The organism is Pseudoalteromonas sp. 20-MNA-CIBAN-0454 (assembly GCF_040308685.1).
Taxonomy (GTDB): domain Bacteria; phylum Pseudomonadota; class Gammaproteobacteria; order Enterobacterales; family Alteromonadaceae; genus Pseudoalteromonas; species Pseudoalteromonas nigrifaciens.
Genome location: NZ_JBEOOB010000018.1, coordinates 1 through 80,834, shown reverse-complemented (window position 1 = coordinate 80,834; position 80,834 = coordinate 1). Strand labels below are relative to the sequence as shown.

The window sequence follows — 80,834 nt, the reverse complement described above, 5'->3', positions numbered from 1 at the left end:
AGCTATCGAAGTTTGCTGTTGGAACTGAGAAAAAAGAAGCAGCCTAGTCTCTAAGTCAAGGCTGTAGAAGCCCATTGGTCGACACGGAGTGGCGTCGATGGGTAGTTCACTTAGGCGTAATACTCTTTATTATTGGTTTTAGTTTACAGCTAAACTAGTTATAGCTTTAAAAGTTAACAGTGGTTGTTTTTAAAGGTTAAAAATTTCAATTGTCATTAGTATATTTCAAGTGCACTTAGTAGCATATAAGTGCTAATTTAACGCTAAGTAAATTAATAACAGGGAATATACTAATGAAACTAGAATCTTTAGCGCTGCATCATGGCTACGAATCAGAATCAACCACAAAGTCTGCAGCAGTGCCAATTTATAATACGTCATCTTATACGTTTGATAACACCCAGCATGGTGCTGATTTATTTGATTTAAAAGTACCTGGTAATATTTACACCCGTATTATGAACCCGACTAACGCAGTATTAGAGCAGCGTATCGCGGCTATGGAAGGGGGCGTAGGCGCACTGGCTGTAGCCTCTGGCATGGCAGCAATTACTTACGCAATTCAATGTTTATGTGAAGTTGGCACCAACATTGTTAGTACTAGCCAAGTATATGGCGGCACTTACAACTTATTTGCACATTCATTACCACGCCAAGGTATTGAAGCACGGATGATCAAAGCAGATGACTTTGAGGCCTTTGAAAACGCAATAGATGATAATACTCGAGCAGTATTTTGTGAATCAATTGGCAACCCTGCAGGTAATATTGTTGATATTGCCCGATTAGCCAAAATAGCACACAGTAAAGGTGTGCCCCTTATTGTTGATAACACAGTAGCAACGCCGTACTTATGCCGCCCATTCGAGCTGGGTGCCGATATAGTGGTGCATTCATTAACTAAATACATAAACGGGCACGGCACTGCCATTGGCGGCATGATTGTTGACTCAGGTAAATTTGATTGGAAAGCAAATGCTACGCGTTTTGCCATGATGAACGAGCCAGATCCGTCTTATCATAATGTTGTTTATACCGAAGCCTTTGCAGAAGCCGCGTTTATTGGTCGCTGTAGAGTGGTTCCGCTTAGAAATACCGGTGCGGCACTTGCACCAAAAAATGCATCAGACATTCTAATTGGCCTTGAAACTTTAGGTTTGCGAATGGAACGTCACTGCGAAAATGCACAAAAGGTGGCTGAGTATTTACAAAAGCACCCTAAAGTTTCATGGGTTAACTATGCAGGCTTAGCGTCAAGTCCATACAACGCAATGTGTAAAAAAACAACTAATGGTAAAGCATCGGGTATATTAAGTTTTGGTATTGTAGGTGGCTTGGAAGCAGGCACTCGTTTTATCGACGCACTCAATATGATACTGCGTTTGGTAAACATCGGTGATGCTAAGTCGCTAGCGTGTCATCCTGCATCAACCACGCATCGTCAGCTTAATGATGAAGAACTCGCTAATGCAGGTGTGAGCCGTGATTTAGTGCGTTTATCGATTGGTATTGAAAATATCGACGATATTATTGCAGATGTAAGTCAAGCGCTCGGTAAAGCGTAAGCTATTTATAAGTAATAACATCGTTTAAAATGCCTCTATACACTGAGGCATTTGTATTTATTGACTCATTGAAAAGCATATAATTAAGTATCTAACTTGATAAGTAAACGGTCTAAGCAAGCCAGGATAGTATAAATAATTATCAATAAGGTTATATTTATCTAGCAAAATAGCTTAAAAGTGGCTAACCGCAATTATAATTGTTATGTTACGTGTAACATAATAAATTAATTACCTGTGATGAAAAAAAATAAACGCTCTTCACTTCAAAATATAGCGGATGCAGTTGGGGTCACTAAAATGACGGTAAGTCGTTATTTACGTAACCCAGAGAAAGTATCAGCAACAACTCAAATCAAAATTAAAGCAGCCATAGATTCACTTGGTTATATTGCTAATAAAGCCCCAGATTTATTATCTAATGCCAAAAGCTACTCTATAGGTGTGCTTGTCCCATCGTTAACTAATCAAGTGTTTTCGCAAGTTATTCGCGGAATTGAAGATATTACTGAGCCTGCTGGGTATCAAACAATGCTCGCGCATTATGGCTATAGCCCCGAAATTGAAGAAAAGAGAGTTGAATATTTATTATCATATCATGTAGATGGGCTAATTTTATCGGAAACAACGCATACCGACAGAACCCGAAAAATGATTGCTATGGCGGGTATTCCTGTGGTTGAAATAATGGATATTCATCACACTCCAATACACCAAGCGGTTGGCTTTGATAATGCTAAAGCTGCTTTTGAGATGACCAATGCGCTTTTAGATAAAGGCTACCGGAATATTGTTTACCTTGGTGCAAGGTTAGATATGCGCACACAATTGAAGTTTCAAGGCTATAGCGACGCAATGTTACTAAGGGGGTTTACTCCTAAAAGTGTGATGACAAATGAAGCTTCGTCGTTTAGTTTGGGCGCTAAATTATTGCAAAAAACACGTACAGAACATCCAGATACTGACTGTATATTTTGTACTAATGATGATTTGGCTATTGGTGCTATTTTTGAGTGTCAAAGAAATAATATTTCTGTTCCTCAGCATATGGGGGTTGCAGGCTTTCATGGCCATGATATTGGTCAATCTATGGTGCCTCAGCTAGCCAGTGTGATCACGCCGCGTTATCAGATTGGTAACCTTGCAGGGGCTAAATTACTCAGTCGTATTAGTTCAACAACAGATATTGAAACACCCGATGAGCAAATATGTGATACCGGTTATGTGATTCATTTAGGCGAAAGTGTTTGATTAACTATGTCACTCATAAAGCAAGAAAATATTAAACCTAGAATATTGAGTTGTAAGTGAAATATGGTGCTTGCCTCCATCAAACAGTAAAAGCTATAACACTCGAAGTAAACACCGATGCTGCTATTTAAGCACAGCATCGGACATATTTAGGGTTTTATGAATAAAAATAATTTATAAAAAGAGGGAAATAATCATAGCTACAATAGCACCCGTTGTACCAATGATGGTCTCCATCACCGTCCATGTTTTCAGCGTTTGCATTTCAGTAAGGCCAAGGTAGCGATTAGCTAACCAAAAGCCAGAGTCATTTACATGCGATAAAACGATTGAGCCTCCACCAATGGCGATAGTAACCGCAGCAAGCTGAGCGCCATCTAGTCCAAGCGGCTCTAACATAGGTATAATTAAACCGCATGCTGTAAGCATAGCAACAGTTGCAGAGCCTTGAATTACGCGTACTGCGGCTGCTAATATAAAAGCTAGCATAACAATCGGTAAGCCAGATCCCGCAAGAATATTACCAAGCGCTGCCCCTACACCCGAATCAACCAATACTTGTTTAAATACTCCCCCAGCGCCTGTTACCAAAATGATAACGCCAGCAGGTTGTAAGGCACTACTGCAAATTTCCATAATACGATCTTGTGGTACACCGCGTTTTACACCCAGTAAATAAAATGCCATTAAGCAAGCTGCAAGAATTGCAGTAAATGGGTGACCGATAAACTCTAACCAATGATGTAAGTTAGATTGTTGCTCAACAAAACGAGAGCCAATCGTATTTAAGGCAATCATTAATAATGGCAGTGCAATTAAACCTAGAGCTAAGCCAAAACTAGGCTCGCCCTCACCGTCTCTAGTATTATCATTGTTTTGGGCGTGTTCAGGTAGTTCAACATGAATTGACTTAGCAATTAGCGATCCCCAAAGAGGGCCGCCAATGATCATAGCTGGAATAGCAGCAAGCAAACCAAATAAAATCATATAACCGTAATCGGCACCAAGTTGAGATACCACTAAAATAGGGCCTGGCGCAGGGATAAGAAATGCCTGACAAGCAGCAATACCAGCAAGCAGTGCAATCCCTATTTTAATAACACTACCACCGCCTTTACGTACCACAGCAAATGCAATACCAATTAAAAGCACCACAGCAACATCAAAAAATAGTGGTAAAGCACATATAAAACCAGTAAAGGTGAGCGCCCAGTTAGCGTTTTTCTCGCCAAAACGATGTAATAAGGTATGAGCAATACGGTCAAGCGCTCCAGTCTCTTCCATTACTTTGCCAAACATGGCACCTAATGCAACCACAACAGCAACAAAGCCTAAAGTGCCGCCCATTCCTTTTTGGATAGTTTCTGCGATCATTTGTGGGCTCATTCCAGAGAATAGCCCGGCTATCATCGAAACTAAAATTAAAGCGACAACCGCGTGTAGCCTTACTTTCATGACTAAAAAAAGTAACAGTAGAATAGAACCTACCGCGGTTAGTATTAAAGATAAATCTGACATATATTTCCTACTTAAATCCAACTCAAATTAGGATAGTTAACTTGTGTTTAATTTCATATTATATTAAGTTACGCGTAACATGTTACCAGTAACTTAATATAAAAATTCATTCAAAGCTAATGAATTTTTAAAAAATAGAGTGAGATTAGCTAAATGAGCCAAATAAACGCGGGTCGAATATTTATTATTATGGGTGTATCAAGCACCGGAAAGTCGAGTATTGGTTATGCGCTTGCGAAAAAAATGGACGCTAAATTTATTGATGGCGATGATTTACATCCCAAAGCAAATATTTTAAAAATGTCATCAGGACAACCGCTTAATGATGATGATAGGGTGCCGTGGTTAGAAAGAATTCGTGACGCTGCGTTTAGTATTGAGCAGAAAAATGAAGTGGCCGTTATTGTTTGTTCAGCCTTAAAGAAAAAATACCGAGAGCAAATATGCGAAGGAAATGTGAATATTACTTTTTTACATTTACAGGGAAATTTTGAATTAGTTAAGCAGCGAATGCAAGATAGAAGAGGGCACTTTATGCCTACTGAGCTATTAAAAAGTCAATTCGAGACATTGGAAATCCCCCAAGCAGATGAGTTAAATGTAATTAGTATCGACATTAATAAATCATTTAAGCAGGTTGTAAGCGCTTGTTTTCAAGCTACGCAAACCGATATAAATTTAGCTAGCGGGTAACCTATAAGGTATAAATACAAAAATAATGAGTAATAAAGTAGATGCCATTTATTTCAAACGTTCAATAACAGGCTAAATTTAACAACAGTTAGTTTTAGTCTATTATTGAAGTTAAAGTTTTATAACCCAGATGTTTAGCTTACCTATTAAAACCCCAGCTATTCATTGCTTAATCGGCTCGTGGGGTTGCTAAAATCACCTTTTTTTCATCTTCAGATAAAATAATCCACTCAAAAATTTCATCGTTGGTACGTCCGCAGCCAGTACATAGGCCACTGCGCCGCTGGCAAACTCCAATACAATCGGTTTTAAGTTTAGTCTTGCTAGTTTTTGTTTGAAAACCCATAAAACCCTATAAAAAATTATTGTTTAGTAGCTACTGATTTGCCAATTTCTAATGAGGTAGACCACGATTTTAAACTAGATAACGTTTTACCGGTGTAGATTGAAATAACAGGGGTGTTTTCATCAAGTACGAAAGTAGTACGAATCGAGTTTTTTGACTCTTTTTGGCTTTCATGCCAATTGCTTTCAAGCAAACATTGGCGAGTAAAAGCCACTGCTTTTTGATGATCTGTTACAGCAGCTACTTGCTCTTTGTAACTATTTTGACAGCGGTAAATAACATTATCATGATCAAATGCAGTAATTTGGCACTGTTGACCCACTAAATGATAGTTAGTACTCCAGCTATCCATAAATTTTGTGGTTACTTTGGTTGTTTTTAGCGATTCAAAACGGGTATCGTATGCACCAAGTAAGGTTTGAATTTTATTACATGGTGTAAGTTGATCTATAGCGGCTGTTTGCTCAGTAACAACGCTAGAACAACCTGAAATTACCAAGCCAGTAAATACGACAGAGGCTAACTTCTTCATTCAATATTATCCTTTTAATTAATGAATTTAGTGCGCTATGTGCTAAAGCACACTAAATAATTTAAGCGTGCTTTTATAAAAGTTGTTGGTATTAAAGTTACAACTTACTTGTGGCGACCTATTAAGCATTTAACTACGTCTTCAAGGGCTAAGCCTTGGCGTTGTAATAGCACTGTAAGGTGATAAATTAAATCAGCAGACTCGTTTGTTAGCTCATCGTTATCGTGTTTCATTGCAGCAAGGGCAACTTCTACGCCTTCCTCGCCTACTTTTTGACAACTACGGCTTAAATCTTCTGCAAACAAAGACGCTGTATAGCTTTTAGCTGGGTCGTCGTTTTTACGCGCTACAATAACATCTTCAAGTTGCGCTAAAAAGCTTAGGCTTGGTTTTGCATCATCGCCAAAACAGCTTTGCGTACCTAAATGACATGTTGGGCCTTGTGGGTTTGCTAGTACCAAAATAGAATCGTTATCACAATCGGTATGCACTGACACGACATTTAAATAGTTTTGAGATGACTCACCTTTGGTCCACAAACGCGATTTTGAGCGCGAGTAAAACGTTACCTTGTTACTTTCAAGTGTCACCTTTAGTGCTTCGCTGTTCATGAAGCCTTGCATTAAAATAACACCAGAACGTGCATCTTGAATAATAGCAGGGATCATTTCACTTTTAGTGAAATCAACTTGAGTTTGGTTGTCGAGTGTTAATATCATAATCTTGCTGCCACTTGGTTATTAGTTAAAAATTGTTTTAGTTCACCAATGTTAATCACATTTTTATGAAAAACACTGGCTGCAAGTGCGCCATCAACTTCACTTTGTTTAAACACATCTACAAAATCTTGCATAGATCCAGCACCGCCTGAGGCGATAAGAGGAATATTACACAGTTCGCGTATTTTACTTAATTGCTCAATATCATAACCGTTACGTACGCCGTCTTGGTTCATACAGTTTAATACTATTTCGCCTGCTCCTAAGTCTTGTACGCGTTTAACCCATTCTTGTGTTTTATAACGGGTACGGCTTGACGCATTAGGATCGCCAGTAAGTTGGTACACTAAGTATTCACCGGTCACTTCATCGTAAAAGCTATCTATACCGACCACTACGCATTGCTTACCAAACTCATCGTGCAGCTCTTTTATTAGCTCAGGGCGAGCAATAGCAGGGCTGTTAATGCTGATTTTGTCTGCGCCGCGTTCAAGTACGCGAGCTGCATCGGCAACCGACTTAATTCCGCCAGCCACACAAAAAGGAATATCAATATGACGGGCAATACTCTCTACCCAATTTACATCGAGTAAGCGTTTTTCAACACTGGCACTAATTTCGTAAAAAACAAGTTCATCTGCACCGGCCTCGCTGTAAGCTTTTGCCATAGTTAAAATATCACCAACTACTTCATGGCCTTTAAATTTTACGCCTTTGACTACTTGGCCGTCTTTAACGTCGAGACATGGAATTATGCGTTTTGATAACATGGGAAAGTCTCGCAGGTAGTGTGTTTATTTTTGAAAGTCATAGCTACTATTCTTTTCGTTAATATTTTGCATTAATAACAACAACACTAAAAACATTATTGTCAGCAAAAAGTCATATTAATAATTACCTACAGTATATATATATCTAAGCGTTATTTATAGGCGAAATATCTTATAGTTAATTACTTTTAAAGCTATTTAGAGGGTTGTATAAATAATAAAAAGTGAGAACTTACGGATGCTAATTCCATGCTGTATTAATGTGTTAAATTATAACAAATGGGCTCTAAGCAGCCGCTAACTTAGCGCTTTTTAGGATATACATAGTGAAGCTGTAGGAATATTTGAGTTTTTCAGTTCAGTTCAGTTCATTTAAGTTATGTATTGTTAAAATTAAATGCTCAACTTAAATTGACTTGTGGTTGGCTGTTATTAGCATGATCATGCTTTTTACTTTTATGTTCATACATTCTTTTATCCGCTTTGTTAAGTAACTCATCTAAGTCTGCTGCTTCGTCGGGATATATAGCATAGCCAATGCTTACAGTAACTAAGAGTTCGTTGTGCTGCAAAACAATAGGTAACTCAATCGCACTTAAGTATCTGGTTATTTGTTTTTCTATTTGGTTTAGGCTTTCAATGTTGGTGCTTATAACAACGAATTCATCCCCGCCAATACGGGCGATACAGTCAGTTTTACGGGTTATATCTTTTAAGCGGTCGGCTATTACGGTTAATACACAGTCGCCAACTATATGGCCGTGAGTATCGTTTATTGGCTTAAGCTTATCTAAGTCAAAATATAAGCATGCCACTTTACTGTTTGCTTGTTTAGCTTTTCCAAACTCACATTCAGCAAACTTTGTCAGGGTGTTACGGTTTGCAAGCCCGGTTAAATAATCGGTTTGAGCTAGTTTTAGTACTTCTTTTTCAGCGATAATGCGCTTTGAAATATCAAAATTAATACCGACTATGCTATCACCATATACTCGGCCATCGGCGTTTATATATCGTGTTGCTCCACAGGGCAGTATAATTTTAAACTCAGCATGAAACTTTTCATTGGTTGCTATTGCTTTGGCCAGCCTATTGGTAACATCATCATAATCATCGGGATGAATTGTTTTTGACCACTGAGCATAGTTACAAGAAAAAGTACCCTTTTTAATGCCATAAAGTGTGTGCATCCAGTCATCCCAAATAAGCACATCGGTTTTAAAATTCCACTCCCATATGCCAATATTAGCCGCATCTGCTGCTAATGCTATTCGATGATGCAAGTTATCTAGCTCAATCCTAGCTTCTCTGAGCTCAGTAATATCTTCAGCAATACCAAGTAAAAATTTAGCCTTACCCATATTATCTTTTATAATCACTTTGTGAGTACGTAAATAGCGAGTTGTTCCATTTATGGTAACTGGCTCTTCGTTAATTGTTATCGAATTGTTTGAGTTCAATACTGTGCGATCTGCTTTTGCAAAAAATTTTGCTTGCTCTGCTGGGAATATATCAAAGTCATTTAATCCTATAAGTTGTTCTTGTGATTTGCCAAGTAATTTTTCAGCTGATTTATTTACATGGCTATAACTTAGATGCTTAGCTTCTTTAATAAACAAAATGTTAGGTAGGGTATCAAATATAGTTTGTGTAAAGGCTTCTTGATTTTGAATATCGGTTAAATCTTTAATAGTAGCTACTAAAGGGGCGTTAGTTAGCTCACTTATAGGGTTGATTGCGATTGTTATAGGAAACTCTTGCCCACAATTTTTGCATCCCTGTAACAATTGGCTTTTTCCAAAGTTGGATTGATCTTCATTAAATGAATGATAAAATTTTGCATGCTTTTTTGGCAGCAATATAGCAATGTTTTTGCCAATTAACGCTTGTTGATCAAAACCAAATACTTTAGTGGTTGGAGGGTTAGCAAATTCGATAATGCCTTGGCGATCGAAACATATCACTACGTCTTGTACTGTATTTAGTACTGCTTTTAATTTTGCCGATAACAAGCTTCTGGCGCGTAATTCCATACTGCCTACTAAAAATAAGCTCAATACTAGCACTACAAATATAATCACTTGGGCAAGTTGTGCACTGTTGTCATTTGCAAGGTAGGTTGTATGGCTAGATTCAAATACATACATAGAGAGCATACCAATATAATGCATACCCGAAATAGCACTGCCCATTACCAGCGCTGCTAAGAAGTTAACCCGCTTTTGTTTATTTTGCGTTGTTTGGCGTAATTCATTTATTTTTAAAGCTAAGCCCGAAAGTGCTATGGCAATAAATACAGAGAACGTAAACAAAGTGGGCTCATAAGCCATATGCGCTGGCATTATCATGGCTATCATACCTACGTAATGCATACTGCCAATACCTAAGCCCATAAGTACACTTCTAAACCATAAGTGTTTAAAACGCTCTAAATTAGGGGATATAACAAAATAACTAGCAAATATACTGGGTAAAATTGAAACTAGTGTTATAGGTATATTGTATCTTACAGGAATAGGGAGTTGGTAGGCTAACATGCCAACAAAATGCATTGCCCAAATACCTGCACCTAAAAAGCAAGATGACAGTAAGGTCCAAAAAAGCTTTTCATTTTTAAGTTGCGCGCCTTTAATACGAGCAGAAAGTAAAAATGAAATATAAGATGCAAATACCGCTGTAAATACAGATGCTAAAACAAGTATGGGGTCATATTTGGCTGTGATCACCGCTGCTTTGAGCATTTCTGGCGTTACAAAATGTAGCGTTAAATGATTAGTCAATGCGGTCCCTCACCTTGATTATAAGCTCTAAGGGCCTATTTATGAATAACTTAAGTATAGTATACAAATATAGTGTTGACCATTAAATGCTTAACTGAAAAATATTACTTTGGGTTATTTTAGTACCGTTAGTATGAGGGTTTTTAGAGGTTTTATAACGGGGAAATAGAGTTAAGCAAGTTGGTTATGTTAAGTAAGTTGCGATATAAAATGAGTTTGTTGGATTAACTATGGTGTTAGCTTTAACGTATTGATAATTTAAGTATGAAGTAACATTATTTTAATACTTCAGAGGTAAGCACTTTTTAAGTGCATCAGTACTTACAGCGCGTGGGCCATGGCGCTAATAGCGGGGCTGTTGTTAACGCTCGCCATAGAAGAGATATTAATTATGCTGCCATAATCGCTATTTTTCATGTGAGGAGCCACTAATTGACAAAGTCGGCACATGGTAAACACATTCATATCAAATACGCGTTTAAATTGGCTACTTTAATGTCGTAAGGGTTTTATTTACCTGTACCATCGCCGCCAACAGTGTTAACAAGTACGCCGATGGGCACTTTATTAAAGTTATGAAGCTAGTTATTTATCAACAGCATAGAGCGATATTTTATGTTGTGGGTTGGGTATAAAAAAGCATGCGGCCAGATAATATTTTACATTAGCTGGCCGTATATTTTATTTACTTTGCAATATTTAGTTTATTACCTTAGGCATTAACTGGTGTGCGTTCATCTTTTTTAACGCCCATAAAAATAGCGTAAAGCACAGGTATAACAATTAAGGTTAGTAATGTAGCAAAGAGTAGGCCAAATACTAATACAACCGCCATTGATTGGAAAAACGCATCAAAATAAAGCGGTATTACCCCAAGTACTGTTGTTAGTGTTCCCATCATTACTGGTCTTACTCGGCTATTAGCCGAATCGACAATGGCATCATAACGTGGTTTACCTTGCTTAATTTCCATATCCATTTGATCAACCAATACAATGGCATTTTTAATGAGTAGACCAGATAAAGAGAGCAATCCTAATATCCCCATAAACTCAAGTGGAGTTTGTGTTGTTACTAAGCCAAATACCACGCCTATAAGAGCCAGCGGTACCACAAGCCAAATAATAATAGGTTGTTTTAAAGCATTGAATAACACCACTACAATTAGCACCATAGCTAAAAGGCCAAGTGGTAGTGTTGATGCAAGCATTTCATTTGACTCTTTTGATTGCCCATACTCACCATCCCATTCCAATGTGTAACCGGCAGGTAAGTCAATCGCTTCTATTTGTGGCCTTACTCGATTAAATAATTCAGATGCAAGCTGCCCAGGAAGTGGATCGGCTTGAGCCTTAATTGTCCACATTCTATCTTCGCGCTTTAAAATACCATCACGCCATACGGTTTTAAATCCATTAGTAACTTGCTCTAATGGGATTGTTTTACCTGTGATTTGGCTAGGAATTTGAATGTTGCCTATATCATTAACATTCGAGCGCTCTTTTAGGGGAGCTCTAACAATAATAGGAATTAACTCTTCACCTTCTCTATATTGGCCAACCGTTTTACCAGAAAAGTTTTGTTGTAACGCTTCAGCAATTGCTTTGCGTGTTACACCTGCACGCTGGGCATTAATTGGCGAGTATTGCGGTTCAATAACCCTAACTTGCTGGCGCCAAGTATCTTTAATTGAGAGTGCACCGCCGTCATCAATCATGATTGCTTTCGCTTTATCGGCTAACTCACGAATTACTGCGGGTTCTGGCCCTTTAAATGTTGCCTCAATTTTAGAACCACCTCCGGGTCCCATTACAAAGCGCCATACTTTGCCTTGCGCTTCTGGGAAGGTGTCATCTATATACGCTTGTACTTTAGGGATCATAGTATCAAGCACTTTATAGTCATCTACTTTAGCTAATATTTGGCCGTAAGAACTGTTTGGTGATTCTGCTCCATAAATAAGCATAAATCGTAAACCGCCACCACCAATTAAGGTTTGTACGCCCTCAATACTCTCTTGTTGTTGAATAAAGGATTCAAGCTTGATCATATCTTTTTTGGTTTTTTCGATATCAGTTCCTTGCGGTAACCAAAAATCTACTACCATTTGTGGTGTTGTAGAGGCTGGGAAAAACCCAGATTTTACAAACTGAAATCCCCACATTGATGCACTAAAAGTAAATATCACTACAGCAACTGTTAACCAGCGATGATTAAGCGAGCTAACAACAATGGATTGATAAGCCGCCATAATCATATTAGGCTTAGCTGTTGTAGAGGTGTCTTTATCTTGTTCTTTAAACAAGCAAAAACAAAATAGTGGCGTTAGGGTAATTGCAAATAACCAACTGTAAAGTAAAGAAATTAAAATAACCCAAAATAAATGCCCAGTAAATTCGGCAGTATCACCCGGTGCTAAACCTATAGGTGCAAAGGCCACAATACCTACCAAAGTGCCGCCTAATAAGGGCCACCTTGTTTGCTTTACAACTTCAGATGCTATTTCTAGCTTTTTGCGCCCTTGTTTAGTACCAACCAGTATTCCCTCGGTGACAACAATGGCATTATCAACCATCATCCCTAAAGCAATAATTAATGCCCCAAGTGAAATTCGGTGCATGGGTATGCCGCTAAAATCCATGGTTGCTAGTGTGGCAAAAATAGTCAGTAGTAATACTGCGCCAATAACAAGCCCAGAGCGCAGCCCCATAAACACAAGTAAAGTAACAACAACAATAATTAATGCCACAATTACATTTACTACAAAGTTATCTACCGATGCCTGAACAACCTTACCTTGATGATAATATTCATGCACTGTTATACCAATGGGTCTCACGTTTTCAGCTTGTTTAACGCGCTCATCTACGCGCTCAAACACTTTAACAACGTTAGTACCAAGCACACTGGCAACCCCTAAAGAAATTGCCGGTTGCCCGTTGTAACGTACAAGTTTAGTTGCTGGGCTTTGAAAACCACGATATACATTAGCAATATCTTTTAAATATATAGCTTTACCGTCATTGGTGGCGCTCACTAATAGGTTTTGTATTGTTTCAATAGAATTAATAGAGCCGGTGGGATCTATAAAAATACGTTGATCACCAATTTGCGTATTACCGGCACTTATTACTGTATTTTGCTTATCTAAAATTGAATAAATATTACTGATTGAGCTACCTAAAGTGGCCAAATCTTCACGGGCTATTTCAACAAAAATACCTTCTTGCTGAACACCGGTCATAGCTACTTTAGCAACGCCTTTAACCTGTAAAATATCACTTTGTAAGTTTTTAGCGTAGGCATGCAGCTCATCAGGAGAGTAACCCTCGGCTGTAATTAAATAGCTTAAACCATATACATCACCAAAATCGTCAAATATTTGTGGCGTACCTGTACCTGGTGGAAGGGAAGGGCGAGCATCATTAATTTTATTTCTTAGTTTGGTCCATATAATCTGTAGCTCAGACTTTGTCGGCGAAAACTCCGATTTAATCTCAACTTTTATCTCAGACATACCCGATGAAGAGGTAGACGATATGGTATCAATTTCCTGCAATTCTTGAATAGCACGTTCTAAAGGCTCAGTTACTTCTCGGGCTACCTCTAAAGGGCTCGCACCAGAGTAAGGAACAAACACTTGTGCGGTACGAATTATAAATTCAGGGTCTTCAAATCGTGCCATGTTTTTATATGAAGAGAAGCCAAAGCCTAACGTCAGTATAATAATTATGGTACTAATTAGTTTGTTATTAATAGTCCACTTTGCTAAATCCATTACTCAAGCTCCTATGACTTAGTCCAAGCGCGTACTTTCATACCATCGGTTACATAATTTGCACCGGCACCAACAATTACATCGCCGGCTTTTATACCACTGGTAACAACTAGTTCTTCACCAATACCGTTTACTAAGGTGACAACCGTTTTACTCACGATCATAGATTCACTTACTGTCCATACATAGTGCTGGCCATTTTCTTCAAAAATAGCAAATGTAGGCAGAGTAATTTCATTTGTAGTCGACTTATTATCAAATTCGATACGTAAACTGGCATTCATGCCGGGTAAAATATTTAGGTTTTGCGGTACAGCAAATGAAAACCTAACTTCATAAGTTTGGCTAGACGTATCAGCTTCTAAATTAGCGCGACGAAATGTAGCAGGAATAGGAGTATTAGCAGCTGATTCTAAAAGTACAAAGGCACGGCTGCCTGTACGCGAGTCAACGGTGGCAACAATAGAAGATGGAATATTAACAACCACTTCCATTTCGCCTTTACCAAATAAAGTAACTATATGCTGGCCTGCATTTACATTCTCAAGCGCCTCTACTGGTACAGCGGCTACAATTGCATCATAAGGGGCAACTAAAGTACTGTCTGTCAGTGCTTTTTTTGCTGAGTCATAGCGAGATTGAGCAACTTCTTTTTTTGATTTTAGCTGCTCTATATCTCTAGCCGAAATTACGCCATCTTTAGAGAGCTTAATTCCGCGATTAAAGTCATTATTAGCTGTTTCATACTGTATTTTTGTAGAGTTTACTTCGTTAATAAAGTTACGCTTTTCTAACGATGCCAGTTCGTCACCTTTTAATACGGATTGCGCTGCAATAACATTGAGTTTGTCTATTTTACCGCCAACTTGAAATGCCAACTTTGCGCTTTTTATCGCATCGACAGTAGCAGGATAAGTAAGAATGTTTGATTGCGCAGTATCTTTAATGGTAATTAATTTAACAGGCTTTGGGGCCTTTTCAATTTTTGTATCTACCTCAGGCTCAGAGCAGCCCGACAGTAGTACTGCTAATGCAATGCATAGCGTATATCGATTTTTTACTACGTGTTTTATATTCATATTTTATGCCTTTTATAAAAATCAGGTACGCTTAAACTATATAAACCGGTAAACCTACAACAAACTGTGTAACTATTAATAAGCTTGATAACCTTATTACTTATAAGGAGTATCACCATTGCTTTTATTAACTTTCCCAACGACTTATGAATAATTATACCAAATCGATTGAGTGTAATTCTGTATTGTTATGCTGTTATTAGAAGTAAACGCTATAAAGCCAAATACTGCAATTATAATTGTTATTATAATGTTAACTTAATATTTGTTATACAAAGAGTATACTTTAGCGCATATTATTAAGAATATCATTGTAAATTCAATGCGTTAATATATCTGTGCGTTAATGTTTTTGTTTGTGTGATTGTGTAACTCAGTGATACAGGTAAGTATATTATGTTGCAAAATTGCGAGTTTGAAAGAGCTTACTATATTGCTAGGGCTACTTTAAGTACTGTATGAGGCTAGGTTAAGGGTTTTACTTGAGGTGTTGCTTAATAATTAAGTTAATGAATAAAAGCACAGTATAGGTACTGTGCTTTTTTGTATATATATTAGATTCTTAGCGTGTTACTGCTAGTGCTTCTTCCACACTAAAGGCGCCATCGAGCAGTGATTTACCTAAAATAATACCGCCAATACCCAACTCTTTGAGCTTTTTAATGTCATCAAGTGAGCTTACGCCACCAGATGCTTGTACTTTAATAGTTGAGTTATGCTTAATTAAATCCTCGTACAGCGCGAACGATGGGCCGGTCATGGTGCCATCCTTGCTGATGTCCGTACATAAAAAATCGATAACACCTAAGTTAGCATAAAAATCTACTAGCTCAAGTAAACCAAACTCAGATTCAGTTAGCCAACCATGGGTTGCCGGAGCCCAGCCAGTGGCTGTTTTATTTACATCAAGGGCAATAACAAAGTGCTCTGCGCCAAACTGCTCAATCCAGGCTTTAACTTGTTCGCGTTTTTCAACCGCCATTGAGCCAATAACCACTTGGTTTGCGCCGGCTTTTAGCCAATCACTTACATCTTGCTCACAGCGAATGCCACCGCCAACTTGATACGGCACATTAAGTGCTTTTGTAGCCGCTTGAATGTGTTGCCACTGTTTTTTACTTGGATCGCGGGCACCTTCTAAATCAACTAAGTGAAGTTTACCTGCGCCGCTGTCGGCGTATTCTTTTAAACGCGCGCCTAACTCGAATGGGTAAAACTGTACAGTCTCGTATTTGCCTTGGTATAAGCGCACAATTTGATTTTGTAATACGTCTAATGCTGGAATAATCACAGTGTGTCTCTTTATTAATAGATGAGGGGCAGTCTACAACTGCCAATCAACAAAATTTTGTAATAAACGCGCGCCTATTTTAGCGCTGCGCTCTGGGTGAAACTGCATGCCGGCATAGTTATCTTTGGCCACTATGGCCGAAAAATGTTGTCCATACTCGCCGCTTACTAATGTGGCGTTGTTTACCGTGTGCGCAAAGCTGTGTACAAAGTACACTTGCTCGTCGGGTGTTAGTCCTTTTGTTAAGGCATGCTCTTTATTTATGGTTAAATTGTTCCAGCCCATATGCGGTGACGTAAGTTGACCTACATCAAGCGCTGTTACATGCCCAGGTATTTTACCTAAGCACTGCACGTTACCTTCTTCGGTGCTTTCGCACAGTAACTGCATACCTAAGCAAATACCCATTAGCGGGCGCTGGTATTCGTTTATAGCGTGTTGCCAACCGTTATCTACTAAGCGTTTCATGGCAACCGAAGCATGGCCAACACCGGGTAATATAGCGCGCTCAAAACCCGCTAACTGCTCTGGAGAGGTAATTACAGTTGGCGTTTGTCCTAAACGTTCAAAGGCAAAACGCACTGAGTTTATATTAGCGCATCCGGTATTTATTATCGCAATCATAAACACCCTTTAGAGCTAGCAGTTTGCTGGCTAATATCTTGCGCTATTGCCATGCGCAGTGCGCGAGAAAAAGCTTTAAATAAACCCTCTACTTGATGATGGCAGTTACCGTCGCTTACCGATAAAATTAGGCTAATTGCGGCGTTATCGCTTAAGCTTTTGAAAAAATGCTCAACCATTTGTACATCTAAATCGCCTGCTTTTTCGCGGCTAAAATTAGCGTTAAGTACAAACGAAGCACGCCCCGATAAATCAATTTGTGCTTCGGCTTTACATTCATCCATTGGCAGGGCAAAACCATAGCGAGCAATTTGCGATTTAGTGCCTAAGGCTTGTTTAAGTGCAACACCTAGAGCAATACCTATGTCTTCAACAAGGTGGTGCTCGTCTATGTGCAAATCGCCTTTGGCTTTAATGTTTAAACCAATATTCGCGTGGGTGCGAATTTGATCAAGCATATGATCAAAAAAGCCAAGGCCGGTATCTATACTGCCGTTTTTAGTTTGATCTAAGTTTATTGCTACATCTATTTGAGTTTCTTTGGTATTACGTGTAACGCGGCCCTCGCGGTTTGCGGTAGTTAGTTTAGTAACTATTGCACTCCAATCGCCATCGTACAAAATACCTTCGCAACATAAATTTTGCGCCAGGCCTATATCAGTTTCACGGTCGCCAATTACAAAAGAGCGCGCTAAATCTACTTTGCCTGAGCGCATTAGCTCGGTAAGTAAACCTGTTTTAGGTTTACGGCAATCGCAGTTTTGCTCGTCAAAGTGTGGGCAAATTAATACCTCGTCAAAGTTAATGCCTTGGCTTTGTAGTATGTCCATCATTTTGTCTTGGGCTAGATCAAAATCCTGTGTAGGAAAGCTGTCGGTGCCTAAACCATCTTGGTTAGATACCATTACTAAGCGATAGCCTGCTGCTTGTAATTGTAATAATGCGGGCATTACACCGGGTAAAAACGCCAGCTTTTCAAGGCTGTCTACCTGTTTATCGGTAATTGGCTCTTCAATTATGGTGCCGTCGCGGTCAATAAATAAATAGGGGTTACTCATGATACTTCCTGTTGTGCTGAAATTGCTGAGGCTGTTGGCAATGCTAGGCCATCAAGCCAAATTTTTACTTGTTTAAGTTCTTGTTCGCTACCAATTGAAATGCGTAGCCAGTCGCTTTCACCATATAAGGTAAAAGCGCGCATAACCAAACCTTGCTCAAGTGCGATTTTAAAATAGTTTTTATCGGCTAACTTTAAAGTAACAAAGTTACCTTCACCAGTGAGAATTTTTAATACAGCAGGCGATTCACTTAGCCACTGTACAAGTTTAGCTTTTAAAGCGTTTAAAATAATCACTTGGCGGCGCATTGAGGTAATTGCATCGGGAGCAATTGCTTGCGCTGCAATACTTGCTACTACGCCAGATACCGGATACGGCGCTATTACTTTACGAATTGGCGCAAGAGTTGCTGCTTGTGCAAGCGTAAAACCGGTTCTAAGGCCTGCCAGTGCAAATGCTTTTGAAAGGGTACGTAGCACCACTACATTACTAAATTGGTTTATTAATTTTGTAGCGCTTTGCTCTGGGCAAAATTCTATATAGGCTTCATCAACAATAACCAATGCTTTATCTGTAAGTGCTGTTGCAATTGCTGTCACTTTATCAAGTGGGGTTAAGCTGCCTGTGGGGTTATTTGGGTTACAAATAAATACCAATTTTGAGCTGCCAACCGCATCTACTATTTCATCAACCCTGCCATTTAATAATAGCGCTTGTGTTAGTGCGTTAATGGCGACATTGTGTGTATCGGCAGTGACTTTATACATGCCGTAAGTTGGCAAAAATAGCGCAATGCTGTCTTTTGCGCTTTCGCAGTATGTTCGCACTAAAAGCTCTATGCCTTCGTCGGCACCACGGGTCATTAGCACGTTTTCGCTTTCAAGCTCTGCATACGCCGCGTAGCGATCAATAACCAGTTGTGGTTGTGGATCTGGATAGCGGTTTAAATCTTCAGCACTCAGCTGGATGGTTTTAGCATACGGACTTTCGTTGGCATTTAACCAAGTTGTGCCGCTTAACTTTTCACTTTTAGCTGAGCTGTAAGCAGCAAGCGCTGCAATATTTGCTGGTAATAAGTTATTAGCTTGCGTGCTCTCATTGCTCATTTTTAATTGCCTCTAAGCGAATTGAAACCGCATTTGCGTGAGCATCAAGGCCCTCGGCATTTGCAAGGGGTAAAATAGCTTTTGACAGCTGGGTTAAACCACTTTTAGTAATTGTTTGCACTGTGTAGGTGCGAAAAAAATCAAGTAAGTTCAAGCTAGAATAGCTTGCGCTATAACCATAGGTTGGCAATACGTGATTAGTACCTGATGCATAATCGCCTGCCGATTCAGGTGTATAATCGCCCACAAATACTGAGCCCGCATTTTTAACTTTATTTAGGTAGGGTGTGGAGTCTGCTAGTTGCAAAATTAAGTGCTCAGGGCCGTACTGCGCTGATACGTCAAACGCTTGTGCGATTGAGTCAACTAAAATAAGTGACGAGTTAGCCAAGGCTTGCTCGGCGGTTTCTTTGCGGCTTAATTTAGCAAGTTGGCGAGTAAGCGCCTGCTGAGTTTGCTCTATAATACTTTCGCTGTTACATAATAAAATAACTTGCGAGTCAGCACCGTGCTCTGCTTGTGAGAGTAAATCGGCGGCTATAAATTCTGGGTTTGCACGTTCATCTGCAATAACTAATACTTCAGATGGGCCTGCAGGCATATCAATGGCCATGCCAGGTACAGTTTGCGCCACAAGTTGCTTAGCCATAGTGACAAAGCTATTACCTGGGCCAAAAATTTTATTCACTTTAGGCACTGACTCTGTGCCATAAGCCATTGCTGCAATTGCGCCTGCGCCACCACTTTCTATTAGCGTGGTAATGCCGCATAATTTTGCTGCGTATAAAATAGCGGGGTTAATGGCTTTATCGCCTTGTACGGGGGTAGCAAGTACAACGGTTTTTGCACCGCTTAATTGGGCTAATACACCTTGCATAATAACCGATGATGGCAGCGGTGCACTGCCACCGGGTACATATATACCAACAGCTTCGATGGCTTGATATTTCAGTTCACACACAACGCCCGGTTGGGTCGATAATTTAATATCTTTAGGTAATTGCGCTTCATGAAAACATTTTACATTTGCATAAGCGGTATCAATGGCATACTTAAGCTCTGCACTGAGCGCCTGCTCAGATGCGTTTATTTCATCAAGCGGCACACGTAAACGTGGATTCGCTCTATTATCAAACTCTTTAGCCATGTCCAGCAAAGCGTCGTCGCCTTGCTCTTTTACTTTAGCTAAAATAGTTTTACATATAGCTTCAACCTTAGCGCTGGCCGAAACCGCAGGGCGTGTTAGCGCCGCTGCTTGTGCTTGTGAAGATTCCTCATTCCAACGAAGCATGTTACTTACTCCATCATTTTTTCAATAGGCATAACTAAAATTGAGTTAGCACCTAAGGCTTTTAGCTGCTCCATGGTTTCCCAAAATAAAGTTTCGCTGCTTACCATGTGCAGTGCTACATAATCATCACTACCGGCAAGGGCAAGTAGGGTAGGTTGACCAGAGCCAGGCAAAATTTCGCAAATTTCTTCAAGCTTATTTTTTGGCGCGTGTAGCATAATGTATTTGCTTTCTTTAGCTTGTCTAACACCACGTAGGCGCGGCATAAGCTTATTAATAAGTGCTAATTTATCGGTATCTTGTAGGTCTTTATTTTGAATTAAACAAGCGTTTGATTCTAAAATAGTATCGCCTTGCATTAATCCATTCGCTTCAAGCGTTGCGCCAGTAGAAACCAAATCACAAATTGCATCAGCAAGGCCTGCACGTGGCGCTACTTCAACCGAGCCGGTAAGCATAACCGTGCTGGCGTTAATGCCTTCGCGTTTTAAGTACTGTTTTAAAATTTCAGGGTAGGTGGTAGCAATGCGCTTGCCTTCAAACCAGCTCTTGTCTTGCTTACCAAGCTCTTGTGGCCACGCTAGTGCTAGGCGGCAGTAACCAAAGTCTAGTTTAGACAGTTTAGTTACTTCGCTTGGGATGCCTTGGCGTAAACGCTCAGCTTGCACTTCTACTAGTACGTTTTCACCCACTATACCTAAATCACATACGCCTTCCATTACTAAGCCTGGAATGTCGTCATCGCGCACACGTAATACATCAATTGGCATATTAGTTGAGTGTGCAATTAAGCGTTGTTCACGAAGGTTAAGTTTGATACCTAGCTGTTTAAGTAGCTCTTGGCAATCTTTTGAAAGGCGGCCGCCCTTTTGGATGGCGATACGTAGACGATTACTGTTGTTCATTATTCATTTTCCTTTAATTTAAAAACTAAAAACCCCGAGGCGGAACCTCAGGGCGAAAATGAATCAATTTGTATGACTCGCCAGAGGTTCCTTTTAGGAATAACCTCTCAGCGAAAGACCTGACAGGTTATTCCGATGAATGGTGGTGATGTACTGATGTCAGGTTTAAGCGCATTTTATTGTCCTATTTAACAAACGTTTATATAGTTAACGTGTGTTGTTATGTATCTCGATTTGTGCGTATTATAAAAACATAAAGCAGCATAATATGGCAAGCCTTTTTTTGCATAATTAAAGAATATGTTATAACCGCCGATATAAACTAGGATTAATGTATATTAACTTAAGCTTTAAAAGCTCATACCATAAATTGATTTTGGTATTGAAGGAGGATGTATGGATATTATGATCCCCTACTTAGGGCCAATTACGCGTTTAGCGCTCGAGCCTAAAGGGGCTTTTTATATTGCGGGCGTAAAACAAGGTGCGAGTACTGACAAAGTCGCATTAGACGAACGTAAAAAACGTGAGTTAGAAAAAAAACAAAAGCTTTCACTTATCAACGAAAACACCGATAACTCGGGTATTAAAAAAGATGAAGACGGTACGCCGCACCTAGATACATGGGCATAAGTTGTTAAGCTGCGTTATTAAGCGCAGCTACAAAACAGATCAAATACGCCCCAAAGTAGGCGCTATTTGATCATGTATATAACCAGTTAACCGCAGCAAAGTAATAGCTTAATTAGCCGTTTTTTTAGTTTGCTCTGCAGATGCAATACTGCTGTGAATAAGTGGTGAAATAGTTAAACCTTGAATAATAATTGAAAAAATCACCACTACATAGGTCACAATTACAATTAGGTTATGTAAATCAGAGCCGCCAATAAAAACTTCTTCACGGGGTATGGCCGCTGCCATGGCTAATGCTAAGCCACCTCTTAATCCGCCCCAGGTTAATATTTTAACGCTATGCTTGTCGTAACTTCTAAATTGTTTAAACAATACAAAAGGGACACCTACACTAATAAAACGGGCTATAAGCACAGCAGGTATCATCAGCAAGCCTACGCCAATTTCACTTAGCGTAATGGGCATGGTCACTATGAGCATGCCAATAATTAAAAACAGTAGCGCATTTAAAAAGCTGTCAGTGGCATGCCAAAAGTCTTTTACATAACGGGTATCATCGGGCCCGGTGCGTTCAGTGGCTTTAGAGCGAGTAATATTACCTAACAAAATACCGCTGGTTACCATAGCAAGCGCGCCCGATATTTCCCATAAATTAGCCGCTGCAAATCCTGCGCTTGGGATAGTAAGGGTGATCAGTAAGCGAATATTTACGTCGCGACTATTAATAATTAAAAAGTGGCCAACCAGTGCAATAGCCAAGCCAAACGCTATACCACCAAGGGCATCAACAAAAAACAGCTCGGCTATATCTTTAAAGTTTGCATCGGTACCATAAAAGGCTACTGAAAAAATAGTGGTAAATATAACTAAACCAATCCCATCGTTAAAAAGCGATTCGCCCTCAACTTGTACCGAAATACCCTCAGGTGCACGCATTTGCTTAATGATAGCCAGTACTGCAATTGGGTCGGTGGGGCTAATTAATGCACCAAATAATAAACAGTATATAAAAGGCACTGGCCAGCCAAAGGCAGCAAATAAGTAAAAACTTAAATAGCCAACTATAAAAGTAGAAACCAAGGTAGAAAACAAGACTAAAACGGTTATTTCCCAGCGTTGTTTTTTAAGAGCTTGCAGGTTAATTTCCAGTGCGCCGGCAAACAACAAAAAGCCTAGCATGCCTTTAAGAAGTAACTCATTAAAGTTAATACTCGAGACAATTTGGGTCATAGCTAACGCGTTTTGATCGCCCAAAAGCTTAACGGCAATGATCAACAATAATGAAATGACAACCGAGCCTGTGGTAATGGCAATAGTGGTTTGCATTTTAAGAATATATTGATTTGCAAATGCAATAAAAATAGCAAGTGCAGAAAGAAAGCAAATGAGGTACCAAGCATTCATCGATTAACCTTAATTAATTATAAGCGACACACAAAAAGCGAGTTTCAAGGCTGCTATGGTACTCCTGTCATATTATAGTGTCACAATATTTATAGGCGAATTAGGCGTTTAATTTAACTTTACTATCGCAACTGGTTAATAGTAAATGAGCCATTGTTAATAGTGTTGTCATAACTTTAAAGCTAAGTTAGTAATAACGTGTCTTGGTAATTTAGGATGAATAATTAAAATGAAGATTTTATTTTATAAATAGCGTCATAAAAGTAAAACTACTTTGTAATTACTTGCCCTTGGTGGTTAGCTTACGTAAAATCGCGCTATTATTTATTGTAAAGTGATTGGTATTATCAAACAGCTGTTTAGTGCAACCGGGCCTTTGGCGTTATCTTTAGATGGGTATACACCACGACAGCCACAAATAGATATGGCCGTTGCCGTTGCTGATGCGTTAAAAAACAGCTCACAACTAGTAGTTGAAGCCGGTACGGGCACAGGAAAAACCTTTGCCTACTTAGCCCCCGCGCTTAAATCAAAAGGTAAAACCATCATATCTACGGGCTCTAAAGCCCTGCAAGAGCAGTTATATCATCGCGACTTACCTCAACTCGTAAAAGCGTTAAGTGCTTCTAAAAAAACGGCATTATTAAAAGGCCGAGCAAACTACTTATGTACTTATCGACTTAATCAGCATGTGGCTCATGTACCTACCGACGATTCTGATGTAATGCACCAATTAGCTATGGTGGCTAAGTTTGCCAGCGAAACACAGTCAGGCGACTTAGCCGACTGTATTGGTATAGAAGACGATGCAAAAGTATTACCTTATGTAAACTCCACCGCAGACAACTGTTTAGGCAAAGAATGCCCCGACTTTCAAGCTTGTTATATAAGAAAAGCACGCTTAAATGCGGCTGATGCCGATATAGTGGTAATTAACCATCATTTATTTTTTGCTGATATGGCGGTAAAAGACAGTGGTTTTGCAGAGCTGATGCCCACAGCAGATGCTTATATATTTGACGAAGCACACCAATTAAGCGAAATTGCTAGTGATTACTTTGGCGAAAGCGTTAGCACTAAAAAGCTGGTGGATTTAATAAACGATTTACGCGCCATTTATCGAGCCGAAATCCCTGACATGCTGCAGCTAGGTAAAAGCTTAAATAAACTCGAAACCAGTGTTGCCGATTTACGCCTGCAGTTTGGTGTTGATGGCAGCCGTGGTGATTGGCGCGCCAAGCTCAGCGATAAGCAAATTTGCGCCGCGTTGCATCGGGTTATTAGCGACCTAGACTTTGTTTATCAGGTATTAAAACTTTGCTTAGACAGAAGCGATAAAATAGAGCACCCGTTTGAACGTGCACTGGCATTTAAAGGCCAGTTGGAGCGGGTATTCGATACCACACAAACAGGTTTTAGTTATTGGTATGAAACCACCCGCCGTTATTTAACTATTAATATAACGCCATTAAATGTATCAGTTAAATTTGCTAAAATGATGGCCGATACAGGCGCAGGGTTTGTATTTACCTCGGCTACATTGTCCGTCGATAATCAGCTTAGCCACTTTAACGCCAGCCTTGGACTAACACCCAAACAAAGCATGATGGTAGATAGCCCGTTTGATTATCCAAACCAAGCACTGCTGTGTTTGCCGCGTTACTTACCTGAGTCGCACGCAGACAATATGCCCCACGCAATTGTAAAATTAACGCTGGAACTGATTAAGTCGGCTAAAGGACGCTGTTTTGTGCTTTTTACAAGTTACCGTATGATGCATTTAGTAGCCGAAGGGCTTACTACGCAAATAGACTACCCAGTTTATATGCAAGGACAAATGTCGAAACGTATTATTTTAGAAAAGTTTACCCGTCATGGTAACGCAGTGCTATTAGGGACGGCTTCATTTTGGGAAGGGGTTGATGTACGCGGCAGTACACTAAGCTGTGTTATTATTGATAAGCTTCCATTTGCCGCACCAGATGACCCTTTACTACAAGCTAAAATGCAAGACTGCCAAATGCAAGGAAAAGACCCCTTTGCACATATACAATTACCACAAGCAGTTATTGCGCTTAAGCAAGGAGTAGGGCGGTTAATACGCGACAGTAAAGACAAAGGCGTACTTGTAATATGCGATAATCGCTTAGTTACACGCCAGTACGGGCAAGTATTTTTAAAGAGCTTACCGCCAATGCGCCGCACGCGAAGCTTAGAAGATGCCAATAAATTTTTACAACAAATTAATTAGAGTAATAAAATGATCAAAAGTAATATTCTTGCCCTTGATGCGTCTACCGAAGCGCTATCAATTGTTTTACATTTTAAGGGGCAAACATTTCATCATTTTGAAGAATGCCCGCAGCAGCATAGTCAAAAAATACTGCCATTAATAGATCAGCTATTAACCAGCGCAAACTGTAAATTAAAAGACTTAGACGTAATTGGCTTTGGTCAAGGTCCAGGTAGTTTTACGGGAGTACGTATTAGTGTAGCTATTGCACAAGGCTTAGCATATTCAACTAAATTGCCACTTGTAGGGGTATCTACATTAGCTATTATGGCGCAACAAGCGTTTGAGCAACACGGCCATGAAAGTGTTTATCCCAGTATTGACGCCCGCATGGGAGAGATTTACTTTGCGCATTACCAAGCACAAAACGGCTTAATGCAATTAGTTAATCAAGAATGCGTAATTAAACCTGAGTTGTTAAATCAAGATTATATAGCCAATAGTGCACCACAATCGGTTGCTGTAGGTACAGGGTTTAAAACATACCCTGATGCGTTGAATGATTTTAATAACGTAGCTATAAATAGCGAGATCACACTGCCTGATGCACGCTACATGCTAGCATTTGTAGAAGCAGGCTTTTTAGCAGGTAACGTTGTAAAAGCAAGCGATGCACAGCCTAAATATGTACGCGATACTGTTACTTGGAAAAAGCTTCCAGGTCGAGAGTGAAAATTAAATAACGAGTATTTGCAAATTGGTTGTTTTTAAATCATAATTTTAAATAGATTAAGATTGGAGACGCGTAATGACGCTGCCTATTGGTTCAGGTTTTTTTACCGGAGATATTCCGGGTAGAGTTAGCTCTGCTAAAGTAGTTACTAATAAACCACAAGGTTTGTTAGAGCATACTGCTGCGCCAAAAACGAATACCGATTATGTTAAAAACAGTCGTGAAGGCGTAGAGTTAGCCAATCAGTTTTTTAAAGCGAACGACGCAAATACACAATATAATCAAACTATTTACGACCAACCCTCAGCACAAGTAAGCAAGGCTATTTCCACTTATACCGAATTTGCAAATTTAGAACGACGTGCTGAAGTGCAAGATTTAATTGGTGTAGACATTTACGCTTAAATTACTCAAATATAAAATTTAAAAATAAAAAGCCCGAACATATTAGATGATCGGGCTTTTTATTTGTTATATGTGCATTGTTTCTAATACGTTATTTTTCTATAAATGCAATTAGCTTATCGGCAATGTCAGTATTGTTTTGTGAGCCCGTAAATTGCTCGCTACCTTTACCATAGGCAAATACTTGTACATCAACTGCTGTGTGGCCACCAGTTGTCCAGCCAGTAAAGCTGGCATCGTTAATAATACTTTTAATGGCTAAATTTAAAGGCTTTTTACCCATTTTTTTAGCTTGCTCAAGTTTAATTTGGTGCTCAGCACTAAACTCAATATTAGTATTAGCCGACCAAACTGTTTTTAAATCACTGGTATCCATTAATAGCGAGGTTAATTTACCAGCCGAGGCTTTAACGCCTTTAACTATTTCGGTATCCCACTTGTATTGTCCGTGGGCACCAAGTGTTAAACCACCTGTTGAGTGATCTGCGGTAACAATTAAAATCGTGTCTTGGTTTTTATCAACGTATGCTTTTGCTTTTTCGACCGATTTAGCAAAATCGTCCATTTCTGCCATAGCACAGGCTATATCGTTAGCATGGCCACACCAATCAATTTGGCTGCCTTCAATCATCACAAAAAAACCTTCTTTGTTTTGGCCATCTAATAAATCAAGTGTTTTAGTGGTTAATCGTGCAAGGCGATTGGGGTGCTCATCAATTGCGTATGGAAGGCCTTTTTCGGCGTATAAACCAATGGCAGGGAGCTGCGTAATTTGGCCTAGGTTATTAATGTCGTCGGAGTATTGATAACCAGCGGCTTTAAATTCTTCAATTAAGTTACGGTCCTCACGAATAAAATATTTAGTCCCTCCACCTAGCATTAAATCAACGGGTAGCTTGCCCGCAATTTTATTGTCAATGTAATCATTAGCAATTTCATCGTAGTTACCGCGAGATTCATTATGAGCTGCAAAGCTTGCCGGTGTGGCGTGGTTAATTTGCAAAGTAGCGACAAGTGCCGTGGTCATACCGCGCTCTTTTGCAATTTCTAACATCGTTTTAACGGGCTTTTTATTGGTATCTACGCCAATAGCACCGTTATAGCTTTTATGGCCGCTGCTTAACGCTGTAGCGCTTGCTGCGCTGTCGGTAACATAAGTATGATCGTCTGGGTAGGTGTGTGCCATGCCAGTTAAAATAGTATCGAATACAGTGCTTTCAATTGCTTTTGTGTTCGAATCGTCTTTAAAGTAGCGATAAGCAGTTGTATAAGCTGGGCCCATACCATCGCCAATCATATAAATAATATTTTTTGGTGCCGAATCTGCATAAGCACCTGTTGCGCTGCATAAAAGCGCCAATAAACTGAGCTGTTTTTTCATATTTGTACCTTTTAAATGTACTTAATTTAATAGCTTGGAGTTATTGTATACAGTTAATATGATAAATAAATTAATATCGATGAACGACTAAAGCAAAGTGTTAAAGTTATATTGCGCTTAAGCTTTATTAAATCAGGTTCACATAAACTAATTTACTTGCTTAGTTATAATTACTCCTTTGTTTTAAATTAGTTGGTAGCAAATACCTATCATTAAAGGTTACATTGTCTATAACTACTGAAGGATAGATTTAAAAACACCTCCTAGATTCAAATTGTAAGTGCATAACTTGTTTTGGCTAGATTAAGTGGTCAGTTGCTCATAAGCTAACTGCTTTTTCTCAGGCAAGAGATTTTACAATGAGACATTACAAACAACTGACCTATGTGCAAAGATGCCAGATCGCCGTTCTAAAGAAAAGCGGTTTTACGCAACAAAGTATTGCTGAGCTAACTAATTTATCGCAATCTACGATTTCAAGAGAGCTTTCTAGAAATACAGGTAAGCGAGGTTACAGACACAAGCAAGCTCATGAGCGGGCTTTGTTTCGCCGAAGAAGTGTAAGAAAACCGCTTAAGATGACACCTGAAATGATAGCTTTAATTACCCAGAAGCTTAATGAGAAGTGGAGTCCTGAACAAATAACGGGATGGTTACGCAAAGAAAGTGAGCGGTCTGTCAGTCATGAATGCATTTATCTGTATATCTGGGAAGATAAAAAAGCAGGTGGTGAGCTATACCTACATCTGCGCCGACACGGTAAGAAATATCACAAGCGCAGTCATGGTAAAACAAACCGAGGGCAAATAAAAAATCGCGTTAGCATTGAAAAGCGCCCACAAATAGTTGATGAGAAAGGCCGTATCGGAGATTGGGAAATAGATACCGTCATAGGCAAAGGTCATCGAGGCGCCCTTGTTACCATTGTAGAGCGGGTTACCCAATTCACTGTATCAACTCAGGTAGCAGGAAAAACAGCACAAGCCGTCACTGCGGCGACGATAGAACTATTAAGGCCATATAGGTCAGCGCTTCATACCATCACGGCTGACAATGGAAAAGAGTTCGCTTATCACGAGCAAATCACAGAGGCTTTAAGTATTCCTGTTTATTTTGCTCACCCTTATCACTCATGGGAGCGCGGATTGAATGAAAACACGAATGGATTACTACGTCAGTATTGGCCGAAGAGCACAGATTTTAAGGCGGTAACACCAGCGCAAGTTATACCAGTACTTGAGCAACTTAATAATCGTCCGAGGAAGACACTTGGATTTGAAACGCCTGCAAAATTGATGCAGGATCACTTGGCGGCTAAAGCCGCCTAAACGTTATGCACTTCAGATTTGAATCCGCGCCTTTTAAAACACGTTAGAGCTAACAGTTATAAATAATCATTAATAAAATTAATAGGGGTGTGCTGTGGAACCATTTAATATTCAAATCAATAATTTAAATATTCATGGTTTAAAAACGGGAAGTGGAGATGAAGTTGTAATTGCGCTACATGGCTGGCTTGATAATAGTGCAAGTTATATCCCTATGTTAGCAAATGCCAAAGTGCAGCAAACGTGGTATTGCCTTGATTTTGCCGGACACGGATTGTCGTCGTGGCGTAGCGACGACGCACACTATTATTTTGTAGATTATATTGATGATATATATCAGTTTATAAATACTCTAGGGGTAAAAAAAATACATTTAGTAGGGCACTCTATGGGAGCTATGGTGGCGGGTGTGTTTGCAAGCTGCTTTAGTGACTATGTAACGTCTGTAACATTTATAGAAGGAATAGGGTGCGTAACAACCCCAAGTGAAGAAGTAACGCAACAACTTAAAAGTGCTATTTTAAACCGAGACAGGCTAAAAAATAAAAAGCCAAGAGTGTATCAATCGAAAGAGCAAATACACCAAGCACGTGCGCAAACAACAGACTTAAGTAGCCAGCTTATTGAGGTATTAATGGCGCGCAATATTAAAACAATTAAAAATGGATTTGCATTAACAACCGACCCAAAGCTTAAAAATCATTCAGGTTTTAGGTTTGATGAGGCGCAATGTATTGGTGCAATAAAAAATTTAATTGCGCCATGTCAGTTAATACTAGGGGATACAGGCTACACTTTTGTAAAACAAAATTTAGAAAACTATGCTAAATATTACAATAGCTTAAATGTAATAACTGTAGAGGGCGGGCATCACTGTCATATGCAAAGCAGTGCGCACTGTTTTGAACAGATTCAAGCATTTATGGTGCAAAGTAGCGTGTGTTAATTGTATATTAGCGTTAAATGTGGGATTATTCTTCATTAGAGTATTTGCTCAATTGTCAAAGTGCCTTACTTAGATTAAGGTTAATAAAAATATAACTATAAACAGGGGCTAAGAGTGGAAAAAATTTGGCTTAAGCGCTACCCAGAAGGTATGCCTGAAACTATCGATCCTGAGCACTATGCCTCATTACTCGAAGTGTTTGAAAAAAGTTTTACCGACTACAAAGATTTACCCGCATTTACAAATATGGGTAAAACCTTGTCTTATGATGAAATTGATACTGCAACTAAAAAAGTTGCGTCTTATATTCAAAATGATTTAGGCCTTAAAAAATGTGACAAAGTGGCAGTTATGATGCCTAATTTGTTACAAACGCCCATTGCTATTTTAGGTATTTTACGTGCAGGCTGTGTTGTTGTTAATGTAAACCCACTCTACACAGTGCGTGAACTTGAGCACCAACTTAAAGATTCTGATACTTCAGCAATTTTTATATTGGCTAACTTTGCCGATACACTCGAAAAAGCGCTACCGCATACCGATGTTAAACATATTGTTGTTACCCAAGTAGGTGACATGATGGGTGGCATTAAAAAGCATGTTGTAAACTTTGTTGTTAAGTACATTAAAAAGATGGTGCCAAGCTACACTTTGCCAAATACCATAGATTTTTGCGATTTACTTAAAGCCGACGAAAATGCCTATGTACGTCCAGAGGTTAACTTAAGTGATTTAGCTTTTTTACAATATACCGGTGGAACAACGGGTGTATCTAAAGGCGCAATGTTAAGCCACGGTAATATGGTAGGTAATCTTGAGCAAGTTTCAGGATGTTTAGACCCAGTGCTTGAGCGCGGTAAAGAAGTGGTAATAACTGCGTTACCGCTTTACCATATTTTTGCATTAACGGCTAACTGCTTAACATTTATGAAGTACGGCGGATTAAATGTACTTATAACTAACCCACGCGACATGCCTGGTTTTATTAAAGAATTAAGTAAAGCTAAATTTACTGCTATTACGGGTGTAAATACTTTATTTAATGGTTTGTTAAACACGCCAGGATTTGCTGAACTTGATTTTAGTCACTTAAAAATGTCATTAGGCGGCGGTATGGCTGTACAACGCCCAGTTGCTGAAAAATGGCAAACAGTTACAAAATCTAAATTAATGGAAGGGTATGGTTTAACCGAGTGTTCTCCTTTAGTTACCGTTAGTCCTTATGACTTAACTGCATATAATGGCTCAATTGGTTTACCGGCTCCAAGTACCGAAATCAAATTAATTCTTGATAATGGCCAAGAAGCAGCAAAAGGTGAACCAGGAGAGCTTTGGGTTAAAGGCCCGCAAGTTATGCTTGGTTACTACAAACGCCCAGATGCAACCGCTGAGAGCTTACAAGATGGCTGGTTTGCTACCGGTGACATAGCAACTTATGACGACGAAGGTTTCTTTTATATAGTCGATCGTAAAAAAGATATGATTATTGTCTCGGGCTTTAATGTATTCCCTAACGAAATTGAAGAAGTTGTTGCCATGCACGACGGAGTGCTTGAAGTAGCAGCTATTGGTATCCCTCACGATACGAGTGGTGAACAAGTTAAAGTTTTTGTTGTAAAAAAAGACCCTTCTTTAACTGAAAAAGATATAATAAAACACTGTCGTGATAATTTAACTAATTATAAGGTGCCTAAGCTTGTTGAGTTTAGGGATGAGTTACCTAAAACTAACGTAGGTAAAATACTCAGAAGAGCCTTGAAAGATTAGCAACTATTAAAAAAGCCGACATATGTCGGCTTTTTTATTGTAGGAGACTAAGTGCACTACCAATTAATTGAAACCCAAAATCAGCTTAATACTTTTGTTGAGCAAATTAAAAACAAGCCCGTTTTAGCCATAGACACAGAGTTTATGCGTCGCCGTACTTTGTACCCAGAAGTTGCACTTATTCAAGTTTATGATGGCGAGCATTTAGCACTTATAGATCCACTGGCAGAACTGTCATTATTCGATTTTTGGCAAATTTTAAAAGATCCTGCTGTTTTAAAAGTATTTCACTCTCCTTCAGAAGACATAGAAGTTTTTCAAAAGTACGCTGGGTTTGTTCCTACGCCGTTATTCGATACTCAATTTGCACTGCAAATTTTAGGCGAAGGAAACTGCATGGGCTTTGCTCTAATGGTAAAAACCTTACTGGATATTGAAATAGATAAAAGTGAATCACGTACAAATTGGTTGCAACGGCCATTAACAAATAAACAATTAGAGTACGCTGCTGCCGATGCCTATCATTTATTACCCTGTTTTAATCTTATTATTGACAGTGTAAAAGCCGCCGATTTATTTAATATTGTTATTAGCGAAAGTGAGTTAGTGGCTAATAAGCGTGAATTTCAAACCCCAGATGAACTGCTCTATAAAGACATTAAAAATGCGTGGCAACTAAGGCCACATGAACTTGCAATATTAAGAGAGCTGGCTGTTTGGCGTCGAAATAAAGCAATTCGTAAAAATTTAGCACTTAACTTTGTATTAAAAGAACATAATATGACAGAAATTGCTAAACGAGGGCCAGCAAGTTTAAATGCATTAAGGCAAATTCCGGGCGTTGAGGCGATAGAAGTGAACCGCTCGGGAGTCGAAATACTAAAGTGTATTGAGCAAGCAAAAGCTTTGCCTGAGGAGCAACACCCAGCAATTTTAAAGCGTTTAATAGACTTTCCTAGTTACAAAAAAGTAGCGAAAGAGATAAAACAAAAAATTAATAAAGTTGCCAAAGAACATAATATTCCAGAGGATGTAATGGCTTCTAAAAAGCAGGTTAATCAACTAATTAGTTGGAATTGGAAATTATCTGCAGCACAAAAAGAGCAGTATATTAAACCAGATTTGCTTAGTTCTTGGCGCTATTCTTTTGTAAAAGATACGCTAAAAGAATGGGATGTTTGATCGTATTTAAGTATCTAAGGTTAGCTTACATAGATAACTTACTTAATAGTGTATTGAGCTAACAGGTATAAATACTAAGCTATTATAAGTGCACCTATTATTGGGAGGCAGTTATAATAGCTTTATTAATTTATTTGCTATTCATTTAGTGGTGTTTTTTATATACCACTGTTATTAAAGCGCTTTTTATGAAAGTTGAAACAATAAAACGTAAACTATTAGAACTATGTAAACCAGCTTGGATATTAGCTATTTTGGTTGCTTTTAATGGTTACTGGCTAATTAAACCTGTTGTTGCACGTATGCTCGAAATGCTACCGGGTGTATTAAACTGGTCGCTCGATTGGTTAAATTTAATTGATAAAATAGGAATAACAGAACTACCGCGCTTTATTTTAGGTGCAGGCTTAATAATAATGTCGGTTGGCTTAGCTTTAAAAGCACGTTTAGCGTGGGCTTTTTCACTGATACTATTAATAGTGGTCGCGGTTATTAGTATTTCATCGTCAAGCTCTGGGCTAATATTATTGTCTTACACTATGGTTGTGAGCATGTTATTACTCGTATACTGGAAAAGCTTTGATGGCTCTAGTATTACCGCAGGTAGTTTGTTTGCTCTAACGAGTACAGGCGCATTAATGCTTTATGCTGTGTTTGGCACTTTGTATTTAGGCAGCGAGTTTAGTACCCCTATTACCGATTTACCCACTGCATTTTACTTTTCTATTGTGAGCATGTCGACGGTAGGCTATGGCGATCTTTACCCTGTAACGTCTACAGCGCGATTATTTACCGCATCAATTATTGTTATGGGTATTACCGTTTTTGCTACTTCTATCAGTGCTATTATAGGCCCTGTGATTGGTGGTAATCTTAAAAAAATTGTTAAAGGTAGGATTTCGAACGTAATGAGAAAAAATCATTTTATTATTTTAGGTATTTCACCCACCGCACACAGTGTTTATGCGGGTTTGGTAGAGCGTGGCGATGCAGTTACTTTAGTGTGCCCAACAGGGTCTGAACACGAATACCCGGTAGATGCAGACATTGTTTATGGCGACTCAAGCTCAGCAGATATCTTAATAGAAGCGGGCGCTAAAAAGGCAAATTATATTTTAGCGTTACGTAATGATGATGCTGAAAATGCGTTTAGTATTTTAGCGGCTAAAGAAGTTGCTGGCGAGGACACTAAAACAATTGCTTTGGTTAATTCAAGTAAACATATTCCGCAAATTAAGCGCGTAAAACCTGACGTAGTATTTTCATTGCAACTACTCGGTAGTGAGCTGTTAGTGAGAACGCTAAAGGGTGAGACTATTGATAATAAACTGATCACTAAGTTGTTCTTTGGTGATGCAGAATAAGCTCGGCTAATTACGGCAATGCTTAACTACTTATATAATAACCTTAAGTGTTAACTAAACTAGTCAACTTCAAGTTGAAATATAAGAGCTTAAATAACTCTCTTATTTTAATTTTAGGGTAAAGCTAAAAAGTAAAATTGTTAAACATAAAAAAGCCGTTCACTTTAATGAACGGCTTTTTTGCGAGCAGTAATTTAATGCTTAATTACTGCCTTATACTTTTGGCTCTTCGTCAGGCAAGGTTACGTTTAGCTCAAGCACGGCTAAGTCATCTTCGTTCTGATCAAATTGAACTTGGACTGCATCACTGCTCACGTTAACGTATTTACGGATCACATCTAAAATATCTTGTTTTAATTGTGGTAAGTAATCCGGCGTTCCTCGTTGAGAACGTTCGTGCGCGACTATGATCTGCAATCGCTCTTTTGCTAATGACGCACTGTTTTTCTTTTCTGAGCGGAAGTAGTCAAGTAAAGACACGTTAACCTCCAAATATCCGTTTGAATAAACCTTTTTTCTCTACATCTAAGAAGCGAAAGTCGACAGTCTCACCTAGTAAGCGGCTAATCGCATCTGCATAAGCTTGGCCTGCATCAGATTCGCTGTCTAAAATAACAGGTTGGCCAGAGTTAGATGCACTTAATACTGCTTGAGACTCAGGAATAACGCCTAATAAATCAATCGCTAAAATATCCTGAATATCTTCAACCGATAACATTTCACCTTTAGAAACACGATCTGGATTGTAGCGAGTAATTAATAGGTGTTCTTTTATGTTTTCTAAGCCTTCTTCAGCGCGCTTAGACTTACTGTGTAAAATACCTAAAATACGGTCTGAATCTCGCACTGACGATACTTCAGGGTTTGTTGTTACAATTGCTTCATCGGCAAAGTACATAGCCATCATAGCGCCAGCTTCAATACCAGCTGGTGAATCACAAACAATGTAATCAAAGTCTTCTTTTAATTCGTTAAGCACGCGCTCAACACCTTCGCGTGTTAGGGCGTCTTTATCACGAGTTTGTGATGCAGGGAGTAAAAATAGTTTATCAACGCGCTTATCTTTAATAAGTGCTTGATTTAAATTTGCTTCACCATTAATTACGTTTACAAAGTCGTACACTACACGACGTTCACAACCCATAATTAAATCTAAATTACGTAAGCCAATATCGAAATCGATAATAACTGTTTTGTAGCCTTTTAATGCTAAGCCTGTACCAATTGCGGCACTTGACGTTGTTTTACCAACGCCACCTTTACCCGAGGTAACGACAATAACTTTTGCCATGAGATTTATCCTTTAACCAAAGCTGAAATTTCTAATGATTCATTTTTTTGTTGTATCTGCACAGCGCTACCCCAGTGTTCACCTTGCAGTGAATCACTGATCCAGTAATTGCCATTAATAGAAACAAGTTCTGCTTCTAAGCGATTACAAAATATATGTGCGTTTTTAAACCCTTTTGCGCCAGCGATTGCTCTACCACGCAGGGTTCCGTATATATGTACGTTGCCATCTGCAATAACTTCTGCGCCATGGCTTACAGCACCTAGTACCACTAAATCGCGATCTTTTGCATAAACTTGCTGACCAGAGCGTACCGTGCCATTAATTATTTGTGCAGGCAAGTGCACTGTTTTTTCAACAATAGAGGTATTGGGTTCTTTTTTAACAGATTCACTCTTAACGTCTTGTGAATAATTTAATACAGATAGGCCAGCTGCTTTGGCTTGCGTATGTTGCTCGTCTGAGCCATTACACACACCAACCGCATTAAAGCTCATACGCTCAAGTAATGATTTTAAATGAACAAAATCGAGAGAGTTATTTTTTATCTCAATTAAGTTAACAACAATAGGCGCACCTTCAAAAAACTTGGGCGCTTGGGCTATTTTAATATACAGTTGCTCTGCTAAAAGGTTTATATCAGTACTGTAAAGATGTAAAACTGATAACGTAAAAAGATTCCCTTTTAGCTCAAAAATTTGTTCTGACATACACGCTCAATTGAATTATCTGATCAGAGATTAAATTTAGATAAACGCAGGCTGAATAAGGCCTTTATTGAAATTTTCAATCTAATTATTCTAACTTATTATTGCTCTCATGTTATAGTGTGAATCATTGTTAAGCAAGAATTTATAGGGCCATAATGCTCACTGCGGTATATAAAAGTAAGAAAAAAGCGGATAGCTTCTTATTTGTTGAAAAAAGAGATGATTTTACTAAAGTTCCGGAACCTTTAATGGCTATGTTTGGTCAACCTAAATATGTGATGCTGATAAACCTAGCAAAACGTGCGATGTTAGGCACAGCTGATTTAGAAACCGTAAAAGCAGCATTGACAGAAAAAGGGTATTATTTACAAATACCGCCTCCGCAGGAGAATCTGTTAAGCCAATTACGAAAAGAAAACGGAGCCGATAATGATTAAAAAATTAGCCATGATTTTATGTGGAGTATGTTTAAGCACATCTGTAATGGCAAAAACACAAGCTGAATTTCAAACATATTTAGACGCTTTAAAGCAAGAAGCAATTGCAAAGGGTTACGACAGCCAGCTTATTGATCAAGCCTTTGCTGGTGCAAGCTATAAAGAAAAAATAGTATCTGCAGATAAAAATCAGCCAGAAGTTAAAGAAACGCTCGAAACCTATTTACCTAAACGCGTACCGCAATGGAAAATTGATCGCGCCCGTAAATTATACGCCGAAAACCAAGACGTGCTAGAAAAAGTAGCTAAAGACTTTGGCGTGCAAGCGCGCTTTATTGTGGCTATTTGGGGCCTTGAAAGTAACTTTGGTGCTATACAAGGTGGCCATAATGTAATTTCATCGCTCGTTACGCTCGCATTCGATGGTCGTCGCGAAACCATGTATAAAAAACAGCTTTGGGCTGCGCTTGATATTTTAAAGTCAGGGCACATTACCCTTGATAAGTTTAAAGGCTCTTGGGCAGGTGCTATGGGGCAAACGCAATTTATGCCTACCTCATTTAACGCTTACGCGGTTGACTATAATAACGATGGTCGCAAAGATATTTGGACTACCAAAGAAGATGCATTCGCCTCTATTGCTAATTACTTAAAGCAAGAAGGCTGGAACGACTCGCTTACATGGGGTCGTCAGGTTAAGTTACCAGAAAACTTTGATAGTAAATACGTGCTAGTGCGCGGTACTAAAACGCGTAAACAATGGTTAGAGTTTTGGAATGACTCAGAGCGCTCATTAGCTGAATGGCAAGCACTAGGTGTACGCCGTGCAGATGGTAGTGATCTGCCAAATGTAGATGTACGAGCAGCGTTGGTAATGCCAGATGATATAAATGGTCGTATGTACTTAGCCTACGATAACTATAAAGTATTTATGCACTGGAATCGCTCGTATTACTTTGCTACCAGTGTAGGTTATTTATCAGACAGAATTGGCTATCCAAAAATATAATACAGATTAAATAAGTATCTAAAAAAAGCCGCAATTGCGGCTTTTTTTGAATTTTGGGTTTTACTTACTCTTTTTTAAATATTTTATCTTTTAAATCAATTACCTTACCAATACCAGATCCTAACTTCATTAGCTTATTAAGCTGCTCAGGGGTTAAACGCTGTAATTCAGATGACCATTTAGTCACTGTTTCAAGCAGGTTATGAATTTCGCCCATTTGTTTTTGTGCGTAAAGTTCATCTTCGTTGCTTGCAGTATCTAATAGATTATCGCGCAGTAAGCTTAGAGTAGGCTCTACTTCGCGTTTTTTACGTTCTTCGAACACCCGGTTAGCCATATCCCAAATATCACCCGCAGGGGCATAATATTCTTTTCTGTCGCCAGGAATATGTTGTACTTTAATAAGCTGCCACGATTGCAGCTCTTTAATGCCCATACTAACATTACCGCGTGAAATACTGAGGGATTCTGCAATTTGGTTCGCGGTCATCGGATTTTTAGTAATAATCAATAAGCCACACATTTGTCCAATAGTACGATTGAATCCCCAGCGGCTACCCATTTCACCACAGTGCATTACAAAGGAAAAATTTTTGTCGGATAAACTCATAACTTCTTAATTTTTAGTAATTTCAGAAACTAATGCTAGCACGCTTATTGAGTATGGCAAGATTTTACAGCGAGTTAAGTAATTACTGTCAGACTAAAGTTTGATTTAGATTAATAATCACTCAGCTATATTGGTTTAAGTTGTAATGGGTATAAAGCAATGAAGTTTATTTTTAATACACATTAATACTTATTTTATAGGTATTACTTAAACGATGGAATGATTATGAAAGCTGCAATTAATAATGAATTTAAAGGTAAATTACAAATAATAGACATGCCTATCCCAGAGGTTGGCATAAATGATGTATTGGTAAAAATAGCGGCCTGTGGGGTGTGTCATACCGATTTACATGCATGTCATGGCGATTGGCCTGTTGCGCCTAAAATGCCTTTAGTGCCAGGCCACGAAGGCGTAGGTGTAATTGAAAAGGTCGGTAGCAATATTAAACACCTAGAAGTAGGCGATCGCGTTGGTGTGCCTTGGCTTTACAGTGCCTGTGGGCATTGTGAGTTTTGCTTAGATGGCAGAGAAACCCTGTGTTTGTCACAGCATAATACCGGCTACTCTATAGATGGTAGTTACGCCGAATATTGTTTAGCACACGGTGACTACGTGGTAAAAATACCCGAAGGGCTTGGCTTTTCAGAAGCCGCGCCATTATTTTGCGCTGGAGTAACCACGTATAAAGCACTTAAAGTATCGGGAGCTAAACCCGGGCAATGGGTGGCTATTGTGGGAGTGGGCGGTCTTGGGCACTTAGCTGTACAGTATGCTAAAGCAATGGGGTTTAATGTTATAGCGGTTGATACCGGCAAAGAAAAACTCGCGCTGGCCAAAGAGCTTGGCGCAGATATTACCCTCGACTTTAAAGAAGTGGTCCCAAGCGAAGCCATTTTTGAACAAGTAGGCGGCGCGCATGCAGTCGTATGTACTGCAGTTTCAAAGCCTGGTTTTGAGCAAGCTTATAAAAGTGTACGTCGTGGTGGTAAGTGTGTGTTAGTGGGTTTACCGCCAGAGGATATGCCATTACCTATTTTTGATACAGTGCTAAATGGTGTGTCAGTTGTGGGCTCTATTGTAGGTACTCGAAAAGATTTACAAGAGTGCTTAGAATTTGCAGCACAAGGTAAAGTAAAAGCAATTATTGAAGAAAAACGCTTAGAGGATATTAACGAAATTTTTGATGATATGCTCAAAGGCGAAATTAATGGTCGTATAGTTGTTACTATCTGATCTAAATTAAGCATTCATCAAACACAAAAAAGCACGGTTTCTAAATTAGAAAACCGTGCTTTTTAAGTATTTAACTAGTTAAAGTGTGTAGCTAAAGCTTAATTTAGCATTGCGTTCTTGCCCAGGCATACCGCCTAAAAACATGGCTTTAGAGTAATAACGCTTATTAAATAAATTATTAAGATTTAGCTGCATATGCCATTTATCAGTTGTGTACGAAATGGCAGTGTCATAAATTGTATAGCTAGGTACATAACCATCCGGAATCGAAAACGAGCTAGAGTTAGTGCTGCGGTTATCTACAAAAGTAATACCGCCGCTAATATTTACCGCCTCTGGTAAATTAAACATGTTTGCGTAGTAAGTTACCCAAGTGCTGGCAGTTACATAGGGCACGCCTTTTTGGCGAGTATCGAAACTGCTGCTATTAGGATTACTTTGATCACGTGCATCTTGGTATACGCCGTTGACGTTTATTTTCCATTTATCGTTTAAGTAAGCGTTTAAATCAAGCTCCACACCTTTGGTTTCTTCTTTACCATTATAAAAGCTTTCAACTACACCCTCTGCAGATACACCCGCTTCATAAAGAGGATTAGCATACTCTAAATTAGTTCGCGCGCTTTCAAATACCACAATAGACGCTAATAACTGATCGTCAAAGGCCTTAAAGCGAAATCCTAAATCGTTACTTAACGATTCAGAATCTTCTCTGTCGGCTTCGTTACCACTTACAGAGCCTAAAACACTGTAGGCTGTTCGCCCTTTAGAATGATTAACAAATATCGAGAAATCTTCAGTTGGTTGATAAGTTGCACCTAAATTATAGGTTAAACCACTGTCAGATGTATTTGCCTCAGGGGTTGGGTTTGCACGGCTTGAACTGTAGCGCTCATCTACACCTAAATGCTCGTAACTTTGTTTAATACGGTTATAGGCAACCCCAATACGTGTAGTAAGGGCTTCATTTATATAGCTTACATATTGAATACCTAACCCCCAAGCTTGTACTTTTTTATTGTAGTCGCTGGTTTTAAGTGGGTCGTAATCGGCAAAGTTACCGGTTGGCCAGTTAGGCTCTCGTATATCGTAAATGTAGGGCAGTGTGCCTTGGTAAAGTAAGTTACCGTCGCTATCGTTAATCACTTTATCGGCATCATAAATAGAATATTGTTTAAAGCCAATATCTCTATCTTCATAATTAGCGTTTACTAATAACTCGTTGTCTATATCGGCTACTGAAAAGTCGTAACGCAAATCGGCAAAGTACTGCCATGACTTTTCGTCGGCCTCCACTTGGCGATACTCTTGGCGGCGTGCTGCAAACGGGTAAAGTACCCCGTCTTCAACTAGTGGCGCGCGCGGATCTTGGTTTATTACTCCACTGCGAGTTGAATACACGTAATTATAAGCCCCGGTTTGACGAGCAAAGCTTGAGGTGTAATTACGATACTGCAATTGTTGATTCAAAAATAAATCATCGGTAATAAAGTAGTTGTGGGTTAATTTAAAACGCAGCTCCTCACCTTCGTTATCTTTAGCCATAGGTGAAATAATACCATTAGTACCAAAGCTGTAAGGCGTTAAACCATCTGAAGACGATAATGAATTTGCAAGCTCAATGCGCTGCGCTTCAGATAATTGCAAGCCATTGCCAGACGGATCATTTACTAAATCAGCACCGGTTACTTGATCTGACGTTAGTCCATTTACCGAATTTGCATCGTAAATACGAATAGGGTGACCAATTGAATCCACTGCAATGGCATCTTTAATGTAGGCCGCGGAGAGCATAATATTTTGTTTGTTATCGAATACATATTTAAGCGAGGTATAAATTTCGTCGCGATCTTCTTTTAAGTCACGAAAGCCGGCACTTGAAGCTGTTTTAGCCATGACCCTGTAGGCTAAATTATCGGTTATAGCATTGGTGCTATCAATCGAAAGTGCATAACTATCCCACTGGCCAAGCTCTACGCCCACTTTATGTTTTTCGTTAAACTCAGGCTTTTTTTCAATTAGGTTTATTACGCCACCAGCGCTACCTATACCATATAAACCAGTAGCAGGGCCTTTTAGTACTTCAACCGATTCAACATTAGTAAGTGAACGAGTAGGGTTAAAGGTATTACCTAGCCCAGCACCGCCATACATACCGTCGTAGGTGTAATTGGCATCTAAGCCGCGAATTACTAAATTATCGCCAATACCGTAGTTATTGCCGGCTTGAGTTAAACCACTTACGTTGCGTACTAAATCTTGCAGGCTATTAACCCCTTGTGATTCAATAAGTTCACGGTCAATAATAACCACAGGAGCTGGGGTTTCCATTAACGACATGTTTGACTTAGTAGCTAAGCCAGAGCTCATAACAACACGGTTTTGTTTTTCGTAAACGCTAATGCGCTCTATGTTGTCTTCAACTTTTATATCATTAGCAAAGGCTAATTGTGCATTTAAACAAGCAAGGGTAAGTAAAGAATATTTAAAGTTATGCATATAATGGTAAGTATTCGTATTTAACAAGTTGCGCGAATGATAATGGTTATCGTTATTAAAATAAATAAAAAGTTTAAAAAAAGCTTTTATAACAATCTGTTTGCTGGTTTTTTAAGCGTGTTGGAATTGGTAAGCGTAACTTATGCTTTTTAAATATACGCTTAGCTTTATCAGCCTGGGTTGGCCAAAGTTTCAGCTATAAATTGTTTAGGCTTAAAAATTAAAGGCCCGCTGTAAACTAAAAGCGAGCCTTATGTAGATCTACTTAAAAAGAGTTACTAGTTTTTGTAAACTACCCCTGCTTTCATTACAAAAGGAATGTGCTCAAGTGTTGCAATATTTTTAAGCGGATTACCTTTTACTGCAATAATATCGGCTGCAAAGCCTGTTTTAAGTTGGCCTAATTGCTTATCCATTTTTAATAGCTTTGCACTATTTACAGTAGATGCTTGAATTGCTTGCAGTTCAGTCATACCAAACTCAACCATGCGAGAAAACTGTTTAGCATTATCGCCATGTGGGTAAATAGCAGCATCAGTGCCAAATACCATATTAACGCCGGCGTTCACTGCACGTTTAAAGCTATCACGCTGTACTTTAGATACTTGGCGTTCTTTATTTAGATTTTCCTCATCTACGCCATTTTGCTCGCCAAAACTCAATGTATATTCGGTATTGTAAATATCCATTGAAAGCCAAGTACCATGATCTTTAGCTAATTTAATTGCCTCGTCATCTAAATAACTGGCATGCTCTACGCTATCAACACCGGCTTTAATTGCGGTTTTTATACCATCTGTACCATGAGCATGCGCGGCTACTGGTAAGTCGCGAAGGTGCGCTTCATCTACAATGGCTTTCATTTCTTCAAACGAGTACTGCTGTGCGCCCAATTTAGTCCCTTTTGAAAATACTCCCCCTGTGGCACAAAATTTAATGGCGTTGGCGCCGTATTTAATATTTTCGCGCACTTTAACGCGTACCGCCCATGGACCATCGGCAACGCCTTGCGAGGTATATTTAAGCTCAGGTGGCAAACGGTTGTTATCACAATGGCCGCCGGTAATACCTAAAGAGGGGCCTGCTGCCCAAATACGAGGGCCAATTATATCGCCTGCATTAATTCCATCGCGTACTGCAATTACGCTGTAACCTTCTGCGCCTACGTTGCGCACGGTAGTAAATCCAGCTTCAAGGGTTTTTTTCGCAAAGTACGCTGCTTTTACAGCCATACGCGGTACCGATTGTCCTACACGCTCACTGCGAGGTACCGTTGGATCGCTGGTTAAATGCACGTGCATGTCCATTAATCCTGGCATAAGTGTCAGTTCAGGCAGCTTAATATGTTCATCTCCTTTATTAAGCTTAGGCGTTTTATTGCTATCAATAGCGGTGATCACGCCATTATCTATGGTAATAAGGGGTGACTGTATTAACTTACCACTTTGAACATCAAGCATTGCCTTAGCAGATACATAAGTAACAGCATAGGCATTCATACTGTTTAAACATAAAAGTGCGATAGAAGCAGACAGTAGTTGTTTTTTCATATTAGGGGGTCTTTTATTAGTATTTTAAATTAACTCGACTTTACCAAGCTAAGCACAAACTGCAAATAAATAGCGATGGCTGTTATCTATCGTAATTTCTTTATTTAGTTGATGTAACTACGCATACTCGATAAGTAAATTTTAACAAGGTATCAGCATGAAATTAATAAACTTGGCGGTTATAGCCAGTGGTGTACTGCTTGCTTTAAGTGGTTGCACTAATATAAATAAAAGTAAGCATGAAAGTAACACCACCAGTAGCCACGCGCAATTGAGCATGGCTAATACTGCCAAAGCAGTGGTGTCAGAGCTTTCAGCACAACAACAGCTTGATGTACTGGTAGCTCAATATTACGATGAATCGCTTATGTTTAGCCCTCTCAGTGCCACTTACAATGGCCGTAATGAGTTTAATAACCAATTTACGCCTGTTATTTCATCGGCTAGCCGTGATAAAAAAGCCGCTTTTTATAAAAAATATCAACAGCGCTTAACACTTATAGATAAAGAGCAGCTAGTAGGACAAGCATTATTAAGCTTTGAAGTATTAGCCCAAGACTTAGCGCTTAAGCTTGAAGGAATGCAATACCCAGATTATTTACTGCCAATTAATCAAATGGCAGGGGCACATAACACCTTTGCTGGTTTTGGCTCGGGACAAAGTGCACAACCTTTTAATACAGTTGAAGATTACAGCAACTTTTTAGCCCGAAGTGAGGGCTTTATTAACTGGCTTGTAAGTGTGCAAGAATCAATGGCGCAAGGCATAAAGCTGGGCGTAGTATTACCAACGCCACTGGCTAAAAAGCTGCAACCACAATTTGCAGCCCATGTGGTAACTGACGCCGAAGACTCACTATTTTGGGCGCCAATTAAAAACTTCCCAGAGTCGTTTACAGCGCAGCAAAAGCAACAAATTACAGTACAATATAGGAAATTGATTATAGAGCGTTTAGTACCTGCATATAACAGCATGAGCGAGTTTTTAGCTAATCAATATATTCCTAATAGCCGAGAAAGTGTTGGTTATAGCGATTTACCTAACGGTAAAGCGTGGTACGAATACCAAATTAAAAAACACACTACACTTAGTTTATCTGCTAACGAAATTCATGATATTGGTTTAAGTGAAGTAGCGCGTATTTTATCGCAAATGAAAAAAGTAAAAGAAACAGTTGGCTTTAAAGGTGACTTATCTGCATTTTTTGACCACTTACGTGATTCGGACGAATTTTATTACAACACGCCGCAAGAGTTAATAGCGGCATACGAAAACGTAAAACAAAAAATTGATGCGCGTTTGCCACTGCTTTTTAACATAGCACCAAAAGCGCCATACGTTGTAAAAGCAGTAGAAGCTTACAGAGCACAGTCGGCTGCGGGCGCATCTTATGCGTCTCCAGCACCAGATGGCTCTCGCCCAGGTGTTTTTTATATTAATACCTATAACTTAAAGGCGCAGGCTAAGTTTTTACTCGAAACGCTCTCGATTCACGAAGCAGCACCTGGGCATCACTTTCAAATAGCATTACAGCAAGAAATAGATGGCCTGCCAGATTTTCGTAAATTTGGTGGCTACACCGTATTTGCCGAAGGTTGGGCGTTGTACGCTGAAAGTTTAGGGAAAGAGCTTGGCTTATTTACCGACCCGTATATGTGGTATGGGCGTTTATCAGATGAGCAATTACGCGCTATGCGTTTAGTACTCGACACTGGTTTTCATGCAAAAGGCTGGACGCGTCAGCAAGGTATTGATTACATGCTAGCTAATTCGTCTATGGCTAAAAGTGATGTAATAGCCGAAGTTGAGCGTTACATAGCATGGCCAGGCCAAGCGCTGTCATATAAATTAGGAGAGTTTAAAATTAGTGAGCTGCGCGACTACGCACATAAACAGCTAGGTAATAAGTTTGATATTAAAGCGTTTCACACGCAAATACTCATAGATGGCGCATTACCTATGCCAATTTTAGAACAGAAAATAAAGCGCTGGGTTAAATCAGTACAATAATGCTTAGGCAAAGCCCTTACCTGCAAGGTATTGGCTTTGCGCCATTTGCAGCAATACGGTAGAATGCGCGCTCTTTAGGGGCGCGAGTACATTATGTTTGATCAACAATTAGCAAATACACAATTTTGGCTTGAAAAAAGCCTAAGCGACATGAACCAAAATGAATGGGAAGCCATTTGTGACGGCTGCGGGAAATGCTGCTTAAATACCTTTATTGATAGCGAAGATGAAGATGAATTTACCGCCACCGATCAGCTACGCGAAGGTGAGCAGTTAATATTTACTAATATTGTGTGTCAGTATCTCGATAATAATACCTGTGGTTGTAGCGAATACGAAAATCGTCAAACGCTGGTACCATCTTGTGTAAAACTTACCAAAGAAAACCTCAAAGATATCTTTTTTATGCCACAAAGTTGCAGCTATCGCCGTTTGCACGAAGGGCGAGGGTTGGCCTCGTGGCATCCGCTGTTAAATAATGGCGACAAAACAAAAATGCATCAGCAGGGCATTTCGGTAAAAGACAAAACCGTAAAAGATTGCGACGTTAAGCTCGATGACTTTGACCTATATATAGCAGAGTGGCCAACCAAGGATAGTGATTAATGAGCAAGCAACAGGCTGTTATTGGTTTATTAAATCCCAAAAGCCCAACTAATGTGGGCGGTGTATTACGTGCTGCAGGTTGCTACGACGCACAGCAGGTGTTTTTTACCGGAAACCGTTATTTAAATGCACAAAAGTTTCATACCGATACAAAAAATGTGGTTGAGCGAATTTCACTAACTGCCACCGATAATTTAGAAAAAGTAAAGCCACAAGGTGCCACGGTTGTGGTTATTGAGCTAATTGAAGGTGCAACGCCACTGCCTGAGTTTACCCACCCAGAAAACGCATTTTATGTGTTTGGCCCAGAGGATGGCTCAGTGTCTAAAGACGTTTTAAAGTGGGCCGACGAAGTCGTGTATATTCCTACTATTGGCTGCATGAACCTCGCCGCCACTTGTAACGTGGTGCTATACGACCGTTTAGCAAAACTAGGCGGCGTAGAGAGCAGTGATACTACAATTATCAATTCGCGCGACACCAATAATAAAATGAAATGGGAAAAAGCATAGCGTTTTAGTCGCTGTGCAGCGTATTTTAAAACGACATAAATCTCCCGCAGTTAAGCGCCAATCAGTAATAAGCCTCGCAAGGGGCTTGTATTTTTAAGTACACAATTTAAACAACACGCCTTAATCTTCCCGATCCTTCTAAGTTCATGAATAATCATAATTAAGCCTTTATTACTGTTTTAGCTCTTTTGTTGCTCGTAAGCTTTAATAACTAAGACATTTAGTTAAATATTTGCTAAAACTGTAGGTGCTAATAATAACAATTAAAAAAGGGCACTTATGCTTGGCTCGTTAAAATTTACCTCTAAGGTCACTATTGCTGCATCACTGGTATTAGTGTTGGTACTTGGTGTTTTTACAATTAATAACTATGTATCTATGCGTAATCAAACCGAGCAGCAACTTGCTCTCGTACTGCAACAAAGTTCAGAATCTGTTTCGCAAAACATTGCTAATTGGCTAAATGACAAACTGGCAATTGTTATTGCCATAGCAAAAACGCACCAATCTGGTGATAGCAAAGCGCTTACCCTTACACAGCTTAATACCGCTGAGTTGGCCGGAAACTTTAAAAATACCTATATTGGTAAATCCAATGGCGTGTTTATATTAAACGATCAAAGCGTAGTATTGCCCGCTGATTTTGATGCCACGTCTCGCCCTTGGTACAAGCTAGTAGAAAACAAAGTAAATACTGCCTTTACTACCCCTTATATAGATGTAACCAGCAATGAACTTACTATATCTGCGGTTGTGCCGATGCAGCAAAATGAGCAGTTTATTGGTGTAGCGGGCGCCGATATAGAAATGAGCATTATTACAAAAATTATTAACGATATAGATTTTTTAGGCTTAGGTTACGGCTTTTTAATTGACAGTAACGGCCAAGTGTTAAGCCACCCTAACAGAGCACTTAATTTAAAAAATACTACTGAGTTATTTGCTACCCACACTGCTTTGCAAAGCGAATTTACAGAGTATCAAGTGGCAGGGCAAAGTAAGCTTATATCGTATACAAAAATACGCGGTATAGAAAACGTTGACTGGTACTTAGGCGTGGTAATCGATAAAGATAAAGCCTTTGCTAGTGTATCGGCCTTTGGTAAAACGGCCGCTATATATATGCTTATTGGTATAGTTGTTATCATTATTATGATGCAACTATTATTGCGCTATTTAATGCGCCCAATGCAGCGATTAAACGACGCTATTAAAAACATTGCCCAAGGTGAAGGCGACCTAACGTGTAGATTAGAAGTTGAAAATGAAGACGAATTCGGCGAGTTAAGTCATTCTTTTAATTTATTCATTGAAAAAATACAGCACTCTATTGAGCAAGTAAAGCACACCACAGAGTCATTAGATGTGGCTATTTCGAGTTTAGTGGCGCAAACCGACTCAACATTATTAATGTACGAAGACCAAACTAAACGTACCGACAGTGTAGCTACCGCTATTAATCAGTTTTCTGCCACCGCAATGGAAATATCAAACAGTGCTGAGCGTGCCTCTAAGTTAGCTAAAAATGCCGATCAGCACTCAGCGCAAAACCAGCAAACACTCAGTAATAATGTGGCCAGTATTCATCAGTTATCAAAAAATATGGAACAGGCACAGCAAACTATTAATAGCTTAAACGTGCATACAGCCAGTATTGGCCAAGTGCTTGAGGTAATTAAAGGGGTAAGCGAGCAAACAAATTTACTGGCCCTTAACGCTGCAATAGAAGCTGCACGGGCTGGTGAAGCTGGGCGAGGTTTTGCTGTAGTTGCTGATGAAGTTCGTCAATTAGCGCACCGAACCCAGCAATCAACCCAAGAAATAGAAGACACCGTAAGCCAATTACAAAAAGGCTCTAATTTAGCGGTAGAACTAATGAAAACCAGTTTAAGCGACAGCGAAACAAGCGTGCAACAAGCCGATGCAGTAGGTGTTGTAATGCAGCAGATTATAGATGCAATACAAAAAATTAGCGATGCGAATCATGTTGTAGCTAGTGCAACCGATGAGCAAAATCAGGTTGTTAAATCCCTCGATTCAGACATTCACAATATTAGTGAGCTTTCAATACAGGGCAAAGCTAATTTAAACCGTACCTTGGATGAATGCACCAAGCTTAAACAACAATTTAGCGATTTAGAGCGTATGGTTAAAAAGTTTAAAGTTTAAATTTTAAAAACAAACGCTAACAACAGTTTAGCTATTAATCATTATAGTATGTGTAAATGTTGGTGGCTTACATTAAGCACGAGCTGTTAATACGGAGGAGCAAATGGCTCAAAGTAAACTTGTTTATGTACACGACCCTATGTGCAGTTGGTGCTGGGGTTATGCGCCGAGCTGGCTTAAGTTAAAAGCCGCTCTTGAGAGTAACCTAGTAGTTGAATACAAAGTTGGAGGGCTTGCTCCTGACAGCCAAGATCCCATGCCACAAAACATGCAAGATATGCTACAAAACACCTGGCATAAAATAGCAGCGCAATTGGGCACTGAGTTTAATTTTGATTTTTGGCGCAACTGTAAACCAAGGCGCTCAACGTACCCAGCGTGTAGGGCGGCGCTTATTGCGCGTAAAGCGGGCAAAGAAAGTGCAATGGTTGCAGCCATTCAGCAAGCTTACTATTTAAATGCTCAAAACCCCTCAGATGAAAGCACATTAATTAGCTTAGCCGAGCAAATAGGTTTAAATAAAGCGCAGTTTGCAAATAGGCTTCAATCAAAAGAGCTTAATGATGAGTTAATTGCAGAGCTTAATTATGTACATAGTTTGCCCATTCAGGGTTTTCCATCTTTAGTGCTTATAAATGACAATAAAGTGCACCCAATAGCAATAAACTACACCGACTGGCAAAAAACATTAAATCAAATTAATGCTATTTTAAGCTAAATAGCCTGAACTCAGGTTAAGTATTGCTAAATTATGCGTGTTTGGTTGCCAAACACTCACTCCTCTTATAACACTTGTTACACAGCACTCCTTACACAACCCCTTACACAGCACCCTTAGACAGGCTATTTATTAACGCTGTCATAAAAGCGACTTCTTTGCGCAACATGCTTGTCATTTTTCATCTATACACTTTCGCTCATTGAAAATATTTAGTTTTTAATTGTTTGTATCAAACGTTTAAAGCTAACAAAAACAAACTAGCAAATCTGCTAACTAACGAGTAAAGGTGTATGCGATGAAAGGCGTTAAACCATTAATTATAGCTGGTATTGTGGCCGCAAGTGCCGCTGTACACGCAAACGATTTAAATAAGGTTATTGATAAAAGCAGTGAAATTACTAAATCGGCTGCGCAATCACAAACAAAAATAGACAAGATTGCAGATTCAATGCAAGGGCGTCTGCAACAGTTTAAAACTCTTAATAAAGAAATTGATGGTTTAGCTGTGTATAACGCTCAGCTTACAAAACAGTTAAATAACCAAATTGCAGAAATGCAATCGATGAATCTCTCTATGGATCAGGTTTCAATTATTGAGCGTCAAATTACGCCACTAATGATGCGCATGATCACCGGCCTTGAACAGTTTGTATTACTCGATGTGCCATTTTTAAAAGACGAGCGTGAAAAACGTTTAACCTCTTTAAAAGCCATGATGGAACGTGCCGATATTACCTCTAGCGAAAAGTTCCGCCGCGTACTCGAAGCCTACCAAGTAGAAGTTGATTATGGCCGCACTATTGAAGCTTACAGCGCACTGCTTGAGGTAAATGGTAAAGAACGCGAAGTTGACTTTTTACGCATTGGTCGCTTAGAGCTCATTTACTTAACCCGCGATAGTAAATTAGCTGGTAGCTGGGATACACAAACAAAAACGTTTGCAGCACTTCCAGACTCAACCATTAGCCAAATTAATAAAGGTTTACGCATTGCGCGTAAGCAACTTGCCCCAGATATGTTAACTCTGCCAGTTCACGCAGCACGATAAGAGGTCGAAAATGAAATTGTTTACTCAAATGACAAAAATGGCCGTACTTGCTGCAAGTATAAGTTTTACATGCGCAAGTTTAGCAGCTGAGCCAATGGATTTAGATTCATTACTTAAAAACCTTGAACAAGGTAAATCTGCGCAAAGTGTGCAAAATACTCAGCGTGAACAACAATTTACTGCGCGTCAAAACGAGCAAGTACAAATGCTAAAAGACACGCAAGCAAAGCGTAGTCAAATGCTTAGTGAATCAGAGCGTTTAGAAACACAGTTTGAAGAAAACGAAATTAAACTGGCTAATTTAACCGATACCCTATCAAAGCGTATGGGATCACTTAAAGAATTGTTTGGTGTGTTGCAACAAGTGGCAGGCGATTCAAGCAATAAGTTTGCTACCTCTGTGGTATCGGCAGAAATACCTGGTCGAAGTGTTTTTATGGACGATCTAGCACAAAAAATGGGATCTACTTCACAACTTGCTTCAATCGAAGATATTGAAAAAGTGTGGTACGAGCTACAACGTGAAATGACCGAGCAAGGCAAAGTGAGCCGCTTTAATACTCAGGTTATTATTGAAGGTGGTAACAAAGCAGAGCAAGAAGTTGTGCGTGTTGGTGCTTTTAACCTTATTTCCAACGGTAAATATTTAGAGTACAGCCCAAGTACAAATACGCTAAGTGAGCTTACTCGCCAGCCCGTATCGCGCTATACATCAACCGCAGGCGAGTTACAGCAGGCTAAAAACGGTATTGTGCAGTTTGCACTAGACCCAACCGGTGGCTCAATTTTAGGTTTACTAGTACAAGCCCCAGATACCGCTGAGCAAGTTCACCAAGGCGGCGCTGTGGGTTACGTTATTTTAGGTGTGGGTTTATTAGCCCTGTTAATTGCAATTGAGCGTTTTGTATCTTTATTGCTAGTGGGTGGCAAAATTCGCCGTCAACTTAAAGACACGGTTGCTCGCGACGATAATCCACTAGGCCGTGTTATGAAAGTAAAAGACGACTACCCAAATGTAGCCTACGACACCCTAGAGCTTAAATTAAGCGAAGCTATACTGCGCGAAATGCCAAAAATAACCCGTAACTTAACCCTGATTAAAATTATTTCAGTAGTGGCTCCGCTGCTTGGTTTACTTGGTACAGTTACCGGGATGATCAATACCTTCCAAGCCATTACCTTGTTTGGCACCGGGGATCCTAAGCTCATGGCAGGCGGTATTTCTCAAGCGCTTGTAACAACAGTACTTGGCTTAGTTGTGGCAATACCCACAGTATTTATTTACACCATACTCAACACCCGAGCAAAAAGCTTACTGCTTATTTTACAAGAGCAAAGCGCGGGCATTATTGCAAAACGAAGTGAAAAAGGAGCATAAACCATGGTGCTATTGATTGATTCAATCAATGCTATCCGTGATTTTCTCGACACTGGTGGCCAAGTTCTCTTGGTCATTGGGGTGTTAATCTTCGCGATGTGGTTATTGATACTCGAGCGATTCATTTACTTTTTTAATGGTTTTCGTGGTTACAAAAAAACCATCAAAAACAGTTGGCTTAAGCGCAACGAGCGTAATAGCTGGAATGCAGAACAAATTCGCCAAGCGATGATCTCACGCGCCAGTATGCGCCTTAACGCTAACTTAGCACTTATTAATGTGATGGTTGCATTGTGTCCGCTACTTGGCTTACTTGGCACAGTAACAGGAATGATTGAAGTGTTTGATGTTATGGCTATTACAGGTACAGGCAGTGCGCGCTCTATGGCGTCGGGCGTATCTAAAGCAACTATTCCAACTATGGCAGGCATGGTCGGTGCGTTATCTGGGGTATTTGCCTCAACGTACTTACAACGCCGGGCTAAACGTGAAGTAGCGCTACTTGAAGACAGCATGGTTTTAGACCATTAAGCAATTATTAATAAGTGGTTCTATCTATAGCCACTTATTTCAGGAGAATAAAAAATGAGAGCCCCATTAGGAAACCTATTTCAAGAAGATGAAGCAGAAGAAATAAACATGACCCCCATGCTAGATGTGGTATTTATCATGCTTATTTTCTTTATTGTGACCGCCTCATTCGTAAAAGAGTCGGGTATTGATGTTAACCGCCCCGAAGCCGCCACTGCGGTTAAAAAAGAACGCGCTAATATTTTGGTCGCTATTTCAGACACAGGTGAAATTTGGATTAATAAACGCCAAATAGATGTGCGTGCGGTGCAGGCAAATATTGAGCGTTTAAAAGCCGAAAACCCACAAGGGAGCGTGGTTATTCAAGCAGATAAAAAGTCGACCACGGATACTTTAATTAAAGTAATGGATGCAGCGCGCGCCGCGGGTGTGTTTGATGTGTCGATTGCGGCCCAAGAAGCCTAAGGGTTAGCCATGCGTTATTTAATAGCATTTGTAATAGCCATTTTAGTAACCTTTATGCTGTTTTTAGGCATGCAGGCACTTATTACTGGTGGTGAGGGCGCAATGAGCGAACCTGCAAAGGGGAACGTGCTTGACTTTGTACGGCTTAAAAAAGAAGAAAGCTTACAAACAAAACAGCGCAAACCACAAAAACCACCCACACCCAAAGAGCCGCCACCACCAATGGAGTCACCAAAAATGCAAAACAGCGATGCCAATGCAAAAGCTAATAATTTTGACTTTGCGGCCAATGTTGATGCCGAGGTGAATTTAGCCGGTGGTTTAGCCCTTGAATCAAGTGATGGTGAATACCTGCCCATTGTAAAAGTGGCGCCAGTGTACCCAAGGCGCGCACTGTCTCGTGGGATTGAAGGCTACGTTATTGTTGAGTTTACAGTAACCAAACAAGGCACTGTTCGCGACCCTCAGGTATTAAAGGCAGAGCCTGAATCGCTATTTGACCGAGCGGCGATGGATGCAGCCCTTAAATTTAAATATAAGCCCCGCGTAGTCAATGGTGAAGCTGTTGAAGTTGCGGGAGTGCAGAACAAAATATCTTTCCAGATAAGCGGTTAATTTTTGGATTAATTAATTCAACCTATTAATGGATAGAAAAGCGAGGCGATGATGAAATTACAACCAATAGCAGTTATTTTTAAATTAACACTTTTTTGCACCGTAACAATAAGCGCAAGTATTGTAACCCCCAGTGCACTTAGTTTATTACCAGGTGTGAGTGCTTTTACAGCGCAAGCCGCAGAGCAAAAAACCAAACGAGTACCGGCCCTGCGTGAAAAAGTATATAGCCAGTTAGCGCGAGCCCAAAAGCTTGCCGACGATGCCGATGTTAAAGCAGGCCTTGAAGCGCTTGATTCTATACAAGATCGCGCATCAAGCATGAACTCCTACGAAATTGCAATGATGCATAACTTTTATGGCTTTATTTATTACAACGAAAACGACTTACCCAAAGCAATAGCCGCGTTTGAAAAAGTAGTCGCTGAGGAGGGTATTCCAGAAACATTACGTTTAAGCACTACGTTTAGTTTGGCTCAATTGGCAATGGCTAACAGTGACTACTACAAAGTAATTACGTTTTTAGACCAATGGGATGCTATTAATACAAAAGATAAGCCAGAGAGCTACTATGTGTTAAGAGCGCAAACCTATTATCAGCTAAAAGACTACCAGCAAGGCCTTAACTATATAACGCAAGCTATTACACTAAGTGACAGCGAAGGCAAAGTACCAAAAGAGAACTGGCTAGTATTACAGCGTGCTATGTACTACTCACTTAATCAGTCCGATAAAGTGGTAAAGGTACTAGAGCGCATGGTTAAGCTGTATAACAAACCAGAATACTGGGTGCAGTTAGCAGGTATGTATGGCGAAACAGGTCGAGAAAAACAACAACTAGCAATTATTGAAGCGGCATATCAGCAAGGCTTTTTAACCTCCAAGTCAGATTTACGCCAATTAGCCCAGGTGTATTTATACAATGGCTTGGCTTATAAAGCAGCCATAGTGATGAGTAAAGCAATTGAGGCAGGAATAGCAGAGCAAACCGCTAAAAACTATGCCTTTGTAGCTGAAGCCATGATCCAAGCTAAAGAAGATGCGCAATCGATTAAATACTTTGTAAAAGCGGCGCAGTTATCAAGCAGTGGTAACTACGATCAGCGCTTAGCACAAGTGTATGTAAATACAGAGCAATATGAAGAAGCTGCCGACTCTGCGCGTAAAGCACTTGATAAAGGCAACCTTGATTTTGAATCAAACGCATTTGTAGCTTTGGGCATGGCACAGTTCAATTTACAAAACTTTGATGCCTCTATTTTAGCGTTTGAACAAGCGCAAATACATAAAAAGTCGCAGCGCTTAGCCAAGCAATGGATTAAATATGTAAAGCGCGAAAAAATACATGCTGAAACCCTAAAAACAGCATTACTTTAATGTTTTACTTTTGCGCTAGGTGCTAAATTAATAGCGCATAAAAACAGTTTATAATCGCAACGCCAAACCGCACTAATATTAATTTAGTGCGGTTTTTTTACTTCTGTAAAGTTAACCATATGAATATATTTAATTTATTATTGTCACATAGTGTTTATTAAAATGTAACGGCACTGTCATATCTCTCCCGTATTGTACTCCTATTCGATAACTCAAGTGACCTTAATGCATGAGTGTCGTGCCTTAAAGTGACTTAAGTTATTACTTAATGCGCTAACAAAATAATTAAATACTTTAACGGAGTGAACAATGAAATTATCTGGCTTATTTAAGGTTAGTCTAGTGGCTACTGCAATGACTTTAGCAGGCTGTGGCGGCGATATCGAAATTACACCCACGGTGAACGATAACAGCACCAGTACTGATAACAGTGTTAATAATTCAAATAATAATAGCGGTGGCACTAACGATGATATTAGTTGTACCGAGTATCAAACTGATGCGGGCACGGTTGCTGGTATTTTTGATGGTAAAGACTGTTTATATAATGACTCGTTTGCCAGTAAAAACATTCAAATTACAGCTAACTTAACCTTTGAAGAATTACCAGATGGCGGTGTTCACTTATTCGAAGACGCATTATTAATTGGTACAGATGGCGACACGACTACTGATTTTAGCATTCCAACAAACGGCCCTACGTTAACGGTTAAGCCTGGGGCAACTCTTGCATTTAAATCGGGTGAGGCTATTGTGCGCATTGCTCGTGGTGCAAAAATTCAAGCTGTTGGCACTGCCGATAAACCGATTGTATTTACCTCTGCTAAGGCGTTTCCTCGTTTTGATGCCGAAGGTAAAGGCCCACTCTATGCAGATTGGGGCGGCATAATTATTAATGGTAATGGCATTACTGACCAATGTACTGACGCAGAGCGCGACGCGGCAACGTGTAATGTGCCCTCAGAAGGGATCACCAGTTACTTTGGTGGTAATGATAATAGCGACTCTAGCGGTAATATTAAATGGACCAAAATTTGGTATGCCGGATCAGGTCCTAAAGTAGGCGGAGAAGGGGATGATTTAAACTCGTTAACCCTCAATGCGGTAGGCTCGGGTTCAGAGTTTGACTACATTCATATTCACCAAGGTTTTGATGATGGTATTGAAATATTTGGTGGCGCAACCACCATTAAGCATGTTGTTGTAACCGACACTCAAGATGATTCGTTTGACTTTGATGCAGGTTGGCAGGGCAAAGCGCAGTTTCTGTTTGTTAAACACGGCACCGTAATTACCCGCGAAGGCACCACAGTATATATGGGTAATAACGGCTTTGAGTCAGACGGCGTAAAAGGTACATCAAGTGCGCAAGTGGCACCATCAAACCCAACCATTGCTAATGTCACTATCATCACCACCGATGGCCTATCGGTTCGCGATACTGACCCTTCAAATGCGTTTAAATTTGATGACTCATTTAATGCTAATTTTTATAACGTATTAATGACCAAAGACATAGCTTTGCAATCTAGCTGTATTAGCTTTTCAAGCGATGGCGAAAAACAAGCCGATAAAATTATTTTTAATAGCTCAGTAATGACCTGCGCCTCTGAATTTGACGATGCCGATGGCACCTTCAATAGTGGCAAAGAGCCTGCAGCATTAACGGCCACTACACTTACTGCCTGGTTTGATAATAACGGCAGTAATCAACGTATAGGCGAAGGGGCCGATGTATTTGCCAGTAATGGCTTTGCTACAAATACTGCCTCAACCGATATTACTGTTACCGCTAACGACTTAAGTGGCTTAGATTCGAGCTTTTTTGAAGCCGCTCCTTACATTGGTGCAGTGTCTGATCAAGACACCACATCACCTTGGTACAAGTGGGTAGAAACAGCACTCGCTGCATCAGCTCAAGACTAATACCTCAGTAACGCACATTAAATAGTTAGGGCGCCATTTGCAAAGTGCATTTTAGGCGCCCCTTTTTTAACTGATTAGGGATCTGTAAAGATGTTGAATCAAGCTAGATTGAATAAATTGTCATTGGCAATTAGTCTCTCGCTTTTAGCAAGCTCGCTTAATTTGAGCGCTGCACAAAGTGAGCAAAGCGAAATAGAAGAGGTTGTTGCTGTTGGCACTCGGCTACAAGGTAGCGCCGCAGCTGTAGTTGAGGAGCGTAAAAACCAAGCCTTTGTTGCCGATATTTTAGGTGCTGAACAACTTGCGCGAACCGGCGATAGCGATGCGGCTTCGGCGCTGCGCCGTGTAACGGGTTTAACCTTAGTAGATGGTAAGTTTATTTACGTACGTGGCTTAGGTGAGCGCTATTCTAGCGCGCGTTTAAATGGTGCTTATATTCCCAGCCCAGATTTAACGCGCAACGTAGTGCCGTTGGATATTTTTCCTGCCAGTATTATTCAAAGTATGGCGGTACAAAAAGCCTACTCTCCAGATATGCCAGCGGCGTTTGGCGGCGGTAATATCGATATTCGTACTAAATCAATTCCTGCAGAATTTACTGCCGGATTTGCGGTTGGTTTATCTAAAGATACATCGGCTAGCAGCGGTTTTACCTATAAAGGTAACGATGGAGATATTCCCCAAATTTTAAATAACGCCATAGTGCAATACAAAGGCAATTTTGATGTGGGGAACATTATTGCTAAAGATAACTTGGTTGATAACAGCGAGGCGTCACGCTCAGACCAAGCAATTGCCATTAACAATCAATTGTTAAAATCGCTACCACGCAATTTTGCTTTAAAAGATGAATCGCTAGACCCAAATTGGGATATTAAAGGCCATTTAGGCAATAGTTTTGATGAGTCCTTTTTAGGCGGCACTTTTGGCTTTTTACTCTCAGGTGAATACGATAAAAGCTGGGACTCGGCAAAAAGAAGAACCGCTGTTATAGCCCAAGATATTGGTGATGATTGTGCAACCACCCTTAATTCAGCGCAAGATGTAAGTACATCGTGTTTTAACACAGTTAAAGACTCAGTAACCACCACAGAAAACGAGCGCTATAACGCCACGCTAAATTTAGGTTATAGATTAAATACCCATAGTATTTCATTTATGAGCTTATATTTACGCGACAACGAGGATGAAACCGAGGTAGCCACGTCGCAAAGCCCCGCAGGCAGTTCGGTATTTACCATAGTAAATGATAACCGAGCTAATCGTACTCATGAGTTTAATTTAGAGCAGCGCACGCTTACGGTAAATCAGTTATTAGGCCAGCATACCTTTTTAGATTACTGGGGTATTGGCGCCGACTGGCAATATACTCGCTCTAAAGCCAGTACTGACATTCCAACTAATGTAGAGTTTAAATTTAGAGATAACTACGATAACAGCGGTAACTATAGCAACTCGCAAATTACCGGCGATGATAACCGGGCGCTGTTCTCGTATATAAATATGCAAGACAGAGTAAATTCATACGGCGGTAATTTAACGCTTCCCTTAAGCTTTAATGCTGTTGAGGTAGAGTTAAAAACCGGCTTTGATATCGCCGACCGAGCGCGTATTTATAACACCTCTAGTTTTGCAGTAAATAACGGCACTGGCCTGGCGTTAACTGTGGCAGATAATCCACTCGATGCGGGCAATTATTTAACCGATGAATTTATTGACGGCGAACGTATTTTACTCGACTTTAATGAACCCTCAGCCCCCGATGCCGATGACTATATAGCTGGGCAAAAAATATCAGCTGCGTATGGCTCGTTTGATGTTATTTATGATGACTTACTGCGTTTAAGTGGTGGGGTGCGTTATGAAGAATTTAAACAAACCTCTATAGGCACCTCAAGCTTAATTTTTACTGCGGATGACTTAAATATTTACTATTCCCCAGAAAAAATAGCCGCAGGCAGTATTAATGAAGATGACTTTTTTTCGGCGTTATCGCTTACTTATTTAGGCGGCGAAAATTACCAAGTACGTTTAGGGTATGGCGAAACAGTAGTGCGCCCCGACTTACGTGAAGTAGTGCCAGTGTCGTATTTTGATCCGCTAACCGATATTCGTACTTTTGGCCGTGTGGGTTTGCAAAGTAGCCCAATTAAAAATTACGATTTACGCTATGAATATTATGGCAACACCGGAGATTCATTCTCTGTAGCAGCCTTTTATAAAGACATAGATAAACCGATTGAAACTGTATTACGCATTGGCGATGAAGATTACTCAGCCTCATTTGTAAATGGTAAAACTGCGCAGGTATACGGTATAGAAACTGAATGGCTAAAAGATCTTACTTTTTTAACCGAAGGGCTATTTACCAGCGGTAACATTACCTTAAGTGACTCAGAGGCAGATATTGATCCTGCACTTGCGAGTAACTTAACTAACCCGACTAAACGCATGACAGGGCATTCTAAATACGTGGTTAACTTACAGCTCAACTACGACTCTGTTGATGGCCAGCATAGTAGCTCGTTGGTGTATAACGTATTTGGCGAGCGTATATTGGCCGCCGGTATAGCCGGGCGTGATGATGCCTACGAGCAGCCTTTTCACTCACTCGATTTAATTTACACTTGGTATCCCGACTTTAACTCCAACGTTAAGTTTAAAGTTACAAACTTACTTGATGAAGAGCAGCAAGTTACGCAGTCAGATATTGTAGTACGCTCTAAAGAAGTGGGAATGACCTTTGATGTGAGCTACAGCTACACATTTTAGCCACGCTAGCGTAAAGGTAATTATTATAGCCCCATGCTTTTGTATGGGGCTTTTGGTTTTTTATGGCTTAGTATGAAATATATTTAAGTTGTAACTTATTAACTAGTTTTGTTAAACCACCAGTGTTAGCTTAAGCTTGATATGAAAATTAAATCTCACGCAATGAATTTTAATTTTTAATCTTTTCAGGCAACTTTTATGAATCAAATAATGGAACTCACAATGAAAAAAGTAGGATTAGTCGGTTGGCGTGGCATGGTTGGCTCTATGTTATTAGAGCGTATGAAGCAACAAAGTGATTTTGCACTTATCGACACCACCTTTTTCACCACCTCACAAGCGGGCCAATTAGGCCCAGATATTGCGGGCGAAGCAAAGCCGTTACTCGATGCCAGCAATATTACCGAACTGGCTAAAATGGACATTATTGTTACCTGCCAAGGTGGCGATTACACCAATGCGGTTTATCCACAATTGCGCGAGTCGGGTTGGGATGGTTATTGGATAGATGCAGCGTCGGCACTGCGTATGGCTAACGACAGCATTATAGTACTCGATCCGGTCAATAAAGACGTTATTGAGCAAGGTTTATCACAAGGTGTTAAAACCTTTGTAGGCGGTAACTGTACGGTTTCTCTTATGTTGCTTGCACTGGGCGGTTTATTTGAGCAAGACTTAATAGAATGGGTAAGCCCCATGACCTACCAAGCCGCGTCGGGCGCGGGTGCGCGCAACATGAAAGAGTTAATTGCACAAATGGGCGCAATTCATCAAAGTGTTGCTGAGCAACTTGCAAATCCAAGCGCTGCTATTTTAGAAATAGATAAAATAGTCAGTGAAAAAATGGCATCAGATTCACTGCCACAAGATCAGTTTGGCGTGCCACTCGCGGGGAGTTTAATTCCGTGGATTGATGTGCCTATGCCAAGTGGCCAAAGTAAAGAAGAGTGGAAGGCGCAAGTTGAAGCGAATAAAATTTTAGGCTCGGCTAAGCAACCTATTCCAATAGATGGTTTATGTGTGCGTATTGGTGCTATGCGTTGTCATTCACAAGCAATGACCATTAAATTACGTGAAGATATTAGTGTTGCCAAAATAGAGCAAATTTTAGAATCGCATAACGAGTGGGTAAAGGTTATTCCTAATGAGCGCGACATTAGCACTACCGACCTAACCCCAGTTAAAGTCACCGGTACACTTAATATTCCAATTGGGCGTATTCGTAAATTAGCCATGGGGCCTAAATATATTAGCGCCTTTACCGTTGGCGATCAGCTGTTATGGGGTGCTGCAGAGCCGCTACGTCGTATGCTTCGCATAATTGTTGACAGCGAATAGTAGCAATTTAATGTAACCGTATAAACGCTCACATTGTTTTATAAAAAAAGGGTTAGCCATTGGCTAACCCTTTTTTATTTTAAATGCTAAATTAATTATTCTTCAACTTAGGACTATTAAGCTGGTGGCTGTGAATAATTAATAGCCTTTTTATTAATACTCTTTTTCTTTGAGTAATGATTTTAGATCAGCAATTTGTGCTTGCAAGGCGTTTACTTGCCCTTGTGTCGCGGGCAGTGAGTCGTTATCGGCCAGCTCATCGCGGGCACTTTTGTGCTCTTGCGACATCACTTCTAAAATAGCGCCAACCATCATATTTAAAAATACAAACGCGGTTAAAAATATAAAGGTTAAGTAGTAAATCCAGCTAAGTTTATAAACCAGCATGGTTTCGTACATTACGTCGGTCCAATCTTCAAACGTGGCAATTCTGAACAAGGTCAACATAGATATTGATACATCACCCCACAATACGGGGTTTATATGTGCAAACATCATACTGCCTATAGCGGCGTAAATATAAAAAATAACAAACATCAGCAGGGCTATGTAACCCATTTGCGGAATAGCTTTAAGTAAAGCGTTAACTAATAAACGCAGCTCGGGGACCATAGACACCAGCCGCAATACACGAAATATTCGCAATAAGCGTGCAATTAGCATACTTGAGCCTGCCGCGGGGTATAAGCTACCTAGTACAATAAGGGTGTCGAAAATATTCCAACCTTTGGAGAAAAAATCTTTGATGCCTTTACTGGCAATAAAGCGAATTACGAGTTCAATTAAAAAGAACGCCGTAATGCCTATATCCATCCAATTAAGGACAATTTCTACCGTTGGCGGAAGTGAATAGGTGTGAGCACCTACGGTAAGAGCAGAAACAACAATTACAGCAATAACAAATGATTGAAATAGTTTGCTTTTATCTATACGCTGAAACTGCTTTTGCAACTGCGGCAACATCATAATAAGTCCTGTACAAAGTAAGGTTTTTTGAGGCGCTTAATATACAGTTTTTACCTTCTAAAGTGTAAGGAATTTTAATGATTATCAATAAACTAAACGCGAGTTTACTGTTTGTAGCCGGTTTGAGTTTGCTCGCTGGCTGCAGCTCTGATGCACGCTTTCATGAAATACAATCTGCTCGTCTTGATGAGTGTAACTACAAAGCAGACAAAGAATATTACGAATGCCTTAAATTACAAGAGGCTAATTTTGAAGAGTTTAAAAAACAACGAGCCGAAAACACTCAGTAACGCTTATTCAATCACTCTTATTAAATAACGGCTATTAAGCGTTATTACTATTTAATCTCAAATATTAATAAATTAAGAGGCTATGGCTAACACATTATGACAAAAACTCAAAAACAGCGTGATAAACAAATACGCCAAGTACTGACAATTGCCTGTGAAAATATAAAACAAACCGATTTTGGCTTTGCTTATTTAACACATACCGTTGATTTAAATAACGAAGCTAACACCTTAAAAGTCCAATGCTATTTTAACGATGACCTAGCGTATCAAAAAAGCGAGTTACATTTTGACGCACTTAAAAATGAGATCACACAACAGCTTGCAACAATTGGTTTGGCTATTAAAGCAGCGAACATTTCGTTTTTAGTCGATTAACCTTTGTTAGGTTGGTTTGTGTATGCTTGAAGGCTATAATTGGCCAAATTATTTTTTAGAGTATAAATTATGGCTGTTCCTACTCGTTCGCAAATCTCCCCTGGTACAAAAGTAAATATCGTATTAAAAGAAGATCAACGCAGTGGCACATTAACGCAAGGTGTGGTTGAGCGTTTATTAACAAAGTCACCAAACCATCCTCATGGTATTAAAGTACGTTTAGACGATGGCCAAGTAGGCCGAGTGAAAGAGATCTTATAATGAGCACTTTAACAGAACAGGCTTTTTGGGATTTAGTAACCGCCCCCGATTTAGGGCTCGATCCGCAAAATGTGAGTGATAACTTAAAGCTTAAACTGCACGATTTAACCGATCAGCAGTTAATTGAGTTTGATAAATTCTTTGGTATTTGTATGCGTAAATGCTACACCTGGGATTTATTTGGCGCAGCATTTGTAATGGCCGGTTGTAACGACGAATATGGTTTTAGTGAGTTTAGATGCTGGTTAATATCGCGCGGTGCAGACGTGTTCGAAAACGCTTTACTAAACCCTGATTCAATTGCCGCCTGTACGCCTGTGTATCATGTTAACGAGCAGCCTTATCCGTACATTGATGAATACGACTTAATTGCTGGTTTACTTTACGAGGAGCGTAACGATGACGAACTGCCATTTATTCCCTCAGGAAGTGACGAGCCAAGAGGCAAACGCTTTAAAGACAAAGCTAAGTTTTTAAAGCAAAGCTATCCGCTGTTATTTGCTAAGTACTGGCAGTAATATTTTCACGCCCTAATCGTTTTATTTTTTACTGCGTATAAAAACGCTTAGGGTGTGTAGCGCCTTTTTAAAGCAACACGACTTCTCTCCTTTTAAAGTAAATCTCTGTTATAGTTATAAAAGTTATAAAAATTAAGCAACCAAGCATTTCGCTATTATTTAACCCACTAATTCGAGGATACAACCACTTAATGAAATACTTAACACTTGCTTTATTAGCTATTGCTTTTACCAGCGCTCATGCAGTTGCAACCCCAAGTAATAAAAGCCGTTTTATTCCGCTTTTAAAAACAAAACTGGGTGCCTATGAGGTGGTGTCGGCTAATTCAGCGTTATGCGTTAATAGCCAATTGAGTTTAGTAAATCCAGATAATGAAGATGCCGGTTTTACTTTAGGTGGGCAAATTATTTTTGACTCATTACATAACGGAACACAAACGGTTAAAAAGCCCGATTTTTGTTTTGTTACTAGCTCATTAAAATACAAAAGCGACGGCATTGAAAACGGCTTAAGAATGAGTCGCTGCGAAAATCCAGCTAACGAAAAAATAATTAGCCAAAGCATTTACTTTTTAGCTAACGACACACTTAAATATACTTTAAGCCAGCCAAGCGTTGCATGCACTTTTAAAAAAGTACCCGACAGTCAATAACGCATAGGTAAGCTGTACTTACTCACAATATATTTTGGGTATATCACGCCAGCGCGTGGTGTACTGCGGGGATAAAAAATTCCTGTTCATATGCCAACCTTCATTTAATTTACTGCTTGCTAAACTTAGCATTCCTTTACCATAGCGTTTATTTATTGCATCAAGACAATTCATTAATGGTGGATCGTCGGTGCGTTCATTAAATAAATCGTCCTGTTGAAATTGCTGCGCAATAAGCTCTAAAGCACCTACACCACATTTATAATAGCGAATACCCGGCTGGTATATTTGCTCAAACACTTGAGATACAGCATTAGCCATTACGCAGGTGTCGTTAGTGGGGCTGGCAAATGTATACATATACGACTTTTTATAAAAAACGTTTTCGTGAGACGAGCTCGCCGCAAAAATATAAAGTTGTTTGGTAAGCGATTTTTGCTTTCTTAATTTACTAGCAACCACAGTAACGTGATTAATTAACGCGGTTTTAAGTGCCGTTGGCTCGTATATACGCTCACCAAAGCTTCGGGTCGAAAATATCTCGCGCTTATCTTGGCGTACGTCGTCCCAATTTAAGCAAGGTATGCCATTAAGCTCATTTACAGTGCGCTCTACCACCACACTAAATGCACGGCGCATACTGTTAGGGTTTTGCTGCGCTAATTGCCATGCAGTGTGTATGTTCATTACTTTTAATTTTTTGGCTAAACGCTTACCAATACCCCATATATCTTGGCAACTCATTCTTTGTAAAATAGCTTTACGGCTTGCTTCGCAGTTAATAACAGCAACGCCATTAAATCCGGATAATTTTTTAGCGGCATGGTTTGCCGCTTTTGCTAAAGTAGCCGTAGAGCCAAAGCCAACACCAACGGGGAGCTTAGTTTCGCGCCATACGGTGCGCCTAATAGTGTGCCCGTATGCAAACCAGTCATTAATAACAGGGGTGTAACCGTTAAAGTGTAAAAATGATTCGTCGATACTGTATACGTGTTGAACGTCGCAAAAACGGCCAATAACGTTCATCATTTTGTCGCTTAAATCTGCGTATAGCTCGTAATTACTAGAGCGAATTACTACATTATTTTGCGCAAGTAACTGCTTAACTTTAAAGTAAGGCGCAAATTTAGGAATATTTAAACGCCGAGCAATGGGGCAAACCGCGCATATGCAACCGTCGTTATTGGTAAGCACCACCACAGGTTTTGAGCGAATCGCTGGATCGAATACTTTTTCAGCACTGGCATAAAAGGCCACCGCGTCTACTAGGGCATACATAACAGTAACTCAGGGCTTTGGCGGTGCAGGCGAATTGAGCGTGTCACTACGCCCTCAAGCTGAAACTCATCGCAGGAGGTTAGTTGTACTGGTTTATACAAAGGGGATGCCGAGAGCAGCCGGGCATTGGTTTTATCAAGTAGCTTACACACAAATAAGCCATTTAAATTGGCAACAATAACGTCGCCATTTTTAGCCTGTTCAGCGCGGTCTACTATTAGCAAGTCACCTTCAAAAATACCCACGTCTTGCATTGAGCTGCCAGAGGCAACGCCAATAAAAGTGGCGTCGGGGTGCTTTATTAATAGCTCATCAAGCGACACACCAAGCTCGCTATATGGTGCAGCAGGCGATTCAAACCCGCACACACCCGCTTCTATATAAATGGGAATAACAAACATAAAGATCAACCAAAACGCATATACTGTACAAGTATACAGTATATGCGTTTTGTTTTACTTTTGCCAAGTAATGAATGAAAGATCACTGCATGTTTTTGATCATTGTTTGTGCGGTATTTAAGAAGTCGTTGATTTGCGTCGAGTTTAAATTTTTACACATTTGCTCGTTAACCTGGCGCTCGGCACTTAGTAATTTGTTAAAAAGCGCAGTGCCAGAGGCAGTAAAAGAGACAATAAAACAGCGTTTATCGTGCTCACTGGCACATTTGTTGATTAAATTTAATGCTAAAAGCTCTTTAATTAAGCGGGCAATTTGTGCTTTGTCGCGTTGAGTTTGGGTAACAATATCGTTAGCAGTACACTGCGGCGTTGCTGCAATAATATGCAAGCAACGCACATGCATAGCGTTTAAACCAAGGTCGTTCGCATTAATCGCATCACGCGTTGTTACGCGGTAGCTTTGCATTAGCATAAAGAGTGTATTAGGTAGAGATGATTTCATAGTAATTACCAAATGGTTGACAATATCAATCAAATTGCTATAGTTGATTTTATCAACCAATGGGGCGTTGTGCAAATGTTGCTGCATGCAATTTAAACTTTTTGTAAAACGAGGTAATACATGAGTAGACAAATACGCAAAGCGCAGGTGCTAAGTACGAAGCAAATTACACCGCACTTACAACGCATTGTGGTAGGTTCTGATGAATTTAAAGATCTTACGCCAAGTTACATAGGCCACTATGTAAAAGTGTTACTGCCCCATAATGGTGAACTTGATTTAAACATAAAAACGGCGCTTATGCGCTCCTATACTATTAACCATGTTAATGAGCAAACGGGGGCGCTCACGCTCGACTTTGTAATTAATATGCACCATGGTCCTGCTACAAACTGGGCGCAAACAGCAAAAGTAGGAGACACCCTAGCCATAGCTGGCCCGGGCCCTAAAAAACTCGATAATTATAGCCATTCGCACTACGTACTCCTTGGCGACTTAACCTCAGTTAATGCAGTGAAAGGCTATGCTCAGCAGTTACCGCATAGCGCGAAAATTGATATGTTTATTCATGCTCCTAGCGCTCAAGACATTATTAGTTTAGATACGCCGCGCCCTGTAAATTGGCTAGTTACCAATAGCCCAGATGAAAGCATGCTAACTGCATTAAACAATTTAAAAATAGGCGTACAACCCCCAATTGTTTTTATGGCGCTAGAGGCAGGTTTAGTGCGCAAAGTAAAAACTAAACTTAATGAGCTATACGCCATACCACGTACGCATATTGTGGCATCGGGTTATTGGAAAAAGGGACTAAATTCAGAGAGCTATAAACAGCAACGTCAGCAAGCGGCACAACCCGTTTAAATATGCTCAGGTTATTTAGTGTTTAGCACCTTTAGTATCTTGAATTACAGGTAACGCACACCCATCTCTAGTTTTTATGCTTGTGGTTATAGCACACCATAAGCATGCCATTTATAGGAGCTGCTATTTTGTTATCTAATATTCCCTTTTCGTTATTAGAGCTTGCCCCGATGCCCAAAGGGGCAACGGTATCCGAAACACTACATAAAAGTACTAAATACGCTCAAAGAGCCGACGAACTAGGTTTTAATCGCTTTTGGTTAGCAGAGCACCATAATATGCCAGGCATTATATGTGCAGCTACCTCTATTTTAGTGGGCCATATAGCCAGTAAAACCGATCGAATACGTGTAGGCTCGGGGGGGATTATGCTGCCGAATCACTCGCCATTAGTTGTAGCCGAACAATTTGGTACATTAGAGAGCTTATACCCAGGGCGTATTGATTTAGGGCTTGGCCGTGCACCAGGAAGCGATCCTATTACGAGTAGAGCTTTAAATTCAGACATGAGCCGAGCAGAGCGCTTCCCTCAAGAAGTAACCGAACTGCAAACCTTATTAGGGCCTTATAATGGCACTCACCCAATACGGGCTATACCCGGTGAGGATACCAATATACCTATTTGGTTATTAGGCTCAAGCTTATTTAGCGCGCAACTTGCAGCGCAAAAAGGGTTACCGTATGTATTTGCAGGGCACTTTGCTCCGCGCTTTTTGTACGATGCAATAGAGCTGTATAAGCGTGAATTTAAACCTTCAAAGGTACTTGATAAGCCATACATAATGCTGGCGTTACCGCTGATAGCAGCCGATACCGACGAAGAAGCACAATACCTATCGACCACTTCGCAACAGCGGGTACTTGCGCTAATGCGTGGCAGTGAATTATGGCTGCAACCACCTGTTGACTCTATGGACGGCCTATGGAGCGAGCAAGAGCGTGCACAAGTGGAAAACTTTTTAAGTTTAAGTGTAATAGGCGGGCATGTAAGTATAAGACACAAGTTAGAAATGATAGTAAAAGAGCTGGGCGTTGATGAATTTATATTTACCAACGATTTATACGACAGCGAAAAACGCCATAGAGCTATCGAAATTTTAATGGAATTAAAACGTTAAGTTTCATTTAGTTAAGCAGGCGTACACCTTACGCCTGCTATATTATACGCGAAATCTAAACTAGTTTTGCTTATAGGCAACATCAATCTGTATTTTGGCTGCTCATTTAAGCTACTCTCAAATAACAGCAAATAAATTATCCTACCGCATTCGCTTTAAGCGATTAAACTAATAGATTTAATCAAATTTTATAGTAATAACTTACCCGCTATAATTAAAACCACAAAACGTTATAACTCTATAACTCTACTTTTTACAGGAAGGTGCACCGTGAACTCGCTAAATAATGTAATCCCTAATTCAGTTAATAAAGCAGCGCTGCCAAAAATTGCGCTGATTGCTGAAGGTGGCGGACAGCGAGGTATATTTACAGCCGGTGTACTCGATGCATGGTTAGAGCAAGACTACGACCCATTTGATTTATTTATTGGTACATCTGCGGGTTCGCAAAACTTAACTAGTTTTTTAGCCAGGCAAAAAGGCTATGCAAAACGCTTGATAAGAGGGTTGTCGCGTAATAAAAATTTTTTTCAATTAAGCCGTGGTTTAATTGGTAAGCACATAATGGATTTAGACTGGTACTTTGATAAAACCACAGAGGTAAATCGTAGTTTAGATTTTAAAACAGCCAAAAATAACTTAGGGGATCGTGAATTGCTTATTACAGCAACTAACTCACGAGACCGCAAACCGTACTTTTTAGCGCCTACAGGCGAGAGCAAGCAATGGCGTGAGCTATTAAAAGCATCAAGTGCGTTACCATTTTTGTATAAGCAAGGTGTAAAACTAACACCTTGGATGAATACTTTAGCAGCTAACGAAGCCGAGCTTGCCTTAGAGCAAGTACAGCCAGCAGTAGCCGACTTTTACTTAGATGGCGGCCTTGCAGCACCTTTACCTGTACGTGAAGCCTATAACCGAGGCGCACGTAAAATAGTGGTGATCCGCACGGTCGATATTAACTTTCAAGTACAATCGGCATGGGTAAATAAACTAAGAGCATTTGTGTGCGCGTCAGGCTATTGTCCTAAAACCATAGATTATTTACTACAGCACGAACAAGCATATCAAGAAGAGTTGGAGTTTATTGCAAACCCACCAGAGGATGTTGAAATTATACAAATTTTTGCAACCGAAAAACTGCATAGCAAATTACTTGGCAGTTCAGATAACGATTTACGTTTTGATCACAAACTTGGTTTACAGGCAGGGCGTGCTTATTTAGCAGAGCAAAACCCGCAAATTTGGGATCATAGCCATAATCAAGCATTGCAGTACTGTTATAACTAAATATAACTAAAACTAAGGGGGTTATTTACTCAATTGAATTGAGGCAATAAATAACCTCTTTGCTGGCGTATGTAATGCACGCCAGCATTTTATTTTAAGTAGACGAAAGCAAAATACTGGTTTCGCTATTTAAAATACCGTCTATTTCCCTTACTTGCCTAAGCACCCCATCAAATTCACTTAAGTTAGCAGCTTGAATTTCGGCTACTAAATCCCATGCACCGTTAGTGGTGTGCAATTTAGTTAGCTCAGGAATACCGCGCATCGTTTTTATAACTTGCGAGGTCGACTTACCTACCACTTCTACCATCATAATTGCTCTGACTGCTTCGGTTTCAATGTGCTGATGTACACGCACGGTAAAACCTAAAATAGCCCCTGATGAAAGTAATCTGTCTAACCTATTTTGTACTGTGCCCCGCGACACCTTTAATGTAGTGGCTAAGGTTGAAATAGAAGCGCGGCCGTCTTTTCTAAGTTCAGCTATTAATGCTTTGTCGAGGGCGTCATAAATATAGGGAGTCATAGGTTAAGCCTTAGGTAAGTTTTAATCAAAATACTAAATTTAACCATTGCCGCCTAGCAAAATGACAAAAAACAATGCTATTTGTATAATTAATTGCCATTTTAACTGACGCACCAGAGCGATAAACTGTCTATAAATAATTGCACACACTTACTTATAGAGGTTTTAATGACGCATTTTATAGCACAGCCAAAACAAGGCGTTCCTTTTGTTAGCGTACAAACAATGGCAAAGCTTATAAATAAACTCGGCATAGAAAATGTTTTACAACAGCTAACAAAGCGACTAGAAACAGACTTTACTCGTTGGCAGCAATTTGATAAATCCCCACGTTATGCAGCGCATTCACCAGAGGGCGTAATAGAGCTTATGCCAGTGAGCGACGGCGAACTATTTAGCTGTAAGTATGTAAACGGGCATCCTAAAAATACTTTTAGAGAACTGCAAACCGTTGCTGCATTTGGAATTTTAGCCGATGTAGATAGCGGCTATCCGATTATGATCAGCGAAATGTGCCTACTTACCGCACTCAGAACTGCAGCCACTTCAGCATTAGTCGCCAAATATTTAGCCCCTAAAAATGCAACCACACTAACGCTAATTGGTAACGGTGCGCAGTCTGAGTTTCAGGCGTTGGCATTTAAAAGTGTACTAGGTATTACTGATATTCATTTATACGATATAGACCCGAGTGCGTCGCAAAAAGCTTTTAATAACCTCACAGCCTATGGCTTAAACGTTACTATTTGTAACAGTGCTGCAGAGGCGGTAAAAGGTGCGCACATAATAACAACCTGCACTGCAGATAAAACCAACGCTACAATTTTAACCAGCGAGATGATCCCACAAGGCGTGCATATAAATGCTATTGGTGGCGACTGCCCAGGTAAAACAGAATTAGATGCAAAGCTGCTTGAGCGCGCCGCTGTATTTGTAGAGTACGAGCCACAAACACGTATTGAAGGTGAAATTCAACAAATGAGGGCAGATTTTACTGTAACCGAGTTTCATCAAGTTATTAATGGACAAGCTTGCGGGCGTGAGAGTCAGCAACAACTTACTATTTTTGATGGTGTGGGCTTTGCTAGCGAAGACTTTACGGCATTGGCATTTATTCGCGATCAGCTCATTGCAACGGGGCAGTACAGCTTACTTGATTTAATTACCCAGCAAGCCGATCCGCGTAATTTGTTTTCAGTGTTAACCGCTGAGCATACGCAGCAAGAGAGTGTGGCATAAGTATGGTAAACCAAGCACCAAATAGTATTGTGATGGTTCGCCCACATCATTTTACTTCTAACCCGCAAACCATGCGTGATAACACATTTCAACGCAGCTGTTTAACAACAGATCAAAGCTTACACGCGTATAACGAAGTAACCAATGCAGTCGAAGTGTTAAAGCAAGAAGGGATCCTCGTTCACCTTTTTGAAGACCAGCATAAAGATACGCCCGACTCGGTATTTCCTAATAATTGGTTTACTACTCACCAAAATGGCGAAATACTAACCTATCCAATGTACGCAAAAAGCAGAAGAGCAGAATATCGCAAAGATATTATTGATTTTTTAACGGATCAATATAAAGTGTCTTCAGTGACTGATTATTCATTTTTAGCGAAAGAAAATTCATTCTTAGAAGGCACTGGTTCACTGGTTATTGATCATCAATATAAGTTTGCTTATGCGGTTGAATCAAAGCGAACGACACAGTCAGTTGTTAACACAGTATGCGAGCAATTAAAGCTAACCCCGGTGGTTTTTAATGCCTACGATATGCAAGGCACAGCGGTTTACCATACCAATGTATTAATGTGTGTTGCTACAGAGTTTGCCATGATTGGCTTAGACATGGTGCCAAACGAACAGCGCAGGCAGCTAGTAAGCCATTTATTGCAAAGCTATCATCAAGTCATTGAGTTATCGGGCGATCAAATTAATAACTTTTGCGGCAATGCCATTGAGTTACAGGGTAAAAGCGGACGGATTTTAGCGTTATCAGCAACGGCTTTTAAAGCACTTACTGCAGCGCAAATTAAGGTAATAGAAAAAAGTGCCAAATTGGTGCCTTTACCTATTCCTACCATTGAATCTGCTGGTGGCTCAGTAAGGTGTATGATCGCTGGCATTCATTTACCAACAAAGTAAATGTATAAAATTTAATAGTATAAGGCAGTGTTACTGCCTTTATTATTTTATAACGTATATTTGTGTCGCTTGCAGTGCCTATTTAAATAAGAAATATAACAAGGAATTAGCAATGTTCGATACCGTAGTAAAAAGTGTAAATGGTATTTTATGGGGAGAGGGCCAAGTCCTCATTTACATTTTATTGTTTGCTGGTATTTGGTTTTCGGTGCGTTTAAAAGCCATTCAAATACTTAAATTTAAACATATGTTTAGTTTACTAAAAGGCAGCAGCAAATGTAAAAAAGGCGACATATCATCATTTCAAGCGCTGTGTACTGGTTTATGTGCGCGGGTAGGCACGGGTAACTTAGCAGGTGTTGCCGTTGCTATATCATTGGGTGGCAGTGGTGCCATTTTTTGGATGTGGGTTATTGCCATATTAGGCATGGCCACAGGCTTTGCCGAAAGTGTATTAGGTCAAGTATATAAAGTGCGCGACAGCCAAGGCGAGTTTAGAGGCGGCCCTGCGTATTATATTCAACAAGGGTTAGGTAATCGAGCCTTTGCTATTACCTTTGCACTGTGCTTATTTTTAGGTTACGGCTTTACCTTTAGCGCCATGCAAACCAACACCATTACCGATGCACTTAATTTTGCCTTCGAAATTCCCACTTTTTACTCTGGATTAGTGATCACTGTGTTAGCCGGCTCTATTATTGTGGGTGGTTTTAAAGCAATCGCCCGCTTTGCTGAGCGCGTAGTACCGGTAATGGGCATAGTGTTTGTGCTTGTTGCAGTTATTATTACCTTAATAAACTTCACCCAAGTGCCTGCTATGCTTAAAGATATATTTTTATCAGCATTTGGGCTGCAAGAAGCAGGTGCAGGCGCGATGGGCGCAGCAATAAAAAATGGTATTCAACGTGGCCTTTATTCAAACGAAGCGGGCGCGGGCAGTGTGCCGCATGCTTCAGCCAGTGCAAGCCCACTGCCTAATCATCCGGTAACACAGGGCTACATTCAAATGTTAGGGGTGTTTTTCGACACCATAGTATTGTGTAGTTGTACTGCGGTTATTATTTTACTTGCCGATATAGACATAAGCGGCGAAATGGAAGGTATACGTTTAACGCAAAGCGCCATGACCGCTCATTTAGCACAAGGGGGTGTGTACTTTGTAGCAGCAGCCATTACCTTGTTTGCCTTTACGTCTGTAGTAGCCAACTACGCTTACGCAGAAAGTAACTTGCACTTATTTAAACTCGATAACAAAATGGGCCGTGGTATTTATACTTTGCTTTATTTATCAATGATGTTGTGGGGCGCGTCGGCCACATTAAAGCAAGTATGGGATTTAGCCGATATTGCTTTAGGTTTAATGACAGTGGTTAACGTTATCGCTATTATATTGCTAACCCCAACAATATTAGCAGTTACTCGCGATTATCATACGCAACGCGAAAAAGGCTTAGAGCCCGAATTTAAAGTAAATGATGTAAAAGTACAGGGTAAATGCGAAACCGGCATTTGGGACTAGTTAACGTATTTTAAGTCACTTTTAGCATTAATAAACGGTTTTATGGCAGCATAAAATCGTTTTTATTTTTGCATAACTATTCTATTTTTAGCCTGGTTATATACAAAGTAATTAACAAGTATATGCCATTAAATAGAAATAAGCAGCGCAATTAAACACAGATTTTATAGGCTAAATTTTTAGATGATCAACATTTACGCAGGTAAAACTGCTGCAAAAATAATAAACGAACAGGGGCTTAAACCCGAATTATTCAGCTCATTTTTAGGTGCCAGCGGCGGGCCAAAATGGTTTACCTTGTTTGGTTTAGACAAATATATATTTGGTGAGTTTTTTAAAAACCATAGCCAACCACTTAATTTAATTGGCTCCTCGGCCGGTGCATTTCGCTCAGCGTGTTTTGCGCAAAATGATCCGGTTGCAGCAATTGAGCGCTTAGCAACATCGTATTCGCAAACGCGCTATTCTAGTAATAAACCCACTCCTGCGGAAATTACATTAAAAGCCCGCGTACTGCTTGAAGATGTTTTTGGCAATAACGGCGTGGCTGAAATCATAAATAACCCCGTATTTAAAGCACATTTTATAGTGGCAAAATCGAATGGATTTATAGCCAGTGAAAATAAATTATTACAGCTTATGGGTTTATCAAAAAGTTATATGCTTAATCGAGTAAACCGAAAATATTTAGGATCGCAATATGAGCGTTTTATATTTGGCCCAGCAACAAGCGACTTATCAATTACCGACAGCTATAATTTTAAAACACAAAAAATAGCGCTTAACCAAAATAATTTAAAAGATGCCTTACTTGCATCGGGTTCTATACCTTTAGTGATGCAAGGCATTAAAAATATTGCCGGAACACCCGTTGGCATGTATCGCGATGGCGGAATTATTGACTACCACTTTGATTTAAAAATTAACAACCCAGGACTCATTTTATATCCACACTTTAATAGCGACCCAAAAGCAGGGTGGTTTGATAAAAATTTAAAACGTAAAGTCTCACCACTTAATTACGATAACGTGGTGATGATCACGCCATCAAAAGAATTTATAGCAGGCTTACCCTACGGGAAAATTCCAGATAGGAATGATTTTACCGATCTAGATGCCGACACACGCATTAAATATTGGAATACCGTTTTTAGTGAAACAGAAAGATTAGCAGAGGCGTTTGATGAGAAGTTATATAATAATTTTAAAATAATACCAATTGAATAAATTGCCAATTTTGCTGATGCAATGAAGCATTTATTGTTATATAAAAGGGCTAGTTTACATCGCGATTATATAGTGATGTAAATTAGCCCTATGGTTGGTTTTGATTGCTGTGTATTTAAATAAAATCACGGAATCGATGGGTTATTGGGATATTTCCTCTATATATTCTTGAAGCCTGGCTTGCGCATTTTCTTCACCAAATAGAATATGACATACCTCTTGTAGCCCCGGATCAGAGAGGATATCTTCTTTACGTACAACCAGTGATATTTTAGAGCGGCGACGTAAAAAATCACTTAGTTTAGTTACCATTTCTCGTTCGGCAGCATGTTCAATTTCAACACGTAAATACTCTGAATTTTTAATTAGAAGCTCAGCTTTTTCAGGAACTTCTCGAATTTTTTCTAACATGTTAATTGCATTTCTTCCGTAACGTCTCCAAAAGCGTTTGCTGAGTACTTCAGTAGATGTTTTGGGAGTTAAGCCGTCTAAATTCATTAGCTTAGCACGATGCATAAATTCATTTTTGACAGTATCGTCAGGCTCGCCGTACCATTTGTAATCCTCGTAAGGAAGGTTAATACCAAGCTTTTTGATTAACTCAGCAACTTCATCACCGACATTGATACAATCAGTTAATTTCCCACCAAATATAGAAAGGTATTGTTTCTCATAGTTAGTGTCGATTGCGTGTTTGCGCGATAATTGCACCCAGTCAGCCTTACCATTACCATCTTTTTTAATTGCTAATGGCCTTACACCACATCGTTCAGCTATTATATCGTCTTTTGTGAGCTGTTTATCCAGTTCTAGTAACTTGTTCGCATTATCTAACACAAACTTTCTATCTTCATCAGTAACATGCGAATGTGGGCTCTCAACTTGTGTATCAGTTGTACCAATACAAGTTTTAGGTCCCATAGGGATCACGAAGAATAGTCTGCCATCGTCAGCAAAAAATGTAAGTACTTTATTACTGCTAGTAATTTTATCAACAATAAGGTGAATACCTTTTGAAAATAAATGGTGATGTGCTGTAGTTTGACTGTTAGTAATATTAATAGGATCAACAAAAGGGCCTGCGGCGTTTATAATTACTTTAGAACGTATCGAAAATTGTTCTTTCGTTATTTCGTCCATTGCATTTGTTGTCCAAATATCACCTGTACGGTTTGAGCCTTGTGCACTTACATAGTTAGCACCGATACAGCCATGGCTCATACTAGAGCGAATAAAGTTAAAAACAAACCGGGCATCGTTGTCTAATAAAAAGCTGTCTGAATACTCAAAACCGGCTTCTACATTTGTAGTGTTGACGACTGGCTCTAATGATTTAATTTTTATTGCATTAAGGTAGCGAGGCGATTGCGTAAAAAATCGGCCCATAAACCAATAGACGATTGTTCCTAAATAGACAAAGAAAGCTGGGAATCTAAAGCCTTTTTGAATACTGGTAAAAAAACGAATTTCTTTAACTGTCGATGGGTAGCTGCGCATTAAATGGTTTCTACTTTTACATAGTTTATTTACCAAGTTATATTCATGGCTTTCTAAATACTTTATGCCGCCCCAGGCCAAGTTAGATGAGTTTGAACTAGTGAAACCAGCGAAATCTCCTTTATCGATTAATGCAACTTTGGCGCCTTTTGCAGCTAATGCTGCAGCTGATACTGCACCATTAATACCCCCTCCAATTATCAATACATCGAATATATCTTGAGGAAGTTTTTTTATATTATTCTTTCTCAGTTGGCTCATTTTTTGGATTACCTATTATTAATTACTAGCCTTTTATATCTACTTGGTTAGGTTATTTTCGTACAAGCTAGAGCTATAAAAGATTACGTATAAAGTTTTTATGCTTATGGAAGTTGGATTACTTATAATTTATATATTGAAGCTTCATAAATGGCTTCTATAGAATTATTTAATTTTTCATCAAACTTTTTATCAGACATGTCATGATGTAGGCCAATCAATAATGCTCTTGAAAAACTAGCAATAATACCAGTATTTCTTTTTAGCTTTTCATTGGCTTGTGTAATAGAGTAACCACCAGATAGAGCAACTAATTTTAAAACTTTTGGGTGTGTTGCAAGATCTTTATATAAATTAGGCACTTCAGGTAACGTGAGTTTTAATATTACTTGCTGTCCATTTTCAAGGTTATTCAGCTCTTCAATAATTACATCATGCAACATGAGTTCTGCAGATTGCTTTTCTTCGCAATAAATATCAACTTCAGGCTCAATAATAGGCATTAGCCCTGAATTTATTACCTCTTTTGCAATTTCAAATTGCTGTTTAACAACATTTTGGATACCAATACGACTAGCTTGTTTTATAACAGACCGCATTTTTGTGCCAAAAACAAAATTAGTATCAACCGTTAGTATTGAACCAAGGTTTTTAATGGGTTTCATTAACTGTACACCGTCAGATTCAGGCATTAAACCTTCATCTATTTTTAAAAATGGTACAATTTCTTTATGTTTCCACAAATATTCAGCTGTTGGAATATTTTCAATGTAACGATTTAAAGTATCTTTAAATAGAATTGCGCCCAATATTTTTTGTGAATTAAATGGACTACTTGAAATTATTCGTGCTCGCATAGAATGTATATATTTAAACATCTCCTCATCAGATGAAATCTCACTAGATGAGATACCATACTGCTCTAAAGCTTTTGGTGAACTCCCACCACTTTGATCTAGTGCAGCTATAAAGCCTTGACTATTTTTTATTTTTTCTAGCATGTTAAGTCTTATTGACATGATTTTAACCTTTAAATAATTGAAAGCAGATATGTTTCTTAACAAAAGTAAAGTTAGATACAATTTCTATATAAATACAGATGTCACTCTTAAAGTAATAATGTATGTTTTTTATTTTCCTAAAGCATACTTTTCTATAAGTAGAACTTCATTCTTAGAACCAATAAATACAGGGATCCGTTGATGTATACTTGAAGGCACAGTGTCTAAAATAGAAGTAGTCCCATTACTTGCTAAACCATTTGCTTGCTCTACTAAAAATGCAATTGGGTTTGCTTCATAAAGTAATCTTAATTTACCGTATTTAAAGTTTTTTTCTTCAGGGTACCCAAATATACCTCCCTTACATAGAATTCTATGCATATCACCTACCATGGCTCCCAACCATCTCATATTAAAGTTTTTCTTTCGGATACCATCGGTACCAAGCTGTAAATCAACAATATATTTTTGTACATTTTCAGGCCACTTAAATTGGTTTGATAAATTAAATGAAAATTCATTCGTATCTTCTGGAATGTTTAAATTAGGATGTGTGAGCATAAAGTTATTATTTGAGGGATCTAATGTATAAATATGTGTTCCTGAACCTGTTGATAAGGCAAGCATAAGCGATGGGCCATATAGAACATAGCCTGCAGCGATAATTGATCTTCCTGTAGAAAAAAAGTCTTCTTCACTAACTTCTGTTTGGGCAGGAGAAGCTGAAGTTATAGAAAAAATAGTACCTAATGAACCATTTACATCAGTATTAGATGAACCATCTAATGGGTCGAAACAAATAAGGTATTTGCCAAAACTATTACATAATATAATGTCTTCTACTTCTTCAGATGCGACAGCTCTAACCTGCTTATTCTTTTTTAGAGATTCAATCAAAATATTATTAGCGATAACATCTAACTTCTTTTGTACCTCTCCTTGTACATTGTGATCAGGCAATGAGCCAAGCACATCAGATAATGCACCATGATTAATACGAGTAGCTATTTCTGTGCATGCACCAACTATGCTTTGGAGCAGCAGTGTGAGTGTTTTTGGAACGTTATCCTGCTCTAATTGTGTATATAGGTTTTTCATTGGTGCCTTATCGATAACATTAATACTAAAGAGTAATACATGGTTTTAATTTGCTTTTATGTTCATTTTTAAAAGTATCACTTATTTGCGAACATTTGCAAACATTAAAGTACATAAAAGAAAATAAATTCTGGTATACAGGAGTGAAATAGAGGAGGGAATTACAAAGTTATATATTAATTTAACCAATTTATTATTTAATTATTAACTACATTAACAACGAAATTCATGGTATCTACTTGAAATTATTTGAATTGTTCTGTATGTATTAGATGGTTTTGATTGACTACTATCGTGCTATATGAAGCTTAACGTCATGTTCGGAAAGTAAGGTTAGAATACTCTTAGGTGGTTTAGCATCAGTAATAAAGTCATCTGCTTGACTAATGTTACCTAAACGAACCATAGCGCACCTACCAAATTTTGAATTATCAGCGGCGAGTAAAACTTTACGTGAATTTTTGATGATTGCTTGAGCAACACGAACTTCACGATAATCGAAATCAAGTAGAGAACCATTTTCTTCTATCCCACTTATGCCGATAATGCCGAAGTCCATACGAAACTGATTGATAAAATCTTCAGTTGTTTCACCAATAATACCACCATCTCTATGTCTAACTTCTCCTCCTGCTATAAGAACTGAAAAATCCTTTTTAACGCCTAATATAGCAGCAACATTTAAATTGTTAGTTACAACTTTAAGGTTTTCATGCGATAGAAGTGCTTTAGCTATAGTCTCAGTCGTTGTTCCTATATTTATAAATAAAGAAGAACCATTTGGTATCATACTAACTAAATGTTGCGCTATTTTTTGTTTAGCTTCTAAATCCATGATTTTTCTAGTTTGATACGCCATATTTTGAATGCTTGAGACTACACTAGCGCCTCCATGATGACGCCTTAATTTGTTTAACTTTGCAAGATGGGTAAGGTCGCGTCTTATCGTCTGTGGAGTGACTTTATAGTGCTCAACTAATTCTTCAATAGAAATGGAATCTCTTTCTTTTAATAGTTTTAATATAGATTCGTGTCTCTGATCTTGGGTCATTTTTATTTAGCATAATTTTAATTTTAATTAGTAAAACTATTATAAGTGAAAAAGAAGTAAATGAGAATTTTATAGAAATTATTTCATTAAATAATTGTATATAAAAGTTTGATATTTGTTGTATGTTACATTTAATTCATGTAATAGTACAAAAACGAAAATAACCGAATGTTAAAGTGTAAAAAATAATGAATAATTATATCCTTTCAATTGATCAAGGTACGACTAGCTCTCGCAGTGTTTTATTCGATTTAAATGGCAAAGTTGCATATATAGAACAACAAGAATTTGAACAACATTTTCCAAAAGATGGTTATGTTGAGCATAAGCCTGAGGACATATGGGAGTCTGTTCTTCATACTATTAATGCTGTTATGAAGAACCTAGATCCTGAGCATGATAAAGTTATTGCTATTGGTATGTAAGCGCGCATTTAAGCAGTGCGCTTAGCTATAATCGAAGTCTAGCTGCACATTCCACGGCATTAGGTCGGTAAAA

General features: G+C 39.4%; 73 protein-coding genes and 1 pseudogene. 42 read left to right on the top strand and 32 right to left on the bottom strand.

Going from position 1 to position 80,834, the window contains the following annotated elements; all coding sequences use genetic code 11:
• Window positions 1-293: 293 nt before the first annotated feature.
• Both AAEZ22_RS10610 and gntR read left to right on the top strand, forming a co-directional pair.
• Window positions 294-1,565 (top strand): O-acetylhomoserine aminocarboxypropyltransferase/cysteine synthase family protein, encoded by a 1,272-nt coding sequence (locus AAEZ22_RS10610; RefSeq protein ID WP_197183021.1) that lies wholly within the window; start codon window positions 294-296, stop codon window positions 1,563-1,565.
• Between the two features lie 240 nt (window positions 1,566-1,805).
• Entirely contained in the window at window positions 1,806-2,816 is a 1,011-nt protein-coding gene (gene gntR / locus AAEZ22_RS10605) for a gluconate operon transcriptional repressor GntR (RefSeq protein ID WP_197183020.1), read from the top strand.
• A 174-nt stretch (window positions 2,817-2,990) separates the two neighbouring features.
• Here the strand turns inward: gntR and gntU are convergent, their stop codons facing one another.
• Complete coding sequence (gene gntU, locus AAEZ22_RS10600) at window positions 2,991-4,334, bottom strand: gluconate transporter (RefSeq protein WP_197183019.1); 1,344 nt, start codon at window positions 4,332-4,334, stop codon at window positions 2,991-2,993.
• Window positions 4,335-4,487: 153 nt separating this feature from the next.
• Here gntU and AAEZ22_RS10595 point away from each other — a divergent pair, with 153 nt between their 5' ends.
• Window positions 4,488-5,027: a gluconokinase gene (locus AAEZ22_RS10595; protein ID WP_197183018.1), complete on the top strand. Its 540-nt coding sequence runs from the start codon at window positions 4,488-4,490 to the stop codon at window positions 5,025-5,027.
• A gap of 169 nt (window positions 5,028-5,196) precedes the next feature.
• Here AAEZ22_RS10595 and AAEZ22_RS10590 read toward each other — a convergent pair whose 3' ends face one another.
• The 14 genes and pseudogenes from AAEZ22_RS10590 to hisG form a co-directional block, all read right to left on the bottom strand.
• On the bottom strand, window positions 5,197-5,373 hold the full coding sequence (locus tag AAEZ22_RS10590) for a DUF1289 domain-containing protein (protein WP_065813981.1): 177 nt from the start codon (window positions 5,371-5,373) through the stop codon (window positions 5,197-5,199).
• Window positions 5,374-5,389: 16 nt separating this feature from the next.
• On the bottom strand, window positions 5,390-5,905 hold the full coding sequence (locus AAEZ22_RS10585; RefSeq protein WP_197183017.1) for a hypothetical protein: 516 nt from the start codon (window positions 5,903-5,905) through the stop codon (window positions 5,390-5,392).
• A 104-nt stretch (window positions 5,906-6,009) separates the two neighbouring features.
• Window positions 6,010-6,624, bottom strand: coding sequence for a bifunctional phosphoribosyl-AMP cyclohydrolase/phosphoribosyl-ATP diphosphatase HisIE (gene hisIE / locus AAEZ22_RS10580; protein ID WP_197183016.1), 615 nt, complete (start codon window positions 6,622-6,624; stop codon window positions 6,010-6,012).
• Entirely contained in the window at window positions 6,621-7,394 is a 774-nt protein-coding gene (gene hisF / locus AAEZ22_RS10575) for an imidazole glycerol phosphate synthase subunit HisF (protein ID WP_011330107.1), read from the bottom strand. The genes hisIE and hisF overlap by 4 nt, the downstream gene beginning before the upstream one ends.
• Window positions 7,395-7,795: 401 nt before the next feature.
• Window positions 7,796-10,171 carry a diguanylate cyclase domain-containing protein gene (locus AAEZ22_RS10570; protein WP_197183015.1) on the bottom strand — a complete coding sequence of 792 codons (2,376 nt, stop codon included), beginning with the start codon at window positions 10,169-10,171 and terminating at the stop codon, window positions 7,796-7,798.
• A 321-nt stretch (window positions 10,172-10,492) separates the two neighbouring features.
• A pseudogene (locus AAEZ22_RS10565) lies at window positions 10,493-10,648 on the bottom strand (SDR family NAD(P)-dependent oxidoreductase); the annotation flags it as partial.
• Window positions 10,649-10,883: 235 nt separating this feature from the next.
• The gene (locus AAEZ22_RS10560; protein ID WP_011330110.1) at window positions 10,884-13,949 is read right to left on the bottom strand and encodes an efflux RND transporter permease subunit; all 3,066 of its coding nucleotides are present in this window, start codon (window positions 13,947-13,949) and stop codon (window positions 10,884-10,886) included.
• Window positions 13,950-13,960: 11 nt separating this feature from the next.
• On the bottom strand, window positions 13,961-15,028 hold the full coding sequence (locus AAEZ22_RS10555; RefSeq protein WP_197183014.1) for an efflux RND transporter periplasmic adaptor subunit: 1,068 nt from the start codon (window positions 15,026-15,028) through the stop codon (window positions 13,961-13,963).
• 562 nt (window positions 15,029-15,590) lie between these two features.
• Window positions 15,591-16,319 carry a 1-(5-phosphoribosyl)-5-[(5-phosphoribosylamino)methylideneamino] imidazole-4-carboxamide isomerase gene (locus AAEZ22_RS10550; RefSeq protein WP_011330113.1) on the bottom strand — a complete coding sequence of 243 codons (729 nt, stop codon included), beginning with the start codon at window positions 16,317-16,319 and terminating at the stop codon, window positions 15,591-15,593.
• A gap of 33 nt (window positions 16,320-16,352) precedes the next feature.
• A complete protein-coding gene (gene hisH / locus AAEZ22_RS10545) occupies window positions 16,353-16,943 on the bottom strand; it encodes an imidazole glycerol phosphate synthase subunit HisH (protein WP_197183013.1) in 591 nt (196 codons plus the stop codon).
• Window positions 16,940-18,001, bottom strand: coding sequence for a bifunctional histidinol-phosphatase/imidazoleglycerol-phosphate dehydratase HisB (gene hisB / locus AAEZ22_RS10540; protein WP_192531739.1), 1,062 nt, complete (start codon window positions 17,999-18,001; stop codon window positions 16,940-16,942). Before hisB ends, hisH begins: the two co-directional genes overlap by 4 nt.
• Window positions 17,998-19,107, bottom strand: coding sequence for a histidinol-phosphate transaminase (gene hisC, locus AAEZ22_RS10535; protein ID WP_197183012.1), 1,110 nt, complete (start codon window positions 19,105-19,107; stop codon window positions 17,998-18,000). The genes hisB and hisC overlap by 4 nt, the downstream gene beginning before the upstream one ends.
• Complete coding sequence (hisD, locus tag AAEZ22_RS10530) at window positions 19,097-20,398, bottom strand: histidinol dehydrogenase (protein WP_197183011.1); 1,302 nt, start codon at window positions 20,396-20,398, stop codon at window positions 19,097-19,099. Before hisD ends, hisC begins: the two co-directional genes overlap by 11 nt.
• A gap of 5 nt (window positions 20,399-20,403) precedes the next feature.
• Window positions 20,404-21,303 carry an ATP phosphoribosyltransferase gene (gene hisG / locus AAEZ22_RS10525; RefSeq protein ID WP_011330118.1) on the bottom strand — a complete coding sequence of 300 codons (900 nt, stop codon included), beginning with the start codon at window positions 21,301-21,303 and terminating at the stop codon, window positions 20,404-20,406.
• 396 nt (window positions 21,304-21,699) lie between these two features.
• Between hisG and AAEZ22_RS10520 the strand changes: the two genes are divergently transcribed.
• The gene (locus AAEZ22_RS10520; protein WP_011330119.1) at window positions 21,700-21,936 is read left to right on the top strand and encodes a hypothetical protein; all 237 of its coding nucleotides are present in this window, start codon (window positions 21,700-21,702) and stop codon (window positions 21,934-21,936) included.
• 108 nt (window positions 21,937-22,044) lie between these two features.
• On the opposite strand, the gene AAEZ22_RS10515 is transcribed toward AAEZ22_RS10520, so the two are convergent.
• Window positions 22,045-23,340 (bottom strand): cation:proton antiporter, encoded by a 1,296-nt coding sequence (locus AAEZ22_RS10515; protein WP_197183010.1) that lies wholly within the window; start codon window positions 23,338-23,340, stop codon window positions 22,045-22,047.
• Window positions 23,341-23,674: 334 nt separating this feature from the next.
• Here AAEZ22_RS10515 and yoaA point away from each other — a divergent pair, with 334 nt between their 5' ends.
• From yoaA to AAEZ22_RS10500, 3 genes are all read left to right on the top strand, one after another.
• Window positions 23,675-25,591 carry a DNA repair helicase YoaA gene (gene yoaA, locus AAEZ22_RS10510; protein WP_058375083.1) on the top strand — a complete coding sequence of 639 codons (1,917 nt, stop codon included), beginning with the start codon at window positions 23,675-23,677 and terminating at the stop codon, window positions 25,589-25,591.
• A gap of 9 nt (window positions 25,592-25,600) precedes the next feature.
• Complete coding sequence (gene tsaB, locus AAEZ22_RS10505; protein WP_197183009.1) at window positions 25,601-26,305, top strand: tRNA (adenosine(37)-N6)-threonylcarbamoyltransferase complex dimerization subunit type 1 TsaB; 705 nt, start codon at window positions 25,601-25,603, stop codon at window positions 26,303-26,305.
• Between the two features lie 76 nt (window positions 26,306-26,381).
• The gene (locus AAEZ22_RS10500) at window positions 26,382-26,711 is read left to right on the top strand and encodes a hypothetical protein (RefSeq protein WP_197183008.1); all 330 of its coding nucleotides are present in this window, start codon (window positions 26,382-26,384) and stop codon (window positions 26,709-26,711) included.
• A gap of 91 nt (window positions 26,712-26,802) precedes the next feature.
• Here the strand turns inward: AAEZ22_RS10500 and AAEZ22_RS10495 are convergent, their stop codons facing one another.
• Window positions 26,803-28,092, bottom strand: a complete 1,290-nt coding sequence (locus AAEZ22_RS10495; protein ID WP_197183007.1) for an alkaline phosphatase — start codon at window positions 28,090-28,092, stop codon at window positions 26,803-26,805.
• 359 nt (window positions 28,093-28,451) lie between these two features.
• Here AAEZ22_RS10495 and AAEZ22_RS10490 point away from each other — a divergent pair, with 359 nt between their 5' ends.
• From AAEZ22_RS10490 to kch, 5 genes are all read left to right on the top strand, one after another.
• On the top strand, window positions 28,452-29,420 hold the full coding sequence (locus tag AAEZ22_RS10490) for an IS30 family transposase (protein ID WP_197183112.1): 969 nt from the start codon (window positions 28,452-28,454) through the stop codon (window positions 29,418-29,420).
• A 94-nt stretch (window positions 29,421-29,514) separates the two neighbouring features.
• Window positions 29,515-30,366 (top strand): alpha/beta hydrolase, encoded by an 852-nt coding sequence (locus AAEZ22_RS10485; RefSeq protein ID WP_011330125.1) that lies wholly within the window; start codon window positions 29,515-29,517, stop codon window positions 30,364-30,366.
• Window positions 30,367-30,480: 114 nt separating this feature from the next.
• Window positions 30,481-32,133, top strand: coding sequence for a long-chain-fatty-acid--CoA ligase FadD (gene fadD / locus AAEZ22_RS10480; protein WP_089369289.1), 1,653 nt, complete (start codon window positions 30,481-30,483; stop codon window positions 32,131-32,133).
• A gap of 51 nt (window positions 32,134-32,184) precedes the next feature.
• Window positions 32,185-33,315, top strand: coding sequence for a ribonuclease D (gene rnd, locus AAEZ22_RS10475; protein WP_197182655.1), 1,131 nt, complete (start codon window positions 32,185-32,187; stop codon window positions 33,313-33,315).
• A 188-nt stretch (window positions 33,316-33,503) separates the two neighbouring features.
• Entirely contained in the window at window positions 33,504-34,679 is a 1,176-nt protein-coding gene (kch, locus tag AAEZ22_RS10470) for a voltage-gated potassium channel protein (RefSeq protein WP_011330128.1), read from the top strand.
• 213 nt (window positions 34,680-34,892) lie between these two features.
• Here the strand turns inward: kch and minE are convergent, their stop codons facing one another.
• Genes minE through minC form a run of 3 tightly spaced genes read right to left on the bottom strand, consistent with a single transcriptional unit; the run spans window position 34,893 to window position 36,680 of the window.
• Window positions 34,893-35,159 carry a cell division topological specificity factor MinE gene (gene minE, locus AAEZ22_RS10465; protein ID WP_024604840.1) on the bottom strand — a complete coding sequence of 89 codons (267 nt, stop codon included), beginning with the start codon at window positions 35,157-35,159 and terminating at the stop codon, window positions 34,893-34,895.
• A gap of 1 nt (window position 35,160) precedes the next feature.
• A complete protein-coding gene (minD, locus tag AAEZ22_RS10460; RefSeq protein WP_011330130.1) occupies window positions 35,161-35,970 on the bottom strand; it encodes a septum site-determining protein MinD in 810 nt (269 codons plus the stop codon).
• Window positions 35,971-35,975: 5 nt separating this feature from the next.
• Window positions 35,976-36,680 carry a septum site-determining protein MinC gene (gene minC, locus AAEZ22_RS10455; RefSeq protein WP_011330131.1) on the bottom strand — a complete coding sequence of 235 codons (705 nt, stop codon included), beginning with the start codon at window positions 36,678-36,680 and terminating at the stop codon, window positions 35,976-35,978.
• A 155-nt stretch (window positions 36,681-36,835) separates the two neighbouring features.
• On the opposite strand from minC, the gene AAEZ22_RS10450 reads away from it, so the two are divergent.
• Together AAEZ22_RS10450 and AAEZ22_RS10445 are read left to right on the top strand one after the other, a co-directional pair.
• Window positions 36,836-37,117: a YcgL domain-containing protein gene (locus AAEZ22_RS10450; RefSeq protein ID WP_011330132.1), complete on the top strand. Its 282-nt coding sequence runs from the start codon at window positions 36,836-36,838 to the stop codon at window positions 37,115-37,117.
• Complete coding sequence (locus tag AAEZ22_RS10445; RefSeq protein ID WP_011330133.1) at window positions 37,110-38,126, top strand: lytic murein transglycosylase; 1,017 nt, start codon at window positions 37,110-37,112, stop codon at window positions 38,124-38,126. The genes AAEZ22_RS10450 and AAEZ22_RS10445 overlap by 8 nt, the downstream gene beginning before the upstream one ends.
• A 64-nt stretch (window positions 38,127-38,190) precedes the next feature.
• Here AAEZ22_RS10445 and AAEZ22_RS10440 read toward each other — a convergent pair whose 3' ends face one another.
• A complete protein-coding gene (locus AAEZ22_RS10440; protein WP_011330134.1) occupies window positions 38,191-38,736 on the bottom strand; it encodes a GbsR/MarR family transcriptional regulator in 546 nt (181 codons plus the stop codon).
• A 225-nt stretch (window positions 38,737-38,961) separates the two neighbouring features.
• On the opposite strand from AAEZ22_RS10440, the gene adhP reads away from it, so the two are divergent.
• Window positions 38,962-39,972 carry an alcohol dehydrogenase AdhP gene (adhP, locus tag AAEZ22_RS10435; protein ID WP_011330135.1) on the top strand — a complete coding sequence of 337 codons (1,011 nt, stop codon included), beginning with the start codon at window positions 38,962-38,964 and terminating at the stop codon, window positions 39,970-39,972.
• Window positions 39,973-40,050: 78 nt separating this feature from the next.
• On the opposite strand, the gene AAEZ22_RS10430 is transcribed toward adhP, so the two are convergent.
• On the bottom strand, window positions 40,051-42,471 hold the full coding sequence (locus AAEZ22_RS10430) for a TonB-dependent receptor (protein WP_197182654.1): 2,421 nt from the start codon (window positions 42,469-42,471) through the stop codon (window positions 40,051-40,053).
• Window positions 42,472-42,749: 278 nt separating this feature from the next.
• Window positions 42,750-44,021: a Xaa-Pro dipeptidase gene (locus AAEZ22_RS10425; protein WP_197182653.1), complete on the bottom strand. Its 1,272-nt coding sequence runs from the start codon at window positions 44,019-44,021 to the stop codon at window positions 42,750-42,752.
• Between the two features lie 157 nt (window positions 44,022-44,178).
• On the opposite strand from AAEZ22_RS10425, the gene AAEZ22_RS10420 reads away from it, so the two are divergent.
• The 14 genes from AAEZ22_RS10420 to asd all read left to right on the top strand — a co-directional run bounded on the left by AAEZ22_RS10420 (window position 44,179) and on the right by asd (window position 61,490).
• Complete coding sequence (locus tag AAEZ22_RS10420) at window positions 44,179-46,032, top strand: DUF885 domain-containing protein (protein WP_197182652.1); 1,854 nt, start codon at window positions 44,179-44,181, stop codon at window positions 46,030-46,032.
• 93 nt (window positions 46,033-46,125) lie between these two features.
• On the top strand, window positions 46,126-46,638 hold the full coding sequence (locus tag AAEZ22_RS10415; RefSeq protein ID WP_011330139.1) for a YcgN family cysteine cluster protein: 513 nt from the start codon (window positions 46,126-46,128) through the stop codon (window positions 46,636-46,638).
• Window positions 46,638-47,150: an RNA methyltransferase gene (locus tag AAEZ22_RS10410; RefSeq protein ID WP_011330140.1), complete on the top strand. Its 513-nt coding sequence runs from the start codon at window positions 46,638-46,640 to the stop codon at window positions 47,148-47,150. The genes AAEZ22_RS10415 and AAEZ22_RS10410 overlap by 1 nt, the downstream gene beginning before the upstream one ends.
• A 279-nt stretch (window positions 47,151-47,429) precedes the next feature.
• Window positions 47,430-49,319: a methyl-accepting chemotaxis protein gene (locus AAEZ22_RS10405; RefSeq protein WP_197182651.1), complete on the top strand. Its 1,890-nt coding sequence runs from the start codon at window positions 47,430-47,432 to the stop codon at window positions 49,317-49,319.
• A gap of 103 nt (window positions 49,320-49,422) precedes the next feature.
• A complete protein-coding gene (locus AAEZ22_RS10400; protein WP_197182650.1) occupies window positions 49,423-50,037 on the top strand; it encodes a DsbA family protein in 615 nt (204 codons plus the stop codon).
• Window positions 50,038-50,335: 298 nt separating this feature from the next.
• On the top strand, window positions 50,336-51,088 hold the full coding sequence (locus AAEZ22_RS10395) for a DUF3450 domain-containing protein (RefSeq protein WP_011330144.1): 753 nt from the start codon (window positions 50,336-50,338) through the stop codon (window positions 51,086-51,088).
• Between the two features lie 10 nt (window positions 51,089-51,098).
• Entirely contained in the window at window positions 51,099-52,466 is a 1,368-nt protein-coding gene (locus AAEZ22_RS10390) for a MotA/TolQ/ExbB proton channel family protein (protein WP_197182649.1), read from the top strand.
• A 3-nt stretch (window positions 52,467-52,469) separates the two neighbouring features.
• Window positions 52,470-52,997 (top strand): MotA/TolQ/ExbB proton channel family protein, encoded by a 528-nt coding sequence (locus AAEZ22_RS10385; protein ID WP_089369295.1) that lies wholly within the window; start codon window positions 52,470-52,472, stop codon window positions 52,995-52,997.
• 54 nt (window positions 52,998-53,051) lie between these two features.
• Window positions 53,052-53,462, top strand: coding sequence for an ExbD/TolR family protein (locus AAEZ22_RS10380; protein WP_011330147.1), 411 nt, complete (start codon window positions 53,052-53,054; stop codon window positions 53,460-53,462).
• 9 nt (window positions 53,463-53,471) lie between these two features.
• Window positions 53,472-54,077, top strand: a complete 606-nt coding sequence (locus tag AAEZ22_RS10375; RefSeq protein ID WP_011330148.1) for an energy transducer TonB — start codon at window positions 53,472-53,474, stop codon at window positions 54,075-54,077.
• Window positions 54,078-54,128: 51 nt separating this feature from the next.
• A complete protein-coding gene (locus tag AAEZ22_RS10370; protein WP_352297211.1) occupies window positions 54,129-55,454 on the top strand; it encodes a tetratricopeptide repeat protein in 1,326 nt (441 codons plus the stop codon).
• Between the two features lie 309 nt (window positions 55,455-55,763).
• The gene (locus AAEZ22_RS10365) at window positions 55,764-57,380 is read left to right on the top strand and encodes a beta-helix domain-containing protein (RefSeq protein ID WP_179806784.1); all 1,617 of its coding nucleotides are present in this window, start codon (window positions 55,764-55,766) and stop codon (window positions 57,378-57,380) included.
• Between the two features lie 90 nt (window positions 57,381-57,470).
• On the top strand, window positions 57,471-60,152 hold the full coding sequence (locus tag AAEZ22_RS10360) for a TonB-dependent receptor plug domain-containing protein (RefSeq protein ID WP_208834009.1): 2,682 nt from the start codon (window positions 57,471-57,473) through the stop codon (window positions 60,150-60,152).
• Between the two features lie 198 nt (window positions 60,153-60,350).
• The gene (asd, locus tag AAEZ22_RS10355) at window positions 60,351-61,490 is read left to right on the top strand and encodes an aspartate-semialdehyde dehydrogenase (protein ID WP_352297202.1); all 1,140 of its coding nucleotides are present in this window, start codon (window positions 60,351-60,353) and stop codon (window positions 61,488-61,490) included.
• Window positions 61,491-61,643: 153 nt separating this feature from the next.
• On the opposite strand, the gene AAEZ22_RS10350 is transcribed toward asd, so the two are convergent.
• A complete protein-coding gene (locus tag AAEZ22_RS10350; RefSeq protein WP_352297208.1) occupies window positions 61,644-62,453 on the bottom strand; it encodes an ion transporter in 810 nt (269 codons plus the stop codon).
• Window positions 62,454-62,533: 80 nt separating this feature from the next.
• Between AAEZ22_RS10350 and AAEZ22_RS10345 the strand changes: the two genes are divergently transcribed.
• The 5 genes from AAEZ22_RS10345 (at window position 62,534) to AAEZ22_RS10325 (ending at window position 64,556) form a co-directional block, all read left to right on the top strand.
• Window positions 62,534-62,746, top strand: coding sequence for a hypothetical protein (locus AAEZ22_RS10345; RefSeq protein ID WP_011330154.1), 213 nt, complete (start codon window positions 62,534-62,536; stop codon window positions 62,744-62,746).
• A 96-nt stretch (window positions 62,747-62,842) separates the two neighbouring features.
• Entirely contained in the window at window positions 62,843-63,124 is a 282-nt protein-coding gene (locus tag AAEZ22_RS10340) for a hypothetical protein (protein ID WP_011330155.1), read from the top strand.
• A 69-nt stretch (window positions 63,125-63,193) separates the two neighbouring features.
• Complete coding sequence (locus AAEZ22_RS10335) at window positions 63,194-63,385, top strand: YwbE family protein (RefSeq protein ID WP_011330156.1); 192 nt, start codon at window positions 63,194-63,196, stop codon at window positions 63,383-63,385.
• A complete protein-coding gene (locus tag AAEZ22_RS10330) occupies window positions 63,385-63,903 on the top strand; it encodes a DUF4240 domain-containing protein (RefSeq protein WP_086999126.1) in 519 nt (172 codons plus the stop codon). Before AAEZ22_RS10335 ends, AAEZ22_RS10330 begins: the two co-directional genes overlap by 1 nt.
• 191 nt (window positions 63,904-64,094) lie before the next feature.
• A complete protein-coding gene (locus AAEZ22_RS10325; RefSeq protein ID WP_306288241.1) occupies window positions 64,095-64,556 on the top strand; it encodes a hypothetical protein in 462 nt (153 codons plus the stop codon).
• Between the two features lie 18 nt (window positions 64,557-64,574).
• On the opposite strand, the gene AAEZ22_RS10320 is transcribed toward AAEZ22_RS10325, so the two are convergent.
• The 3 genes from AAEZ22_RS10320 to AAEZ22_RS10310 form a co-directional block, all read right to left on the bottom strand.
• On the bottom strand, window positions 64,575-65,834 hold the full coding sequence (locus tag AAEZ22_RS10320) for a Y-family DNA polymerase (RefSeq protein WP_352297197.1): 1,260 nt from the start codon (window positions 65,832-65,834) through the stop codon (window positions 64,575-64,577).
• Window positions 65,822-66,235: a translesion error-prone DNA polymerase V autoproteolytic subunit gene (gene umuD / locus AAEZ22_RS10315; protein WP_011330160.1), complete on the bottom strand. Its 414-nt coding sequence runs from the start codon at window positions 66,233-66,235 to the stop codon at window positions 65,822-65,824. Before umuD ends, AAEZ22_RS10320 begins: the two co-directional genes overlap by 13 nt.
• Window positions 66,236-66,317: 82 nt before the next feature.
• Window positions 66,318-66,737, bottom strand: coding sequence for a MarR family winged helix-turn-helix transcriptional regulator (locus AAEZ22_RS10310; RefSeq protein WP_086999137.1), 420 nt, complete (start codon window positions 66,735-66,737; stop codon window positions 66,318-66,320).
• A gap of 120 nt (window positions 66,738-66,857) precedes the next feature.
• Here AAEZ22_RS10310 and AAEZ22_RS10305 point away from each other — a divergent pair, with 120 nt between their 5' ends.
• From AAEZ22_RS10305 to AAEZ22_RS10295, 3 genes are all read left to right on the top strand, one after another.
• A complete protein-coding gene (locus AAEZ22_RS10305; RefSeq protein ID WP_352297194.1) occupies window positions 66,858-67,601 on the top strand; it encodes a siderophore-interacting protein in 744 nt (247 codons plus the stop codon).
• Between the two features lie 128 nt (window positions 67,602-67,729).
• Window positions 67,730-68,719, top strand: a complete 990-nt coding sequence (locus AAEZ22_RS10300) for an LLM class flavin-dependent oxidoreductase (RefSeq protein WP_041455000.1) — start codon at window positions 67,730-67,732, stop codon at window positions 68,717-68,719.
• A 270-nt stretch (window positions 68,720-68,989) separates the two neighbouring features.
• Window positions 68,990-70,009 (top strand): patatin-like phospholipase family protein, encoded by a 1,020-nt coding sequence (locus AAEZ22_RS10295; protein WP_352297191.1) that lies wholly within the window; start codon window positions 68,990-68,992, stop codon window positions 70,007-70,009.
• Window positions 70,010-70,103: 94 nt separating this feature from the next.
• On the opposite strand, the gene AAEZ22_RS10290 is transcribed toward AAEZ22_RS10295, so the two are convergent.
• Window positions 70,104-70,535 carry an Lrp/AsnC family transcriptional regulator gene (locus AAEZ22_RS10290; protein ID WP_352297188.1) on the bottom strand — a complete coding sequence of 144 codons (432 nt, stop codon included), beginning with the start codon at window positions 70,533-70,535 and terminating at the stop codon, window positions 70,104-70,106.
• 168 nt (window positions 70,536-70,703) lie between these two features.
• On the opposite strand from AAEZ22_RS10290, the gene ocd reads away from it, so the two are divergent.
• The 4 genes from ocd (at window position 70,704) to AAEZ22_RS10270 (ending at window position 75,428) form a co-directional block, all read left to right on the top strand.
• Window positions 70,704-71,774, top strand: coding sequence for an ornithine cyclodeaminase (ocd, locus tag AAEZ22_RS10285; RefSeq protein WP_352297185.1), 1,071 nt, complete (start codon window positions 70,704-70,706; stop codon window positions 71,772-71,774).
• Window positions 71,771-72,682 (top strand): citrulline utilization hydrolase CtlX, encoded by a 912-nt coding sequence (gene ctlX, locus AAEZ22_RS10280; protein WP_089369307.1) that lies wholly within the window; start codon window positions 71,771-71,773, stop codon window positions 72,680-72,682. The genes ocd and ctlX overlap by 4 nt, the downstream gene beginning before the upstream one ends.
• A 112-nt stretch (window positions 72,683-72,794) precedes the next feature.
• Window positions 72,795-74,201: an alanine/glycine:cation symporter family protein gene (locus AAEZ22_RS10275; protein WP_011330168.1), complete on the top strand. Its 1,407-nt coding sequence runs from the start codon at window positions 72,795-72,797 to the stop codon at window positions 74,199-74,201.
• A 183-nt stretch (window positions 74,202-74,384) separates the two neighbouring features.
• Window positions 74,385-75,428 carry a patatin-like phospholipase family protein gene (locus AAEZ22_RS10270; RefSeq protein ID WP_352297181.1) on the top strand — a complete coding sequence of 348 codons (1,044 nt, stop codon included), beginning with the start codon at window positions 74,385-74,387 and terminating at the stop codon, window positions 75,426-75,428.
• A 141-nt stretch (window positions 75,429-75,569) separates the two neighbouring features.
• On the opposite strand, the gene AAEZ22_RS10265 is transcribed toward AAEZ22_RS10270, so the two are convergent.
• The 4 genes from AAEZ22_RS10265 to AAEZ22_RS10250 form a co-directional block, all read right to left on the bottom strand.
• Entirely contained in the window at window positions 75,570-77,186 is a 1,617-nt protein-coding gene (locus AAEZ22_RS10265; RefSeq protein WP_350545707.1) for a glycerol-3-phosphate dehydrogenase/oxidase, read from the bottom strand.
• 122 nt (window positions 77,187-77,308) lie between these two features.
• Entirely contained in the window at window positions 77,309-78,205 is an 897-nt protein-coding gene (locus tag AAEZ22_RS10260) for a fructose bisphosphate aldolase (protein WP_011330171.1), read from the bottom strand.
• 111 nt (window positions 78,206-78,316) lie between these two features.
• Window positions 78,317-79,285, bottom strand: coding sequence for a class 1 fructose-bisphosphatase (locus tag AAEZ22_RS10255; RefSeq protein ID WP_197182640.1), 969 nt, complete (start codon window positions 79,283-79,285; stop codon window positions 78,317-78,319).
• 289 nt (window positions 79,286-79,574) lie between these two features.
• The gene (locus AAEZ22_RS10250) at window positions 79,575-80,336 is read right to left on the bottom strand and encodes a DeoR/GlpR family transcriptional regulator (protein WP_011330173.1); all 762 of its coding nucleotides are present in this window, start codon (window positions 80,334-80,336) and stop codon (window positions 79,575-79,577) included.
• Window positions 80,337-80,524: 188 nt separating this feature from the next.
• On the opposite strand from AAEZ22_RS10250, the gene AAEZ22_RS10245 reads away from it, so the two are divergent.
• A complete protein-coding gene (locus AAEZ22_RS10245; protein WP_352297177.1) occupies window positions 80,525-80,761 on the top strand; it encodes an FGGY family carbohydrate kinase in 237 nt (78 codons plus the stop codon).
• Window positions 80,762-80,834 lie beyond the last annotated feature (73 nt).

Excerpts from the sequence above, each read along its gene's own strand:
- AAEZ22_RS10610 (WP_197183021.1), top strand. The coding sequence starts at position 294 with ATGAAACTAGAATCTTTAGCGCTGCATCATGGCTACGAATCAGAATCA.
- gntR (WP_197183020.1), top strand. The coding sequence starts at position 1,806 with ATGAAAAAAAATAAACGCTCTTCACTTCAAAATATAGCGGATGCAGTT.
- gntU (WP_197183019.1), bottom strand. The coding sequence starts at position 4,334 with ATGTCAGATTTATCTTTAATACTAACCGCGGTAGGTTCTATTCTACTG.
- AAEZ22_RS10595 (WP_197183018.1), top strand. The coding sequence starts at position 4,488 with ATGAGCCAAATAAACGCGGGTCGAATATTTATTATTATGGGTGTATCA.
- AAEZ22_RS10590 (WP_065813981.1), bottom strand. The coding sequence starts at position 5,373 with ATGGGTTTTCAAACAAAAACTAGCAAGACTAAACTTAAAACCGATTGT.
- AAEZ22_RS10585 (WP_197183017.1), bottom strand. The coding sequence starts at position 5,905 with ATGAAGAAGTTAGCCTCTGTCGTATTTACTGGCTTGGTAATTTCAGGT.
- hisIE (WP_197183016.1), bottom strand. The coding sequence starts at position 6,624 with ATGATATTAACACTCGACAACCAAACTCAAGTTGATTTCACTAAAAGT.
- hisF (WP_011330107.1), bottom strand. The coding sequence starts at position 7,394 with ATGTTATCAAAACGCATAATTCCATGTCTCGACGTTAAAGACGGCCAA.
- AAEZ22_RS10560 (WP_011330110.1), bottom strand. The coding sequence starts at position 13,949 with ATGGATTTAGCAAAGTGGACTATTAATAACAAACTAATTAGTACCATA.
- AAEZ22_RS10555 (WP_197183014.1), bottom strand. The coding sequence starts at position 15,028 with ATGAATATAAAACACGTAGTAAAAAATCGATATACGCTATGCATTGCA.
- hisH (WP_197183013.1), bottom strand. The coding sequence starts at position 16,943 with ATGATTGCGATAATAAATACCGGATGCGCTAATATAAACTCAGTGCGT.
- hisB (WP_192531739.1), bottom strand. The coding sequence starts at position 18,001 with ATGAGTAACCCCTATTTATTTATTGACCGCGACGGCACCATAATTGAA.
- hisC (WP_197183012.1), bottom strand. The coding sequence starts at position 19,107 with ATGAGCAATGAGAGCACGCAAGCTAATAACTTATTACCAGCAAATATT.
- hisD (WP_197183011.1), bottom strand. The coding sequence starts at position 20,398 with ATGCTTCGTTGGAATGAGGAATCTTCACAAGCACAAGCAGCGGCGCTA.
- hisG (WP_011330118.1), bottom strand. The coding sequence starts at position 21,303 with ATGAACAACAGTAATCGTCTACGTATCGCCATCCAAAAGGGCGGCCGC.
- AAEZ22_RS10520 (WP_011330119.1), top strand. The coding sequence starts at position 21,700 with ATGGATATTATGATCCCCTACTTAGGGCCAATTACGCGTTTAGCGCTC.
- AAEZ22_RS10515 (WP_197183010.1), bottom strand. The coding sequence starts at position 23,340 with ATGAATGCTTGGTACCTCATTTGCTTTCTTTCTGCACTTGCTATTTTT.
- tsaB (WP_197183009.1), top strand. The coding sequence starts at position 25,601 with ATGATCAAAAGTAATATTCTTGCCCTTGATGCGTCTACCGAAGCGCTA.
- AAEZ22_RS10500 (WP_197183008.1), top strand. The coding sequence starts at position 26,382 with ATGACGCTGCCTATTGGTTCAGGTTTTTTTACCGGAGATATTCCGGGT.
- AAEZ22_RS10495 (WP_197183007.1), bottom strand. The coding sequence starts at position 28,092 with ATGAAAAAACAGCTCAGTTTATTGGCGCTTTTATGCAGCGCAACAGGT.
- AAEZ22_RS10490 (WP_197183112.1), top strand. The coding sequence starts at position 28,452 with ATGAGACATTACAAACAACTGACCTATGTGCAAAGATGCCAGATCGCC.
- kch (WP_011330128.1), top strand. The coding sequence starts at position 33,504 with ATGAAAGTTGAAACAATAAAACGTAAACTATTAGAACTATGTAAACCA.
- minD (WP_011330130.1), bottom strand. The coding sequence starts at position 35,970 with ATGGCAAAAGTTATTGTCGTTACCTCGGGTAAAGGTGGCGTTGGTAAA.
- minC (WP_011330131.1), bottom strand. The coding sequence starts at position 36,680 with ATGTCAGAACAAATTTTTGAGCTAAAAGGGAATCTTTTTACGTTATCA.
- AAEZ22_RS10450 (WP_011330132.1), top strand. The coding sequence starts at position 36,836 with ATGCTCACTGCGGTATATAAAAGTAAGAAAAAAGCGGATAGCTTCTTA.
- AAEZ22_RS10445 (WP_011330133.1), top strand. The coding sequence starts at position 37,110 with ATGATTAAAAAATTAGCCATGATTTTATGTGGAGTATGTTTAAGCACA.
- AAEZ22_RS10440 (WP_011330134.1), bottom strand. The coding sequence starts at position 38,736 with ATGAGTTTATCCGACAAAAATTTTTCCTTTGTAATGCACTGTGGTGAA.
- adhP (WP_011330135.1), top strand. The coding sequence starts at position 38,962 with ATGAAAGCTGCAATTAATAATGAATTTAAAGGTAAATTACAAATAATA.
- AAEZ22_RS10430 (WP_197182654.1), bottom strand. The coding sequence starts at position 42,471 with ATGCATAACTTTAAATATTCTTTACTTACCCTTGCTTGTTTAAATGCA.
- AAEZ22_RS10425 (WP_197182653.1), bottom strand. The coding sequence starts at position 44,021 with ATGAAAAAACAACTACTGTCTGCTTCTATCGCACTTTTATGTTTAAAC.
- AAEZ22_RS10420 (WP_197182652.1), top strand. The coding sequence starts at position 44,179 with ATGAAATTAATAAACTTGGCGGTTATAGCCAGTGGTGTACTGCTTGCT.
- AAEZ22_RS10415 (WP_011330139.1), top strand. The coding sequence starts at position 46,126 with ATGTTTGATCAACAATTAGCAAATACACAATTTTGGCTTGAAAAAAGC.
- AAEZ22_RS10410 (WP_011330140.1), top strand. The coding sequence starts at position 46,638 with ATGAGCAAGCAACAGGCTGTTATTGGTTTATTAAATCCCAAAAGCCCA.
- AAEZ22_RS10405 (WP_197182651.1), top strand. The coding sequence starts at position 47,430 with ATGCTTGGCTCGTTAAAATTTACCTCTAAGGTCACTATTGCTGCATCA.
- AAEZ22_RS10400 (WP_197182650.1), top strand. The coding sequence starts at position 49,423 with ATGGCTCAAAGTAAACTTGTTTATGTACACGACCCTATGTGCAGTTGG.
- AAEZ22_RS10395 (WP_011330144.1), top strand. The coding sequence starts at position 50,336 with ATGAAAGGCGTTAAACCATTAATTATAGCTGGTATTGTGGCCGCAAGT.
- AAEZ22_RS10390 (WP_197182649.1), top strand. The coding sequence starts at position 51,099 with ATGAAATTGTTTACTCAAATGACAAAAATGGCCGTACTTGCTGCAAGT.
- AAEZ22_RS10385 (WP_089369295.1), top strand. The coding sequence starts at position 52,470 with ATGGTGCTATTGATTGATTCAATCAATGCTATCCGTGATTTTCTCGAC.
- AAEZ22_RS10380 (WP_011330147.1), top strand. The coding sequence starts at position 53,052 with ATGAGAGCCCCATTAGGAAACCTATTTCAAGAAGATGAAGCAGAAGAA.
- AAEZ22_RS10375 (WP_011330148.1), top strand. The coding sequence starts at position 53,472 with ATGCGTTATTTAATAGCATTTGTAATAGCCATTTTAGTAACCTTTATG.
- AAEZ22_RS10370 (WP_352297211.1), top strand. The coding sequence starts at position 54,129 with ATGAAATTACAACCAATAGCAGTTATTTTTAAATTAACACTTTTTTGC.
- AAEZ22_RS10365 (WP_179806784.1), top strand. The coding sequence starts at position 55,764 with ATGAAATTATCTGGCTTATTTAAGGTTAGTCTAGTGGCTACTGCAATG.
- AAEZ22_RS10360 (WP_208834009.1), top strand. The coding sequence starts at position 57,471 with ATGTTGAATCAAGCTAGATTGAATAAATTGTCATTGGCAATTAGTCTC.
- asd (WP_352297202.1), top strand. The coding sequence starts at position 60,351 with ATGAATCAAATAATGGAACTCACAATGAAAAAAGTAGGATTAGTCGGT.
- AAEZ22_RS10350 (WP_352297208.1), bottom strand. The coding sequence starts at position 62,453 with ATGTTGCCGCAGTTGCAAAAGCAGTTTCAGCGTATAGATAAAAGCAAA.
- AAEZ22_RS10345 (WP_011330154.1), top strand. The coding sequence starts at position 62,534 with ATGATTATCAATAAACTAAACGCGAGTTTACTGTTTGTAGCCGGTTTG.
- AAEZ22_RS10340 (WP_011330155.1), top strand. The coding sequence starts at position 62,843 with ATGACAAAAACTCAAAAACAGCGTGATAAACAAATACGCCAAGTACTG.
- AAEZ22_RS10335 (WP_011330156.1), top strand. The coding sequence starts at position 63,194 with ATGGCTGTTCCTACTCGTTCGCAAATCTCCCCTGGTACAAAAGTAAAT.
- AAEZ22_RS10330 (WP_086999126.1), top strand. The coding sequence starts at position 63,385 with ATGAGCACTTTAACAGAACAGGCTTTTTGGGATTTAGTAACCGCCCCC.
- AAEZ22_RS10325 (WP_306288241.1), top strand. The coding sequence starts at position 64,095 with ATGAAATACTTAACACTTGCTTTATTAGCTATTGCTTTTACCAGCGCT.
- AAEZ22_RS10320 (WP_352297197.1), bottom strand. The coding sequence starts at position 65,834 with ATGTATGCCCTAGTAGACGCGGTGGCCTTTTATGCCAGTGCTGAAAAA.
- umuD (WP_011330160.1), bottom strand. The coding sequence starts at position 66,235 with ATGTTTGTTATTCCCATTTATATAGAAGCGGGTGTGTGCGGGTTTGAA.
- AAEZ22_RS10310 (WP_086999137.1), bottom strand. The coding sequence starts at position 66,737 with ATGAAATCATCTCTACCTAATACACTCTTTATGCTAATGCAAAGCTAC.
- AAEZ22_RS10305 (WP_352297194.1), top strand. The coding sequence starts at position 66,858 with ATGAGTAGACAAATACGCAAAGCGCAGGTGCTAAGTACGAAGCAAATT.
- AAEZ22_RS10290 (WP_352297188.1), bottom strand. The coding sequence starts at position 70,535 with ATGACTCCCTATATTTATGACGCCCTCGACAAAGCATTAATAGCTGAA.
- ocd (WP_352297185.1), top strand. The coding sequence starts at position 70,704 with ATGACGCATTTTATAGCACAGCCAAAACAAGGCGTTCCTTTTGTTAGC.
- AAEZ22_RS10275 (WP_011330168.1), top strand. The coding sequence starts at position 72,795 with ATGTTCGATACCGTAGTAAAAAGTGTAAATGGTATTTTATGGGGAGAG.
- AAEZ22_RS10270 (WP_352297181.1), top strand. The coding sequence starts at position 74,385 with ATGATCAACATTTACGCAGGTAAAACTGCTGCAAAAATAATAAACGAA.
- AAEZ22_RS10265 (WP_350545707.1), bottom strand. The coding sequence starts at position 77,186 with ATGAGCCAACTGAGAAAGAATAATATAAAAAAACTTCCTCAAGATATA.
- AAEZ22_RS10260 (WP_011330171.1), bottom strand. The coding sequence starts at position 78,205 with ATGTCAATAAGACTTAACATGCTAGAAAAAATAAAAAATAGTCAAGGC.
- AAEZ22_RS10255 (WP_197182640.1), bottom strand. The coding sequence starts at position 79,285 with ATGAAAAACCTATATACACAATTAGAGCAGGATAACGTTCCAAAAACA.
- AAEZ22_RS10250 (WP_011330173.1), bottom strand. The coding sequence starts at position 80,336 with ATGACCCAAGATCAGAGACACGAATCTATATTAAAACTATTAAAAGAA.
- AAEZ22_RS10245 (WP_352297177.1), top strand. The coding sequence starts at position 80,525 with ATGAATAATTATATCCTTTCAATTGATCAAGGTACGACTAGCTCTCGC.